This is a genomic window from Streptomyces sp. NPDC028635, from assembly GCF_040637635.1.
Lineage (GTDB): Bacteria > Actinomycetota > Actinomycetes > Streptomycetales > Streptomycetaceae > Streptomyces.
This window is the reverse complement of record NZ_JBEZWX010000030.1, coordinates 1-83620: the sequence shown is the minus strand read 5'-3', so window position 1 is coordinate 83620 and position 83620 is coordinate 1. Positions and strand designations below refer to the sequence as shown.

Below are 83620 nucleotides of genomic sequence, written 5' to 3'. Positions count from 1 at the left end.
GGCCGGAGTCGGCGTCGACCGCCAGGTCCTCCATCGGGCCATGGCCGCCGGGGTACTGGGACGTACGCGCCGAAGACTCCGGCTCCCCCGCCCTGGTCTCCTCCTACTACCCGCCCGGCCCCGACCCACGACGCACCGCAGGCGAGACCGCAACCGACCACCGGACGGCAACGGGCCGCCGCAGGCACAAAAAGGGGCGCGGGGAACGGCGCGACCAGCCACAACGAAACCCGCAGACGACAACGCACCCGGCGCCGCAGGCACACGCACCAGGCGCCGCAGGCAAAGCCTCACCCACTGGACTCCCGCACCCGCAACTCCGGCAGCAGCGTCACCCGATGCCGAGCCCGCCCCGGCTCGGCCAGCCGTCGCGCGATCAGCTCCACCGCCGCCACCCCCACCGCCCGCTTCGGCGGAGCCACCGCGCTCAGCGGCACGTCGGCCAGTCCCGCGACCTCGTCGTCGTACGCCACGAGCGCCACGTCGTCCGGCACCCGCACCCCCCGCGCCCGCAGCCGCTGCAACACGACGATCGCGTCGTGGTCGTTGTGCACGAGCGCCGCATCGATCCGCCCCGAGACCACCGCCTCGGTGAACTCCTCGAGCACCCGCTCCCGTTCACCCGCCCGCCCCTGTGACGGCGACGGCAGCGGCAGCACGAAGTCGTCCGGCAGTCCCACTCCCGCGAGCCCGCCCACGAACCCCTCCCGCACCAGCCCCCGATGCGGACTGTCGTCCCGCAGGATCAGCCCGATCCGCGACCGACCGGCCTCCGCCAGATGCCGCACCGCGATCCGCGCACCGTAGGCATGGTCGCTGACCACCTGTTCGGCGTCCGCGACGTCGTCCCCAGGCTGCCGCTCCACCAGGACATACGGCACCCCGGGAGCACCGGGCGGGGCGAGGTCGCCGGGCAGGAACCCCTCCCCATCCCCCACCCGCTCACACGGAGTGATGAGCAGCCCGTCGATCCCCTCGGAGAGCATGTGCCGCACCTGCGCCTGCTCCTGCTCGGGGTCGTACTGCGAGATGCCGAGGACGATCCGGACCCCCCACTCGGCGGCCGCCTCCCGCGCCCCTTTGATCACCTCGGGGTAGTAGTAGTCGGCGGCAGGCACGACGAGCCCCACGACAGGCTCCCGCCCGCCCCACCCGAAACCCCCGCCCGCGCTTCCGCCGGCACCTCCGCCGGCACCGCCACCTGTACCCCCGCCGGCACCCCCACCCGTACGCCCGCCGGGCCCTCCGCCGGCGCCCCCGCCCGGCACGGCCCCCGGCAGCACCGCACCCCCGTGCACCCGCACCAGCAACCCCCGCTCGGCGAGCGCCTCGACGTCGCGCCGCACGGTGATGGGGGAGACCCCCAGTGCGGCGGCGACGTCACTGACGCGTACCGAGCCGCTCTCGCGCACCCTGCGCAGGATTTCCTGATGCCGTTCCCCTGCGTGCGCCACTGCGGTCCCCTTGCGACTGACGACGGCACCTCCGCCACCAGCAGCCTAGCCCGCCGCCGATCGAAATTGAACGCTTATGAGCGAACGAACAAAACAAAGCCCTCCTGTGCGATTCATTGCCGATGCGTGTTCGTTCGTGTTAGAAACCGCTTCACCTCATCGCGGACTGGGCCCCGCCCCGCCCCCGCCCGTCCGCTCCCTCCTCGCACCGGAGGTACCACGCCATGCCCCGCATGACCCGCCGAGCCCTCCTCACCGCGGCCCTCGCCACCGCCGCCACCGCACCCCTCGCCGTCGCCCTCCCCGCCACCGCCCACGCCGCCGACGACCCCTACGACACCCTCCGCCTGAAGTGGCGCAGCCTCACGCTCGGCACCGGATTCGACCCCACCGCCGACCCCTACGCCGCCCGCCTCGCCGCGGTCGGCACGACCGCCGCCGCACTCCGCGCCACGATGAACGCCACACCAGGCTCCCTGTGGCCCGACCTGCCCTACGCCGACCCCGACCCGGACACCGACAGCGAGTCGTACACGTACTCCGGGAACATGGTCACCAGCTACACGCGGCTGCGGACCCTCACCGAGGCCTACGCGCAGCCCGGCACCGGCCTCACCGGCGACGCGGCCCTGCTCGCCGAGATCATCGCCGGCCTCGACCATCTGCACGCCGAGGCGTACAACGCCGGCCAGGCCCGCTACGGCAACTGGTGGAGCTGGCAGATCGGCGCCCCGCAGGCCCTGCTCGACATCGCCACCCACCTCTACGACAGCCTCGGCGCGGCCCGGATCGCCGACTACGCCGCCGCTGTCGACCACTTCGTGCCCGACAGCGCGGTCGCGCAGTACACCGGCACCTCCACCGGCGCCAACCGCGTCGACCTGTGCCGGGTGATCGCCCTGCGCGGCGTCCTCGGCAAGGACGCGGCCAAGATCGCCCTCGCCCGGGACGCGCTCAGCCCCGTCTTCCCCTACGTCACCTCCGGCGACGGCCTGTACGCCGACGGCAGCTTCATCCAGCACACCTACGTCCCCTACGCCGGCTCCTACGGCGCGGTGATGCTCGGCGGACTGTCCCTGCTGTTCGCACTGCTGGAAGGGTCGGCCTGGGAGGTCACCGACCCCGGCCGGCAGGTCATCCTCGATTCCGTCGAGAAGGCGTACGCGCCGTTCCTCTTCAACGGCCTCGCCATGGACGACGTGTCGGGGCGCGCGGTCAGCCGCGGCGTGCAGAAGAGCGACACCCGCGGGATCCTCCAGGACGACCATCTGCGCGGCCACGCGATCATCGCCTGCATCGCCCTGCTCGCCCGCAGCGCCTCCCCGGCCGAACGCACCCGCTGGGAGGCCATGATCAAGGGCTGGATCACCCGCGCCACCTACCGCCCGATCCTCACCAGCGACGCCCTGAACGTGGCCCAGCTCGCCCGGCTGAAGGCCATCGCCGACTCCACCACGACCGCCGCCGCCCCCGAACCCACCGGCCACCGCCTCTTCCCCGGCATGGACAGAGCCGTGCACCGCCGCCCCGGCTGGGCAGCGAGCGTGTCGATGGCCTCGAAGCGGATCACGTACTACGAGAACGGCAACGGCGAGCACCTGCGCGGCTGGCACAGCGGCTCGGGAATGCTCTACTGGTGGGGCGACGCCTTCGGCAACGGTCAGTACAGCGACAGCTTCTGGGCCACCGTCGACCCGATGCGCCTGCCCGGCACCACCGTCTCCCGCAAGCCGCTCGCCGACGGCGAGGGCGGCGCCTGGGGCGCGGCCCGCCCCGACGTGCGCTGGGTCGGCGGCGCCACCGACGGCACGTACGCGGCCGTCGGCCAGCACCTCAAGGGCCTGTCCTCCACCCTGGTCGCGAAGAAGTCCTGGTTCTTCCTCGACGACATGATCGTCTGCCTGGGCGCCGGCATCCAGGGCCGGGACGCAGCGGGCGCGGAGACGATCGTCGACAACCGCAACCTCGGCGCGAACGGCAGCCACGCCCTCACCGTCGACGGCACCGTCCAGCCCGCCGTCCTCGGCCGGCGCACCACCTTCCCCCGCGCCCGCTGGGCCCACCTCGCCGGCTTCGGCGGGTACGTCTTCCCCGGCGGCACCGCCCTGGAGACGCTGCGTGAGGCCCGTACCGGCTCCTGGTCCGCCATCAACACCGGCGGCACCACCGATCCCGTCACCCGCCGCTACCTCACGCTCTGGATGGACCACGGCACCGACCCGACCGCGGCGGACTACGCCTACGCGATCCTGCCCGGCGCCACCGCCCGGCAGACCGCCGCCCGCGCGGCCGACGCCGGCCGGCTGAGGATCCTCGCCAACACGGACGACCAGCAGGGCGTCTGCGCACCCGCGCTCGGCTTCACCGGCGTCAACTTCTGGCTCCCCGGCACCGTCCACGACCTCACCGCGACCGCCCCGGCGAGCGTCATGATCCGCCGCGGCGGCGGTACGGCCACCGTCTGCGTCTCCGGGCCGCTGCGCGACGGCGCCGCCATCGACCTCACCTGGAACCGTCCGGTGTCCGCGGTGACCTCCGCCGATCCCACGGTGCAGGTGCTGGCGACCGGGAGCGCCCTGACCCTGCGCATCACGCCCGGCACCCTCGGGACCGTCCACACCGCCCGGGTCACCCTGGCCTAGGCCCGGCCCGGGGGATCCCGGCGGCAGGCCCTAGGTGTCGCACTCCCACACCGTCCGGCACAGCACGCACCGCGCGCGTACCCGCCCCCGCACCGGCACCCGGATCCGCTGATGGCAGGTCGGGCACGGGAACGACACCCGCAACGGCCCGTGCCCGTCCGGTGCGAAGCTGTACGGCACACCGTCCGGCGCGGCCACGCGCGCGTGCTCCTGCGCGTGGCGCCGGTCGCGCGCGTAGCGCCGGCGTCCCGCCCAGCCGGCCGCCGTCAGCGGCGGTTGCCGCTCGTCCTGGCGGGCCAGCGCCAGCCCCGCGCCGTACGCCTCGCACGCCCGCGCGCTGGTGAACCACGTCGAGGGGTCCTCCCCGAACAGCAGCGACCGCTTCGCCAGCACGTACCCGAACTCCTCCGGCGTCAGATACCCCAGCTTCTGCGACGACGCCCCGTCCTCCCGGTAGGCGTCCAGCAGCAGCCAGCCCGCGCCCAGGTACGTCGCCGCCGTGTCGGTGAGGATCTCGTTCTCGCGCGTGCCCGGGAACGCCAGGTCCAGCCGGTGCAGATACACGTGCATGATCTCGTGCGCCAGGGCCGCCCCGATGTCCCGCCGATGCGTACGGAACCGGTCATTCAGCTCCACGAAGTACTCCGGCCCGGCGGTCAGTTCGACGTTCGCCGCATGCGTCATCTCACGGAAGGACACGATCAGCCGCGCGTCCGGGAGCCGGTAGTGCCGCACCAGCTCCCGCGCCACCCGCTGCGCCCCCAGATACAGGTCGTCGGTGTCGCAGAACGCCACGTCCACCGGCGCCACACTCGTCGCGAACGTGGCGATCGTGTCGTACGACAGGCGCTTGTACAGCGCGGTGACGGCCGCCCGCACCGTCCGCAGATGCGGGTAGCCGTGCCGGACCGGTCCACCGTTGCCCACGCCCAACCCCCAAGACGCTCGACCCCGCCTCCACTGTACGCAGATCCGGCCGAACCTCCGCCAGACCGGTTTCGGCGGATCCTCGCTGGTCGGGCGGTACCCGGCACGCACTAGGGTGGACGGCCATGACCATCAGCAACACCGGAACCGGTGACGTCGACCCGGCCGTCCGCGCCGAACTGTCCCGGCTGCGCGACAGCATCGACAACATCGACGCCGCCGTCGTCCACATGCTCGCCGAGCGCTTCAAGTGCACCCAGCAGGTCGGCCACCTCAAGGCCGCCCACCAGCTGCCGCCGGCCGACCCGGCGCGCGAGGCCCGCCAGATCGAGCGGCTGCGCGGCCTCGCCGAGAGCGCCAAACTCGACCCCGCCTTCGCCGAGAAGTTCCTGAACTTCATCGTCGCCGAGGTGATCCGGCACCACGAGCGCATCGCCGAGGACACCGCGAACGGCACGGCCGGCCCCACCCCCGCCGCCGGCCCCGCCCACTGACCCGGCCCGCCCCCGGCACACCGCCCCGACCGCATCGATCCGGCCACCGCGAGCACAGCAGGTGATCCGGCCGGCACCGCGCGTCAGCACCCGGCCGTAAGCTGAACCCCTCAGCGCGCGGGAGGGACACCGGGCCATGCCGTCGGATGCCGAGATCCTCATCGTCGACGAACACCAGGGCACCCTGTACGCCCTGGAGAGCACCCTGGCCCCGCTCGGCTACCGCCTGGGCCGGGCCACCAGCGGCGACGCGGCGCTCAAACAGCTGCTGCGCGGCCGCGTGGGGCTGCTCCTGCTCCAGGTGCGCACACCCGGCGCAGGCGCCCTGGACGTGGTGCGCTACATGCGCCGCCTCGAGCAGACCCAGCACATCCCCGTCGTCCTGCTCACCGGCCCCCGCCCCGACCCCGACCTCGCGGCCGCCGCGTTCGACCTCCGCGTCGCCGGCGTCATCGGCACCCCCGTCGACCCGTGGACGCTGCGCACCCAGGTCCGCCACCTCTACGACACCCACCAGCACCGCCTCGCCCTGGAGCACGAGATCCGCCGGCTGCGCGCCCGGCCGGCCGACGGCACCGGCAGCGCCGGACCGGCGCCGCTGCCCCACCCCGCGCCCCGGCCGGCCGCCGTACCGCACCAGCGCGACCCGGCACGCCCCACCGCCCCCACCGACCCGGCCCGCCCCCCGCGGGCGGTTCCCGCACACGAGGGCACCCGGGCGCCCGAGGGGACATAGGCCGCGTAGCGAACCGCCCCTGTGCGATGCCGGTGCCATCAGGCAGCATGTCCTGCATGTCCGTACTCACGCGCGACGAAGCGCAGACCCGTGCCCAGCTCCTCGACGTCCAGCGGTACACGATCGACCTCGATCTGACGGCCGGCGACGAGACCTTCGACTCCCGCACCCTGATCCGCTTCACCGCCCGGACGGACGCGGACACCTTCGTGGAGCTGAAGCCGGCCGAGCTGCGCAGCGTCACCCTGGACGGACAGCCCCTTGACCCCGACAGCCTCGACGGCAACTGCCTGCCGCTGAAGAACCTCACCGCCGGCGAACACGAACTGCGTGTCGACGCGGCCATGCGCTACTCCCGCACCGGCGAGGGCATGCACCGCTTCACCGACCCCAGCGACGGCGAGACCTACGTCTACACCCAGCTGTTCATGGAGGACGTCCAGCGCGTCTTCGCCGCCTTCGACCAGCCCGACCTCAAGTCCGTCTTCGAGCTGACCGTGACCGCGCCCGAAGGCTGGACCGTCCTCGCCAACGGCATCACCGAACACCTCGGCGACGGCCGCTGGAAGGCAGCGGCCACCCCGCTGATCTCCACCTACCTCGTCGCCGTCGCCGCCGGCCCCTGGCACTCCGTACGCACCGAACACCGCGGCCTGCCCTTCGGCATCCACTGCCGCCGCTCGCTCGCCCCCTACCTCGACGCCGACGCCGAGGAAATCCTCGACATCACCCGCGCCTGCTACGACCGCTACCACGAGAAGTTCACCGAGCCCTACCCCTTCGACTCCTACGACCAGGCGTTCGTCCCCGAGTTCAACGCCGGCGCCATGGAGAACCCCGGCCTGGTCACCTTCCGCGACGAGTTCGTCTACCGCTCCGCCGTCACCGACACCGAGCGGCAGACCCGCGCGATGGTCATCGCCCACGAGATGGCCCACATGTGGTTCGGTGACCTCGTCACCCTCCAGTGGTGGGACGACATCTGGCTGAACGAGTCCTTCGCCGAGTACATGGGCTACCAGACCACCCTCGAAGCCACCCGCTTCACCCAGCCCTGGGTCGAGTTCGGCGTCACCCGCAAAGCCTGGGGCTACGACGCCGACCAGCGCCCCTCCACCCACCCCGTCGCCCCCGAAGCCGTCCCCGACACCGCCTCCGCGCTGCTCAACTTCGACGGTATCTCCTACGCCAAGGGCGCCTCCGCGCTGCGCCAGCTCGTCACCTGGCTCGGCGAGAAGGACTTCCTGGCCGGCATCAACACCCACTTCGCCCGGCACAAATTCGCCAACGCCACCCTCGCCGACTTCATCGACTCCCTCGCCTCCGCCACCGACCGCGACGTCCACGCCTGGGCCGACGCCTGGCTGCGCACCACCGGAGTCGACACCCTCACCCCCCACATCAACGGCAGCAACGGCGACCGCACGCTGACCGTCGCCCGCACCGGCAGCCGCCCGCACCGCATCGCCGTCGGCCTGTACGACCAGGACCTCACCGACGACGGCGGACTCACCCTGCGCGAACGCGTCGAGATCGACATCCCGCTCACCGCACCGCACCCGCTGGGCAAGAAGCCCGCCCTGCTGCTCCTCAACGACGGCGACCTCACCTACGCCAAGGTCCGCTTCGACGCGGGCTCCTTCGACGCCGTCCGCACCGGCCTCGCCGGCCTGCCCGACCCGCTCACCCGCGCCGTCGTCTGGAACGCGCTGCGCGACGCCGTCCGCGACGGCGAACTGGCGCCCACCGCCTACCTGGAAGCCGCCCGCACCCACCTGCCGCACGAGCGGGACCTCGCCCTCGTCCAGGGCGTCCTCGCCTTCGCCTCCGGCCAGATCGCCGACCGCTACGTCAGCCCCGCACAGCGGCCCGCCGCCCTGGCCACCCTCACCGACCTGTGCCGCGACCTCATCCGCCGCACCGAGGACGGCGACCACCCCGGCCTGCGCCTGATCGCCGTACGCCACTACATCGACACCGCCGCCCACCCCGACACCATCGCCGCCTGGCTCACCGACGGCATCGTGCCCGGCGGCCCCGAACTCGACCCCGAGCTGCGCTGGCGCGTGCTGGCCCGGCTCGCCGTCCTCGGCGCCACCGACGAGGCCGCCATCGCCGCCGAACTGGACCGCGACCCCTCCGCCGCCGGCCAGGAAGGCGCCGCCCGCTGCCGCGCCGCCCTGCCCGACGCGGACGCGAAGGCCCGCGCCTGGCAGGCCATGTTCGACGGCGACGACCTGTCCAACTACCTCTTCACCGCCACCGCGCAGGGTTTCTGGCAGCCCGAACAGGCCGGCCTCGTCCGGCCTTACGTCGAGCGCTACTACGACGACGCGGTCGCCGTCGCCGCCCGCCGCGGCCCCGCCATGGCCGACGCCGCCGGCCGCTGGGCGTTCCCCGTGCACGCCGTCGACACCGAGACCCTCCGCCTCGGCGAACAGTGCCTGCGCGACGCCGAACCCATCCCGGCCCTGCGCCGCAAGCTCGCCGACCAACTCGACGACCTCGCACGGGCGTTGCGGGTGCGGGGCGAGGCGGGGGAGTAGGACCAGGGGCGTAGGGCACGGCTGGTCCCTGACGACGATGCGCGGGGCTGATCACCCTTCCTAGGCTCGAAGGGCCCAGGGCGATCAGCCCTGAAACGTCAGGAGAACACCGTGATCGCAGTGACCGGCGCCACCGGCAACGTCGGCCGTGCCCTCGTCCACCGCCTGCTCGCCGCCGGCGCCCCCGTGCGGGCGCTCACCCGCGACCCGCAGCGCGCCGCCCTGCCCGAAGGAGCCGACGTCGTCCGTGTCACCGCGGACGATCCCGGCGCCCTGTTCGACGGCGTGACCAAGCTGTTCCTCTACGTCCAGAGCGCCGAGCTGCTCCCCGCGGCCCAAGCGGCCGGCGTACGCCACGTCGTCCTGCTGTCCTCCAGCATCATCCAGGAGGGCGCCGACGACCCCACCCACCCCATCCACGTCATGCACGCCCGCGTCGAACAGCAACTGCGCGACAGCGGCCTCGACTTCACCTTCCTGCGGCCCGGCGCCTTCGCCACCAACGCCCTCCAGTACGCACCCCAGGTCCGCGCCGGGCACACCGCCGTCCGCGGCGTCTACGCCGACGGCCTGACCGCGCCCCTCCACGAGGACGACATCGCCGCCGTCGCCGAACGCGCCCTCCTCGACACCGGCCACGAAGGCGCCGTCCACCGCCTCACCGGCCCCGCGGCGGTCAGCAACGCCGGCCAGGTCACCGCCATCGGCCGGGCCGTCGGCCGCGACCTGCGCTTCGTCGAGGTCCCGCCCCACGAGGCGGGCGCGGAACTCTTCCCGCACGTGCCGCCGCAGATGCTCGACCGGCTGCTGCGCACCTTCGCCGACACCGTCGGCACACCCCCGGAGATCACCCCCACCGTCGAGAAGATCACCGGCGCCCCCGCCCGCACCTTCGCCGAGTGGGCCGCCGACCACGCCGCGGACTTCCGCGCCTGACGCACCGGCCCCACCGACCCCACCGGCCCCACGCGACACCCTCCCGAGCCGCAGGACACCCGCCCGTACTCCCAACACGCCTCACACGCAAGGACGTACCCCCAAGGGGTGGCGATCGTTGGATATTCCGGGCGTACCCGAACCTTCCGCGTACAAGCTGGAAGCCCCGTCCCGCGGCCCCCCGGAGGATCGACATGAGCACGCCGCCCCTCGCCTCGGGACCCGACGGTCCCGAGGCGCTGCGCCCCCTGCTCGACACCGTCCTCGACGCCCTCGGCGAAGGCACCCGCGCCCGCGGCGGCCCCCTGCCCGCCGGCGGCCCCCCACAGGTCACCGCTCGCCTGTGCGAAGCGATCGGCGACATCCTGCCCGACGACGGCGACCCGGCCGCCCTGCACACCCTGGTCACCGCCCTCGCCGCAGGCGCCGCCGACCCCGCCCACCCGCTGTGCGCGGCCCACCTGCACTGCCCGCCCCTCGCCGTCGCCACCGCCGCCGACCTCGCCGCGTCCGCGCTCAACCCCTCCCTGGACTCCTGGGACCAGGCCCCCGCCGCCTCCGCCCTGGAAACCCTCGTCACCGAGGCCCTCGCCCGGCAGGCCGGCACCGCCGACGCCCTCATCACCAGCGGCGGCACCGAGTCCAACCACCTCGCCCTGCTCCTGGCCCGCGAACGCCACGGCCCCGGCCTGCGCCTGCTCACCGGAGAGAACGCCCACCACTCCCTCACCCGCGCCGCCTGGCTGCTCGGCCTGCCCGACCCCGTGATCGTCCCCGCGCCCGGCGGCACCCTCGACCCCGCCGCCCTCGACGACGCCCTCACCGCACTGCCCGGCCCCCACCTCGTCGCCGCCACCGCCGGCACCACCGACGCCGGCCTCATCGACCCCCTCACCGACATCGCCGCCCGCTGCACCGCCCACGGCGCCCGCCTGCACATCGACGCCGCCTACGCGGGCGCACTCCTCTTCAGCGACCGCCACCGCGACCGCCTCACCGGCCTCGACGCCGCCCACACCATCACCCTCGACCTGCACAAACTCGGCTGGCAACCGGTCCCCGCCGGCGTCCTCGCCGTCCGCGACCCCCACGACCTCACCGCACTGAACCAGCGCGCCGACTACCTCAACGCCGACGACGACACCGACGCAGGCCTCCCCGACCTCCTCGGCCGCTCCCTGCACACCACCCGCCGCCCCGACGTACTGAAGATCGCCGCCACCTTCACCACCCTCGGCCGGCACGGCCTCGCCGCCCTCGTCGAGAAGGTCCTCGACCTCGCCCAGGAACTCGCCGCCCTCGTCAAGGACCACCCCGACTTCGACCTCTACGACACCCCCACCCTCAGCACCGTCCTGTTCCGCCCCACCGGCGCCGACGACCCCACCGTCGCCGCGCTGCGCCGCACCCTGCTGAACCAAGGCCGCGCCGTCCTCGGCCGCGCCCGCCCCGACGGCCGCCTCTGGCTGAAGGCCACCCTCCTCAACCCCCGCGCCCGCACCAGCGACCTGAACGCACTCCTCACCCTCGTCCGGGACGCCCTCGTGGAAGGAACCACCCCCCGATGACCCCGCCCCCCACCACCCCCGGCACCCCCCGCGACCTCGTCGGCATCGGAATCGGCCCCAGCAACCTCTCCCTCGCCGCCCTCGCCCACCCCCTCACCGAACTCGACACCGCCTTCTACGAACAGCGCCCCGCCTTCAGCTGGCACCCCGGACTCCTCCTCGACGGCGCCACCATCCAGGTCCCCTTCCTCGCCGACCTCGTCACCCTCGTCGACCCCACCAGCCGCTGGTCCTTCCTCAACCACCTCAAGGCCCACGACCGGCTCTTCCCCTTCTACTTCGCCGAGCGCTTCCACATCCAGCGCACCGAATACGACGCCTACTGCCGCTGGGTCGCCGCCAACCTCCCCGCACTGCACTTCCGCCACCAGGTCGACGCGGTGCGCTGGAACCCCGAACGCGACGTCTTCGAAGTCGACTACACCCAGCTCGACGCCGACGGCGAAGCCGAAGCCCTCGGCCGCACCCACACCCGCAACATCGTCCTCGGCATCGGCACCGAGCCCTACGTCCCCGACCCGCTCAAACCCCTCGCCGACGCCCCCGGCGTCCCCGTCCTGCACGCCGCCGACTACCTCGACAACCGCGACAGCCTCCTCGCCGCCGGCCACATCACCGTCGTCGGCTCCGGCCAGTCCGGCGCCGAGATCTTCCTCGACCTGCTCCGCCACCGCCCCGCCGGCCGTGAACGCCTCACCTGGATCGGCCGCACCGACGCCTTCGCGCCCATGGAGTACTCCAAGCTCGGCCTGGAACACTTCACCCCCGACTACACCCGCTACTTCCACGCCCTCACCGAACCCGTCCGCGACCAGCTCGTCGCCGCCCAGTGGCAACTCCACAAAGGCATCAGCGCCGACACCCTCGCCGCCGTCCACGACGAGCTCTACCGCCGCACCCTGCACGGCGGCTGGCCCGACACCGTCCTCACCCCAGGAGTCCGCGTCCGCACCGCCGGCCGCCTCGCCGCCACCAAAGTCGAACTCCACCTCGAACACATCCAGCAGGGCACCCGCACCCGCCTCGCCACCGACGCCGTCGTCCTCGCCACCGGCTACCGCGAACGCCCCCTCGACCAGCTCCTCGCCGGCCTCGACCCCTACCTGCGCCGCGACAGCAGCGACCGCCCCCGCATCGACGAGCACTACCGCCTCGTCCTCGACCCGTCCGTCACCGGCTCGATCCACGTCCAGAACGCCGAACGCCACACCCATGGCGTCGGCGCCCCCGACCTCGGCCTCGCCGCCTGGCGCAGCGCCACCATCCTCAACTCCGTCACCGGCAAGGAGACCTACCCCCTGCCCGCCCGCACCGCCTTCACCACCTTCGGCCTGACGGCCGGCCAGGTACCGGCCGCCCGCCGCCCCCACGACAACCTCACCCCGCTCGTCGAACCCCGCTGAACGGCCGCACGACACAGAGGCGGGCCGGCACCCGCCGACCCGCCCCCGTGTCACCCCACCGGACGTCAGAACACCGGCACACCGTTACGCGTCAGCTTCCAGTCCACCGACGCGAAGTCCTTCGGATCCAGCACACCCTTCGCCGTCACCCACTCGGCGATCCGCGTCCGGATCTCCGTCGACTCCGACCACAGCTCCTTCGCCGACGCCACGAACGGGAACGCGCCACCGCCGTTCGCCCGGTAGTTGTTCACCGCCAGCACGAACTGCTGGGCGTCGTCCAACGGCGCCCCGCCGAACATCAGGTTCTTGATCCGCGACCCGGCCGGCTGCGCGACGTCGATGTCGTACGCCAGCCCCGACACATAGTCGTAGTTGTAGTCCGGACGCCCGCCCGCGTTCGTCAGCTGCTCCACGTCCACCGGCGCACCCGGCGCCGTCTGCACGTAGTACTCCGCCGAATACTCCAGGTACGCCCGCAGCTGCGCACCCGTCATCAGCTTCGCGACCAGCGTGTTGTCGTAGACGTACAGACTCGACAGGTCCCGGATCGTCACGTTCCCCGCCGGGATCTCCGACGTGCGCGAGAACGGCGACGCCTGCGCGACCACCGGCAACGACGCGTACTGCGTCCCCGCCAGCGCCGCCTTGACCACGTCCTCCTGCACCTTCGTGATCAGATCGATGATCGGCGCGTCCTTGTACCGCGCCTCGACCGTCGTCAGCGTCTCCGTCGCCTTGCCGACCACCTGGTTGACGTACGCCACCACCTTCGCGTGCTGCTCCGTCAGCAGCCGCGTGATCCGCGGATCGTCCGCCACCGTCCTGGAGTCCCGCAGCGACGCCGCGACCGACTCCACCTCCCAGCAGCCCCGGCGGAACACCAGCTCCACGTCGAACACCGTCAGCCGCTCCGCATAGCAGAGCGGCTCCGACAGCACGACGGTCTTTCCCGTCTGCTCGTTGACGACCTTCAGCTCCGGAATCTCCAGGTGCGCGTGCCCGACCAGGATCGCGTCGATCCCCGGCACCTGCTTCGCCACGTTCGCCGCCGCGTTCTCCACGTACGGCACCTGGTCACCGTAGGACGACGTCCCCGACGTACCCGAGTGCGCCGAGACGATCACCACGTCCGCACCCATCGACCTCAGCTTCGGCACCCACTTCGCGGCCTGCTCCTCCAGACCCGGGAACGCCAGCTTCCCCTGCACATACGCCTTGTCCCAGATCGCGATCCCGGGGTTGGTCAGCCCCAGCACCGCCACCTTCACCGGCCGCGCGCCCTTCACATGGAACGTCTTGATGACATACGGCGGGAACGCCGGCCGCAGCGTCTTCGCGTCCACCGCGTTCGCGCCCAGCAGCGGGAAGTCCAGCTGCTCCTCGAACTTGCGCAGCGTCTCGATGCCGTAGTTGAACTCGTGATTGCCCAGCGCCGCCGCGTCGTACCCGATCGCGTTCATCGCCCGCGCCATCGGATGCACCGGACCACCCTGGGCGGTGATCGGGTCCACCTTCGCGAAGTAGTACGTCAGCGGCGTGCCCTGGATGGTGTCACCCGCGTCCAGCAGCAGGGTGTTCTCCCGGCCCCGCTCCGCCCGGATCTGGTTCACCAGCGTCGAGATACGCGCCAGACCCTGAGCGTTGCCCGCCTTGTCGGCGTACTCCGCGTCCTTGAAGTAGTCCCAGTTGAAGACGTGCCCGTGCAGGTCCGTCGTCCCCATCACGGTCAGCGCGTACCGCTTCTCACGGCCCCGGCCGGCGGGCGCCGCCTGCGCGGCGGGAGCCGTCACCGCACTCGCCACGGCCACCCCCGCCCCGGTCGCTGCCGACTTCTCCAGAAACTTCCGGCGGTTCAACGCCATGGCCTGCCTCTCCTCGCTACAACGCCCTCGTGGGACGGGACAACGACGCGCACGGGACAACGACGCGCGTAGATAACGCGCGTAGATTCTGACCCGCGCTCAGCGGCACGCAACAGGCCCCGGAGGTTTCGATCTGGTGACCACAACTGCGACAGTGACCCCATGACGCCCACTCAGGAACCCACCGCCCTGCCCTACGGCACCCCCGACGCCCCCCGCATCGCCGTGCGCGGCGAAGCCCACCTCGAAGTCGACCCCGAACTCGCCCGCATCGGCGTCACGGTCACCGCCCGCGGCAAGGACCGCCGCACCACCCTGGCCGACCTCACCCGACGCAACGCCGACGTCCTCGACCTGGTCAAGTCCTACGGCGACGCCGTCGAACGCCTCGAGACCGGAGCCCTCACCCTCACCCCCGTCCTCACCCCCAAGAGCCGCGGCGAACACGTCCGCACCTACCACGGCGCCGTCCACCTCACCGCCGAACTCACCGACTTCACGGCACTCGGCGAACTCACCACCCGCCTCGCCGACCTGGACCTCACCCGGGTCGACGGCCCCTGGTGGTCCCTGCGCCCCGACTCACCCGTCCACCGCACCGCACGCCGGCAAGCGGTCCAGGCCGCCGTCCAGCGCGCCCGCGAATACGCCGAAGCGCTCGGCACCACCCTCGCCGCCCTCGTCGAACTCGCCGACATCGGCGCGGAAAGCCCCACCCCGCCCTACCCCCCGGCCCCCGGCCGCGCCCGCTCCCTGACCTACGGCGGTCCCGCCGAACCCGCCGCGGCCGCCCCGCCGCTCGACCTCGAACCCCAGCGCCAGCACGTCCACGCACAGATCAACGCACGGTTCACGATGGTCCCGCCCCGCCTGTGACCGCCGCATTCAGAATTCCGGTATTCGAAAACCCTGCCGGGGCACCCGAACGAATGACATCCGTACGCTCATCGGAGCGCACCGCCGCACAATTCAACACTTGTCAATAGCACTTCACTCAAAGGTTGTTGAGTAGTCACGCCCGGCCAATTCTCTACCCACCGGTAAGTCATAGGCTCGACTCATGCGCCGAGCGAAAATCGTCTGCACCCTGGGCCCCGCCACCGACACATACGACCAGATCAAAGCCCTGGTCGACGCCGGAATGGACGTCGCCCGCTTCAACCTCAGCCACGGCGGCCACGCCGAGCACGAGGAGCGCTACCACCGTGTGCGCAAGGCGGCCGACGAAACCGGCCGCAGCGTCGGCATCCTCGCCGATCTTCAGGGACCGAAGATCCGCCTCGGCCGCTTCACCGAAGGACCCGTACTCCTTGAACGCGGCGACACCTTCACCATCACCGTCGAAGACGGCGCCGAAGGCAACCACGACCAGTGCGGCACCACCTACCACGGCCTCGCCGACGACGTCACCCCCGGCGAACGCATCCTCGTCGACGACGGCAAAGTCTGCCTCGAAGTCACCGGCGTCGACGGCCCCCGCGTCCGCACCCGCGTCGTCGAAGGCGGCGTGATCTCCGACCACAAGGGCCTCAACCTGCCCGGCGTCGCCGTCTCCGTCCCCGCCCTGTCCAAAAAAGACGAAGACGACCTGCGCTGGGCCCTGCGCACCGGCTTCGACGTCATCGCCCTGTCCTTCGTCCGCTCCGGCAAGGACATCCTCGACGTCCACCGCATCATGGACGAGGAAGGCCGCCGCCTCCCCGTCATCGCCAAAGTCGAAAAACCCCAGGCGGTCGAGGCCATCGACGACATCGTCGCCGCCTTCGACGGCATCATGGTCGCCCGCGGCGACCTCGGCGTCGAAATGCCACTCGAACAGGTCCCCATCGTCCAGAAGCGCGCCATCAAACTCGCCAAGCGCAACGCCAAGCCGGTCATCGTCGCCACCCAGATGCTCGACTCCATGATCGAGAACGCGCGCCCCACCCGCGCCGAAGCCAGCGACGTCGCCAACGCCGTCCTCGACGGCACCGACGCCGTCATGCTCTCCGGCGAGACCAGCGTCGGCAAACACGCCATCGACACGGTCAAGACCATGGCCAAGATCGTCGCCGCGGCGGAGGAGGACATGCTGGCCAAGGGCCTCCCCCCGCTCACCGACAGCAACAAACCCCGCACCCAGGGCGGAGCCGTCGCCCGCGCCGCCGCCGAAATGGGCGACTTCCTCGGCGCGAAATTCCTCGTCGCCTTCACCCAGTCCGGCGACACCGCCCGCCGCCTCTCCCGCTACCGCTCCCCGATCCCCGTCCTCGCCTTCACTCCCGACCCCGCCACCCGCTCCCAGCTCAGCACCAGCTGGGGCGTCGAAACCTTCCTCGGCCCCCACGTCGACTCCACCGACGCCATGGTCGACCAGGTCGACGAACTGCTCCTGAAATACGGCCGCTGCGCCAAGGGCGACGTGGTCGTCATCACCGCCGGCTCCCCGCCCGGAGTCTCCGGCTCGACGAACATGGTCCGAGTCCACCACATCGGCGAGGACGACAGCCCGAAGTAGGTCCCGCCGGAGACGACGGCATCGGCCGGGAAGGCGGCGTCCGCCGGGAAGGTGACATTCCCGGGCAACGCAAAAGGGCCCCTCGCTGAGGGGCCCTTCTCTTTCGGCCTGGGAAACGCTGACCTTGGAAACCAAGGAAAAGTGCCCCGGGTCGGACTCGAACCGACACTGTACGGGTTTTGAATCCGTTGCCTGCTGCCAATTGGGCTACCGGGGCTCGCAGAATCAAAGGTCATCCCTGACCCTCCGCGCACCCACCTTACCGCAGCTAGGTAGGCTCTTGTCAGCAGTACCCCTGCCCTGAACGAGGAGCTCCTGTGACCGCCGAGTCGCCCCAGCCCGCTGACGTGACCGACGACGACAAGTCGCACGTGCCTCCGCTGACGACCCGTGTCGTCATCGCTGAGGACGAGGCCCTGATCCGGCTCGACCTCAAAGAGATGCTCGAGGAGGAGGGCTACTCCGTCGTCGGCGAGGCCGGTGACGGCGAGCAGGCGATCGAGCTGGCCCGTGAGCATCAGCCGGACCTCGTGATCCTGGACGTGAAGATGCCGAAGCTCGACGGCATCTCGGCGGCCGAGAAGATCGCCGAGGAGGGCATCGCGCCGGTGCTGATGCTGACCGCGTTCTCGCAGCGCGACCTGGTGGAGCGGGCGCGGGACGCGGGGGCGATGGCGTACCTCGTGAAGCCGTTCTCCAAGAGCGATGTCGTTCCGGCGATCGAGATGGCCGTGTCTCGGTTCACGGAGCTGAAGACGCTGGAGAAGGAGGTCGCGGACCTCACGCTGCGGCTGGAGACGCGCAAGCTGGTGGACCGGGCGAAGTCGATCCTTCAGACGGAGTACGGGCTGACGGAGCCGGCGGCGTTCCGGTGGATCCAGAAGACGTCGATGGATCGCCGTATGTCGATGCAGCAGGTCGCCGAGGCGGTCATCCAGGACGCCGAGGAGAAGAAGGCCGCGAAGGGCTGATCACGGTCGTACGGGCGAGGCCCGCGTCCCCGGGGAGGGGGCGCGGGCCTCGTCGTGTGCGGGGCGGGGATGCTCAGTCTTCGCCGAGGTAGGCCTTGCGGACGGACTCGTCGTGCAGGAGGTCGCGTCCGGTGCCGGACAGGACGATCTTGCCGATTTCCATGACGTGGCCCTGGTCGGCGAGGGAGAGCGCCGCCTGGGCGTTCTGTTCGACGAGCAGGATGGTGGTGCCCTGGGACTTCAGCTCGGCGATGGTGGCCATGATCTTCTGCATCATGATGGGGGAGAGGCCCATGGAGGGTTCGTCCAGCATGAGCAGCTTGGGCTGGGACATCAGGGCGCGGCCCATGGCGAGCATCTGCTGTTCGCCGCCGGAGAGGGTGCCGGCGGCCTGCTTGCGCCGTTCGCCCAGGATGGGGAAGAGGTCGTAGGCGCGCTGGATGTCTTTTTCGATGCCGGGGCGGTCGCTGCGCAGGAAGGCTCCGAGGCGGAGGTTGTCCTCGATGGTCATGCGCGGGAAGATGTGCCGCCCTTCGGGGGAGTGGGCGAGCCCGAGGGAGACGATCTGGTGGGCGGGGACCTTCTTGAGCGACTTGCCGTTGAACTTGATCTGGCCGCCGACGGGCTTGAGGAGGCCGGAGAGGGTGCGCAGGGTGGTCGTCTTGCCGGCGCCGTTGGTGCCGATGAGGGTGACGACTTCGCCTGCTTCGACCTTGAACGAGATGCCCTTGACGGCTTCGATCTTGCCGTAGGCGACGCGGAGGTCCTCGACTTCGAGCAGTGCGGTCATCGGTCGTTCTCCTTGCCGGGCGCGGCGTCCGTCGTGGCCTCGGCCGTCGGGGCGGGGGCCTGGGCTTCGGCGGCTTCGACGCGGGCGGCTTCGGCTTCGCCGGGGTCGCCTTCGAAGGGTTCGCCGAGGTAGGCGGCGATGACGCGTTCGTCGCCCTGGACGGTGGCGCTGTCGCCCTCGATGAGTTTTTCGCCCTGGACGAGGACGGCGACGCGGTCGCAGAGGTTGAAGATGAACCGCATGTCGTGCTCGATGACGAGGACGGCGATGCCCTGGTCGCGGATGGCGAAGACGAGTTCCTCGGTGGTGCGGGTCTCCTGCGGGTTCATGCCGGCCGTCGGCTCGTCGAGGAGGAGCAGGCCGGGCTCGCTGGCGAGGGCGCGGGCGATCTCCAGCTTGCGCTGTTCGCCGTAGGGGAGGTTGCGGGCGAGGTGGTCGGCCTTGCCGGCGAGGCCGACGAACTCGAGGAGTTCCATGGCGCGTTCGCGGGAGGCCTTCTCCGCCTTGTGGAAGCCGGGGCCGCGCAGGACGGCGGACCAGAAGCCTTCCTTGGTGCGGGTGTGGCGGCCGACGAGGACGTTCTCGAGGACCGTCATGTTGGCGAACAGGCGGATGTTCTGGAAGGTGCGGGCGATGCCGGCCGCGGTGACCTTGAAGGATTTGGGCGGCAGGACGTTGCCTTTGTAGCGGACTTCGCCCTCGGTGGGGACGTACAGGCCGGTGAGGCAGTTGAAGAAGGTGGTCTTGCCGGCGCCGTTGGGGCCGATGAGTCCGACGATCTCGCCGCTGCCCACGGTGAGGTCGACGCCGCGTACGGCGGTGAGGCCGCCGAAGCGCATGGTGACGCCGCGTGCGTCGAGGACGGTCTCGCCGCTGGTGATGGTCTGGGTGGTCATCTTGTGTCAGGCCCCTGTCTTGCCGAGGACTGCGGGCACTTCGGCGTCGTCGTGGAATTCGAGCTGCCGGCGCCGGTTGGCGACGAGGCCTTCGGGGCGGAAGCGCATCAGGAGGATGAGTGCGACGCCGAAGGCGAAGAGCTGGTAGTCGCCGAGGAACTGCAGCTTGTTGGGGATGAGGTAGAGCAGGGAGGCGCCGATGAGGGGGCCGCCGATGGTGCCCATGCCGCCGAGGACGACCGCGGCGAGCAGGAAGGCGCTGTTGGGCGGGATGGGGCCGGCGAACTGGTACTGCTCGGGGGTCACGGTGTAGGTGACGTGGGCCTGGACGGTGCCGGCGAGTCCGGCGAGGGAGGCGCCGACGGCGAAGGCGATGAGTTTGACCCGGAAGCCGTTGATGCCCATGGCGAGGGCGGCGGTCTCGTCCTCGCGGATGGCGACCCAGGCGCGGCCGATGCGGGAGTCGCCGCTGCGTCGGAAGACGAGGACGACGACGGCCGTGATGAGCAGCATCAGCAGGAAGTAGTTGGCGAACCGGCCGATGGTGAAGCCGGCGATGGTGTGTTCGGCGCCGAGGTCCCAGCCGAGGATGTTCAGGTTGGGGATGGAGGAGATGCCGTTGGAGCCGTTGGTGATGTCGGGTCCGGAGGTGCCGTCGAGGTTGTTGACGGTGATGCGGAAGATCTCTCCGAAGCCGAGGGTGACGATGGCGAGGTAGTCGCCGCGCAGTCGCAGGGTGGGGGCGCCGATGAGGACGCCGAACACGAGGGAGGCTGCGGCGCCGACGAGCACGGCGGCCCAGAACGGGAAGTGCACGTGCAGCGGTGAGCTGGGGGAGCCGGAGACGAGGGCCGCGGCGTAGGCGCCGACGCCGAGGAAGGCGACGTAGCCGAGGTCGAGGAGGCCGGCGAGGCCGACAACGATGTTCAGGCCGAGGGCGACGGTGGCGAAGATGAGGATGTAGACGCCGAGGGTCGCGTACTGGTCGTCGGTCTGGGTGAAGGGGAACAGGGCGGCGGTGACGAAGGCGCCGACCATGGTGATGTTCTGGTGGCGGGCGGTGATCTCGGAGGCGTGGGCGACGAGGCCGGCCTTGGCGAGGGCGGCGAAGCCGAAGCCCGCGGTGATGAGGAAGCCGACGAAGAGTTCGTCGTACTCGGTGCCGATGCCGTAGGTGAAGACGACGAGGGCGACGGCGAGGACGGCGACGATGACCAGGATCTCGGCGAACGCGGGGAGCTTCGGCGCGGGGCGCGCGCTGCCGCCGGTGAAGGCCGCCTTGAGGGTGGCCCGGCCGTGTGCGGCGCGGTTCTTGAAGTGTTCCCAGCCGTTGTCGTCGGGGTCGATGGGGTCGGGTTCGGGCCGCTGGAAGGGCAGCGCGAGGGCGCCGAGGAGGGCGACGAGGCTGGTGACGGCGACGAGGTAGCCGCCGGGTTCGAGGTTGACGACGCCGCCGAGTTCGACGCTGATGGAGATGACGGTGTACCAGGCGGTGGCGAAGGTGGCGAGCGCCGCGAACTTGAGGGCGGCGTCGGCGCCGGCGGGGACGAGCCAGCGCAGGTACTTCACGTCGTAGGAGGCGACGGCGAGGACGGTGGTGAGGATGCCGCCGATGAGGACGAGGACCTGGAGGCCGCCGGGGTAGCCGTAGACGGTGAGGTCGCCGGGGAATTCCTGTGTCCAGGTCCAGGCGAGGAAGGTGGCGACGATGGTGAGGACGGCGCCGGCGGTGGCGAGGGCGCGGCCGAGGGTGGCCGGGATGCCGATGAGTCCGGTGGGGGTTCCGGCGGTGGGGGCGCTGGGGGTTTCGGGTGCGGTGGTCTGTGTGGTCATCGGTGTCACGCCCTGTCCGCGACGCGCTCGCCGAGCAGGCCCTGGGGCCTGAGCAGCAGAACAAGGATGAGGAGTACAAAGGCCCAGACGTCGGCCCAGGACTGGCTGCCGAACTTGTCCATGCCGGGGAGATCGGAGATGTAGGCGGCGGCGATGGTCTCGGCGACGCCGAGGACGACGCCGCCGATCATGGCGCCGTAGATGTTGCCGATGCCGCCGAGGACGGCTGCGGTGAAGGCCTTCAGGCCGAGGATGAAGCCCATCTTGAAGTCGATCTGGCCGTACTTGAGGCCGTTGGCGACTCCGGCGACGGCGGCGAAGGCGGCGCCGAGGGCGAACGCGATCACGATGATGCGGTCGGTGTTGATGCCCATGAGCTTGGCGGTGTCCGGGTCCTGCGCGGTGGCCTGCATGCCGCGGCCGGTGCGGGTCTTCATGACGAAGTACGCCAGGACGGCCATGCTCAGGGGGGCCGCGATCAGCAGGAAGATGTCGCCGGTCTGGATGGTGACACTGCCGATGTGGAAGGGGCCGCCCGGGATCTGGGGGAAGGTGCGGGCGGACTTGGCCTCGGGGTACCAGGCCCAGACGGCCTGCTGCAGCGCGAGGGAGAGGCCGATGGCGGTGATGAGGGGCGCCAGTCGGGGGGCGGTGCGCAGGGGCCGGTAGGCGAATCGTTCCGCTGCGACGGCGACGAGGACGGCGACGATGATGCCGCCGATCAGCATGAGGGGGAGGGCTATCCACATGCTGGTGCCGTCGGGCAGGACGTAGGCGTAGACCGTGAGGGCGCCGAACGCCCCGGTCATGAAGATCTCGCCGTGGGCGAAGTTGATGAGCTGGACGATGCCGTAGACCATCGTGTAGCCAATGGCGACCAGCCCGTACATGGATCCCAGTAGCAGGCCGTTGACCAGCTGCTGCGGCAGTTCGTTCACCGCATGTCCTCCGAGACGTTCGGATGTTCGACGGATGTGCCGGATGTCCGGATGTGAGTCCGCGCGGGGCGCCAAGTGGAACAGCGCCCCGCGCGGCTCATGGATGGTGCGGGAAGTGCGGGTCAGCCACCGTTGTAGGTGCCGGACTCCACGGTCTTCCAGGTCCCGTTCTCGACGGCGTAGACGGTGAGCTGCTTGTTGGTGGTGTCACCGTACTGATCGAAGGAGACCTTGCCGGTCACTCCGTCGAAGGAGACGTTCTGCATGGCCTCCATGATCTTGGCGCGGGCGTCGGAGGGCAGCTTGCCGTTGTTGTCGGCGACGACCTTCTTGACGGCCTCGATGATGGCCTGCGCGGAGTCGTAGGCGTAGCCGCCGTACGCGCCGTAGGCCTCCTTGTAGCCGCCCGCCTTGTAGTTGTCCAGGAACTGCTTGGCGGAGGGGAGCTCTTCGAGCGGGGCGCCGACGGAGGTGGCGAGGTCGCCGTTGCTGGCGGCGCCGGCGAGCTTGACGTAGGTGGGGTCGTAGATGGCGTCGCCGCCGACGACCGGGACCTGGGCGCCCGCGGCCTTGATCTGCTTGCTGAGCGGGCCGGCCTGGGGGTACTCGCCGCCGTAGTAGACGACGTCGGCGCCGGAGTTCTTGACCTTGGTGGCGACCGCGGAGAAGTCCTTGGCGTCGGGGTTGATGTGCTCGGTGCCGGCGACGGTGCCGCCGAGCTTCTTGAACTCGGTGGTGAAGGTGCCCGCGAGGCCGGCGCCGTAGGTCTTCTTGTCGTCGATGACGAAGACCTTCTTCTTCTTGGCCTTGTTGAAGACGTACTGGGCGGCGAACGGGCCCTGGACGGCGTCCGTGGTCGCGGTGCGGAAGTACGACTTGTACGTGCGGGTCTTGCTGGTCGCCCAGTTGGTGCCCTGGGTGAGCGACGGGTTGGTGTTGGCGGGGGAGACCTCGACCAGCTTGGCGTCGTCGAAGACCTTCTGCATGGACTCGGCGACGGAGGAGTTCAGCGGGCCGACGACGCCGAGGACGTCCTTGTTGGCGACCAGTTTGGTGGCGTTCTGCTGGCCGGAGGACGGCTGGGCCTGGTCGTCCAGGGCCTGCGTCTCGAAGGTGATGCCGTCGACGGCCTTGTTCTTGTTGGCCTGCTTGACGGCGAGGTCGACGGAGTTCTTGATGCCGAGGCCGATCGCGGACAGGTCGCCCGTGAGGGGCGCGTCTACGCCGATGACGACCTTGGTGCCGCCGCCGTTCCCGGAGTCCGAGCCACCGTCCTTGTCACGCGAGCCGCAGGCGGTGAGGGTCAGTGCTCCCGCCGCCAGCGCGGCGGTGATGGCGATGAGCGAACGTTGACGCACGATCAGTCCTTTCCCTGGCACAGCCGAATCCCCGTGGAAACGGCTGAGTCGAGCGCTGGGCCGAAGTGGCATTCCGACGGCGCGGTGACTGGCGGTGACTCTAAGCGTGTGTGGGGAACGTGGAGGAGTGTCTGTCCCATGCTGTGACGCTCTTGTTATGACACGACGTAATGCAGAGCGGTGCAGCGTGGGGGGAACAGCGGAATTCAGGCTGATTCGCCCCGTCCGGATTCTGAGAATCCGCAGGACTCGCCAGGGTGCGTTCAGGCGTCTCGGCGTTTTTGCTGATTACCGGGAATCGTTGCCATGGGCCACTGACGGGGCCCGGGCCGGGGCGGGCCCCAGAAGATGATCAAGCGAAAAGAGTGATCGTTTATTGCGTTCGCATTACGCACGGTTACGGATCAGAAAAAGGAATCGCGGATTCCTCGCCAGATTTCCGCATTGGGGGGTGCGGGGGTGATCGTGATCTTGCGCGGGGGAACCGGCTTCTTTGTCCGTGATGCCCCCGGAAAAGCCGAAGCCGCCCGTCCCGGTGGGAGGGGGACGGACGGCTTCGGGTGAAGGGCGGTGCGGGGGTGGGGCGTTGGCCTCCCCGGCAGGGGCGGGCCGGCCCCGCGAGGGAGGCCGGTGCCGGCCGGCGGGGCCGGGGGGACCGGAGGCCGGCCGGGGGTGGGGGCCCGGGCCGGGGTCGGCCGGGGGTGCGGGGGCCCGGGGGCCCGGGGTTGGGGGCCGGCCGGGAGTGCGGGGCCCCGGGGGCTGGAGGTCGGCCGGCCGGGCGTGCGCGGGTCGGGGCGGCGGGATCGGGTCAGCCGGCCGGGCGGGCGGCGGCTTCGTCGCCGGGCCTGACGTCACGCAGCAGGCACGTCAGGCGGGCGGTGCACACGCGCCGCCCCTGCTCGTCCGAGATGACGATCTCGTACGTCGCCGTCGAGCGGCCCCGGTGCACGGGCGTCGCCACCCCGGTCACCAGGCCGGAACGCACCCCGCGGTGGTGGGTGCAGTTGAGGTCCACGCCCACGGCGATCTTGGTGCTGCCGCCGTGCAGCATCGAGCCGACCGAGCCCAGCGTCTCGGCGAGCACCGCGGACGCACCGCCGTGCAGCAGGCCGTAGGGCTGGGTGTTGCCCTCCACCGGCATGGTGCCGACGACCCGCTCGGCGGAGGCCTCCCGGATCTGCACGCCCATGCGCGTCCCGAGGTGCCCCGCGGAGAAGAGGGCCGGCAGGTCGATGCCGAGGGCGGCGTACTCGTCGAGGACCTCCTGCGGGAACTTCACGTCGTGCTGCTCGCCCATGGGCCCGGCTCCGTTCGTCGTCGTGACACGTCCTTGCCGGCTCAGGCGGACGCCTGAGCCCTGCTGACTTAAGCGAACGCTCAGTCGGTGGCCGATTGTTCCAGACGGACCACGACGGACTTGCTGGCCGGGGTGTTGCTGGTGTCCGCGGTGGCGTCCAGCGGCACCAGGACGTTCGTCTCCGGGTAGTAGGCCGCCGCGCAGCCCCGCGCGGTCGGGTAGTGCACCACCCGGAAGCCGGGCGCCCGCCGCTCCACCCCGTCCTGCCACTCGCTGACCAGGTCGACGTAGGAGCCGTCGGTGACGCCCAGGACGCGGGCGTCCTCGGGGTTGACCAGCACCACCCGGCGGCCGTCCCGGATTCCCCGGTAACGGTCGTCGAGGCCGTAGATCGTGGTGTTGTACTGGTCGTGCGAGCGCAGTGTCTGCAGCAGCAGCCGGCCCTCAGGCAGCTTCGGGAACTCCACCGGGGCGGCGGTGAAGTTGGCCTTGCCGGTGGCCGTCGGGAAGCGCCGCTCGTCACGCGGGGCGTGCGGCAGCGCGAAGCCGCCCGGGCGGGCCACGCGCGCGTTGAAGTCCGCGAAGCCGGGGACCACACGCGCGATGCGGTCGCGGATCGTCGCGTAGTCCTTCTCGAACTCCTCCCAGGGTGCGACGCTCCGCTCCCCGAGCACCCGGCGGGCGAGACGGCACACGATGGCCGGCTCGGACAGCAGATGCCGGCTCGCCGGCTCCAGCCGGCCACGGGAGGCGTGCACCATGCCCATGGAGTCCTCGACGGTGACGAACTGCTCGCCGCCCTCCTGCAGATCCCGTTCGGTGCGGCCGAGTGTCGGCAGGATCAGCGCCCGCGCACCCGTCACCACATGGGAGCGGTTGAGCTTCGTCGACACGTGCACCGTCAGGCGGGCGCGCCGCATGGCCGCCTCGGTGACCTCCGTGTCGGGGGACGCGGAGACGAAGTTGCCGCCCATCGCGAAGAACACCTTCGCCTCGCCGTCGCGCAGCGCGCGGATGGCCCGGACGACGTCGTAGCCGTGCTCGCGCGGCGGAGCGAAGCCGAACTCCTTCTCCAGCGCGTCCAGGAAGGCCGGCGCCGGGCGCTCGAAGATGCCCATGGTGCGGTCGCCCTGCACGTTGGAGTGGCCGCGCACCGGGCACACGCCCGCGCCGGGACGGCCGATGTTGCCGCGCAGCAGCAGGAAGTTGACGACTTCCCTGATCGTCGGCACGGAGTGCTTGTGCTGGGTGAGGCCCATCGCCCAGCACACGATGGTGCGCTGCGAGGCGAGGACCATGGACAGGGCCCGCTCGATGTCCTCGCGCGTCAGACCGGTCGCGGTGAGCGTCTCGTCCCAGTCGGCGGCGCGGGCGGCCCGCGCGAACTCCTCGTAGCCGTGGGTGTGTTCGCGGACGAACTCCTCGTCGACGGCGCCCTCGGTCTCGAGGATCAGCCTGTTCAGGAGGCGGAAGAGGGCCTGGTCGCCGCCGATGCGGATCTGCAGGAACAGGTCGGTGAGCGCGGCACCCGAAGTGAGGCCCTTGGCGGTCTGCGGGTTGTGGAACTTCTCCAGGCCGGCCTCGGGCAGCGGGTTGACGCTGATGATCTTCGCGCCGTTCGCCTTGGCCTTCTCCAGCGCCGAGAGCATGCGCGGGTGGTTCGTGCCCGGGTTCTGTCCGGCGACGATGATCAGGTCGGCCTGGTGGAGGTCGTCCAGCAGGACGCTGCCCTTGCCGACGCCGATCGTCTCACCGAGGGCCGAGCCGGAGGACTCGTGGCACATGTTGGAGCAGTCCGGCAGGTTGTTCGTGCCCAGCTCGCGGGCGAAGAGCTGGTAGAGGAACGCGGCCTCGTTGCTGGTGCGGCCCGACGTGTAGAAGACGGCCTCGTCCGGGGAGCCGAGCGCGGCGATCTCCTCGGCGACGATGCCGAAGGCGCGCTCCCAGGTGACCGGCTCGTAGTGGTCGGCGCCCTCGGGCAGATACATGGGATGCGTCAGACGACCCTGCTGCCCCAGCCAGTACCCGCTTCTGGTCGCCAGGTCGGAGACCGGGTGCGCGGCGAAGAACTCCGGGGTGACCCGGCGCAGCGTGGCCTCCTCGGCGACCGCCTTCGCGCCGTTCTCGCAGAACTCCGCCTTGTGCCGGTGGTCCGGCTCCGGCCAGGCGCAGCCGGGGCAGTCGAAGCCGTCCTTCTGGTTCACGCTCAGCAGCGTGAGCATGGTGCGCTTCATGCCCATCTGCTGCTGGGCCATGCGCAGCGTGTACCCGATGGCCGGCAGCCCGGCCGCGGCGCGCTTCGGCTCCGCGACCTGCGGCGCGTCCTGGACGGGGTCGGCCTTCGGCGGCTTCGTCGCCATTCGCGCACTCTCCTTCGGGTACACGTCGGTGGTACGGCCTCAGATCCTCGCACGGCCCACCGACAACGATCAGCCCCCTGGGCGTGCGTGCCCTGCCGGGCGGGCGATGACCCGGAAGGGTCCGCGCCGGTCCACTCGCGGGGCGGCCCCGCTCGGCGCCAGCGGGGGAGCGGTCGGTCGCAGTCCGGGAGCTGTACGGAGGTGACTCGGGCCCGGGTGCGTGGGGGCACGGCTCGCCGCCGGGTACGGCGCGGGTGCGGATCCGGGGGGGGCGGGCCTCGCAGGACCGATGGCTCACATGCGCCGTTTCCTGTTTGATCACGTCGCGCTGCACGCCCCGCCACGTCGCCTCACGCTTCCGTCCCTTGTGCGGCCCCCCACACTCTGCGGGGACGGAGGCCCCGCAGCGGCGGCGCGACCCGGCAGCCCCGGTCGAGCGAACCCCGGCGGCGCACCCGGGCACAGCGGCCCGGCGGCGCCGCGCAGGCCGCCTCCCCGCAGCCGGCGACAGCCCACCGCAGCCCCTCCCCGGCCGACGGCAGCCACCCGCCGGCGGCTGGCGGCAGCCCCTCCCCAGCCGACGGCAGCCACCCGCCGGCGGCTCGCTGTCAGTGCGGCGTGGCAGGATCGGGGGCGTGGCAGAGACAGCAGCGAAGAAGACCGACAGCACCCCCGGCGGCAGCCGCCCGCGCCTGATGCTCATGGACGGGCACTCCCTGGCCTATCGCGCGTTCTTCGCGCTGCCCGCGGAGAACTTCACCACCGCGACCGGCCAGCCGACGAACGCGATCTACGGCTTCGCCTCGATGCTGGCGAACACCCTCCGCGACGAGGCGCCCACGCACTTCGCGGTCGCCTTCGACGTCTCCCGCAAGACGTGGCGCTCGCAGGAGTTCACCGAGTACAAGGCGAACCGCTCCAAGACCCCCGACGAGTTCAAGGGCCAGGTCGAGCTGATCGGCGAGCTGCTCGACGCGATGCACGTCTCCCGCTTCGCCGTCGACGGCTTCGAGGCGGACGACATCATCGCCACGCTCGCCACGCAGGCCGCCGACCAGGGCTTCGAGGTGCTGATCGTCACCGGCGACCGCGACTCCTTCCAGCTGGTCAGCGACCACGTCACGGTGCTGTACCCGACGAAGGGCGTCTCGGAGCTGACCCGGTTCACCCCGGAGAAGGTTTTCGAGAAGTACGGGTTGACGCCCGCCCAGTACCCCGACTTCGCGGCGCTGCGCGGTGACCCCTCCGACAACCTCCCCGGCATCCCCGGCGTCGGCGAGAAGACCGCCGCGAAGTGGATCAACCAGTTCGGTTCCTTCGCCGAGCTGGTCGAGCGTGTGGAGGAGGTCAAGGGCAAGGCCGGGCAGAACCTCCGCGACCACCTGGAGGCCGTCAAGCTCAACCGCCGCCTCACCGAGCTGGAGCGGCAGGTGCCGCTGGGCAAGACGGTCGCCGACCTGGAGCGCCCGGCCTACGACCGCAAGGCCGTCGCGATGATCCTGGACACCCTGGAGATCCGTAACCCGTCGCTGCGCGAGCGGCTGCTCGCCGTCGACCCCGGCGCGGCGGAGGCGGAGACGACCCCGGTCGTCACGGACGGCGTCGAACTGGACGGCACGGTGCTGGGCAGCGGCGAGCTGACCGGCTGGCTGGCCGAGCACGGCGGCGAGCCGCTCGGCATCGCCACCGTCGACACCTGGGGGCTGGGCACCGGCTCCGTCGCCGAGGTCGCGCTGGCCACGGCCGGCGGCCCGGCCGCCTGGTTCGACCCGTCCCAGCTCGACGAGGCCGACGAGAACGCGTTCGCCGCCTGGCTCGCCGACGCCGAGCGGCCCAAGGTGTTCCACGACGTGAAGCGCGCCATGCGGGTCTTCGCCGAGCACGGCTGGAGCATCGCCGGTGTCGCCATGGACACCGCGCTCGCCGCGTACCTGGTCAAGCCCGGCCGCCGCTCCTTCGACCTGGACGCTCTGTCGATGGAGTACCTGCACCGCGAGCTGGCACCCGCCGCCGCGGCCGACGGCCAGCTCGCCTTCGGCGCGGACGACGGCGCCGAGGCCGAGGCGCTGATGATCCAGGCGCGCGCCGTCCTCGACCTGGGCGAGGCGTTCGAGAGCAAGCTGGAGGAGGTCGGCGCCGCGGACCTGCTGCGCGACATGGAGCTGCCCACCTCCGCGCTGCTGGCCCGCATGGAGCGGCACGGCATCGCCGCGGACCGCTCCCACCTGGAGACCATGGAGCAGATGTTCGCGGGCGCCGTGCAGCAGGCCGTGAAGGAGGCGCACGCGGCGGCAGGCCACGAGTTCAACCTCGGCTCGCCCAAGCAGCTCCAGGAGGTCCTCTTCGGCGAGCTGGGCCTGCCGAAGACGAAGAAGACCAAGACCGGCTACACCACCGACGCCGACGCCCTCGCCTGGCTCGCCGGCCAGACCGACAACGAGCTGCCGGTGATCATGCTCCGCCACCGTGAGCAGGCCAAGCTGCGCGTCACGGTCGAGGGCCTGATCAAGACGATCGCCTCGGACGGCCGGATCCACACCTCGTTCAACCAGACGGTCGCGGCGACCGGCCGGCTCTCCTCCACCGACCCGAACCTGCAGAACATCCCGGTCCGCACCGACGAGGGCCGCGCGATCCGCCGCGGTTTCGTCGTCGGCGAGGGCTACGAGTCGCTGATGACCGCCGACTACAGCCAGATCGAGCTGCGCGTGATGGCCCACCTGTCGGAGGACGCGGGCCTGATCGAGGCGTTCACCTCGGGCGAGGACCTGCACACGACGGCGGCCTCGCAGGTCTTCGCGGTGGAGCCCGCCGCCGTGGACGCCGAGATGCGCCGCAAGATCAAGGCGATGTCCTACGGCCTGGCGTACGGCCTGTCGGCGTTCGGCCTGTCCCAGCAGCTGAACATCGAGGCCGCCGAGGCGCGCACGCTGATGGACGCCTACTTCGACCGCTTCGGCGGGGTGCGGGACTATCTGCGCCGGGTCGTCGACGAGGCGCGGGCGACGGGGTACACGGCGACGCTGTTCGGCCGCCGCCGCTATCTGCCCGACCTCAACAGCGACAACCGCCAGCGTCGCGAGGCGGCCGAGCGGATGGCGCTGAACGCGCCCATCCAGGGCACGGCGGCCGACATCGTGAAGATCGCGATGCTGAACGTGGACCGGGCACTGCGCGAGGCGAACCTGACCTCCCGCATGCTGCTCCAGGTCCACGACGAAATCGTGCTGGAGATCGCCCCCGGCGAGCGTGAGCGGGCGGAGGAACTGGTCCGCCGCGAGATGGCGGCCGCGGTCCAGCTCCGCGTCCCCCTCGGCGTCTCGGTGGGCGTCGGCCCCGACTGGGAGTCCGCGGCGCACTGACCGGACGGACACAGGGCCGGGAGAGTGGCGGGCGGCGAAAGCCGCTGCACCGCCCTCCCCGGCCCGCCGTCCCCACCTGAGGGGCGCGGGGAACTGCGCGATCAGCCCCCCACCACCCGCAGCCCCCCGACGGCACGAGCCCCCCACCACCGCACCCTCACCACCCGCACCCCCGACGACACAAGCCCCCCACCGCATCGCCCCCGCCAACCCCCGGAGGGCCCGTCACTCGCCTGGCCCCCGCAGAAACGCGCCCCCCGGCGCCCTGCCCCCAGGATGCGGGCATGGGTATACGCATGCTCCACCGCCGCACGGCACGAGCTCAGGCCCAGCACCAGGCACCGGCCCGAGCCGACGCCACGGCGGATCTCTCCGCGCCGCAGCCGTCCGTTCCGCCCTTCGCGGCGGACGCCAGTACCGGCCGCGCCCCCACCACCCGAGTCGAGGCCCTGCGCCGCCGCACCGCCGCCCTCGTCCGCCGCCTCACGCGCCGCGACGCGTCGGCCGCGGCCGACGACACCGCCGCAGCCGAGACGCCCGGTGAGCCACCGCGCTGGCGGCTGTGGACCGAGCTGGGTCTGAGCTACCTGGCACTGCTGCTGAGCCGGCTGCCGCGCCCGTCCCGCCCGGCGCGCACCTTCACCGTGTTCGTGGTCCCGCTGCCCCCGACCGCTGCGGCCACCGGGCCGGACGGCTCTCCTCGAGCACACCGCTGACCTCGCCCGCACCCGCGGTGACCGGCCGCCGTACCGCCCGCACAGCGGGCGGTACGGCGGCCGCGTCGCTGAGCGTGAACGGCAACGGGGCTGCCCGCGACACGGGTTGACAGGGCGTGTTCGGTACGTGATCAGCGGCGTCCCGTATGCGGTGCCGCACAGGACCTCGAACGGGACATGGCCAACCGGTAAAAATCGGGCACGAACAGGTGCCCGAGGAAAGGAAGTTGTCGTAGGGTCACGGGGATGCCGCGCCGGGCGGACCAATCGCCACACGAGGGCAACCGGAGCGGCGGTTCGTTCGTCACACCAAGGCGAGCAGGCCACACCGGACACAACACGACGGCGCGGCACCACAAAGGGACGGACGCCCAGGGCGTCCACGGGAGGGGTTCACCACATGGCGGCGCAATTCGGCAGCAGGCTGCGCAAGGGAGCGTTCACCACCGCTGTGGCCGCTGCGGCGGTCGCGGCGCTCTCCGCGTCCCAGGCTCCCGGCGTCACGGTCGACGACCAGGGAAGACAGTCCGCCGCCGGAACCGCGCCCACCCCCGACGTGCAGGCCGCCGAAACCGAAACCGACACCGCCACCGGCAACTCGCGGTACTACACCGACCTGCCGCCGCTCAACAGCCCCAACCCGGCGCCGACCACCGGCACCGTCCCGCCGGCGGCCACCGGCGCGACCGAGTCCGGCATCCCGGCGACCGTCCTCGACGCCTACCAGAAGGCGGCGGCCGAGCTGCGCGCCTCCAAGCCCGGCTGCAACCTGCCCTGGGAACTGCTGGCCGCCATCGGCAAGGTCGAGTCGGGCCAGGCCGGCGGCGGCCGCGTCGACGCGAACGGCACCACGATCGGCAAGATCCTCGGCCCCGCGCTGAACGGCAACGGCTTCGCGCTCATCAAGGACACCGACCACGGCGCCTACGACGGCGACACCACCGTCGACCGGGCCGTGGGCCCCATGCAGTTCATCCCGTCCACCTGGGCGTGGGCCGGCCGCGACGGCAACGGCGACGGTCTGAAGGACCCCAACAACGTCTACGACGCCGCCCTCGCCGCCGGCCACTACCTGTGCCGCAACGGCTGGGACCTGTCCACCCAGCAGGACATGCGCCGGGCGATCCTCAGCTACAACAACTCGCAGGACTACCTGAGCACGGTCCTGACGTGGCTGGAGTACTACCGCAAGGGCACCCACGAGATCCCGGACGGCACGGGCACCCTGCCTTCGCACACCAGCGAGCCCGGCACCTCCGGCCCGAACCCGCACCCGACGACGACGCCCCCCGCGCCGCACCCGTCGCCCGCGACGCCCACGCCCGGCGGCACCACGCCCCCGAAGCCGGGCGAGCCGACCACGCCCGGCAAGCCCACCACCCCCGGCACGCCGAAGCCCACGCCCACACCCACGCCCACCGACACGGTGGACCACCTGGAACGGACGAACGCCACCAAGCCCACCGCGATGGCCGGCGACGCCTTCGCCCAGCGGATCGGCGCCCGCGCCGAGACGAAGGCCGGCAAGGCCGTCGCCAAGGTGCGCGTCCGCTTCACCATCGACGGTGACACCGACACCGTCTTCGCGGGCGGCGAGAGCGTCGCCACCGTCGTCACCGACAGCTCCGGCGTCGCCCTCGCCCCCGCCCTCCAGGCCGGTGAGAAGACCGGCGACTTCACGGTCCACGCGGCCGTCGTCGGCCGGATGGTCCCCGCGGTCGCCTACACCGCCACCGTGACCGAGCGCGCCGCGGACACCCTCGCCCGCACCAGCGACACCCAGCAGACCTGCGTCGCCGGCGGCACGTTCGCCGACCAGGTCGAGGTCAAGGCCACCTACAAGGGCAAGGCCGCCGGCAAGGTCGCCGCCACCGCCACCCTCATCAAGTCGGCCGACGACCCGTCCGCGAACGACAAGGGCCCCTACTTCAAGGACGCCGACGGCAAGGCCGTCCGCACCCTGAAGGACCTGCGGACCGACGCGAACGGCCTGCTGAAACTCCCGAAGCTGTACGCGGACGACACCACCGGCACGTTCCTGCTGCGCATCACCACCGCGGGCGGCGCCACGCTGACCGTCGAACTCACCGTGACCGCACCGGAGGCGACCACCAGCCCGTCCCCGTCCCCCTCGGGCAGCCCCTCCTCCCCGCCTTCGTCGTCGGCGAGCCCGAGCGCCTGACCCGCCCCGCTCGGCACGGCGCCCCTCCCCGCGAGGGGCACCGCGCCGTCAGGCGCGACCGAGCCGCGCGTTCGTGTGCCGGGTCGGCTCCGCGGCCGCCGGGTCCTGAGGCCACGGATGCTTCGGATAGCGGCCGCGCAGCTCCGCCCGCACCCCCTTGTAACCGTCGCGCCAGAACGAGGCGAGGTCGGCGGTGACGGCCGCCGGCCGCCCGGCCGGGGACAGCAGATGGACCAGCACCGGTATCCCGGCGAGACGGGGCGACTCCTGCAGCCCGAACATCTCCTGCAGCTTCACCGCGAGCACGGGCCGCTCCGGATCGGTGTAGTCGACCCGGATCCTGGACCCGCTGGGCACGGTGATCCGCTCCGGCGCCAGCTCCTCCAGCCGGGCCGCTTCCCCCGACGCCCACGGCAGCAGCCGGGCCAGCGCCTGCCCCGCGTCGATCCGTGCCAGGTCGGCCCGCCGCCGGGCCCGGCTCAGCTCCGGCTCCAGCCACTCCTCCACGCGCGTGTGCAGCGCCTCGTCGGACACGTCCGGCCAGGGCTCCCCGAGGTGCAGCCGGAGAAAGGCGAGCCGCTGCCGCAGCACGTCGGCCTCCGGCGACCAGCGCAGCAGCCCGAACCCCTCCTGCCGCAACCCCTCCAGCAGCGCCTGCCGTACGGCACCGGGGCGGCCGTCGGTGAGGGGCCGCGCCGCCAGCTCGATCGCGCCCAGCAGCTCGACCCGCCGCGCGACGACGTCCCCGCCCGCCCAGTGCACCTCCTGCCGTGCGTCGAGCAGTGACCCGGCGGCCGACCGCGCCACCTCCTCGTCGATCACGGCGCCCAGCCGCACCCGCGCGTGCCCCCGGCCCAGCGGCCGGTCGGCCACGGCGACCGCGATCCAGCGGGCGCCGTGCAGAGGGGAACCGGCGGGCAGCTCGGCACGCGTGCCGCTGGCCATCAGGTACGAACCCCCGTCGAGCTTGGCGACCCGCTCGGGGAAGGCGAGCGAGGCGACGACACCGGCCGCCCTGTCGTCCCCCGTGAGCGGGCCCGCGTCGACGGCCGTGTCCCCGGGCCGGGCCACCTCCCCGGCGACGGTCCGCAGCCGCTGCACCTCCGTCCGCCAGCGCGCGGCGTAGGCGTCACCGCCGCGCCGGGCCGTCCGCACGGCACCGGCCAGGTCGTCCCCGTACTCCCGCGGCGCCTCCTCGGACAGCAGCGCCACCACCTCCGCCCCCGCACCGGCGGTGTCCAGCAGGGCCCGCCCCAGCCGCGGATGCACCCCCAGCCGCGCCAGCGCCCGCCCGCGCTCCGTGACGCGGCCGGCCGGGTCCACCGCCCCCAGCGCCGTCAGCGCCTCCCGCGCCGCCGCCATCGGCCCGGCCGGCGGCGGATCCAGCAACGCGAGAGAGGACGCGTCGGCATCACCCCAGCAGGACACCTGAAGGGCGAACGCCGTCAGGTCGGCCACTTTGATCTCCGGCGACGGGAACCGCGGCAGACGTCCCTCGTCCGCCTCCGGCCAGCACCGGTAGACGGTCCCCGGCGCCTCACGCCCGGCCCGCCCCGCCCGCTGCCGCCCGGACGCCTGCGACGCCCGCACCGTCGCCAGCGCGCTCAGTCCGCGCGCGTGATCGACCCGTGGCTCCCGCGCCAGCCCCGAGTCGACGACCACCCGCACCCCGGGCACCGTCAACGAGGACTCCGCGACCGAGGTCGTCAGCACCACCCGGCGCCGCTGCCCGGGCGAGAGCACCGCGTCCTGCACGGCGGCCGGCGCCCGCCCGTGCACCTGGAGCACGTCCACCCCGCCGAGGTCCCCGAGGAGTCCCGCCACGCGCGCGATCTCACCCACGCCCGGCAGGAAGCACAGCACGTCCCCCTCCCGCTCGGAGAGTGCCCGCCGCACCACCGACGCCACATGCCCGAGCAGTGCGGGATCCACCCACATGCCGTGCGACGGCCGCACCGGCCGGGCCGGCGGCGCGTACACGACGCCGACCACGTGGGCGGACCCATGCGCCTCCACCACCGGCGCCCCGCCCAGCAGCCGTGCCCACTCGTCCCAGTCCGTCGTCGCCGATGCCGCCACCAGCTTCAGCTCCGGCCGCAGCGCCTCGCGCACGTCCCACAGGAACGCCGCCGCCGTGTCCGCGTCCAGATGCCGCTCATGGCACTCGTCGAGCAGGACGACGTCCACGCCCGGCAGCTCCTGGTCCCGCTGCAGCCGCTGGAGCAGCACACCGGTCGTCACGACCTCCACGCGCGTGTGCCGCCCCACGACCCGCTCACCGCGCACGGTGTACCCGACGGACCGACCCGGTGTCTCGCCCAGCAGCCACGCCATCCGCCGCGCGGCGGCACGCGCCGCCATCCGCCGCGGCTCGGCCACGACGACCCGCCGCTCGGCCCCGCCGTCCAGCAGCCCGGCCAGGGCGAGCGGCACCAGCGTCGTCTTGCCCGTGCCGGGCGGTGCGCCGAGCACGGCGGCACCGTGGCCGTCGAGGGCGTCGTCCAGCGCGGGCAGGGCGCCGCGCACGGGCAGCGCGTCCAGGGCGTCGTAGCGGATCACGCATCCAGTTTCTTACGTGCGCGCGAGCGCCCGCCCGGCCTGTGGAAAACTTCCCCGCCGATCCCGGCGTCAGAACCGGCGCCGGTCCCGGCGACAGGACCGGCGCCGCGAAACGCGGTGCCTCAGTCCCGTTCGCAGACGAAGATCGCCGTGCCCGGGATCAGATGTCCGCGCAGCGGCGACCAGCCGCCCCACTCCGAGGTGTTCCAGTCCGGCCACTCCGGTTCGACCAGGTCCACCAGCCGGAAGCCGGAGGTCACCACGTCCCGCACCCGGTCGCCGAGCGTGCGGTGGTGCTCGACGTACACCGCGTTGCCGTCCTCGTCCTGCTCGACGTAGGGCGTGCGGTCGAAGTAGGACGCCGCGACCGTCAGCCCCTCCGGTCCCGGCTCGTCCGGGAAGGCCCAGCGGAGGGGGTGGGTGAGGGAGAAGACGAACCGTCCGCCCGGCCGCAGTACGCGCCGCACCTCCCGCAGCACCAGCCGCGGGTCGGCCACGAACGGCAGCGCCCCGTACGCCGAGCAGGCCAGGTCGAAGGAGGCGTCCGCGAACGGCAGCACGGCCGCGTCCGCGCACACCAGGGGGAAGGAGGAACCGATCCGCAGCGCGTGCTGGAGCTGGCGGTGCGAGATGTCCAGGGCCACCGGGTGCGCGCCCTGCGCGGCCAGCCAGCGCGCGCACTGGGCGGCGCCGGCGCCGATCTCCAGCACGTGCCGGCCCTTCAGCTCCTCCGGCGGGCCGAGCAGCTCGGCCTCCACCTCGTCCAGGCCCTCGGGCCCCCACACGAAGCGGTCGTCGCCGAGGAAGGTGCCGTGCTCGGTCTGGTACTCGTCGGCGTTGCGGTCCCACCAGCCCCGGTTGGCGCGGGCGCTCTCGGTGACCCCGGCGGCGCGCCGCGTGGCCTCCGCCTCGGCGTCGGGCCCGGCGGGGGAGGGCTGGGGGGATACGGACTCTTGGATGATCGGCTCCCTCGTCGTACTCTTCCGAACCAACCCGTCCCCGGGCGTCATGACAGGGCCGCAGTCGGCCCGTGTGGCCTCGCGAGACAGGTTTTGTGCCGGAAATGCGGTGATCCGCCCCGGGTGTGCGGCTTCGCGCATTGACCATGCCCGGCTGCCCCCGTATGCTACAAGTTGCGCTGCGGGCCTGCGCACCTCAGACGTAGCAGGCTGCGCTCGCATCTGTATGTATGTCCCCTCGGTTCTCGAGGCGCCACGGAGCACCTGGTGCTCGCAGTGTGGCGCTTCCTTGGCTGTCCGGCCTTCTGCAGAGCGAAACGGGCTCCCGGCGTAAGCAGTACCTACGACTCACCGTCCGTACCGGAGCCCTTTCCCACATGACGAGCAGCACCGAGACCACCGCCACCACCCCGCAGGTTGCGGTCAACGACATCGGTAACGAGGAAGCCTTCCTCGCCGCGATCGACGAGACGATCAAGTACTTCAACGACGGCGACATCGTCGACGGCGTCATCGTGAAGGTCGACCGGGACGAGGTCCTGCTCGACATCGGTTACAAGACCGAAGGTGTCATCCCGAGCCGCGAGCTCTCGATCAAGCACGACGTCGACCCCAACGAGGTCGTCAAGGTCGGCGACGAGATCGAAGCCCTTGTTCTCCAGAAGGAGGACAAGGAAGGCCGCCTGATCCTCTCGAAGAAGCGCGCCCAGTACGAGCGCGCCTGGGGCACCATCGAGAAGATCAAGGAAGAGGACGGCATCGTCACCGGTACCGTCATCGAGGTCGTCAAGGGTGGTCTCATCCTCGACATCGGCCTCCGTGGCTTCCTGCCGGCCTCCCTCGTCGAGATGCGCCGTGTCCGCGACCTCCAGCCCTACGTGGGCAAGGAGCTCGAGGCCAAGATCATCGAGCTGGACAAGAACCGCAACAACGTGGTCCTGTCCCGCCGTGCCTGGCTCGAGCAGACCCAGTCCGAGGTCCGCCAGACGTTCCTCACCACCCTGCAGAAGGGTCAGGTCCGTTCCGGCGTCGTCTCCTCGATCGTCAACTTCGGTGCCTTCGTGGACCTGGGTGGCGTCGACGGTCTGGTCCACGTCTCCGAGCTGTCCTGGAAGCACATCGACCACCCCTCCGAGGTCGTCGAGGTCGGCCAGGAGGTCACGGTCGAGGTCCTCGACGTCGACATGGACCGCGAGCGCGTCTCCCTGTCGCTGAAGGCGACCCAGGAAGACCCGTGGCAGCAGTTCGCCCGCACCCACCAGATCGGCCAGGTCGTGCCCGGCAAGGTCACGAAGCTGGTTCCGTTCGGTGCGTTCGTCCGCGTGGACGAGGGCATCGAGGGTCTGGTCCACATCTCCGAGCTGGCCGAGCGCCACGTGGAGATCCCGGAGCAGGTCGTCCAGGTCAACGACGAGATCTTCGTCAAGGTCATCGACATCGACCTCGAGCGTCGCCGCATCAGCCTCTCGCTGAAGCAGGCCAACGAGGCCTTCGGTGCCGACCCGTCGGCGGTCGAGTTCGACCCGACCCTGTACGGCATGGCCGCGTCCTACGACGACCAGGGCAACTACATCTACCCCGAGGGCTTCGACCCCGAGACCAACGACTGGCTCGAGGGCTACGAGAAGCAGCGCGAGGAGTGGGAGCGCCAGTACGCCGAGGCGCAGCAGCGCTTCGAGCAGCACCAGCAGCAGGTCATCAAGTCCCGCGAGGCGGACGAGAAGGCCGCTGCCGAGGGTGGCGAGGCTGCCGCTCCGGTCGCGACCGGTGGCTCGTACTCCTCCGAGGGTGGCGACACCTCCGGCGCCCTGGCGTCGGACGAGGCGCTGGCGGCGCTGCGCGAGAAGCTGGCCGGCGGCCAGAGCTGATCGCCGGCCGCTGAGGCTTGGCAGTAGGTAACTGAGGGGCCGTACCTTTCGAGGTACGGCCCCTCGGTCATGCGCGCGCCGTACCTTCGGGGTGCGGCGCGTCAGTCGTGCGCGCGAGCGTCTGCCGGATGGGCGTCGTTCGCGCGTGTGCCGGCGGTGCGCGGGTGCCGGCGGTGTACGGGCTGCTCGCGCAGGGGCCCGCGCCCTGGCCCGCGTTGGCCGCGCCCGGCGATTCATGATCCCGAGTCGTGCGTACCGCATGATCGCGGGAATGCTCACCCTCCGTTCCTCGTTGTTCTGTACGGACACGAGGAGGAGCGGTCACTGTGCTTGATCCGCAGGGTTTGTACACGTGGGAGCCGAAGGGGCTGGCCGTCGTCGACATGGCGCTGGCCCAGGAGTCGGCCGGACTTGTCATGCTCTACCACTTCGACGGATACATCGACGCGGGAGAAACCGGCGACCAGATCGTCGAAAGGCTCCTCGACTCGCTGCCCCACCAGGTCGTCGCCCGCTTCGAGCACGACCGGCTGGTCGACTACCGCGCCCGGCGCCCGCTGCTGACGTTCCGCCGCGACCGCTGGACGGACTACGAGGAGCCGGCCATCACCGTGCGGCTCGTCCAGGACGCCACCGGCGCACCCTTCCTGCTGCTGTCCGGCCCCGAGCCGGACGTGGAGTGGGAGCGCTTCGCGGCGGCCGTGCGGCAGATCGTCGAGCGGCTCGGCGTCCGCCTGTCGGTGAACTTCCACGGCATCCCCATGGGTGTCCCGCACACCCGCCCGGTCGGCCTCACCCCGCACGGCAATCGCACCGACCTGGTCCCGGGCCACAGCAGCCCGTTCGACGAGGCACAGGTGCCCGGCAGCGCCGAAGCCCTCGTCGAGTACCGGCTGATGGAAGCGGGCCACGACGTCCTCGGCGTCGCCGCGCACGTCCCGCACTACATCGCCCGCTCGCCCTACCCGGACGCGGCGCTCACGGTGCTGGAGGCCATCACCGCCGCCACCGGCCTCGTGCTGCCGAGCATCGCGCACGCCCTGCGCAACGACGCCCACCGCACGCAGACCGAGATCGACCGCCAGATCAGGGAGGGCGACGAGGAGCTCACCGCGCTGGTCCAGGGCCTCGAGCACCAGTACGACGCCGCCGCCGGTGCGGAGAGCCGGGGCAACATGCTGGCCGAGCCCGTCGACATTCCCTCGGCGGACGAGATCGGCCGCGAGTTCGAGCGCTTCCTCGCCGAACGCGAGGGCGACAACTGACCTCCGCCGGTCCCGGCGTCAGCGGCAGGCCCTAAGCTTCCGCTCATGCTGACAGTGGGCCTGACCGGCGGTATCGGTGCCGGCAAGAGTGAGGTGTCGCGGCTGCTCGTGGAGTGCGGGGCCGTGCTGATCGACGCCGACCGTATCGCCCGCGAGGTCGTGGAGCCGGGCACGCCCGGTCTCGCGGCGGTCGTCGAGGCCTTCGGCTCCGACGTGCTCACGCCCGACGGCAGACTCGACCGTCCCAAGCTGGGCTCGATCGTCTTCGCCGACCCCGACAAGCTGGCCGTGCTGAACGCGATCGTGCACCCCTTGGTCGGGGCCCGCTCCCGCGAGCTGGAACAAGCCGCGGCCGAGGACGCCGTCGTGGTCCACGACGTCCCCCTGCTCACGGAGAACGGCCTGGCCCCGCTGTACGACGTCGTGGTCGTCGTCGACGCCGGCCCCGCCACGCAGCTCGACCGGCTCGTACGGCTGCGCGGCATGACGGAGGAGGACGCACGCGCCCGCATGGCCGCGCAGGCCTCGCGGGAGAAGCGCCGGGAGATCGCCGACATCGTGATCGACAACGATGTGCCACTGGAGCAGCTGCGGGCACGCGTGCGGGAGGTCTGGGCGGAGCTGGCACACAGGGCGCGGGAGACCCGGTAGAGGCCCGAGGCTCCCGCCGGTATCAGTGGCCCCACTGGCCGCAGCAGTCGCAGGGACCGCTGCCGCCGAGGAATAGGGGTACTCGGTCCGGGCGTTGAAGCCCTCCAGTGAGGGAAGGGATTTTCCGTGCCCCAGACCAGCGGTTCGACCGGAGGTACTCCGGAGACACACGTCATCGACTTCCGTGCCGCCGAGCAATTGCTCGCAGCCCGCGATCCACGAGGCGCGGTGAAGCTGCTCGACGGAGTGATCGCCGCGCACCCGGAGAACACCGCCGCCCGCCTGCTGCGCGCCCGCGCCTTCTTCGCCGGTGCGCAACTGCGTCCGGCGGAGCTGGAGTTCACGATCGTCCTGGAGCGTGAACCGGACAACGCCTACGCCCACTTCGCGCTCGCCCGCACCTACGAACGCCAGGGCCGCGACGACCAGGCCCGACGGCACTTCCGGCTGGCTGCCGCGCTCGACCCGAACCCGCAGTACCTGAAGGCGGCGCGCTTCGACGCGTGAGAGCCGCGGTGCGACGCGGCCGGGGCCTGGGCGCGGGAGGCCGCCGTTGGCCGCGGCCGGAGCGGCCGGCCGCCCTCGGCTCACGGCCGGCGCTGCTCCGGTGGCCGGTACGGCGGAATGTCGGGCCCCGGCTGGAAGTGCGGGCCCTGCCGTATATGCCGCAGGATCACCGTCATGTCGACGGTGATCACCAGCCACAGCACGCCGAACGCGGCCGCCCATCCGGGTTGCCCGGCGAGCGCGAACCCGGCCGTGCCGGCGATCGCCCAGATCACGCCCCACACGCTCAGCCAGAAGCGCATCCGCAGCGCACTGCGTGCTGTCGTCGGCTCACTGCCTGTACGCATCGCGATCACCACTCCTCCCTGCAACGTACTCCGGCCCGGGACGTTCACCAAGCGGTCCCCGTCCCGGCCTCGAACGGAAGCGCTTCGCTCGAACGGGTGAATAGGGAAGCGGGGGGAACGGCCGTGCGGGAGTGGGCCGTTGGACGGGCATGGAGCTGAAGAAGCGAGCAGGACATCGGGGGACGGGACCGGGGCCGATCACGCCGGACGGCTGCGCGGTCGAGCTGTACACGCGGCTGCCGGTGCGGGACGAGCCCGACATCATCGCCGCAGCCGTGCCGGCCGGAGCGAGCGTTCTGGAGCTCGGGAGCGGTGTAGGGCGGGTGACCCACCCGCTGCTGGAGCGCGGCTTCAGGGTCACCGCGGTGGACGAGTCCCCGGAGATGCTGGAGCACGTACGCGGGGCGCGCACGATATGCAGCCCGGTCGAGGATCTCGACCTGGGTGAGCGTTTCGATGTGGTGCTGCTCGGGTCGTTCCTCGTGCACAGCGGGGACACCGAGGTCCGGCGCGGACTGCTGCGCACCTGTGTGCGCCATGTCGCCGAGGGCGGTTGCGTGCTGATCCAGCGGGAGGGCGAGGACTACCACAGCAACGTGCCGCGCGAGCGCGTCGACCCGGCCGGGTTCACCGTGCGGATCGCCTCGACGCGGCCGGTCGGGGACGGCGTCGACGAGGTCCTGTGCGAGTACGTCTTCCCGGACGCGGTCTGGACGCAGACCTTCCGCTCCCGGCCACTGACCAGGGAACAGTTCGAGGCGGCACTGGCGGAGGAGGGACTGAGGGTGGACCGGTATCTGACGCAGGACGGCATATGGGTACGGGCGGTCCCGTCGACCTAGTGGAGCGCGACCCGGCGCCGGTATCGGGCGCCGCGGCTCGGCCAACTGAGGCCGGAGAGCGATGAGTTTCGGAACTCCACCAGGTCTATCCCGGTGACATCACAGGAACCAGGTGACATCACACGGGAGCAGGTGACAACACACCGGATCCTGTGACATCACACCGGACCAGGCCACACGGAACGCGAACCCAGGAGATCCTCATGTCCGAGACCACCGCCCCCGCCGGTTCCCTCACCACCGCAGCGACCGCCGACAGTGCGTCGACCTCGACGACTTCCATGACCTCCCCGACGGTCACGGCCAAGCGCGGTCGGTACGCCCGCATAGCGCTGCGCACCGTGCAGGTGCTGATCGCGCTGTTCTACGCCTTCGCCAGCGCGCTGCCCAAGCTGATCGCGCACCCCACGGCGGTGGAGTCGTTCGACCGGATCGGCTGGGGCAGCACGGGGATGTACGCCATCGGCCTGCTGGAGCTGGCAGGGGCCATAGCGCTGCTGGTCCCGGTGCTGCAGTCGGTCGCGGCGGTGTCCTTGAGCGCACTGATGGTGGGCGCGTTCATCGTCCAGTTGACCGTCTTCGACGGCCAGAACGCGGCCACCCCACTGATCCTGATCGTGCCGCTCGCCCTCATAGCCTGGGCCCGTCGCAGGCACACCGCCGAACTGGTGGCGCTGCTGCGACGCGGAGCGTGAGGCGGAGGCGGAGAGCCCCCCGTCACAGGGGCGGGGAGCCCGCCGTCACGGAGGCGGGGACCCCTCCGTCACCGGTGTCCGGACCCGCTTCCACCGGCGCCCGGCCCAGGGCCCGGGCCGCCCAGGCTCGGCAGGCCACGCAGGGCCCGCAGGCGTTCGAGCTCGCGGCGGTCGCGCTTGGTGGGGCGGCCGGCGCCGCGGTCGCGGATGCCGGCCGGGGCGACGGCCTCGCGGGGCGGGGGCGGCGGGCTGTTGTCGATGTAGCACTGGACGGCCACGGGCGCCCCGACCCGCTTGCGGATCAGGCGCTTGACGACAACGACACGCTCCCGGTTCTCGCTTCGCAGCCGGACCTCGTCGCCCACACGGACGTTGTAAGCGGGCTTCACGCGCTCGCCGTTCACCCGCACGTGGCCGCCCCGGCAGGCGGTGGCTCCGAGCGAGCGGGTCTTGATCAGACGTACGGCCCAGATCCAGCTGTCGATCCGGACGCTCTCCCCGGGAGCGGGCCCCGCAGCCTCGGCCGCGGCGATGGCGGCGGCGACCTTCGGATCGGCAGTCTCGGGCGCGGCGGCGGTCGCCGGGTCCGCGGTCTCCGGCGCGGCGGTGGTCTTCGGGTCCGCGGTCTCCCGCGTCGCGGCGGTGGCGCCCGCCGGGGGCACGGCAGCCGACGGATCCGCGTCCGGGCCCGTCGTGTCCGTGGTCTTGTGGTCCGCACCTTCAGCAACCATGTTCTCGACCTTAACTCGCCGCGCGGGGTGCGCCCCACGGGTTTCCGGCCCCGGCATACCGTGGTGCCATGACCCCCAGCGCATCCTCCGGCCTCACCGACCTGGACCAGCGGATCGCCGGCTGCCGGGCCTGCCCGCGGCTCGTCGCCTGGCGGGAGGAGGTGGCGCGAACCAAGCGGGCCGCGTTCGCCGACTGGACGTACTGGGGGCGGCCGGTGCCCGGGTTCGGGCCGGCCGATGCGCGGCTGCTGATCGTCGGGCTCGCGCCCGCCGCCCACGGGGGCAACCGGACCGGGAGGATGTTCACCGGGGACCGTTCCGGTGACGTGCTGTATCAGGCGCTGTACGACGTGGGGCTGGCCTCGCAGCCGACGGCGGTCAGCGCGGACGACGGACTGGAGCTGTACGGCGTGCGGGTCACCGCGCCGGTGCACTGCGCACCACCGGCGAACAAGCCGACGCCGCAGGAGCGGGACACCTGCCGGGCATGGCTGGTCCAAGAACTGACGTTGCTGCGGCCGACGCTGCGGGCGGTGGTGGTGCTCGGAGCGTTCGGCTGGCAGGCGGCACTGCCCGCGTTCGCCGAGGCCGGCTGGCCGGTGCCGCGCCCGCGACCGGCCTTCGGGCACGGCGCCAGGCTGACGCTTGAGAGCGGGACCGACGGGACCGACGGGGCAGAGGGGGCCGTGAGGGAGCCGCTCCAGCTCTTCGGCTGCTTCCACGTCAGCCAGCGCAACACCTTCACCGGGCGGCTCACCCCCGAGATGCTGCGGGATGTACTGAGCACGGCGGCGGAGGCGGCCGGGCTGCCGCACAGGGGGTGACCCAGGCCGTACCGCGGCCGACGGCAGGCGCCGCTCACCGCCCGACCCCGACCCCGACCGGGACCCGAACCTCCACACCCACAGCCACAGCCACACCCACCCCGACCCCCCTCCGAGCGTGACCATCGCATCGCCCCCATCCCTCGCCCGCTGGAGCGCACGTGCCGTCCGTTTCCGATCAGGCCTTCCTCGACCGCACCGCCGACCGTCTCGCCGCCCTGCCCGCCGTCCGCGCCGTCGCCCTCGGCGGCTCGCGAGCCCAGGGCACGCACCGGCCCGACAGCGACTGGGACCTGGCCGTCTACTACCGCGGCCGCTTCGACCCCGCCGACCTGCGCGCCCTCGGTTGGGAGGGCGAGGTGTCGGAGGTCGGCGGCTGGGGCGGCGGCGTCTTCAACGGCGGCGCTTGGCTGACCATCGACGGCCGCCGTGTCGATGTCCACTACCGCGACCTCGACGTCGTCGAGCATGAACTGGCCGAGGCGGAGCAGGGCCGCTTCCGCGTGGAGCCGCTCCTCTTCCACCTGGCCGGCATCCCCACCTACCTCGTCGTCGCCGAACTCGCGGTCAACCAGGTCTTGCGCGGCGCCATGCCCAGACCCGCCGCCTACCCGGAACGGCTCCGGCGCACGGCGCGCGAGCACTGGCTCGGCGCTGCCCGCTTCACGCTGGCCTACGCGCGGGACAACCACGCCCCGGCCGGACGTCTGACGGAGGTGGCCGGGGCCGTCGCCACCGCCGCCGTACAGGCGGGGCACGCGGTGATGGCGGCACGCGGCGAGTGGGTCACCAATGAGAAGCGGCTGCTGGAGCGGGCCGGCCTGCGCGCGGCCGACAGCCTGCTGGCCGGCCTCGAGGCGGAACCGGACCGGCTGGCCGCGGCCGTCGCGGATGCCGAGGAACTGCTCCTCAACGCCCCGCGCTGAACCGGTGGCTCCGCAACAGGGCCCCTGGCGGTGCACCTGTGACGCGACACCTCACCCTCCGCCCGAGCCGCCTGCCCCGCCGAGCCGCCCGATCCGCCCGACCCGGGCCCCGCCCCGGTGTGCGGCGGCCGCCCACCCTGCCCGCCCCGGCCCCGCCCCCCGACCAGCCCGCCCCGGTCTCGCCGCCCCGAACTGTCACGTGGGTGAAACACGACCGTCCCCTCCCCTCAAAGAACTCGATCTACGGTGGGACCACACCCACTCGGCCACCGTCGCCCGAAGGCCCACCCCGCCCTCGTCCGAACAGGAGCCCCGTGTTCCGCCGCGTCACGTTCACCCTTCCGCCCTGGCTCGCCCACGCCCTGCGCGCCCAGCGGGGGCCGGTGCCCTGGAGCGCGGTCACGCGGGGAGCGCTGGCGGCCGGGCCACTGCTGCTCGGGGCGCTCGCCGCCGGCCGTACGTCGCTCGGTGTCGTCGCCGCCCTCGCGGCCATGTTCGCCGGGATCAACGACCGCCCCGGCAGCCGGCGGGCCTCGGTCGAGCGGATCGGGGTGCCCGCGCTCGCAGGGGCCGCAGGGCTGGTCGTAGGGACGTACGCCGGGCAGTGCGCCGGACCGGTCCTGCTCACCGCCGTGCTGACCGTGCTCGGGCTGGTCGCCGGTGGGGCCAGTGCCGTCGGGCCGGTCGCGTCGGCGTCGGCGACGCAGTTGCTGGCCGCGGCGGCCGTCGGGGCCGGGATGCCGTTGCCGGAGAGCGGGTGGCTGCGGGCGCTCGGCTTCCTCGCCGGGGCCGGATGGCTGCTGGCGCTGCGGCTCGCGCTGCCCACGCCCGGATCCCGCACCGGCGACGCCCGGCCGGCCTTCCGGCTGAATCTCCGCCAGGACTTCCGGTTCGACGGGGAGCGGGACGCCGTCGCCGGTGTCTATGACGCGATCGCCGAACTGCTCGACGCGGTCGGCGGACCGCTCGCCCTCTCGCGGCGGGCCGCCCTCACGGCCGCCCTGGATCACGCCCAGGACTGCCTGTCCGGACCGCGGTTGCGGCGGTACGCCTCCTGCGCCGCGGAACGCCGGCTGCACGCGCAGTACGCCGCCGCCCTGCCGCTCGCCGAGGCAGCGACCGCGCTGGCCTGGGCCGGGGAGCCGGTCGGGGAGCGGGCCGGTGCGGGACCGCGAAGGCTCGCCGCCGCGGTGCGCGGCGACGCCGCCACCGGGCGGCTGCCCGCGCCGAGCCGGGCGGAGCCCGCACTGCGGGCGCTCGACGACGCGTTGCTGCGGGCCGCGGAGGTCTTCGACCGGGGACACGGCACCGCACTGCACGCGCGGCGGCGCACGGCACGGCAGCTGGCGCGGGCAGCCTTCGGCTCCGGCGGCCGCGAGTACGGGCTGCGGGTCGCGGTCTCCTTCGGCGCCGCGGCCGGTGTGGCGCAGGCGCTGCACCGCACGCACTGGTACGGGCAGCACAGCCACTGGTACTGGCTGCCCGCCACCGCGGTCTTCCTGGTCAAGCCCGACCTCGGGCCGCTGGCGTCGCGGGTGCTGTGCCGGGCTGCCGGGACCGTGCTCGGGGCCGTCGTCTTCGCCGCGTTCGCCGTCGTACTGCCCCGGCCGGCCGGACTGGTCCTGCTCGTCGGCCTGTGCGGCGCCCTCGTCCCCGTCGCCGCACGGCACTTCGCCGCGCAGACCGCCGTCGTCACCGTCCTGGTGCTCGCGCTGGTCATGGTGGGCGGTGAGCCGCAGGCCTCCCTGAGCCGGATCGGGGAAACGCTGCTCGCCTGCGCGATCGTGCTGGTCGTCGGCCATCTGCCGATGCCCGGGAAGCGGGGCGGCACGGTGCGCGACCGGCTTGCCGTGGCGGCCGGCGCCGCGGACGCCTACCTGATGCACGTCCTCACCGAACCCGGCTCCCGCACCGTCCGCTGGGCCCTGCGCCGGGAGGCCTACCGCGCTCTGGCCGAGGCGCGCACCGCCAGTGCGCTCGCCGCCGCCGAACTGCCCCCGCTGGCCCGGCACACCGCGGGCACCGGCGAGGTCGCCGCCGTCCTGGAACGCCTCGTCGACACCACCACCGCCTGCGCGGTCCACCTCGACGACACCGGAGCCCTCGGCGCGCGGCACGAGCGCCGGCTCACCGAACTCCTGGGCGAACTCGACGAACTGGGCGAACTCGACGAACTGGGCGAGCGCGACGCATTCGACCGGCGCGTGGTCGCGGCCTCGGCTCCGGAATTTTTCCTGCCGCACCGATGAGTTCCGCGCCGACCCTCGGTCACCTCCTGGGAACGGACCGTTGCACAGGAGGGCTCATGTCGCTTCCGGAGGTCGTCTCGCGCGAGCAGTGGCGCGCGGCGCGCGAGGAACTGCTGGTCAAGGAGAAGGCGGTCAGCCGCGCGCGCGACGCGCTGAGCGCGCAGCGGCGCCGGCTGCCGATGGTGGAGATCGACAAGGAGTACGTCTTCGAGGGCGGCGACGGCAAGGCGACCCTGCTCGACCTCTTCGAGGGACGCGACCAACTCGTCGTGCATCACTTCATGTTCGCGCCCGAGGGGGAGGGCGGCTGCCGCTCCTGCTCCGCATTTCTGGACCAAGTGGGGCAACTTGCTCATCTTCATGCGAGGGGGACGTCGTTCGCGGTGGTGTCCAGGGCGCCGTTCACCCGGATCCTGCCCTTCAAGGCGCGGATGGGGTGGACCGTGCCCTGGTACTCGTCGTACGAGACGGACTTCAACGAGGACTTCGAGGTGAGCGTGGAGCAGGATGACGGCTCGGTCGTCGAGCGGCCGGGGCTGAGCTGCTTCCTGCGGGAGCGCGAGCGGGTCTTCCACACCTACTCGACGCGCGAGTGCGGCCACGACGGTGACACCGGCACGGCGCATGGCTGCGGACTCGACGACATCGGGTCGACCGGCAGTCTGCTGGACCTCACCGCACTCGGCTGGCAGGAGGGAAGGGTGCCGGTGCGCTATCACGACGAGTACGAGGACTGACACGCTTCGTACCGGACGCGTGCGTTCCGTGCACGGAATCTCACGGTCCGCGGTGAACTTGTGTCACCTACGTCTCAGTCGGGTCACTGAGCGAGCCGTGAGGCCTCCCCAGGGCGTTAACTCCTACACGGACAACGCTTTGTGGAGGTGCGAGATGGTGAACGGGCGAACCGTGCTCGAACGCTTTCCCGCAGGTGGGCCGCGCGGATCGTGGCCGGCGGAAGAGTTCGCGCAGGCGCGGCGACAGGAAGGTCTGGCGGCTGAGGTTGTCATGGACCTCACGACAGACACGTTCCTCGTGATCATCCGGAGCGCGGACGCCGTGGAGTGACGACCGCGCCGCATGTCCCAGGTCAGCCCGCCGCCGTACTCCTCGGGGCGGGCACCGTCGTCTCACCGGTCCTCGCGGGCTGCCGTGCCGCCGTTCCCGGCACCTTCAGCGTGAACTGCTCCGCCTGAAGCGCGTACAGCTCCGCGTACACCCCGCCCTTGGCCAGCAGCTCCTCCGGGGTGCCGGACTCCACGAGACGGCCCTGGTCAAGGACGTGCACCAGGTCCGCGTGGCGCACCGACGCCAGCCGGTGCGTGATGAGGACGACCGTCTGCCCGGCGGCGGCCAGCGCGCGGATCTTGTCGAAGACCTCCACCTCGGCTCTGGCGTCCAGAGCAGCCGTCGGCTCGTCCACGATCAGGATGTGCCCGCGCCGGTAGGCGGCCCGGGCGATGCCGAGGCGCTGCCACTGTCCGCCGGACAGCTCGTGGCCGCCGGAGAAGTGCCTCGCCAGCAGCGTGTCCAGGCCGCGCGGCAGATCCGCGACGACGTCCTCGGCGCCGGCCTGGGTGATTGACGCGGCCAGCCGCTCCTCGGTCAGCGGGGCGGAGGAGCGCCCGATGGCCACGTTGACCCGGGCGGTGAACGGCCACCGTTTGAAGTCCTGCGCGACCATCGCCACCCGCTCGGCGAGCAGCCGCCGGTCGGCGCGGGCGGCGTCCACGTCGTCCCACAGGATCCGTCCGGCGTCCGGCCGGTACAGCCCCGCGAGCAGCTTGACCAGCGTCGTCTTGCCCGAGCCGTTCTCCCCGACCAGCGCGATGATCCGGCCGAGCGGGAGGTCGAGCGTGACGTCGTCCAGCGCGGGGCGGGCCGAGTCCCCGGGGTAGCGGAACGTGACGTTCTCGAAGCGGATCTCCCGCGGATCCTCCGGCAGGGGCACGCCGCCGACCGGAATGGCCCGCTCAGCCGCCTCGACGTACAACCGCTCCAGGTCGCCGACGAACAAGGCCTCCTCGTGCAGTTCGTTGATCTCCAGCACGAGCGTGTTCAGGCTGGTCGAGCCGCTGCGGATCGCGACCACCGCCGTGCCCGCCACCGACAGCGCCATCGCGCCGGTCAGCAGCAGCCCGCCGAGCGTGGCGTACGTCGCCACCGTCGCGAGCCCCGTCCAGGTCGCCGCGATCAGCCCGGTCCGTGCGGCGAGCCGGGCGAGACGGGCCTGCTCCGCCTCGGCCGTCTCCGACATCGCCCGGAAGTGGCGCAGCAGGAACGGACCCACGCCGTGCACCCGGATCTCCGGCGCGGCCTGCGGCTCGGTCAGCAGACCGCTGAGCAGGTGGCCGGCCCGGGCGTGCTGCACCCAGGTGTGGAACGACTCGTAGCGGCGCCGCGCGTTGGTCAGCGAGCTCCAGGCGCTCGGCAGGGTCATCGTGACCAGCAGCGGCAGCAGCGCCGGGTGCAGCACGGTCAGCACGCCGGCCGCCGCGACCAGCGAGATCACGGCGTTCACCACGCGCGTGCCGTACATGATCATCCTGCGGGCGGAGGAGGCGCCGTACTGGGCGGTGTCCAGCAGCTTGTGGAAGGCGTGGTCCTCGATCGCGGACAGCTCCACGTTCGCCGCCCGCTCCAGGTACAGCTCCGTGGCCACCCGCTCCACCTTGGGCTCCAGACGCCCGGTGGCGTACGTCGACGCCGCGCGCAGCAACGCCGAGACCAGCAGGACGGCGGACAGGGCGACCAGAGCCGGGGCCGCGCCGCGCAGACGTGCCTCCAGCGTGCCGTCGCCCAGCAGCCGGCTCAGCATGCTGTTGACCGCGAGCAGGCTGACCGCTTGGCCGAGGCCACGGCCGGACTCGGCGAGCAGCACCGTGCGGGTGGCCCCGGGGTCGGCCTGGCGGGCGAGGCGGAGGCTGGAGCCGAGCAGGGCGGGCAGCCGGGTGACCATCGCGCGCAGGTTCAGCTCCAGGAACGCGTCCACGTGCTGGTTCCAGCCCATGTCGTACCGCAGCGGCCCGCCGAACAGCAGCCGCTCCGACTCCGACACCTCGCGCTCGCCGGCGTCGTGCTTGTGCCCCACATGGCCTCCAAGGCTCCGGTCGGACGGCCACTATCCCGGGCGCGGCGGGAGCCGGGGGAGGGCGCAGAGCGGGGGCGGGGGTGCGGGCACGGGGGTGGCCGACGGGCGGGGTGCGCGGGCGCACGCGGGGCGCGTCGCCCGGGCCGCCGGGGACGGCTGCGCGGCACGGGTTCGTGCCTCGGTGGGGCGCCGAGGTGATGCACGTCGGGCGGACTAGGTGGGTCGTGTCGGTCAGGGGGCCGACGGTCAGGGTGAGCGGGCGCACGCGGGGCGGGGGAGAGGCGCGCGGGCGCGTGTTCGCCCCTGCGGCGAGCGCGTGGCTCCGCGAGGAGCCCGCGCAGGCGTCAGGCGTTGACCGGGCGGGACCAGCTCGGGACCGTGCCCGTCAGGCGGCAGACCGCCAGGTACAGCGGGATCGGCGGGGTGTACGGAACCGTGTCGTCCGGTCGGTGGATGAGGCCGGGGGCGTGCGGGGTGCCGGAGTCGGGCAGGATCGCGCCGGCGGCGTACTGCGCGGGGGCGGGCCATTCCACGGCGTAGTCCGAGTCGGACGGGACGATCCACCACCAGCGCGTCGCGTCGGCGTACACGCAGCCGACGCGCGGCAGACGGGGCAGGAGCAGGGGGCCGAAGCGGGCCGGGACGGCCACCGCGTCACAGCCGAGCGGGGCGGTCATGCCCTCCGGCACGGCGAGCCTGCGAGGGCCTGCGGGCGTGTGCAGACGGCGGGTGAGCTGGACGAGCGTGTTCATGGTCAGTACCGGGCCGCGGCCGGATCCGGCGCTCACGGCCTCCCCCTTCCACGGCCGCCCGGCTCGGCCGCGCTCCGGCCGTCCGGGGTGTGGTGCAGGTGCCCGTCGTCGGTCTTCCCGTCGTCGCCCTCGCCGTCGCCGCCCTCTCCGGAGTGCGTCGGGCCCGGCTTGGGGCGGCTGCCCCAGCCCAGGTCGTTGCGCGGCTCGCTGGGGATGCGCGGCGTGTCCGCCTGGCGCGGCACCTCGGCCCACACCAGCAGGCCGGGGCCGTGCTCCTGGGCGCCCCAGGCCCGGCACATGGCGTCGACCAGCAGCAGGCCCCGCCCGTGTTCGGCCTCGCCCCGCTGGGGGGCCGGGTGGGGATCGCCGGGCGCGCAGCCCTCGTCGCGTACGGCTATGCGCACGGTGTCGTCATGGTCGTGCAGCTCGCACACCACGCGGCTGCTCGCCGTGTGCACGATGGCGTTGGTGACCAGCTCGGATATGACCAGCGCCGCGGTGTCACAGGCGTCCTCGCCCACCGACCAGCCGGTGAGCCGCGCCCGCGTCAGGCGTCTGGCCCGCGCCGCGGAACCCGGGTGCGCGGCCAGCTCGAACCGGAACCGGCGCTCGGCAGCGTTCCTCAAGGGGTTCGCTCCCGCGGCGGCACCGAGACCGATCGCGTCTGCGGCGGCGTCTGTTCCTAAGGGCGCGGACGGAATCACGCTTGCCACTATCGCCCCGCCGAGAACACTTGGCAAGAGTCACTCTGAAAAATGCAGAGTGCGATGTGCTGCCTGCACAGGTCATGGCACACTGCTCGCGTCAGCACCTCGCGCGGCGCCAGTTCGGATCGCCGGAGGTCCGCCCGGACCTTCGAATGGATCTTCGAATGGCGCCGCAGGGCTGTCGGCATGCTTTCGTCGGGTGAGTCGCTTCCTGGAGGTGGAGCGTGAGCGAACCGCGGTCCGCGCCGACCGTGGGACAGGTGGTCCTCGGCCGGCGCCTGATGGACCTGCGGGAACGCGCCGGGCTCAAGCGCGAGGAAGCCGCCCGCGTCCTCCGCGTCGCCCCCGCCACCATCCGTCGTATGGAGACGGCCGAGGTCGCGCTGAAGATCCCGTACCTCCAGCTGCTGCTGAAGGCGTACGGCGTCGAGGACGACGAGGCCGACGCCTTTGTGCAACTCGCCGAGGACGCCAACCGGCCCGGCTGGTGGCAGCGCTTCCACGACATCCTGCCCGGCTGGTTCTCCCTGCACGTCAGCCTGGAGGGCGCGGCGTCGCTGATCCGCCAGTACGAGCCGCACTTCGTGCCCGGGCTGCTGCAGACCGAGGACTACGCGCGCGGCGTGCTGCGCTCGGGCGCCATCGGCCAGACCCGGCCGGAGGACATCGAGCGGCACGTCGCCCTGCGCATGCAACGCCAGCACCTGCTCACCCGGGAGGACGCCCCCCGGCTGTGGGTCGTCATGGACGAAACCGTCCTGCGCCGTCCGGTCGGCGGTCCGGAGGTGATGCGCGCCCAGATCGACAAGTTGCTCGAGGCCACGAAGCTGCCCCGGGTGACGCTGCAGGTCACCGAGTTCTCCGCCGGCCCGCACCCCGGCACGTACGGGCCGTTCGTGCTCTTCCGATTCGCCATGCCGGAACTCCCGGACATGGTCTACAGCGAGTACCTGACCGGCGCGGTCTATCTCGACGCGCGCCCCGAGGTGGCCGCTCATCTCGAGGTCATGGACCGCATGGCGGCACATGCCGCGACGGCACATCGCACGAAGGAGATCCTGCAGGATCTCCGCAAGGAGCTGTGAATGGATCACACCACGTCCCCGTCCCGGCCGCGGGTCCGCGCCGAGGGGATCTACAACGGCATGCCCGCCCGGGAGCTGGGCAGCGAGGGCTGGCACAAGCCGTGGAGCGGCGGCAACGGAGGCAACTGCCTGGAGGCGATGAAGCTCGCCGACGGACGGATCGCGGTCCGCCAGTCCACCGACCCCGACGGGCCGGCCCTGATCTACACCTCCGCCGAGATGACCGCGTTCATCGAGGGAGCGAAGGCGGGGGTGGCGGACTTCCTGCTGTCCTGAACCGACCTGTTGCTTTTTCTTCGCCTTTCCTGATCCTGCTGATCCTGGTGCGCGCTTGAACACCGACTGCTTCCCCCGCCCCGCCGCAAGTGGACGATGTCCTGCCCGCTCACGCGGTCAGAGGCCGGTCGTACGGGCCGATCGGTGACGTGAGGCGCGTACTGCCCGTGAGATGCCGGTCGACCGCGGCCGCCACCGCCCGGCCCTCCGCGATCGCCCACACGATCAGGGACTGGCCGCGCGCCGCGTCCCCGGCGGCGAACACACCGGGGACGTTCGTCGCGAAGCCCGCGTCCCGGGCGATCGTGCCCCGCGCGTCCACCGCCACACCGAGCTGGTCGATCAGGCCGTCGTGCCGGTCCGGACCCGTGAAGCCGAGCGCGAGCAGGACGAGGTCGGCGGGCAGGGTCCGGTCGGTCCCGGGCAGCGGGCGACGGTGCGTGTCCACCTCCACCAGGTGCAGGCATCGCACGTGGCCCCGCGCGTCCCCGGTGAAGCGCAGCGTCGACGCCGCGAACAGCCGCGCGTCCGCGTCCGCCGCGGGCGCCGTCCGCAGGTCACGGGCCTCTTCATGCGCGGCGGACAGGCGGTAGATCTTCGGGTACGTCGGCCACGGCTCGGTGTCCTCGTCGCGCTCGGCGCCGGGCCGGCCGTAGATGTCCAGCTGGGTGACGGACGCGGCGCCCTCCCGCACCGCCGTGCCCAGGCAGTCCGCGCCCGTGTCCCCGCCGCCGACGATCACGACGTGCCGGCCGGCGGCCGACAGCGGTGAACTCCCCAGATCGCCCTCGCACACACGATTGGCCAGAGGGAGGTACTCCATCGCCTGGTGGATCCCGGTCAACTCCCGCCCCGGCACGTCGAGTTCCCGCCACGCCGTGGCCCCGGTGGCGACCACGACCGCGTCGTAGCGCGATCGCAGGTCGTCGGCGCCCACGTCCCGCCCGACGACCGTCGAGGTGCGGAACTTCGTGCCCTCCGCCCGCATCTGCTCCAGCCGCCGCTCCAGATGGCGCTTCTCCATCTTGAACGCGGGGATGCCGTACCGCATCAGCCCGCCGAGCCGGTCGTCCCGCTCGTACACGGCGACGGTGTGTCCGGCGCGGGTGAGCTGCTGGGCCGCGGCTAGTCCGGTGGGGCCGGAGCCGATCACGGCCACCGTCCTGCCGGACAGCCGCTCGGGCGGCCGGGGCGGCGCGAACCCCTCCTCCCACGCCCGGTCCGCGATGGCACACTCGACGTTCTTGATCGTCACCGCGGGCTGGTCGATGGCCAGCACGCAGCCCGCCTCACACGGCGCCGGGCACAGCCGGCCGGTGAACTCGGGAAAGTTGTTCGTCGCGTGCAGCCGGTCGCTCGCCGCCCGCCAGTCCTCCCGGGAGACCAGGTCGTTCCACTCCGGGATGAGATTGCCGAGCGGGCAGGCGTGGTGGCAGAACGGAACACCGCAGTCCATGCACCGGTCCGCCTGCTTGCTGATGATCGGCAACAGCGCCCCGGGGACGTACACCTCGTCCCAGTCCCGCACCCGCTCCCCGACCGGCCGGCGCGGCCAGTCCTGGCGGGGGGTCGTCATGAATCCCTTGGGATCGGCCATGGCCGTCTTCCTCGCGTCGCGTGCGACAGGCCGTGCGCCGCCGGGCGGCACATCCTGCGGCCACGATACGTCCGGGCCGGCAGGCCCGCAGGGCGGCGAACCGCCCCTGCGACGGAGGGGGCGGGAGCGCGTGCGCAGGCGGTACGGTCATCCGTCCGTGCGCGGGGCTCAGAGAAGCGCCAGCACGTACGCCAGGGCCGACGCCGCCGAGGCCATCGTCCGGACGTGGTTCCAGCGGGTCCACTCGCGCAGGTACGACGGCCAGTACGCGGCCGCCTCCGGGCTGTCCGCGCCGTGCCGCATCAGCGCGTCGTTGCGCGGCACGTTCGCCGCCGCCGTCACGCCGAACGCCCCCAACAGATACGACGCACTGCCGATCAGGAGTTCCACGGCGCCCTCCCGTGGCCACAGCACGAAGGTGACGACCGCGAGCACCACGCTCACCAGCGTCGCCCCGAGGAACACCACCATGAACGCCGGTGTCAGGGCCGCCCGGTTGATCGCGTTCATCGTGGCGGCACCCTGCGCGGGCGGCAGGGCGGCGAGCCCGCGCATCACGAGCACGGAGAAGGCGCAGAAGATGCCGGCCACCAGTGCCGTCGCCAGCACGCCCACCACCGTCAGCACCAGGTACGGTCCCTCGATCATGGCTCCCCCAACTCCCGTCACGCCGCGGCGAAGTCGTAGATGATGTCCGGGCGAACGCCCGCCGTCGCCCCCAGTCAAGCCGCACGACCGAGGGACGCCCATGGCCGAGCCGCGCGGACCCATGCGAGGGCGTCCAGGAAGCGGGGGCGGAGGGTGCCTGGTTTCACCCCGCGGACGGCAGCTCCCCGTGCCGCCATCGCGCGAGCACCGCCTCCAGAAGCGGTGCGATCCGCCGTCGTGCCTCGTGGCGCGGAATCCCGCTCATCAGCAGCCGGTCGTACGGCGTGTCCAGATGCCGCACGGCCGCCCGCACCGCCGCGATCACCGCGTCCTCCGACAGCGCCCGTCCCGCCGCGCTGCGCCCCACCCGCCCGCTGCCGCGCAGCGAGGCATGCGCGGCGATGGCCCGTGCCCGCTCGTCGGGGCAACCGGGGAACAGCCGCCGGATCTCCGCCGCGAACGCCGCCGTGAACCGTGAGTCCTCCGCCGCCCGCCTGCGAGCGTCCCGCGCCCGGCGCCGCCGCCGTGCCTCGGCGTCCGCGAGGCAGCGCTCCTCGGCCCGGGCCAGCGCCGCCTCCTCCACCAGGACGCCCTGCCGCTCGTAACGCGCCTTGCGCCGGTTGAACCGCACGACCACCGCCGACAGGCTGCTCTCCTCCCGCGACCGACGGGTCAGCGCGGTGTCCCCACGCGGCAGGAACACCAGGTGTCCCAGGTCGGCGCAGTCCAGGCAGCGCGGTACACCGCTCTCCAGGAGGAGCATCGGCAACGGACCGCGCCGGCACGCCGCGCACCGCTTGTGCCGCAACGGCTGGACGACGACGAGGCCGGGCCCGGTCGGGGGAGTCGCGGAAGACATATCCCGTTCATGCCCACCACCGGGCGCGGCGCCACCCGCCCCGCGGCCCCGGATGCACCTGCCGGGCGAGCCCGACGCCCGTGCCGCGCGGCGGGCGTGAGGAGCCCTGCCCTCCCGCGCGGGCGTCCGCCCGGGGCGCCGCGCAGCGGTCGCGGCGGGTGTCGCATCATGGGCCCTGTGCGACTCGAAGCGATCACCTGGGACCGGCTCGCCGACCGGCTCGCGGAGCGGCTGCTCGACCTGACCCCCGCCGACGGCGGCTCTTGGCCGCGGATCGCCTTCGACGGCGCCCCCGCCGCCCGCCCGGGTGACCTCGCCGAGCGTGTGAGCCAGGCGCTGCGGGTCCGTGGCCGCCCCTCGCTCGTCGTCGGCACCGAGGGCTTCCTGCGCCCCGCGTCCGTGCGCCTGGAATACGGACGGCAGGACCTTCAGGCCTACTACGACGGCTGGTTCGACACCGGGGCTCTGTGGCGCGAGGTCTTCGGGCCGCTCGAACCCGGCGGCGACGGACGCGTCCTGCCCGACCTGTGGGACCCGGTGGCCGACCGCGCCACCCGCAGCCCCTACGTCCAACTCCCGCCCGGTGCGGTGCTGTTGGTGCACGGTCCCCTCCTCCTTCGGCACTGGTTCCCCTTCGACCTGACCGTCCATGTCCTCCTCTCCCCGGGAGCGCTGCGCCGCCGGACCGCCGAGGCCGAGCACTGGACGCTCCCCGCCTTCGAGCGCTACGCGGAGGAGTCCGACCCGGCCGGCACCGCCGACGTCCTGGTACGCGCCGACGACCCGCGACACCCCGCGTGGGGCGGGTGAACGAACGCCGAACCGGAGCCGGACGGAGCGTGCCGGACGGGGCCTGCGGCGGCCGGGGGCCAGGCGGGACGGCGAAGGTGCGGTGTGCGGCGGGCGCGGAGAGAATGGACGACGCCGGAACCGCGGTGCGCCCCGTGCCGCGCCGGCCGTCCGGCTCAGGGAGGTACTCCATGACCACTGCCGGAGACATCATGCACCGCGGTGCCCAGTGGATCCCCGCCCATGAAACCCTCGACCGCGCCGCCCAGCTGATGCGCGAACTGAACGTCGGTGCCCTGCCCATCAGTGACGACAACGAGCGGCTGTGCGGCATCCTCACCGACCGCGACATCGTCGTCGGTTGTGTGGCCATGGGCCACGACCCCGCCCGCGTCACGGCGGGTGACCTCGCCAAGGGCACCCCCCGCTGGATCGACGCGAACGCCGACATCAGCGAGGTCCTGCGCGAGATGCAGCAGCACCGCATCCGCCGGCTCCCGGTCATCGACAACAAGCGGCTGGTCGGCATGATCAGCGAGGCCGACCTCGTCCGGCACCTTTCCGAGGGGCAGATCGCGTCCTGGGCCGAACGCGTCTACGCCCGCGGATGAGCTGAGCGGTACCGGCCGTCACCGGCCGGGATGCGTCGGTTCGTCCTCGTCCACCGCGAGCCGTCGCGGCCGCCGTCACAGCCAGCCGTTGCGCCGGAAGCCCCGGTACAGCGCCAGGCAGGCGACGGATATCACCCCGATGACCAGTCCGTAACCGAACCTCCAGTGCAGCTCCGGCATGTCGTCGAAGTTCATGCCGTACACGCCGCATACCATCGTCGGTACGGCGATCACCGCGGCCCATGCCGTGATCTTGCGCATGTCCTCGTTCTGCGCGACGGTGACCTGCGCGAGGTGCGCCTGAAGAATCGAGTTCAGCAGTTCGTCGAAGGCGGCGATCTGCTCGGTGGCGCGCAGCAGATGGTCGGAGACGTCCCGGAAGTAGGCCTGTATCTCCGGCTCGATGACCCGCATCGGCCGGTCCGCGAGCTCCCCCAGCGGCCGGCCGAGCGGCACCACGGCCCGCTTGAGCTCCAGCAGCTCCCGTTTGAGCTGGTAGATGCGCCCCGGATCGACACGGGCGCCGGTCTCCGCGAACACTTCCGTCTCCACCTGGTCGATGTCCGACTGCACCGAGTCGATGACGCCGAGGTAGTCGTCGACGACATGGTCCGCTATCGCGTGCAGCACCGCGGACGGCCCCTTGGCGAGCTGCTGCCGGTCGGCCTCCAGCCCCTCGCGCACCGGACCCAGCGAGCCGTGCCGGCCGTGCCGCACCGTGATGACGAAGTCCTGGCCGACGAACGCCATGATCTCCCCGGTGTCGACCACCTCGCTGGTCGCCGTGAGCTCCTCGTGCTCGACATAGCAGACCGTCTTGAACACGGCGAAGAGCACCTCGCCGTACCGCTCGACCTTCGGGCGCTGATGAGCCTCGATCGCGTCCTCCACCGCCAGCGGGTGCAGGTCGAACAACTCGGCGATGCCCGCGAACTCCTGGTCTGTCGGCTCGTGCAGACCGAGCCAGACGAATCCGTCCCCGTTCTTGCGCACCTTCCGCACGGCCTCCACCAGATCCCCGGCGGCCGGAGCGCGCACACCGCCGTGGTACGTCACGCAGTTGACCACCGAGGAACCGAGCGGGGAGCGTGCCGGATGACTGAGGTCCACCTTCGGCCGCCGCCGGGCCAGCCGTGCCACTCCGCGCAACCCGCCGACCCGGTCCAGCCCTGTGACCTTCCGCAGATTCCCAGTCATCGACATACGAAGCTCCTCGTGTGGCTCTCCCCGCGCCGCAGCGCCGCGCCCCTTTCCGGCGCGAGGACCGCGCCGGAGCCGCCAGTCTGCCAGTCCGGCGCGAGGGGCGGACGGGCCTGTGGGAGGCCGGTATTCCGCTTGGTTCCCGCCTGTGGACGGCCGGCTGCACGGGCGCGCGCCCGGCACCCTGAGCGTCGACCGCTCCCCGAGAGCCGGACAACTGGGATGATCACGGCATGACGCGACCCGACGACGGCTACCTCCTCGACAACCGGCAGAGCGAGGCGGCGGAGCGCTTCGACGCCTTCGCCGATCTCTTCGACCCCGTCACGTTCCGGCATCTGGAGCACCTTGGCATCGGGCTCGGCCGGCGCTGCTGGGAGGTCGGCGCCGGCGGCACCTCCGTGGTCTCCTGGCTGGCCAAGAAGGTCGGCCCGACCGGCACGGTCGTCGCGACGGACATCGACACCACCCGGCTCGCCGCGGCGGCCCGGCCCCCGGTGGAGGTGCGCGTCCACGACGTGGGGGCCGACGAACCGCCGGGGGACGGCTTCGACCTCGTCCACGCCCGTCTCGTCCTCGTTCATGTCCCGGACCGTGAGCGCGCGTTGGCATCCATGGTGCGGGCCCTGCGCCCCGGCGGCCGGCTCCTGATCGAGGACGCCGACCCCGCCCTGCAACCCCTGCTCTGCCCCGACGAGTCCGGCCCGGAACAGCAACTGGCCAACCGCCTGCGCCAGGGCTTCCGCGCCCTGCTGGCCGACCGCGGCGCCGACCTGTCCTACGGCCGTAAGCTTCCGCGCCTGCTGCGTGAAGCGGGTCTGCGGCAGGTCGAGGCGGACGCCTACTTCCCGCTCACCTCGCCCGCCTGCTCCGCCCTGGAGGCCGCCACCGTCCGCCAGATCCGCTCCCGGCTGGTCGAGGCCGGACTAGCCACGGACGAGGACATCGACCGCCACCTCGACAACGTGGCCTCCGGGAGCATGGACCTGGCGACGGCTCCGATGATCTCCGCATGGGGGCGCAAGGCGTAGCGCTGCCCCGGGGCGCGCCTGAGCCCGCGTCAGGTGGGCCTTCCGGGCCGGCCACCCACCCGGGTCACCGCGAGCGCGCCCGCCCGGCAGCCCTCTTCCGCCGCGTCCCGCGGGGCGGCACCGGAGAGCAGAGCGGCCAGGAAACCACCGGTGAAGGCGTCCCCGGCGCCGGTGGTGTCCCGGGCCTCGGCCGGGAACGCCGGGACCCGGGCGCACACGGCGCCCGCCCTGGCCACCAGGGCGCCCTCGACGCCCGACGTGGCCACCACGAGAGGGACATGGCGGCTGAGCTCGGCCGCCGCGTCGGCCGCGTCGGGCAGCCCGGTGAGCAGGCATGCCTCGTCGCGGCTGGGCAACAGGACGTCGATCCCGTCCACCAGCGCCAGGAACCGCTCCACGCCCAGCGCCCGCAGGAACCCGGCCGACGCCGGATCCACGCTGACCGGCACACCTCGCGCGCGTGCCGCGGCGAGAGCGGTCGCCACGAGCCCGCGGCTCGGCTCGGAGAACAGCAGGTAGCCCGACAGGTGCAGCCACGCCACACCGTCCAGCAGGGTGTCCGACCAGTCGCCGCTGTCCAGCCGCAGGGAGGCGCCGCTGTCGGTGAGGAAGGTCCGTTCGGCCGCGGCCGTCGTGTCGACCAGGCAGATCACCGTCCCGGTCGGTGCCTCCGGATCGACGACCAGCCGCGGTCGCACCCCGCACGCCTGGAGCTCCCGGGTGTGCCACTCCGCCGTGTCCGCCCCGACGCGGCCGAGCAGCCGCACGTCGTGCCCTCCCCGACAGGCCGCCCAGCAGGCCACGTTGGCACCGGCGCCGCCGGGCACGATCCGGATCGCGGCGGCCGTGTCGGTGCCCCGGGCCGGCGCCCTGCTGTGCCGGGCGACGACGTCCGTCACCACATCACCCACGACCAGCAGCCCACCCCGCCCAGCCTGCCCGCGGCTGCCGCGATCCGGTCCGCCCGCCCCTGCCGGGCCCGTCCCGCCCACGCCTCCGGGTGTCGGGCGCGTCCCGCTCACGCCTTCGTGCGCCGGACCTGCCGCGCTCGCACCTTCATCCGTCCGGTCCGCCGCGCTCGCGCCTTCCCCCGTCCGGCCTGCCGCGCTCGCGCCTTCGCCCGGCCGGCCTGCCGTGCTCACGCCTTCGCCTGCCCGCCCCGTCTCGTTCACGCCCCCGTCCACGCCGCCGCGATGCGCGCCGCCAGTCGTACGTTGCCGCGCACCGCCGCGAGGTTGGCGCTCAGCGAGGCGCCCTCGGTGTGCCGCACCAAGTAGTCGAGCAGGAACGGTGTGACCGCCTGCCCGGTCACGCCCTCCGCCTCACACGCCCGCAGCGCCTCGGCCAGCACACGCGCGTGCAGCTGCGGATCCAGTTGCTCCGCCTCGGGCACCGGGTTGGCGACGATCAGCGCGGACTCCTGCGCACCGAGCGCGTCCTGCGCCCGCATCACGGCGGCCACCTGCTCGGGCGTGTCCAGCCGCCAGTCCACGGGATGGCCGGAGTCGGACAGATAGAAGCCGGGAAAGCGGTCCGTGCCGTACCCGGCCACCGCCACGCCCAGCGTCTCCAGCCGTTGCAGCGTCGCCGGCACGTCCAGGACCGACTTCACGCCCGCGCAGACCACGGTGATCCGCGTGCGGGCCAGCAGCCCCAGATCGGCGGACTCGTCCTGGGTGACGGTCCACTGGCGGTGCACGCCACCGAGCCCACCCGTGGCGAAGACCCGCAGACCGGCCAGCGCCGCGAGCCGGGCGGTCGCCGACACCGTGGTCGCCCCGCTCGTCCCGGACGCCACGGCGAGCGGCAGGTCGCGCTGGCCCAGCTTGCGGATGCCGTCCTCGTTCGCGACGCGCTCCAGCTGCGCCTTGTCCAGGCCGACGAGCGGAGTGCCGTCCAGCACGGCGATCGTCGCCGGCACCGCGCCTTCCTGCCGTACGGCGGCCTCCAGCTCCAGCGCCACCCGCAGGTTGCGCGGCCGTGGCAGCCCGTGCGCGATGATCGTGGATTCCAGCGCCACCACCGGCCGCCCCGCGGCGAGCGCCTCCCGCACCTCTTCGGACACCACCAGCACGGCTGAGCCTCCTGTCTGTCGGTCCTGCCTCATCTCTGGCGGGCGACGGCCACGGTCAAACCCTTGCGGGGGCCCACGACGACGATCAACCTGGACGCATGACGGACAACTCGCCACGTCTTGACCATGTCGTCCTATGGGTGCGCGACCCGGTCGCCTCCGCCGGCTTCTACGAGAAGGCGGTCGGCCTCGCACCGGTCCGGCTCGCCGAGTTCTCCGACGGCCGGGCGCCCTTTCCCTCCGTGCGGGTCAACGACGAGACGATCATCGACCTGATGCCGCTGAGCACGGCCCGGCGGATGACGGTGCTGCCCGGCGCCGCTGACAGCGCGGGTCACCCGGTCAACCACATCTGCCTGTCGCTGACCGGGGACGCATTCGACGCCCTGCGCCTACGCCTCCAGGAGGGCGCCGTCCCGGTCTCCGACCTCGCCCACGACTCCTTCGGTGCCCGCGGAGCGGCCCGCCGCAGCTTCTACTTCCGCGACCCCGACGGAAACGTCTTCGAGGCCCGGCACTACGACTGAGCGGTCACCCTCTGCCCCGGCGGTCCGCCCCTCAGAACAGCGGCTCGGGCAGCACTCCCTCCAAAGCGAGCAGCTTGCGCTTGGTCTCCAGCCCGCCTCCGAACCCGCCGATCCCGCCGTCGCTCTCCACCACCCGGTGGCAGGGCACGACGACGGGCAGCGGATTGGACCCCATCGCCACCCCGACCGCCTGGGCCGCGCCCGGCTGGCCGACCCGGCGGGCAAGGTCGCCGTACCCCACAACCGTGCCGTAGGGCACTCCCTCGGCCAGCTCGCGCAGCACCTGCCGGTTGAATCCGGAGATCAGCGACCAGTCCAGGGGCAGCGCGAAGTTGCGTCTCGCACCGGAGAAGTACTCCTCGACCTGGCGTATCGCCTCGGTCAGCAGCGGTGAGCCGGGCGCCTCGACGGGCTCGGCGCCCAGCCGGTCCGCGAGCCGCTCCAGGGCCCGCCGGCGGACCGTCTCCCTCGCGTGGAACACGACGCTGACCAGGCCCTCGCCCGTCGCCGCGAGCAGCAGCGGGCCGATGCCGGTGTCCACGACGGCCCACACGACCCGCTGCTCGTCACCCCCATGGCTGTTCATGCGACCACCGTACGACCCACCACTGACAACGCCCCCGGAGCGGACCCGGCCGGCCCGGGCCCGCCTATCCCTCGAGTGCCGTGCGCACCACGTCGGGCTTGTTGGAGATGATGCCGTCCACGCCGTACCCGGCGGCCTTGTGCGCGCCGGCCGCGTCGTCGACGGTCCAGGTGGAGACCTCCAGCGGCTTGCCGTGCGCGCCGACGAGGGCGTGGACGGCGTCGACGTAGGAGGTGGAGATGGAGCTGAACGTCGGGTTGATCTCGTCGACGAAGCCCGCGTAGCCCGGCAGGTCCACCACGTTCGGGGTGCCGAGGAAGCCGGTCTTCACCGCAGGCTTCAGCTGGTGCACCGTGCGCACGCTGTCCGCGCTGAAACTCTGGATCACCAGGCGGTGCGCGACGTGCGGTGCGTCGAGCCAGCCCTCGTTGGCCAGCACCTTGAGCGTCTGCCGCTCGATGCCCGGGTAGAGCTCCGGGTTCTTCAGCTCCAGCAGGAGACGCTCGTGGTTGTGCTCGACCCGGCGCATGTACTGAGCCAGTGTCGGCACGCGCGTGCCCGCGAACTCGGGGCCGAACCAGCTGCCCGCGTCCAGACGGGCGATCTCGGCGGCGGTGAAGTCCTTCACCTTCCAGGGCGCGCGGTCGGGGTAGAGCTCCTCGACGTTGGTGGTGCGCTTGAGGCTGTCGTCGTGGATGACGACGAGCTTGCCGTCCTTGGTGCGCTGGACGTCGTTCTCCACCCACTGGAAGCCGAGCGCGGCCGCCTTGTCGATGGCGGGCAGGGTGTTCTCGGGGGCGTAGGCCGAGGCGCCGCGGTGCGCGATGACCACGGGGGGCTCGCTGACGACGGCATGGGTGCCGGGTGCGGTGAACAGAAGGATGGCGCTGGCCAGGAGCGCGGTGGTCGTGGCGGCAAGTGCGCGCGCGTGCATGCGGACTCCTCGCGTCGGACGATCACAGACAACGATCACAGACAGCTCAACTCTGACAGCAGAGCGTCAGCGACGGGGGAGCGCAGAATGGCCACAGATTGACTGGAGTTGCCCAAGTCCGCTCACTGCGGGCGCACATCTGAGGCAAGGGCGTGTTTCTTTGCCGGAAAATCGTTCGACCATTCCGGTGGGAGTCATACTCTCTGCCTCGACCCTGGCCGCCGGTGCGTGCCCGGGAGGGGGTGCATTTCAACAGATTCCCGGGCGGAACAGGGCGGAAGGGCAGCCGCGCATGCAGGGCACGGTCGACGGATTCAGCTACGGACTCGTCACACCGGTGGTGGCCTACCTCATGGCCTGCCTCGGTGGCGCCCTCGGCCTGCGCTGCACCACCCGCGCGCTGCTCCACTCCCACTCGTGGCGCCCGGGCTGGCTCGCTCTCGGCTCGGCGGCGATCGGCTCCGGCATCTGGACGATGCACTTCGTGGCGATGATGGGCTTCACCATCGACCAGGCCCCGATCCACTACGACAAACCCACGACCTACGCGAGCCTCGGCGTCGCCGTCGTCATGGTCGGCGTCGGGATCTTCATCGTGGGCTACCGGGGCGCCACCGGGACGGCGCTGTTCACCGGCGGCACCATCACCGGCCTCGGCATCGCCTCCATGCACTACCTGGGCATGGCCGGCCTGCGATTCGACGGGCGACTGGAGTACAACACCGTCACCGTCGCCGCCTCCGTCGCCATAGGCATGGCCGCCGCCACCGCCGCCCTGTGGGCCGCCGGGCAGGTCCGGGGCTTCCTGTGGAGCGTGGGCGCCAGCCTCGTCATGGGCCTCGCCGTCAGCGGCATGCACTACACCGGCATGGCCGCTGTCAGCGTCCACCTCCACGGCACCGGTGCCCCCGGCGAGGGCGACTCGCCCGCGACCCTGCTCGCCCCGATGCTGATCGGGCCGCTCACCTTCCTCTGCCTGGCCGCGGCCGTGGTGATCTTCGACCCGCACATGGTCGCGGGCCGGCTCTCCCGGCCCGGCACCGGGCCGCAGCCCGGGGTCCCCGCCCACAACGGCGCCCACCGGCCCGTGCGCCGAGCGCCTCTGCGCCCCGGCCGTGACCTGGGACGACGCCGCTCGCGGGCCCCGCAGAACCGCTGAGCCGGACCCCGTTGTCAGTGGTGGGTCGTACGGTTGATGTCATGCGGCCCGTTTCCCACATCGAACGCACGGTGGCGCCCATCGAGGTCGTCAGCCCCTACCAGCCCAACGGCGACCAGCCGACGGCCATCGCCGACCTGGCGCGGCGCATCCAGGCCGGCGAGAAGGACGTCGTCCTGCTGGGCGCGACCGGCACCGGCAAGTCCGCCACCACCGCGTGGATGATCGAGAAGCTCCAGCGCCCCACCCTGGTGATGGCGCCGAACAAGACGCTGGCCGCGCAGCTGGCGAACGAGTTCCGCGAGCTCCTGCCGAACAACGCGGTCGAGTACTTCGTCTCGTACTACGACTACTACCAGCCCGAGGCGTACGTCCCCCAGTCGGACACGTACATCGAGAAGGACTCCTCGATCAACGAGGAGGTCGAGCGGCTGCGGCACTCCGCGACCAACTCGCTGCTCACCCGGCGCGACGTCGTCGTGGTCGCCTCCGTCTCCTGCATCTACGGCCTGGGTACACCCCAGGAGTACGTGGACCGGATGGTCCCGCTGAAGGTCGGCGAGGAGATCGACCGCGACGAGCTGCTGCGCCGCTTCGTCGACATCCAGTACACGCGCAACGACATGGCCTTCAGCCGCGGCACCTTCCGGGTCCGCGGCGACACCATCGAGATCTTCCCGGTCTACGAGGAGCTGGCCGTCCGCATCGAGATGTTCGGTGACGAGATCGAGGCGCTCACCACCCTGCACCCGATCACCGGCGAGATCATCAGCGACGAGCAGCAGCTGTACGTCTTCCCCGCCTCCCACTACGTCGCCGGCCCCGAGCGCATGGAGCGCGCGATCAAGGGCATCGAGACCGAGCTGGACGAGCGCCTGGCCGAGCTGCGCAAGCAGGGCAAGCTCCTGGAGGAGCAGCGGCTGCGCATGCGCACCACCTACGACCTGGAGATGCTCCGCCAGATCGGCACCTGCTCCGGCGTCGAGAACTACTCGATGCACTTCGACGGCCGTGCCCCCGGCACCCCGCCGAACACGCTGCTCGACTACTTCCCGGAAGACTTCCTCCTGGTCATCGACGAGTCGCACGTCACCGTCCCGCAGATCGGTGCCATGTACGAGGGCGACGCCTCCCGCAAGCGCACCCTCGTCGAGCACGGGTTCCGGCTGCCCTCCGCTCTGGACAACCGCCCGCTGAAGTGGGAGGAGTTCCAGCAGCGCATCGGGCAAACCGTCTACCTGTCGGCCACCCCGGGAACGTACGAGCTGTCCCGCTCCAAGGGCGTGGTCGAGCAGATCATCCGCCCGACCGGTCTGATCGACCCCGAGGTCGTCGTCAAGCCCACGGAGGGCCAGATCGACGACCTGGTGCACGAGATCCGCAAGCGGGTCGACAAGGACGAGCGCGTCCTGGTCACCACGCTCACCAAGAAGATGGCCGAGGACCTCACGGACTACTTCCTGGAGCTCGGCATCCAGGTGCGCTATCTCCACAGCGACGTCGACACCCTGCGCCGCGTCGAGCTGCTGCGCGAACTGCGCGCCGGCGAGTTCGACGTCCTGGTCGGCATCAACCTGCTGCGTGAGGGACTGGACCTGCCCGAGGTCTCCCTGGTGGCGATCCTCGACGCCGACAAGGAGGGCTTCCTGCGCTCGGGCACCTCGCTGATCCAGACCATCGGTCGCGCCGCGCGCAACGTCTCCGGCGAGGTCCACATGTACGCCGACAAGATCACCCCGGCGATGGAGAAGGCCATCGAGGAGACCAATCGCCGCCGGGAGAAGCAGGTCGCCTACAACAAGGCGAACGGCATCGACCCGCAGCCGTTGCGCAAGAAGATCAACGACATCGTCGCGCAGATCGCCCGCGAGGACGTCGACACCGAGCAGTTGCTCGGCACCGGCTACCGGGCGAAGAAGGACGGCCGCGGCACCAAGGCCCCCGTCCCGTCCCTCGGCGCGCACACGGCCAAGGCGGCCAAGAGCACCAAGGCCACCAAGACCGCCAAGGGCAAGGCCAAGGAGACCGTGCCCACCGACCAGCCGGCCACCGAGCTGGCCGGGCAGATCGAGGAGCTCACGGAGCGGATGCGCGCCGCCGCGGCGGACCTGCAGTTCGAGATCGCGGCCCGGCTGCGCGACGAGGTCTCCGAGATGAAGAAGGAGCTGCGCCAGATGAGGGAAGCGGGCCTGGCCTGACGGCCGCGGTCACCCCTGCCACCCGGACCCCGGTGCGCACGCACTGTGTTGCAAGACCGACACAAAGCATGCGCCGGGGTTCGGCACTGTCGGTGCCGCTGCGTAGGGTTCTGATCAACCGCGAACCGTGCGGCAACAGGGGACTGCTCGAGAGGGGAATCAGCGCGTGACCGTCAACTTGACCAAAGGTCAGGCCATCAGTCTGCAGAAGAACGACGGTGGCAGCCTGACCGCGGTGCGCATGGGCCTCGGCTGGCAGGCGGCCCCCCGCCGCGGCCTGTTCGGCTCCCGCACCCGCGAGATCGACCTCGACGCCTCCGCCGTTCTCTTCGCGGACAAGCAGCCGGTCGACGTCGTCTTCTTCCGCCACCTGGTGAGCGACGACGGCTCCGTGCGTCACACCGGCGACAACCTCGTCGGCGGCGTCGGCCAGGGCGGCGACGACGAGGCCATCCTCGTCGACCTGCAGCGCGTCCCGGTCCACATCGACCAGATCGTCTTCACGGTGAACTCCTTCACCGGCCAGACGTTCCAGGAGGTGCAGAACGCGTTCTGCCGTCTCGTCGACGAGACCAACGGCCAGGAACTGGCCCGCTACACGCTCGCGGGCGGCGGCGCCTACACGGCCCAGATCATGGCGAAGGTGCACCGGGCGGGCAGCGGCTGGACGATGACGGCCCTGGGTTCCCCGGCCAACGGCCGCACCTTCCAGGACCTGATGCCGACCATCTGGCCGCTGCTCTAGACACATCAACGGGGGGCGCGGGCGGCGCGCCGCACGACACGGTGACACCGAGGGGGACTTGAGCGATGACGGCCGAGCTGGTGCGGGGGCAGAACCACCCGCTGGACCAGGTGCGCCTGGAGATCCGGGTCTCGGCCGGAGCCCCGGTCGTGGCCGTCGCGACGCTCGTCGACGAGGCCGGCCGGGTGCGGGGACCGGAGTTGGTGGTCCACCCCGGCGCTCCCAGCCTGCCGGGCCTCGAAGTACCCAGGCAGGCGGCCGCCGCCCACCGTCTCGCGGTGGACCTCGGCGCCGTGCCGGACGACGTGCACCGCGTCGACGTGCTGCTGGCCCTGCCCGCGGGCACCGGGGGTCCGGCCCGCTTCGGCGCGGTCGCCGCCCCGTTCGTCGCGGTCACCGGCCTCGACGGCGCTGAAGTCGCCACCTTCACCCTGACCGGCCTGGACGCCGAGTCCGCGGTCATCGCCCTGGAGCTGTACCGCAGACAGACCGCCTGGAAGGTCCGCGCGGTCGGCCAGGGGTACGCCGGCGGTCTCGCGGAACTCCTCGCCGACCAGGGACTGGCCGAGGCCCGCCAGGTGGCGAACGACATCAACGAGGCGGTGACACAGGGGCTCACCCGCTCCGTGCAGGCGCCGCGTCTCCCGGACGGCACGCCCACCCGTCAGCCCGCGGCCCCGACGCAGACCGGGCGCACCACCCAGGCGGACCCGGCCACCCACGGAGGTCCGGCGCCGCACGACGGTCCTGCCCCGCAGGGCACGCCCGGTCCTGCCCCGCAGGGCACGCCCGGTCCGGTACTGCCGCAGTCCGCAGGTGTCCCCCCGCGGCCCGTAGGCGTCCCCCCGCAGCTGGCCGGCGTCCCCGCGCACGCCGCCGGAGCCGCGAACGAACCGGGCGCCGTGGCGGACCGGCCGTCACCGTCGGCCACCGGCGGCCCGATCGACTACACCCACCCGGGACGGCGGCACACCGCTCCGCCCCCGCCCCCGCCGAGCGCTCCCGCACCGCAGCCGGGACAGCCCGCGCAGCCCGTCGCCGGTGACGCGACCGGCTGGACGATGGACGAGCGGCTCTACAACCAGGTGTGGGGCATGTTCGAGGACTTCGCCCGCACGGCCGCCGCCTACCGCAGCGCCGTCGACTTTGCGGAGACCCGCCAGGAGAAGGAGCTTGACCGCATCCTGTCCGACCCCCGCAGCAGGATCGGCGGCCAGGGCGACGCGGCCCGTGAGGAGGCGCGCGCACGGTACGGCGCGCTCGTCGAGCAGGCCCGGCAGGCCTTCGACCGGGACGTGGCCCAGTTGACGGCCGAGGCGGAGGTCGTGGAGCCGGCTCTGCCACCCGCGTACGCCGGCTGGGACAGCCCGGTCTGGCACGGCTACCGGGTACCGATGGAGATGCCGATGGCGCTGCGCCTGGGCGATCTGACCCTGCCCGAGAGCGACCGGCTGCGCATCCCGATGCTGGTGCGGCTGCCGCTGGAGCGCGGCCTGTGGATCGACAGCGGGCACGTCGCCTCGGAGGCCGGGGCCTTCACCGACGACCACGAGAGGCGACGGCTGGCGATGGAGACGGCGGTCGCACATGCCGCACGCCTGCTCGCCGCGCATCCGGCGGGTGAGTTCACGGTCCATGTGATCGACCCGGCCGGTGCGGCGGCACGCGCCCTGGCGCCGCTGACGGACACCGGCGTGCTCGCAGGGCCGCCGGCCGTGGGCGCCGCCGGGGTGGCGGAGGTGCTGGGCCGGCTGACGCAGCGCGTGGACCTGGTGCAGATGGCGGTGCGCGGCGGCGTCGCCGACTCGCTGCCGCCCGGCTTCGACACCGCCCAGCAGTTGCTGGTGGTCAACGACTTCCCGCACGGCTTCGACGACCGCGCGGTGACCCAGCTGCGCTACCTCGCCGACGAGGGGCCCTCCGTCGGCGTGCATCTGATGATGGTCGCCGACCGCGAGGACGCCGCCGGTTACGGTCCGTTGCTCGATCCGCTGTGGCGAGCCCTGCTGCGGCTGACGCCGGTGGCCGACGACCACCTGGCCGACCCGTGGGTCGGGCACGCCTGGACGTACGAGCCCGCGCTGGTGCCGGCCGGGAGCCAGGTGCTCCGCCAGGTGCTGGCCCAGGTGGCGGCCGAGCGCACCAAGTACGCGTAAAGCGCCTCCCATCAGGGATTTTGAACCTCTCTTTGCCAATCACTTTACCTTTCCTTGGTGATTCGGTACTGTTGATGGCACGGAGGGGAGTACTCCCTGTCGCTGCGGCGTCCCCGTCAATACGGATCACCTTGATCCCGGGGCGTCGGCCCGTCCGCGGGTGGAAGAGACCTCCGGTAGCGATGACGTCGGCTACGTGCCGTGATGACTGCCGGAGGTGCAGTGGACGTTTCGATGACCCTGTGGGTCCTGACCATCGTGGGCCTCGCCGCCCTGATCGCGGTCGATTTCTTCATCGGCCGCAAGCCGCACGACGTGTCCATCAAGGAAGCCGGAATCTGGACGGTCGTCTGGATCGCCCTCGCGGGACTGTTCGGACTCGGCCTGCTCGTCTTCGGCGGCGGACAGCCCGCCGGCGAGTTCTTCGCCGGCTTCATTACCGAGAAGTCGCTGAGCGTCGACAACCTCTTCGTCTTCGTCCTGATCATGGCGAAGTTCGCGGTGCCGTCGCAGTACCAGCAGCGGGTGCTCCTCGTCGGGGTGCTCATAGCCCTGGTCCTGCGGGCCGTCTTCATCGCCGCGGGCGCCGCGATCCTGGCCAGCTTCTCGTGGGTCTTCTACCTCTTCGGCGCCTTCCTCATCTGGACCGCCTGGAAGCTGATCCAGGAGGCCCGGGCCGACGAGGAGGACGAGGAGTACGAGGAGAACAAGCTCCTGAAGGCCGTCGAGCGCAGGTTCGGCGTCGCGGACCGCTACCACGGCACCAAGCTGTGGATCCAGCAGAACGGCAAGCGGGTCATGACCCCGATGCTCGTGGTCATGCTCGCGATCGGCACCACCGACGTGCTGTTCGCCCTGGACTCCATCCCCGCGATCTTCGGCCTGACCCAGGACCCGTACATCGTCTTCACGGCCAACGCCTTCGCGCTGATGGGCCTCCGGCAGCTGTACTTCCTCATCGGCGGCCTGCTGAGGAAGCTGGTGCACCTGAGCTACGGGCTGTCGATCATCCTCGGCTTCATCGGCGTCAAGCTGGTGCTGCACGCGCTGCACGAGTCGGGCGTCCATGTCCCGGAGATCAGCATCCCGGTCTCCCTCGGTGTCATCCTCGCCGTCCTGCTCGTCACGACGCTCACCAGTCTGCGGGCCTCGCGCAAGCAGGCGGCCGTCGAGGCGGCGGAGCAGCACAGCACCGACACCCACAGCACCGACGCCCCGAAGGACAACGTCCAGGCGTGACCACGTCGGCCGGCCGCGCCTGACAATCGCGGCCGGCGGCCCACGTGCCAGCCACCGTCGGCGGCCGGTCTGACAGCCACCGTCGGCGGGCCGCCCGACAACCACCATCGGTGGCCCGCATCCGGCCGGCGGCCGCCCCAGCCCGACGGCCGCCGCGCCTGAGCCCGACGGCCGCCACGCCCCAGCCCGACGGCCGCTGCGCCGGGGTCAGCCCCACTGCCGCGGCCGCCCCGCCCGACATACCCGCCCCCTTACGTCTCTCACCCCGTCCGTCACCGACCACCACCGAGAGGAGACGCCCTATCCCGCGCGGCAAGAACCCCCTCACCCAGCCCTCGGCACCGGAAGGCGCCGGGCCGGCGCACGGGCCGGACGATCGGAATGCGAAGGCCGCCCCCCTCTGCGACGATCGGCCCATGATCGCTCGGCTCAGGTCGCTCACCGCCCAGTGGACGTCCCTCGTGCCCGCTCTCGCGGTCGTGCTGCTGATCTTCACCTGGGGACGCGACATGCCCGGCGCGGTCGTCGCGGTGATGACGGTGGTGCTCGCAGGTTCCGTCCTGGCCGCCGTCCATCACGCCGAGGTGGTCGCCCACCGGGTCGGGGAACCCTTCGGATCCCTGGTGCTCGCCGTCGCCGTCACGATCATCGAGGTGGCGCTGATCGTCACCCTGATGGCCGACGGTGGCGACAAGTCCGCCACCCTCGCCCGGGACACGGTGTTCGCCGCCGTGATGATCACCTGCAACGGCGTCGTCGGGATCAGCCTGCTCGTCGGCTCGCTGCGCCACGGCACCGCGATCTTCAACCCGGAGGGCACCGGCGCCGCCCTCGCCACCGTGGCGACGCTGGCGACGCTCAGCCTGGTGCTGCCGACGTTCACCACGAGCAAGCCGGGACCGGAGTTCTCCCCGGCACAGCTCACCTTCGCCGCCCTGTCCTCGCTGATCCTCTACGGGCTGTTCGTGGCGACCCAGACCATGAGACACCGCGACTACTTCCTCCCGCTCACCCGGGAGGGCCAGGTCATCACCGAGGACGACCACGCGCAGGCACCCTCCGCCCGGACGGCGAAGATCAGCCTGGGCCTGCTGGCCCTGGCCCTGATCGGCGTGGTGGGCCTCGCCAAGGGGGTGTCCCCGACGATCGAGAAGGGCGTGGCCGCCGCCGGACTGCACCACGCCGTCGTCGGCGTCATCATCGCGCTGCTCGTGCTGCTGCCCGAGACCATCGCCGCGGTGCGCTCCGCGCGCCGCGACCGGGTGCAGACCAGCCTGAACCTGGCGCTCGGCTCCTCCATGGCCAGCATCGGCCTGACCATCCCCGCGGTCGCCCTGGCGTCCATCTGGCTGTCCGGGCCGCTGGTCCTCGGCCTCAACTCGCTCCACATGGTGCTGCTGGCCCTGACCGTGGTGGTCGCCTCGCTGACGGTCGTGCCGGGACGGGCCACTCCCCTTCAGGGAGGCGTGCACCTGGTGCTCTTCGCGGCGTACCTGGAGCTGGCGATCAATCCCTAGGGGCGTCCTGAGCGCCGGTGGTCAGTCCACGGCCGGGCTGACGACCGGTACCGGTACCGGGCGGGTCTCCGGCAGCAGGGCGAAACAGCCGAGGCTGATCAGCGCGATCGCGGTGAGATACGCGCCGACGCCCCACGGCACCCGCCCGCCCCGCTCCGCCAGCGCGGTCGCCACGATCGGGGTGAGCGCGCCCCCGAGGACGCCGCCGAGGTTGTAGCCGACCGCGGCGCCCGTGCAGCGCACCCGCGGCTCGTACAGCTCGGGCAGGTAGGCGGCGATGACGGCGAACATGGTGACGAATGCGATCAGGGCGCCCGCGATGCCCAGGAACATCGGCAGCGGCTCACCCGTGGCGAGCAGCGCGACCATCGGGAACATCCACAGCGCGGAGGCCGCACACCCCACCAGGCACAGCGGCCGTCGCCCGAAACGGTCACCCAGCATCGCCGCCAGCGGCGTCAGCGCGCCCTTGAGTACCACGGCCGCCATGATGCAGCCCAGCATCACCGGGCGGCTCACCCCGAGCCGCTCCGTCGCGTAGGCCAGCGACCAGGTGGTCACGGCGTAGAAGATCGCGTAACCGGCGGCGAGCGCACCGGCCGTCAGCAGCACCAGCCGCCCGTGGTGGCGCACGATCTCGGCGAGCGGCACGCGCGCGTGGTCGTCGATCTCCAGGAACCGGGGGCTCTCGGCGAGCGACGACCGCAGCCACAGCCCCGCCAGCGCCAGCACGCCCGCCACCCAGAACGGCACTCGCCATCCCCAGGCGGCGAACTGGGCCTCCGTGAGCACCGAGGCGAGGGCCAGCACCATCGCGTTCGCCAGCAGGAACCCGACCGCCGGCCCCACCTGCGGAAAGCTCGACCACAGTGCGCGGCGCGCCGCCGGGGCGTGCTCCGCGGTGAGCAGCACCGCACCGCCCCACTCGCCGCCGAGCCCGAGCCCCTGCACGAACCGCAGCACGACCAGCAGCAGCGGGGCGGCGGCACCGATCGTGCCGTACGTCGGCACACAGCCGACGCCCACCGTCGCGGCCCCCGTGAGCAGCAGGGAGGCGATCAGCACCGGCCGCCGCCCGCGCCGGTCCCCGATGTGCCCGAAGAGCACCGAGCCGAGCGGGCGGGCGACGAATCCCACGCCGAACGTCGCGAAGGCGGCCAGGGTTCCGGCCAGCGGTGAGAAGGCGGGGAAGAACAGCGGGCCGAGGACCAGGGCGGCCGCGGTCCCGTAGACGAAGAAGTCGTAGAACTCGATGGCCGTGCCCGCGAGCGAGGCGGCCGCGAGCCGTGGCATGGACGGTGTCCTCGCGCTGCGTACGTCGTGCATGCCGCGTCAACCACCCGCGCTCACCCACGGTTACGGGGCGCGCGGAGGCACTGGGGCAGGCAGCGGGCGACGGTGATGCGCCCGGCAGGGTGGGGGCAGGGCCGTCGGCGGGCCGGGGCAGCGTGATAGACCGAGGAGCGAGCAGCGGCCCCGCCGGGTCGCCGCCCCCCGACCGGACCGGAGGAACCGTGCCCCGCACCCTGGCCAGCGCGCCGATCATGATCCTGAACGGCCCCAACCTGAACCTGCTCGGGCAGCGCCAGCCGGAGATCTACGGCTCCGACACCCTCGCCGACGTCGAGGCGCTGTGTACCGAGGCGGCGGCCGCGCACGGCGGCACGGTCGACTTCCGGCAGTCCAACCACGAGGGCGAGCTGGTCGACTGGATCCACGAGGCACGGCTTAACCACTGCGGGATCGTCATCAACCCGGCCGCCTACTCCCACACCTCGGTGGCGATCCTGGACGCCCTCAACACCTGCGACGGCCTGCCGGTGATCGAGGTGCACATCTCCAACGTCCACCAGCGCGAGTCCTTCCGGCACCACTCCTACGTCTCGCTGCGTGCCGACGGCGTCATCGCCGGGTGCGGTGTGCAGGGCTACGTCTTCGGTGTGGAGCGCGTCGCCGCTCTGGTGGGGGCCGCTCAGGCCGACGCGTAAGCCCCGCCGGCCATGGACGCGTAAGCCCCGCCGGCCATAGGGGGCGTCCCTTACCGAGCGGCTCGAACACGCCGAACACTCCGGAGGCTCCGGACGCCCCTGCCGTCCGTCGGCGTCCGGCGGGCCCGGCCGCTCACAGCCGCCCCGCCTCCACGATCCGCCGCAGGAAGCGCCGTGTGCGCTCCTGCCGCGGGTCGCCGAAGACCTCCTGCGCGGTACCGCGTTCCAGGACGACCCCGCCGTCCAGGAAGCACACCTGGTCGGCGACGTCGCGCGCGAACCCCATCTCGTGGGTGGCGAGGACCATGGTCATGCCGTCCTCCTTCAGCCCGCGCACCACGTCGAGCACCTCGCCGACCAGTTCGGGGTCGAGTGCCGCGGTGATCTCGTCGAGCAGCAGCAGCCGGGGACGTACGGCCAGGGCGCGCACGATGGCCACGCGCTGCTGCTGGCCGCCGCTCAGCCGGTCCGGGTAGGCACCCGCCTTGTCACCGAGCCCGAGGCGCTCGAGCAGCTCACGCGCGTGTGCCTCGGCGTCGGCGCGGGAGACGCCGTGGACGCGGCGCGGCGCGAGGGTGATGTTGTCCAGCACGGTCATGTGCGGGAAGAGGTTGTACGCCTGGAAGACCACGCCGATCCGGCGCCGCACCGCGTCCTGGTCCGCCCGAGGGTCGGTGATCTCCTCGCCGTCCAGCCAGATCGCGCCGTCGTCGATGTCCTCCAGCAGGTTGGCGCAGCGCAGCAGTGTCGACTTTCCGGAGCCGGAGGCGCCGATCAGCGCGGTCACCGTGTGCGGGGCGACCTCGAGGTCGACGTCCCGCAGGACCACCGAGCCGCCGAAGGTCTTGCGGACGGCCTCCATGCGCAGCACGGGCGCGTCACTCACAGGGAACCTCCTTGGGCCCGCTGCCGGTCCATGCGGGCCGTCACCCAGTCCGTGAGCCGGGTCATCGGGATGGTCAGCGCCACGAAGACCAGCCCCGCGACGATGTACGGCGTGTAGTTGAGGCTGCGGCCGACGATGATGTCCGCCGCCCGTACGGCGTCCACGGCACCGCCGATCGACACGAGACCGGTGTCCTTCTGCAGGGACACCAGGTCGTTCAGCAGCGGCGGCACCTGGCGGCGCACGGCCTGCGGCAGCACGACGTGGCGCAGCGCCTGACGGTTGGTCAGGCCGAGTGAGCGGGCGGCCGCGCGCTGCGAGGGGTGGATCGACTCGATGCCGGCCCGGAACACCTCGGCGACATACGCGGAGTACGTCAGCGTCAGCGCCGTACCGCCCAGCAGGACCGGATCGACGGTGACGCCCTGCAGACGCAGGGCGGGCACGCCCAGGACCACGATCATCAGGTTGATGATGAGCGGCAGTCCGCGGAAGAAGTCCGTGTAGGCCGCCGCGAGCGCCCGCAGCGGGAAGAACACCGGGCCGCGCAGTGTGCGGGCGATGGCGATCAGCATGCCGAGGATCAGCACCGCCACCCCGCAGATCAGCAGCAGGCGCACGTTCAGCCACAGTCCGTCGAGCACCTTGGGCAGCGCCTCACGCGCGTACCGCGCGCTGAAGAACGTCTCCTTGGTGCGCGGCCAGCCCGGCGCGTTGACGACGACCAGATAGAGCAGGACGCCCGTGACGAGCGTGGAGAGTGCGGCGACGGCGGTGGCGCGCCGGGCGCGGGCGCGCCGGAAACGCTCCCGCTCCAGCCGGCGCCGCGACGGGGTGTACCCGTCGCCGGGCATGTCGCCGTCGCAGTCCTTGCCGGAGTCCTCTCCCGACTCCTCCTTCATGACGGTCATCGCGGCTCCGTCACTTCAGCACCGGCGCGTCGACGGCGTCGGAGAGCCACTGCTGCTCCAGCTTCGCCAGCGTGCCGTCCTTGCGCAGGGCGTCCACCGCGGTGGTCACGCACGGGGTGAGGGCGCTGCCCTTGTCGAGGACGAGCCCGAACTGCTCCGGCGCGGCGCCCTGGTTCTCGAACTGGCCGACGATCTTCGCGTCCGTCACCTCGGCGGAGGTGATGTAGAAGGCGGTGGGCAGGTCGACGACGATGGCGTCCACCTGACCGTTCTTCAGCGCGGACTTGGCCTGGTCGTTCTTGGCGTACGCGGCGGCGGGCCGGGAGGGGCGCACGACGTCGTCGATGTAGTCGAGGCTGGTCGTGCCGACCTGGGCGCCCAGCTTCAGGTTCTTCAGGTCGGCGATGCTCTTCGCTTTCGCGGCCTTGCTGTCCTTGAGCGCGATGACCGCCTGGCGGACGTCGTAGTAGCCGGACGAGAAGTCCACCGCCTTCTTGCGCTCGTCGCTGATGGAGACCTGGTTGACATCGAAGTCGAAGGTCTTCTCACCGGGCGCGAACGCCTTGTTGAACGGCACGCTCTGCCACACCACGGCGTCCGTGCCGTAGCCGAGCCGCTGGGCCACCGCGTAGGCGACCGCCGACTCGAAGCCCTTGCCGTTCGCGGGCTTGCCGTCCTTGAACCACGGCTCGTAGGCGGGCTCGTCGGTGGCGACGGTGATCTTGCCCGACGTCTTGGTGGCCAACTTCCCCGGGGTGCAGGAGGATCCGCCGGCCGAACCCGACGGCTTGGCCGTGGCGTCCCCTTCCGGCTGCGGCGCGCAGCCGACGGCGGTGGCGAGGAGGGCTACGGAGGCGGCGGTGACGGCGCCGCGCAGGGCGCGGAGGGCAGGGTGCATGGCGGGAGAGTGGCAGCGATCATCGCGTTTGTCGAGGTCACGTCGACGTCTGTCCGCATGCTGGGAACGGGTGTTGCAGTCGCGTGAACGGCCTCGTGGGCCCGGCGTTCACGTAGGGCGCACGGACCTCCGCGCGCCCCTCGGTGTCCGTCACCAGCCCCGCGCGCGCCACTCCGGCAGATGCGGCCGCTCCGCGCCCAGCGTGGTGTCGTTGCCGTGGCCCGGGTAGACCCAGGTCTCGTCGGGCAGGACGGCGAAGATCTTGGTCTCGGCGTCGTGGATCAGGCTCGCGAACGCCTTCGGGTCCTTGCGGGTGTTGCCCACACCGCCGGGGAAGAGGCAGTCGCCGGTGAAGACGTGCGGATGCCCGTGCGGGTCGTCGTAGACGAGCGCGATCGAGCCCGGCGTGTGTCCGACGAGGTGGCGGGCGGTCAGCTCGACCTGCCCGACACGGATGGTGTCGCCGTCGTCCACCAGGACGTCGGTGGGCACCGGGATGCCCTCCGCGTCGTCGCGGCCCGCATGGGTGCGCGCGCCGGTGGCCGCCACGACCTGCGCGAGGGCCTGCCAGTGGTCGCCGTGCTGATGGGTGGTGACGACGGACGCGATGCCGTCGTCACCGATCATGCCGAGCAACGTGTGCGCGTCGGCGGCCGCGTCGATCAGGAGCTGTTCGTCCGTGGCCCGGCAGCGCAGCAGATAGGCGTTGTTGTCCATGGGGCCGACCGCGATCTTGGTGATCATCAGGTCTTTCAGCTCGTGCACGTCCGCCGGGCCGCCGACCGTCACCTGTCCGCTGTACGTCATGACCGTCAGCCTATCGCCGGGACGCCGCCGGAGAACCCGGAGCCGCTCGGAGCCGCTCCTACAGAGGCGGCAGGGACGGCAGCGTGCCGCCGTCCACGTCGAGCGCGGCCCCGTCGCGCCGCCCGGCCAGCCACCCCAGCAGCTCGGCCGGCTTGCCGGAGACGGTGACCTCGGTGTCCGCCCCCTTGGCGCCCGCGGCGGCCTGCCCGCTGTCCCGTCCGGTGCGCCACACGCGTGTGCCGTCCGTGACGAGGGTCGCCGGCACCTCGGGATGTCCGCGGAACCGGGCCGCGAGGAAGTCGATCTCCCGCTCGGTGAAGTCGGCCGGCAGGTCCTCCAGCTCGTAGCCGATCCCGAGGTCCACGTGGTGCAGCTCCACCTCGGCCCAGCGCCGGAACGGCACCCGGGCGGCGGCGTCCGTCACGCCGTTGCGCAGCTCGACGGTCCGCGACCAGTCCTGGGGCGCCGTACCGGCAGCCTGGAACCGCGCGGCGCTCTCCCGCAGATCGGTGAGCTGGGCGTCCAGCGTGCGCGGGGCGTCCCGCTCGATGTCGGCGTCCCGGGCGTCGCCGGAGACGTACATGGGCCGGCCTTCGAGGACGTTCACGAGGGCGGCGGCGTTGCGGGCGATGTGAGCGAGGACATGTCCGCGGCTCCAGCCGGGCAACCGTGACGGTTCGGCCACCGATGCGTTGTCCAGTTCGGCGACTGCGCTGAGCAGCCGGTCGGTGGCGTCACGTACAGACGCCAGGTCATGCGCGTGATCAATCATGGTGCTGACATTAGTCGCGCCACACGTTCGGGTGAAGCGCCCGCAGTAGTGCCGTAAATCGAATGCACGTGCTATATGGTCGGTCGTGGCGTCGGGCATGCTGGAGAGCCGGGGTTTGTTGTCACCTCATGAATCCGACCGGCGTTGTCAGTGGCTCCCCCTAGTCTGGAGAAGACGGGGGCCCCGCCCCTGTCATCTCTCTCAAGAAAGGTGCGGACCGGCGTGGCCGACCGTCTCATCGTCCGTGGCGCGCGCGAGCACAACCTGAAGAACGTCTCGCTCGACCTGCCCAGGGACTCGCTCATCGTCTTCACGGGGCTTTCCGGGTCGGGCAAGTCCTCCCTGGCCTTCGACACGATCTTCGCCGAGGGCCAGCGGCGCTATGTGGAGTCGCTCTCCTCGTACGCCCGCCAGTTCCTCGGGCAGATGGACAAGCCGGACGTCGACTTCATCGAGGGCCTGTCCCCGGCCGTCTCCATCGACCAGAAGTCGACCTCGCGCAACCCGCGCTCCACGGTCGGCACCATCACCGAGGTCTACGACTACCTGCGTCTGCTGTTCGCGCGCATCGGCAAGCCGCACTGTCCCGAGTGCGGCCGCCCCATCACGCGCCAGTCGCCGCAGGCCATCGTCGACCGGGTCCTGGAGCTGCCGGAGGGGAGCCGCTTCCAGGTGCTCTCGCCGCTGGTGCGCGAGCGCAAGGGCGAGTTCGTCGACCTCTTCGCCGACCTCCAGGCCAAGGGCTACTCCCGCGCGCGCGTGGACGGGGAGACGGTCCAGCTCTCCAGCCCGCCCACGCTGAAGAAGCAGGAGAAGCACACCATCGAGGTGGTCGTCGACCGCCTCACGGTGAAGGACTCCGCCAAGCGCCGCCTCACCGACTCCGTGGAGACCGCCCTCGGACTGTCCGGAGGCATGGTCGTGCTCGACTTCGTCGACCTCGCCGAGGACGACCCCGAGCGCGAGCGGATGTTCTCCGAGCACCTGTACTGCCCGTACGACGACCTGTCCTTCGAGGAGCTGGAGCCGCGTTCCTTCTCCTTCAACTCGCCCTTCGGCGCCTGCCCCGAGTGCACCGGCATCGGCACGCGCATGGAGGTCGACCCGGAGCTGATCGTCCCGGACCCCGACAAGACCCTCGACGAGGGCGCCATCCACCCCTGGTCGCACGGTCACACCAAGGACTACTTCGACCGTCTGATCGGCGCGCTCGCCGACGCCCTCGGCTTCCGCACCGACATTCCCTTCGCGGGCCTGCCGCAGCGCGCGAAGAAGGCCCTCCTCCACGGCCACAAGACGCAGATCGAGGTCCGCTACCGCAACCGCTACGGGCGCGAGCGGGTGTACACGACGCCCTTCGAGGGCGCGGTGCCCTTCGTCAAGCGCCGGCACAGCGAGTCGGAGTCCGACGCGAGCCGTGAGCGCTTCGAGGGCTACATGCGCGAGGTGCCCTGCCCCTCCTGTCAGGGCACGCGTCTGAAGCCGGTCGTCCTCGCCGTCACGATCATGGAGAAGTCGATCGCCGAGGTCTCGGCGATGTCGATCAGCGACTGCGCCGACTTCCTCGGCCGGCTCAAGCTGACCGCCCGCGACAAGAAGATCGCCGAGCGGGTCCTGAAGGAGGTCAACGAGCGGCTGCGGTTCCTCGTCGACGTCGGCCTGGACTACCTCTCGCTGAACCGCGCGGCCGGCACGCTCTCCGGCGGCGAGGCCCAGCGCATCCGGCTGGCGACCCAGATCGGCTCCGGCCTCGTCGGCGTCCTGTACGTCCTCGACGAGCCGTCCATCGGTCTGCACCAGCGCGACAACCACCGGCTGATCGAGACCCTGGTCCGGCTGCGCGACATGGGCAACACGCTCATCGTCGTCGAGCACGACGAGGACACCATCAAGGTCGCCGACTGGATCGTCGACATCGGCCCCGGCGCCGGCGAGCACGGCGGCAAGGTCGTGCACAGCGGCTCCCTGAAGGAGCTGCTCGCCAACAAGGAGTCGCAGACCGGTCAGTACCTGTCCGGCCGCAAGGCGATCCCGCTGCCCGACGTGCGCCGCCCCCGCGACCCGTCTCGGCAGCTCACCGTGCACGGCGCCCGGGAGAACAACCTCCAGGACATCGACGTGTCCTTCCCGCTGGGCCTGTTCACGGCGGTCACCGGCGTGTCCGGTTCCGGCAAGTCGACCCTGGTCAACGACATCCTGTACACGCACCTGGCGCGCGAGCTGAACGGCGCGCGGGGCGTCCCCGGGCGGCACACGCGCGTCGAGGGCGACGACCTCGTCGACAAGGTCGTGCACGTGGATCAGTCGCCGATCGGCCGCACCCCGCGCTCGAACCCGGCGACATACACCGGCGTCTTCGACCACATCCGCAAGCTGTTCGCCGAGACCACCGAGGCGAAGGTGCGCGGCTACATGCCGGGCCGCTTCTCCTTCAACGTCAAGGGCGGCCGCTGCGAGAACTGCGCGGGCGACGGCACCATCAAGATCGAGATGAACTTCCTCCCGGACGTCTACGTCCCGTGCGAGGTCTGCCACGGCGCCCGGTACAACCGGGAGACCCTGGAAGTCCACTACAAGGGCAAGTCCATCGCCGAGGTCCTGAACATGCCGATCGAGGAAGCCATGAACTTCTTCGAGGCCGTTCCGGCGATCAACCGCCACCTGAAGACGCTGAACGACGTCGGTCTCGGCTACGTCCGCCTCGGCCAGTCCGCGACCACCCTGTCCGGTGGTGAGGCGCAGCGCGTCAAGCTCGCCAGCGAGCTGCAGAAGCGCTCCACCGGCCGCACGGTCTACGTCCTGGACGAGCCGACCACCGGTCTGCACTTCGAGGACATCAGCAAGCTCCTGAAGGTGCTCTCCGGCCTGGTCGAGAAGGGCAACACGGTCATCGTCATCGAGCACAACCTCGATGTGATCAAGACCGCCGACTGGCTCGTCGACATGGGCCCGGAGGGCGGCGCCGGCGGCGGCCTGGTGGTCGCCGAGGGCACGCCCGAGGAGGTCGCGGCGGTTCCGGCCAGCCACACCGGCAAGTTCCTGCGGGAGATCCTCGGCGCGGACCGGATCAGCGACGCCACCGTGCCCGCGGCCCGCCGGAAGGCACCCGCCAAGACCGTGGCGGCGGCAGCGGGGACCCGAAAGACCGCCACCAAGGCGGTCGACGGCACGGCTGCCAAGAAGACGGCCACGGCCAGCAAGACGGCCACGGCCAAGAAGGCGGCCGCGGCGAAGACGACGCGGGCGCGCAAGGCCTGACCCGCGCCACCGGCGGGCGGTGCCTCCTCGGAGCCGGGTCGTGGTCGACGAGGTGGACGGTGACACCGCGCTGGGCGAGGGCGAGGGCGGCGGAGGTGCCGATCAGACCCGTGCCGATGACGAGT

69 protein-coding genes, 1 tRNA gene and 2 pseudogenes are annotated in these 83620 nt (G+C 71.9%); 38 read left to right on the top strand and 34 right to left on the bottom strand.

Annotated features, from left to right (window positions below; translation table 11 throughout):
* Window positions 1–290: 290 nt before the first annotated feature.
* Complete coding sequence (locus AB0E88_RS26760) at window positions 291–1130, bottom strand: substrate-binding domain-containing protein (RefSeq protein WP_361635356.1); 840 nt, start codon at window positions 1128–1130, stop codon at window positions 291–293.
* Between the two features lie 159 nt (window positions 1131–1289).
* Window positions 1290–1454, bottom strand: a pseudogene (locus AB0E88_RS26755) (DeoR family transcriptional regulator); the annotation flags it as partial.
* 233 nt (window positions 1455–1687) lie between these two features.
* On the opposite strand from AB0E88_RS26755, the gene AB0E88_RS26750 reads away from it, so the two are divergent.
* Entirely contained in the window at window positions 1688–4096 is a 2409-nt protein-coding gene (locus AB0E88_RS26750) for a polysaccharide lyase 8 family protein (protein ID WP_361635353.1), read from the top strand.
* A gap of 30 nt (window positions 4097–4126) precedes the next feature.
* On the opposite strand, the gene AB0E88_RS26745 is transcribed toward AB0E88_RS26750, so the two are convergent.
* A complete protein-coding gene (locus AB0E88_RS26745; RefSeq protein WP_361635339.1) occupies window positions 4127–5023 on the bottom strand; it encodes a hypothetical protein in 897 nt (298 codons plus the stop codon).
* Between the two features lie 125 nt (window positions 5024–5148).
* Here AB0E88_RS26745 and AB0E88_RS26740 point away from each other — a divergent pair, with 125 nt between their 5' ends.
* From AB0E88_RS26740 to AB0E88_RS26715, 6 genes are all read left to right on the top strand, one after another.
* Window positions 5149–5517, top strand: coding sequence for a chorismate mutase (locus AB0E88_RS26740; RefSeq protein WP_361635337.1), 369 nt, complete (start codon window positions 5149–5151; stop codon window positions 5515–5517).
* A 136-nt stretch (window positions 5518–5653) separates the two neighbouring features.
* Window positions 5654–6253 (top strand): response regulator, encoded by a 600-nt coding sequence (locus AB0E88_RS26735; RefSeq protein ID WP_361635335.1) that lies wholly within the window; start codon window positions 5654–5656, stop codon window positions 6251–6253.
* Between the two features lie 56 nt (window positions 6254–6309).
* The gene (pepN, locus tag AB0E88_RS26730) at window positions 6310–8799 is read left to right on the top strand and encodes an aminopeptidase N (RefSeq protein WP_361635332.1); all 2490 of its coding nucleotides are present in this window, start codon (window positions 6310–6312) and stop codon (window positions 8797–8799) included.
* A 111-nt stretch (window positions 8800–8910) separates the two neighbouring features.
* Window positions 8911–9735, top strand: a complete 825-nt coding sequence (locus tag AB0E88_RS26725) for an NmrA family NAD(P)-binding protein (RefSeq protein WP_361635329.1) — start codon at window positions 8911–8913, stop codon at window positions 9733–9735.
* Window positions 9736–9929: 194 nt separating this feature from the next.
* On the top strand, window positions 9930–11303 hold the full coding sequence (locus AB0E88_RS26720; RefSeq protein ID WP_361635326.1) for an aminotransferase class V-fold PLP-dependent enzyme: 1374 nt from the start codon (window positions 9930–9932) through the stop codon (window positions 11301–11303).
* Window positions 11300–12706, top strand: a complete 1407-nt coding sequence (locus tag AB0E88_RS26715; protein ID WP_361635324.1) for a SidA/IucD/PvdA family monooxygenase — start codon at window positions 11300–11302, stop codon at window positions 12704–12706. Before AB0E88_RS26720 ends, AB0E88_RS26715 begins: the two co-directional genes overlap by 4 nt.
* A gap of 65 nt (window positions 12707–12771) precedes the next feature.
* On the opposite strand, the gene AB0E88_RS26710 is transcribed toward AB0E88_RS26715, so the two are convergent.
* Window positions 12772–14571, bottom strand: a complete 1800-nt coding sequence (locus tag AB0E88_RS26710) for a 5'-nucleotidase C-terminal domain-containing protein (protein ID WP_361635321.1) — start codon at window positions 14569–14571, stop codon at window positions 12772–12774.
* A 162-nt stretch (window positions 14572–14733) separates the two neighbouring features.
* Between AB0E88_RS26710 and AB0E88_RS26705 the strand changes: the two genes are divergently transcribed.
* Window positions 14734–15447, top strand: coding sequence for an SIMPL domain-containing protein (locus tag AB0E88_RS26705; protein WP_361635317.1), 714 nt, complete (start codon window positions 14734–14736; stop codon window positions 15445–15447).
* Window positions 15448–15631: 184 nt separating this feature from the next.
* Entirely contained in the window at window positions 15632–17068 is a 1437-nt protein-coding gene (gene pyk, locus AB0E88_RS26700; protein WP_361635314.1) for a pyruvate kinase, read from the top strand.
* Window positions 17069–17210: 142 nt separating this feature from the next.
* Here pyk and AB0E88_RS26695 read toward each other — a convergent pair.
* Window positions 17211–17285: transfer RNA gene (locus AB0E88_RS26695), tRNA-Leu, on the bottom strand.
* A 100-nt stretch (window positions 17286–17385) separates the two neighbouring features.
* Here AB0E88_RS26695 and AB0E88_RS26690 point away from each other — a divergent pair.
* On the top strand, window positions 17386–18039 hold the full coding sequence (locus AB0E88_RS26690; RefSeq protein WP_361635311.1) for a response regulator: 654 nt from the start codon (window positions 17386–17388) through the stop codon (window positions 18037–18039).
* 73 nt (window positions 18040–18112) lie between these two features.
* On the opposite strand, the gene AB0E88_RS26685 is transcribed toward AB0E88_RS26690, so the two are convergent.
* The 7 genes from AB0E88_RS26685 to AB0E88_RS26655 form a co-directional block, all read right to left on the bottom strand.
* Window positions 18113–18829, bottom strand: a complete 717-nt coding sequence (locus AB0E88_RS26685; RefSeq protein WP_361635308.1) for an ABC transporter ATP-binding protein — start codon at window positions 18827–18829, stop codon at window positions 18113–18115.
* Window positions 18826–19725 (bottom strand): ABC transporter ATP-binding protein, encoded by a 900-nt coding sequence (locus AB0E88_RS26680; RefSeq protein WP_361635306.1) that lies wholly within the window; start codon window positions 19723–19725, stop codon window positions 18826–18828. The genes AB0E88_RS26685 and AB0E88_RS26680 overlap by 4 nt, the downstream gene beginning before the upstream one ends.
* A 6-nt stretch (window positions 19726–19731) precedes the next feature.
* A complete protein-coding gene (locus AB0E88_RS26675; RefSeq protein WP_361635303.1) occupies window positions 19732–21558 on the bottom strand; it encodes a branched-chain amino acid ABC transporter permease in 1827 nt (608 codons plus the stop codon).
* Between the two features lie 5 nt (window positions 21559–21563).
* Window positions 21564–22496, bottom strand: a complete 933-nt coding sequence (locus tag AB0E88_RS26670) for a branched-chain amino acid ABC transporter permease (protein ID WP_361635300.1) — start codon at window positions 22494–22496, stop codon at window positions 21564–21566.
* A gap of 122 nt (window positions 22497–22618) precedes the next feature.
* On the bottom strand, window positions 22619–23854 hold the full coding sequence (locus AB0E88_RS26665) for a branched-chain amino acid ABC transporter substrate-binding protein (protein WP_361635298.1): 1236 nt from the start codon (window positions 23852–23854) through the stop codon (window positions 22619–22621).
* Between the two features lie 808 nt (window positions 23855–24662).
* Window positions 24663–25151, bottom strand: a complete 489-nt coding sequence (locus tag AB0E88_RS26660; protein ID WP_361635295.1) for a hotdog fold thioesterase — start codon at window positions 25149–25151, stop codon at window positions 24663–24665.
* Window positions 25152–25231: 80 nt separating this feature from the next.
* Complete coding sequence (locus tag AB0E88_RS26655) at window positions 25232–27511, bottom strand: FdhF/YdeP family oxidoreductase (RefSeq protein WP_361635292.1); 2280 nt, start codon at window positions 27509–27511, stop codon at window positions 25232–25234.
* 635 nt (window positions 27512–28146) lie between these two features.
* Between AB0E88_RS26655 and polA the strand changes: the two genes are divergently transcribed.
* The 3 genes from polA (at window position 28147) to AB0E88_RS26640 (ending at window position 33771) form a co-directional block, all read left to right on the top strand.
* Window positions 28147–30873: a DNA polymerase I gene (gene polA / locus AB0E88_RS26650; protein ID WP_361635289.1), complete on the top strand. Its 2727-nt coding sequence runs from the start codon at window positions 28147–28149 to the stop codon at window positions 30871–30873.
* Between the two features lie 284 nt (window positions 30874–31157).
* A complete protein-coding gene (locus AB0E88_RS26645; RefSeq protein WP_361635286.1) occupies window positions 31158–31589 on the top strand; it encodes a hypothetical protein in 432 nt (143 codons plus the stop codon).
* A gap of 400 nt (window positions 31590–31989) precedes the next feature.
* Window positions 31990–33771, top strand: coding sequence for a lytic murein transglycosylase (locus tag AB0E88_RS26640; protein WP_361635283.1), 1782 nt, complete (start codon window positions 31990–31992; stop codon window positions 33769–33771).
* Window positions 33772–33819: 48 nt separating this feature from the next.
* Here the strand turns inward: AB0E88_RS26640 and hrpB are convergent, their stop codons facing one another.
* Window positions 33820–36330 carry an ATP-dependent helicase HrpB gene (hrpB, locus tag AB0E88_RS26635; protein ID WP_361635280.1) on the bottom strand — a complete coding sequence of 837 codons (2511 nt, stop codon included), beginning with the start codon at window positions 36328–36330 and terminating at the stop codon, window positions 33820–33822.
* A gap of 122 nt (window positions 36331–36452) precedes the next feature.
* Window positions 36453–37340: a class I SAM-dependent methyltransferase gene (locus AB0E88_RS26630; protein ID WP_361635350.1), complete on the bottom strand. Its 888-nt coding sequence runs from the start codon at window positions 37338–37340 to the stop codon at window positions 36453–36455.
* A 326-nt stretch (window positions 37341–37666) separates the two neighbouring features.
* Between AB0E88_RS26630 and rpsA the strand changes: the two genes are divergently transcribed.
* The 4 genes from rpsA to AB0E88_RS26610 all read left to right on the top strand — a co-directional run bounded on the left by rpsA (window position 37667) and on the right by AB0E88_RS26610 (window position 41580).
* Window positions 37667–39157: a 30S ribosomal protein S1 gene (rpsA, locus tag AB0E88_RS26625; RefSeq protein ID WP_361635277.1), complete on the top strand. Its 1491-nt coding sequence runs from the start codon at window positions 37667–37669 to the stop codon at window positions 39155–39157.
* A 326-nt stretch (window positions 39158–39483) separates the two neighbouring features.
* Window positions 39484–40422, top strand: a complete 939-nt coding sequence (locus AB0E88_RS26620) for a PAC2 family protein (protein ID WP_361635275.1) — start codon at window positions 39484–39486, stop codon at window positions 40420–40422.
* A 45-nt stretch (window positions 40423–40467) separates the two neighbouring features.
* Entirely contained in the window at window positions 40468–41073 is a 606-nt protein-coding gene (gene coaE, locus AB0E88_RS26615) for a dephospho-CoA kinase (RefSeq protein WP_361635272.1), read from the top strand.
* A gap of 126 nt (window positions 41074–41199) precedes the next feature.
* On the top strand, window positions 41200–41580 hold the full coding sequence (locus tag AB0E88_RS26610; protein WP_361635269.1) for a tetratricopeptide repeat protein: 381 nt from the start codon (window positions 41200–41202) through the stop codon (window positions 41578–41580).
* A gap of 80 nt (window positions 41581–41660) precedes the next feature.
* On the opposite strand, the gene AB0E88_RS26605 is transcribed toward AB0E88_RS26610, so the two are convergent.
* The gene (locus AB0E88_RS26605) at window positions 41661–41927 is read right to left on the bottom strand and encodes a DUF6343 family protein (RefSeq protein WP_361635266.1); all 267 of its coding nucleotides are present in this window, start codon (window positions 41925–41927) and stop codon (window positions 41661–41663) included.
* A gap of 149 nt (window positions 41928–42076) precedes the next feature.
* Between AB0E88_RS26605 and AB0E88_RS26600 the strand changes: the two genes are divergently transcribed.
* Window positions 42077–42769 (top strand): class I SAM-dependent methyltransferase, encoded by a 693-nt coding sequence (locus tag AB0E88_RS26600; RefSeq protein WP_361635263.1) that lies wholly within the window; start codon window positions 42077–42079, stop codon window positions 42767–42769.
* Between the two features lie 203 nt (window positions 42770–42972).
* Window positions 42973–43464 (top strand): DoxX family protein, encoded by a 492-nt coding sequence (locus tag AB0E88_RS26595; RefSeq protein ID WP_361635260.1) that lies wholly within the window; start codon window positions 42973–42975, stop codon window positions 43462–43464.
* Between the two features lie 68 nt (window positions 43465–43532).
* Here AB0E88_RS26595 and AB0E88_RS26590 read toward each other — a convergent pair whose 3' ends face one another.
* Window positions 43533–44195, bottom strand: a complete 663-nt coding sequence (locus AB0E88_RS26590; RefSeq protein ID WP_361635258.1) for an RNA-binding S4 domain-containing protein — start codon at window positions 44193–44195, stop codon at window positions 43533–43535.
* A gap of 68 nt (window positions 44196–44263) precedes the next feature.
* Between AB0E88_RS26590 and AB0E88_RS26585 the strand changes: the two genes are divergently transcribed.
* From AB0E88_RS26585 to AB0E88_RS26565, 5 genes are all read left to right on the top strand, one after another.
* Entirely contained in the window at window positions 44264–45019 is a 756-nt protein-coding gene (locus tag AB0E88_RS26585) for a uracil-DNA glycosylase (RefSeq protein WP_361635255.1), read from the top strand.
* 161 nt (window positions 45020–45180) lie between these two features.
* A complete protein-coding gene (locus AB0E88_RS26580; RefSeq protein WP_361635252.1) occupies window positions 45181–45945 on the top strand; it encodes a nucleotidyltransferase domain-containing protein in 765 nt (254 codons plus the stop codon).
* A 314-nt stretch (window positions 45946–46259) separates the two neighbouring features.
* Window positions 46260–48194 carry an FUSC family protein gene (locus AB0E88_RS26575; RefSeq protein WP_361635249.1) on the top strand — a complete coding sequence of 645 codons (1935 nt, stop codon included), beginning with the start codon at window positions 46260–46262 and terminating at the stop codon, window positions 48192–48194.
* A 56-nt stretch (window positions 48195–48250) separates the two neighbouring features.
* The gene (locus AB0E88_RS26570; protein ID WP_361635247.1) at window positions 48251–48931 is read left to right on the top strand and encodes a DUF899 domain-containing protein; all 681 of its coding nucleotides are present in this window, start codon (window positions 48251–48253) and stop codon (window positions 48929–48931) included.
* A 154-nt stretch (window positions 48932–49085) separates the two neighbouring features.
* A complete protein-coding gene (locus AB0E88_RS26565; protein ID WP_361635244.1) occupies window positions 49086–49262 on the top strand; it encodes a hypothetical protein in 177 nt (58 codons plus the stop codon).
* 22 nt (window positions 49263–49284) lie between these two features.
* On the opposite strand, the gene AB0E88_RS26560 is transcribed toward AB0E88_RS26565, so the two are convergent.
* The 3 genes from AB0E88_RS26560 to AB0E88_RS26550 form a co-directional block, all read right to left on the bottom strand.
* Window positions 49285–51204 carry an ABC transporter ATP-binding protein gene (locus tag AB0E88_RS26560; protein WP_361635347.1) on the bottom strand — a complete coding sequence of 640 codons (1920 nt, stop codon included), beginning with the start codon at window positions 51202–51204 and terminating at the stop codon, window positions 49285–49287.
* A gap of 425 nt (window positions 51205–51629) precedes the next feature.
* Window positions 51630–52073 carry a hypothetical protein gene (locus tag AB0E88_RS26555; RefSeq protein WP_361635241.1) on the bottom strand — a complete coding sequence of 148 codons (444 nt, stop codon included), beginning with the start codon at window positions 52071–52073 and terminating at the stop codon, window positions 51630–51632.
* Entirely contained in the window at window positions 52070–52750 is a 681-nt protein-coding gene (locus AB0E88_RS26550; RefSeq protein ID WP_361635238.1) for an ATP-binding protein, read from the bottom strand. Before AB0E88_RS26550 ends, AB0E88_RS26555 begins: the two co-directional genes overlap by 4 nt.
* Window positions 52751–52968: 218 nt before the next feature.
* Here AB0E88_RS26550 and AB0E88_RS26545 point away from each other — a divergent pair, with 218 nt between their 5' ends.
* Both AB0E88_RS26545 and AB0E88_RS26540 read left to right on the top strand, forming a co-directional pair.
* Window positions 52969–53829: a helix-turn-helix transcriptional regulator gene (locus tag AB0E88_RS26545; protein WP_361635235.1), complete on the top strand. Its 861-nt coding sequence runs from the start codon at window positions 52969–52971 to the stop codon at window positions 53827–53829.
* On the top strand, window positions 53830–54105 hold the full coding sequence (locus AB0E88_RS26540; protein ID WP_361635232.1) for a DUF397 domain-containing protein: 276 nt from the start codon (window positions 53830–53832) through the stop codon (window positions 54103–54105). It begins immediately after the preceding gene.
* Window positions 54106–54214: 109 nt separating this feature from the next.
* Here AB0E88_RS26540 and AB0E88_RS26535 read toward each other — a convergent pair whose 3' ends face one another.
* The 3 genes from AB0E88_RS26535 to AB0E88_RS26525 all read right to left on the bottom strand — a co-directional run bounded on the left by AB0E88_RS26535 (window position 54215) and on the right by AB0E88_RS26525 (window position 57209).
* A complete protein-coding gene (locus AB0E88_RS26535) occupies window positions 54215–55702 on the bottom strand; it encodes a glutamate synthase subunit beta (RefSeq protein ID WP_361635229.1) in 1488 nt (495 codons plus the stop codon).
* A gap of 168 nt (window positions 55703–55870) precedes the next feature.
* The gene (locus AB0E88_RS26530) at window positions 55871–56350 is read right to left on the bottom strand and encodes an anthrone oxygenase family protein (protein WP_361635226.1); all 480 of its coding nucleotides are present in this window, start codon (window positions 56348–56350) and stop codon (window positions 55871–55873) included.
* Window positions 56351–56513: 163 nt separating this feature from the next.
* Complete coding sequence (locus tag AB0E88_RS26525) at window positions 56514–57209, bottom strand: DUF2293 domain-containing protein (protein ID WP_361635223.1); 696 nt, start codon at window positions 57207–57209, stop codon at window positions 56514–56516.
* 177 nt (window positions 57210–57386) lie between these two features.
* Between AB0E88_RS26525 and AB0E88_RS26520 the strand changes: the two genes are divergently transcribed.
* On the top strand, window positions 57387–58019 hold the full coding sequence (locus AB0E88_RS26520) for a uridine kinase (protein ID WP_361635220.1): 633 nt from the start codon (window positions 57387–57389) through the stop codon (window positions 58017–58019).
* 170 nt (window positions 58020–58189) lie between these two features.
* Entirely contained in the window at window positions 58190–58609 is a 420-nt protein-coding gene (locus AB0E88_RS26515; RefSeq protein ID WP_361635217.1) for a CBS domain-containing protein, read from the top strand.
* Window positions 58610–58684: 75 nt separating this feature from the next.
* On the opposite strand, the gene AB0E88_RS26510 is transcribed toward AB0E88_RS26515, so the two are convergent.
* Window positions 58685–59812, bottom strand: a complete 1128-nt coding sequence (locus AB0E88_RS26510; protein ID WP_361635215.1) for a magnesium and cobalt transport protein CorA — start codon at window positions 59810–59812, stop codon at window positions 58685–58687.
* 230 nt (window positions 59813–60042) lie between these two features.
* Between AB0E88_RS26510 and AB0E88_RS26505 the strand changes: the two genes are divergently transcribed.
* The gene (locus AB0E88_RS26505; protein ID WP_361635212.1) at window positions 60043–60840 is read left to right on the top strand and encodes a methyltransferase domain-containing protein; all 798 of its coding nucleotides are present in this window, start codon (window positions 60043–60045) and stop codon (window positions 60838–60840) included.
* Window positions 60841–60869: 29 nt separating this feature from the next.
* On the opposite strand, the gene AB0E88_RS26500 is transcribed toward AB0E88_RS26505, so the two are convergent.
* Window positions 60870–61760, bottom strand: a complete 891-nt coding sequence (locus AB0E88_RS26500; protein WP_361635344.1) for a sugar kinase — start codon at window positions 61758–61760, stop codon at window positions 60870–60872.
* A gap of 248 nt (window positions 61761–62008) precedes the next feature.
* Window positions 62009–62914, bottom strand: coding sequence for a pseudouridine-5'-phosphate glycosidase (locus AB0E88_RS26495; protein ID WP_361635210.1), 906 nt, complete (start codon window positions 62912–62914; stop codon window positions 62009–62011).
* Window positions 62915–63012: 98 nt separating this feature from the next.
* Between AB0E88_RS26495 and AB0E88_RS26490 the strand changes: the two genes are divergently transcribed.
* Window positions 63013–63441, top strand: a complete 429-nt coding sequence (locus AB0E88_RS26490; RefSeq protein WP_361635207.1) for a VOC family protein — start codon at window positions 63013–63015, stop codon at window positions 63439–63441.
* A gap of 31 nt (window positions 63442–63472) precedes the next feature.
* On the opposite strand, the gene AB0E88_RS26485 is transcribed toward AB0E88_RS26490, so the two are convergent.
* Window positions 63473–64027 (bottom strand): methylated-DNA--[protein]-cysteine S-methyltransferase, encoded by a 555-nt coding sequence (locus AB0E88_RS26485; protein WP_361635204.1) that lies wholly within the window; start codon window positions 64025–64027, stop codon window positions 63473–63475.
* 64 nt (window positions 64028–64091) lie between these two features.
* The gene (locus tag AB0E88_RS26480) at window positions 64092–64961 is read right to left on the bottom strand and encodes a glycerophosphodiester phosphodiesterase family protein (protein WP_361635202.1); all 870 of its coding nucleotides are present in this window, start codon (window positions 64959–64961) and stop codon (window positions 64092–64094) included.
* 292 nt (window positions 64962–65253) lie between these two features.
* On the opposite strand from AB0E88_RS26480, the gene AB0E88_RS26475 reads away from it, so the two are divergent.
* The 6 genes from AB0E88_RS26475 (at window position 65254) to AB0E88_RS26450 (ending at window position 73975) form a co-directional block, all read left to right on the top strand.
* Window positions 65254–66120, top strand: coding sequence for an MHYT domain-containing protein (locus AB0E88_RS26475; RefSeq protein WP_361635200.1), 867 nt, complete (start codon window positions 65254–65256; stop codon window positions 66118–66120).
* Window positions 66121–66161: 41 nt separating this feature from the next.
* Window positions 66162–68318, top strand: a complete 2157-nt coding sequence (gene uvrB / locus AB0E88_RS26470) for an excinuclease ABC subunit UvrB (RefSeq protein WP_361635197.1) — start codon at window positions 66162–66164, stop codon at window positions 68316–68318.
* Window positions 68319–68484: 166 nt separating this feature from the next.
* Window positions 68485–69063 (top strand): TerD family protein, encoded by a 579-nt coding sequence (locus tag AB0E88_RS26465; RefSeq protein ID WP_361635194.1) that lies wholly within the window; start codon window positions 68485–68487, stop codon window positions 69061–69063.
* Between the two features lie 65 nt (window positions 69064–69128).
* Window positions 69129–71219, top strand: a complete 2091-nt coding sequence (locus tag AB0E88_RS26460; RefSeq protein ID WP_361635191.1) for a TerD family protein — start codon at window positions 69129–69131, stop codon at window positions 71217–71219.
* Window positions 71220–71441: 222 nt separating this feature from the next.
* Entirely contained in the window at window positions 71442–72458 is a 1017-nt protein-coding gene (locus AB0E88_RS26455) for a TerC family protein (RefSeq protein WP_361635188.1), read from the top strand.
* Between the two features lie 416 nt (window positions 72459–72874).
* Window positions 72875–73975 (top strand): ionic transporter y4hA, encoded by a 1101-nt coding sequence (locus tag AB0E88_RS26450; RefSeq protein ID WP_361635185.1) that lies wholly within the window; start codon window positions 72875–72877, stop codon window positions 73973–73975.
* A 21-nt stretch (window positions 73976–73996) separates the two neighbouring features.
* Here the strand turns inward: AB0E88_RS26450 and AB0E88_RS26445 are convergent, their stop codons facing one another.
* Window positions 73997–75268, bottom strand: a complete 1272-nt coding sequence (locus AB0E88_RS26445) for an MFS transporter (RefSeq protein WP_361635182.1) — start codon at window positions 75266–75268, stop codon at window positions 73997–73999.
* A gap of 221 nt (window positions 75269–75489) precedes the next feature.
* Here AB0E88_RS26445 and aroQ point away from each other — a divergent pair, with 221 nt between their 5' ends.
* The gene (aroQ, locus tag AB0E88_RS26440; protein ID WP_361635179.1) at window positions 75490–75963 is read left to right on the top strand and encodes a type II 3-dehydroquinate dehydratase; all 474 of its coding nucleotides are present in this window, start codon (window positions 75490–75492) and stop codon (window positions 75961–75963) included.
* Between the two features lie 133 nt (window positions 75964–76096).
* Here aroQ and AB0E88_RS26435 read toward each other — a convergent pair whose 3' ends face one another.
* From AB0E88_RS26435 to AB0E88_RS26415, 5 genes are all read right to left on the bottom strand, one after another.
* Window positions 76097–76825, bottom strand: a complete 729-nt coding sequence (locus AB0E88_RS26435) for an amino acid ABC transporter ATP-binding protein (protein WP_361635341.1) — start codon at window positions 76823–76825, stop codon at window positions 76097–76099.
* Window positions 76826–76845: 20 nt separating this feature from the next.
* Window positions 76846–77760, bottom strand: a complete 915-nt coding sequence (locus AB0E88_RS26430) for an amino acid ABC transporter permease (protein WP_361635177.1) — start codon at window positions 77758–77760, stop codon at window positions 76846–76848.
* Between the two features lie 10 nt (window positions 77761–77770).
* Window positions 77771–78658 carry an ABC transporter substrate-binding protein gene (locus AB0E88_RS26425; RefSeq protein ID WP_361635174.1) on the bottom strand — a complete coding sequence of 296 codons (888 nt, stop codon included), beginning with the start codon at window positions 78656–78658 and terminating at the stop codon, window positions 77771–77773.
* Between the two features lie 150 nt (window positions 78659–78808).
* Complete coding sequence (locus tag AB0E88_RS26420; RefSeq protein ID WP_361635171.1) at window positions 78809–79465, bottom strand: MBL fold metallo-hydrolase; 657 nt, start codon at window positions 79463–79465, stop codon at window positions 78809–78811.
* A 58-nt stretch (window positions 79466–79523) separates the two neighbouring features.
* The gene (locus AB0E88_RS26415; protein WP_361635168.1) at window positions 79524–80237 is read right to left on the bottom strand and encodes a maleylpyruvate isomerase family mycothiol-dependent enzyme; all 714 of its coding nucleotides are present in this window, start codon (window positions 80235–80237) and stop codon (window positions 79524–79526) included.
* Between the two features lie 222 nt (window positions 80238–80459).
* Here AB0E88_RS26415 and uvrA point away from each other — a divergent pair, with 222 nt between their 5' ends.
* On the top strand, window positions 80460–83495 hold the full coding sequence (uvrA, locus tag AB0E88_RS26410; protein ID WP_361635165.1) for an excinuclease ABC subunit UvrA: 3036 nt from the start codon (window positions 80460–80462) through the stop codon (window positions 83493–83495).
* A gap of 34 nt (window positions 83496–83529) precedes the next feature.
* On the opposite strand, the pseudogene AB0E88_RS26405 reads toward uvrA, so the two are convergent.
* A pseudogene (locus AB0E88_RS26405) lies at window positions 83530–83620 on the bottom strand (NAD(P)-binding protein); the annotation flags it as partial.

Excerpts from the sequence above, each read along its gene's own strand:
- AB0E88_RS26675 (WP_361635303.1), bottom strand. The coding sequence starts at position 21,558 with ATGACCACACAGACCACCGCACCCGAAACCCCCAGCGCCCCCACCGCC.
- AB0E88_RS26685 (WP_361635308.1), bottom strand. The coding sequence starts at position 18,829 with ATGACCGCACTGCTCGAAGTCGAGGACCTCCGCGTCGCCTACGGCAAG.
- AB0E88_RS26720 (WP_361635326.1), top strand. The coding sequence starts at position 9,930 with ATGAGCACGCCGCCCCTCGCCTCGGGACCCGACGGTCCCGAGGCGCTG.
- pyk (WP_361635314.1), top strand. The coding sequence starts at position 15,632 with ATGCGCCGAGCGAAAATCGTCTGCACCCTGGGCCCCGCCACCGACACA.
- AB0E88_RS26640 (WP_361635283.1), top strand. The coding sequence starts at position 31,990 with ATGGCGGCGCAATTCGGCAGCAGGCTGCGCAAGGGAGCGTTCACCACC.
- pepN (WP_361635332.1), top strand. The coding sequence starts at position 6,310 with ATGTCCGTACTCACGCGCGACGAAGCGCAGACCCGTGCCCAGCTCCTC.
- AB0E88_RS26445 (WP_361635182.1), bottom strand. The coding sequence starts at position 75,268 with ATGCCACGGCTCGCGGCCGCCTCGCTCGCGGGCACGGCCATCGAGTTC.
- AB0E88_RS26460 (WP_361635191.1), top strand. The coding sequence starts at position 69,129 with ATGACGGCCGAGCTGGTGCGGGGGCAGAACCACCCGCTGGACCAGGTG.
- AB0E88_RS26735 (WP_361635335.1), top strand. The coding sequence starts at position 5,654 with ATGCCGTCGGATGCCGAGATCCTCATCGTCGACGAACACCAGGGCACC.
- AB0E88_RS26680 (WP_361635306.1), bottom strand. The coding sequence starts at position 19,725 with ATGACCACCCAGACCATCACCAGCGGCGAGACCGTCCTCGACGCACGC.
- AB0E88_RS26605 (WP_361635266.1), bottom strand. The coding sequence starts at position 41,927 with ATGCGTACAGGCAGTGAGCCGACGACAGCACGCAGTGCGCTGCGGATG.
- AB0E88_RS26420 (WP_361635171.1), bottom strand. The coding sequence starts at position 79,465 with ATGACGTACAGCGGACAGGTGACGGTCGGCGGCCCGGCGGACGTGCAC.
- AB0E88_RS26655 (WP_361635292.1), bottom strand. The coding sequence starts at position 27,511 with ATGGCGACGAAGCCGCCGAAGGCCGACCCCGTCCAGGACGCGCCGCAG.
- AB0E88_RS26585 (WP_361635255.1), top strand. The coding sequence starts at position 44,264 with ATGACCCCCAGCGCATCCTCCGGCCTCACCGACCTGGACCAGCGGATC.
- AB0E88_RS26600 (WP_361635263.1), top strand. The coding sequence starts at position 42,077 with ATGGAGCTGAAGAAGCGAGCAGGACATCGGGGGACGGGACCGGGGCCG.
- rpsA (WP_361635277.1), top strand. The coding sequence starts at position 37,667 with ATGACGAGCAGCACCGAGACCACCGCCACCACCCCGCAGGTTGCGGTC.
- AB0E88_RS26515 (WP_361635217.1), top strand. The coding sequence starts at position 58,190 with ATGACCACTGCCGGAGACATCATGCACCGCGGTGCCCAGTGGATCCCC.
- AB0E88_RS26535 (WP_361635229.1), bottom strand. The coding sequence starts at position 55,702 with ATGGCCGATCCCAAGGGATTCATGACGACCCCCCGCCAGGACTGGCCG.
- AB0E88_RS26590 (WP_361635258.1), bottom strand. The coding sequence starts at position 44,195 with ATGGTTGCTGAAGGTGCGGACCACAAGACCACGGACACGACGGGCCCG.
- AB0E88_RS26490 (WP_361635207.1), top strand. The coding sequence starts at position 63,013 with ATGACGGACAACTCGCCACGTCTTGACCATGTCGTCCTATGGGTGCGC.
- coaE (WP_361635272.1), top strand. The coding sequence starts at position 40,468 with ATGCTGACAGTGGGCCTGACCGGCGGTATCGGTGCCGGCAAGAGTGAG.
- AB0E88_RS26740 (WP_361635337.1), top strand. The coding sequence starts at position 5,149 with ATGACCATCAGCAACACCGGAACCGGTGACGTCGACCCGGCCGTCCGC.
- AB0E88_RS26750 (WP_361635353.1), top strand. The coding sequence starts at position 1,688 with ATGACCCGCCGAGCCCTCCTCACCGCGGCCCTCGCCACCGCCGCCACC.
- AB0E88_RS26560 (WP_361635347.1), bottom strand. The coding sequence starts at position 51,204 with ATGGGCTGGAACCAGCACGTGGACGCGTTCCTGGAGCTGAACCTGCGC.
- AB0E88_RS26595 (WP_361635260.1), top strand. The coding sequence starts at position 42,973 with ATGTCCGAGACCACCGCCCCCGCCGGTTCCCTCACCACCGCAGCGACC.
- AB0E88_RS26425 (WP_361635174.1), bottom strand. The coding sequence starts at position 78,658 with ATGCACCCTGCCCTCCGCGCCCTGCGCGGCGCCGTCACCGCCGCCTCC.
- AB0E88_RS26505 (WP_361635212.1), top strand. The coding sequence starts at position 60,043 with ATGACGCGACCCGACGACGGCTACCTCCTCGACAACCGGCAGAGCGAG.
- AB0E88_RS26525 (WP_361635223.1), bottom strand. The coding sequence starts at position 57,209 with ATGTCTTCCGCGACTCCCCCGACCGGGCCCGGCCTCGTCGTCGTCCAG.
- AB0E88_RS26570 (WP_361635247.1), top strand. The coding sequence starts at position 48,251 with ATGTCGCTTCCGGAGGTCGTCTCGCGCGAGCAGTGGCGCGCGGCGCGC.
- AB0E88_RS26480 (WP_361635202.1), bottom strand. The coding sequence starts at position 64,961 with ATGCACGCGCGCGCACTTGCCGCCACGACCACCGCGCTCCTGGCCAGC.
- AB0E88_RS26540 (WP_361635232.1), top strand. The coding sequence starts at position 53,830 with ATGGATCACACCACGTCCCCGTCCCGGCCGCGGGTCCGCGCCGAGGGG.
- AB0E88_RS26435 (WP_361635341.1), bottom strand. The coding sequence starts at position 76,825 with ATGGAGGCCGTCCGCAAGACCTTCGGCGGCTCGGTGGTCCTGCGGGAC.
- AB0E88_RS26510 (WP_361635215.1), bottom strand. The coding sequence starts at position 59,812 with ATGTCGATGACTGGGAATCTGCGGAAGGTCACAGGGCTGGACCGGGTC.
- AB0E88_RS26475 (WP_361635200.1), top strand. The coding sequence starts at position 65,254 with ATGCAGGGCACGGTCGACGGATTCAGCTACGGACTCGTCACACCGGTG.
- AB0E88_RS26715 (WP_361635324.1), top strand. The coding sequence starts at position 11,300 with ATGACCCCGCCCCCCACCACCCCCGGCACCCCCCGCGACCTCGTCGGC.
- uvrB (WP_361635197.1), top strand. The coding sequence starts at position 66,162 with ATGCGGCCCGTTTCCCACATCGAACGCACGGTGGCGCCCATCGAGGTC.
- AB0E88_RS26485 (WP_361635204.1), bottom strand. The coding sequence starts at position 64,027 with ATGAACAGCCATGGGGGTGACGAGCAGCGGGTCGTGTGGGCCGTCGTG.
- AB0E88_RS26430 (WP_361635177.1), bottom strand. The coding sequence starts at position 77,760 with ATGACCGTCATGAAGGAGGAGTCGGGAGAGGACTCCGGCAAGGACTGC.
- AB0E88_RS26630 (WP_361635350.1), bottom strand. The coding sequence starts at position 37,340 with ATGACGCCCGGGGACGGGTTGGTTCGGAAGAGTACGACGAGGGAGCCG.
- AB0E88_RS26645 (WP_361635286.1), top strand. The coding sequence starts at position 31,158 with ATGGGTATACGCATGCTCCACCGCCGCACGGCACGAGCTCAGGCCCAG.
- AB0E88_RS26530 (WP_361635226.1), bottom strand. The coding sequence starts at position 56,350 with ATGATCGAGGGACCGTACCTGGTGCTGACGGTGGTGGGCGTGCTGGCG.
- AB0E88_RS26705 (WP_361635317.1), top strand. The coding sequence starts at position 14,734 with ATGACGCCCACTCAGGAACCCACCGCCCTGCCCTACGGCACCCCCGAC.
- AB0E88_RS26660 (WP_361635295.1), bottom strand. The coding sequence starts at position 25,151 with ATGGGCGAGCAGCACGACGTGAAGTTCCCGCAGGAGGTCCTCGACGAG.
- AB0E88_RS26710 (WP_361635321.1), bottom strand. The coding sequence starts at position 14,571 with ATGGCGTTGAACCGCCGGAAGTTTCTGGAGAAGTCGGCAGCGACCGGG.
- AB0E88_RS26565 (WP_361635244.1), top strand. The coding sequence starts at position 49,086 with ATGGTGAACGGGCGAACCGTGCTCGAACGCTTTCCCGCAGGTGGGCCG.
- AB0E88_RS26450 (WP_361635185.1), top strand. The coding sequence starts at position 72,875 with ATGATCGCTCGGCTCAGGTCGCTCACCGCCCAGTGGACGTCCCTCGTG.
- AB0E88_RS26415 (WP_361635168.1), bottom strand. The coding sequence starts at position 80,237 with ATGATTGATCACGCGCATGACCTGGCGTCTGTACGTGACGCCACCGAC.